The organism is Microbispora triticiradicis, from assembly GCF_005864065.1.
Classification (GTDB): Bacteria; Actinomycetota; Actinomycetes; order Streptosporangiales; family Streptosporangiaceae; genus Microbispora; species Microbispora triticiradicis.
The window spans coordinates 228,317-343,659 of sequence record NZ_VANP01000002.1; the positions used below are offsets into that span (position 1 = coordinate 228,317).

Consider the following 115,343-nt stretch of genomic DNA (forward strand, 5'->3'; position numbering starts at 1 on the left):
GCCAGCAGCGAGCCGGGGGAGCCGGGTGCGTCGCCGAAGGTCGCCAGGGTCTCCTCGTAGGCGTAGAACGGCTTGTAGGGGATCTCGACGGCGCCCCAGTAGTTGCCGGCGTGTTCCTGGGCGACGCCGCTGGGGAACCCCTCGAACTGGCTCCGGGCGAACGCCCGGCCCGCGTCGAGCTTCTCCTTCTCCGCGTCGTCCACCCGCATGGGGATCGGCAGGATCCTGATGTCGCGGTCCGGGAAGCGTTCGGCGATCTCCCCGGCGACCCGGGCGGCCCCCTCGATGCTCTGGTCGCTGAGCGTGAAACAGGTCACCACGGTGTCGGGGAAGTGGACCGTGCAGATGTCGGCGATGTCGCTCAGGCCGGTGCGGCTGTCGATGAGCACGTAGTCGTAGCCGCGTCGCATGTCCACCCGCAGCGCGTCGAGGAACTGCCCGCCGCCGAGCCGCTCGTAGAAGTTGTCCCAGTCGAAGGTGGACACCAGCGAGGAGTAGTCGCGGTTCTGCCGCCCGGCGGGGAGGAAGTCGAGGGAGCCGCCGTCGGGGAAGTGGGGCCACTCGACCGACACGACGTGCCGCCCCACGCTGGCGTACCGGGTGTGCCAGTCGGCGGGACGCGGGTCGGGACGGGTCGCGGCCCAGGCGAAGTCCTTGATCAGGTCGATCACGCCGGCCGTACCGCTGATCATCCCCCCGTCCAGGAAGGGCCGGAAGAACTTGTGCAGGCCGGGAGACTCCAGGTCCCAGTCCACCACCAGCACGCGGTGGCCGTTGGAGGCGAGGATCCAGGCCGTGTTGGCCAGCGCCATCGTCCTGCCCGTCCCTCCCTTGTAGGAGTAGAAGGTGATGATGTGCCCGTTCCGGAAATCGCTCATTGCCTCCCCTTCCTTCCTGGCGGGTCGTCGGGCCCGGGGTCGTCCGGGGTGAGCGGCCACAGTCGCGGGCGGTCGCTGCCGGGCACCTGCGGCGGGAACACCCGCCCGTGCCGCAGGTAGGAGTTGCCCGCGGCCTCCACCACCGGCCTCAGCGCCGTCTCGAAGCCGGCCACGGTGGAGGTGTCGCTCACCGCCCGGCGCGCGGCCGGCCGGCCCTGCGCCAGCTTCGCCGGCAGCAGGGCGCGCAGTGCGGCGCGCAGCGCCGGGGCGTTCTGGCCGGTCTGCGCGTCGGTGCCGCTCCACGGGACGACCACGCCCACCCAGGGCCTTTCGGCCTGGTCGAACGCCTCGAGCAAGGGGCGGAACTGCGGGTCGAGCACCGTCCATACGTCCAGCAGCACGATCGCGGGGCAGTTGGGCGCCCCGGCGCCCAGCAGTTCGTCGCGGTGGTGATGGAAGGTGCCGATGTCGGGCTCGAAGCCCAGGCGCCGTACGACGTCGGCGGCGATCCGTGCCACGGGGCGCGGATCCTCGGGCTGGTAGGGGTTCCAGTCGCACGGAGAGGATCCGTAGAACCGCGCGTCCCGGGGCGCCGTGCGAGTGGCCGTCGTGTGGGCGAGGACGGCTATCAGGAAACGGCGTTCCTCGTCGCGGGTGAAGGCGCTCTTTATGCTGCCGTAGTCGCAGGGCGCCATCGGCGGGAGCCGTACTCCCTCTGCCACCTCGATGACGCGCCGCGCCAGCGCGTGAACGGCCGACCGGTAATGGTCGCGGTATCTGCTGATCTTCATCAGGCCGTAGAGGCCGCGTTCCAGATAGTGCGCTCCGAGATCTGGATGGGTGAATTGAATGGATCTGGCCATATCCGGAAGTTCGAAGTCCGGAACCGGCACCCAGAACGCGGGAACGATCACTTCCGGAATGTGCCTGCGCCCGTCGAGATGCAGCCGCCTGCGCAGGTCGAAGGCGGCCCATTCTTTGCCGCACTGCTCGCTCTGGAAGTAACGCCGTGAGTAGAGGGGAAGGAAGACCCGGCAGGTGGCCAGCTCCATGGCCAGGCGGTTCTCCCACTCGACGCCCGGAGGCATGTCCATGTCCATGAAGCCCGCGGCGCTCGCGGGCAGAAACGTGTGCTCCAGAATCTCCCGGCGCAGGTCCTTGTAGAGCTTTTCCACCGCGAGGTTGGGGTTCTCGTCGTCGGGGTGGGTGCGGGGCGTGCGCGCGTAGCTGAGGAAGAAATAGGGCAGATGGCCTTGAGTATCCGAGGTGCCGGCCACCGCACCTCCTCGACGTCGCCGGTTCCTCCACTATAGGCCGCAGCCCCGGCGCCGAGAGGAATTCCGTGTTATTCCCCGGTACGTCCGCGTCTTTCGGCGAACCAGTTCTGGGCGAAGGCCACGGCCGCGGGAAGGGGGAAGAGCCTGCCGTCGGCATTTCCGACCCGGCCCAGGTTGACCTTTTCGGTCAACTCCATTGCCGCACCGCACTCGCCGAAGTCGCTGTCGTCCAGCACCACATCCTCGTAACTAATCCAGGTGCGCCGCCCGTCCACCTTCATCGCGCACCCGTACACGGCTGTCGGAGGCTTTGGCGTGTACCGGTATTCGGCAAGATGGAAAGCGGTGCACCTGTCGTAGCTCACGCCGAGGAGCAGCACCATCGCGCCCCTGCGCTCAAGCTCACGCAGCGGGGATCGCTCGCCCAGATGGTTGTCGTGCCGATGTCCCGCCGTGATCCCGCGGGCGGCGGGTCCGACGGCGGCGAATGAGGTCTGCGGATGGTCGCTGCGCACCGCCCTCCTCCGTGTCCGCACATACTCCGAAAGCACCCCGCACTCGATCGAGGAAGTCGTCTCCGGGTCGAAGGCGGGTATCTGCTCGCGGTAGGCCTCTTTCTCCTCGGGCGTCATGTGCCGGGTCGCCCGGTGAAAGGATTTGGAAGTGTCGGAGTTGCCCGGCGTGTAGGCCGGCACGACGAGCGTTCCCCTGCGGCCGAGCACATCGCGCAGCGCGTCGTAGAGCGTGGCGACCCCCCCGGCGATCTCGCCCACACTGCGCAGCGAGGCGTGGACCAGAACGATCTGCCCGCGCCGAAGCCCCAGCAGGCGCAGGGCCTCCGCCAGGGTGGCCCGGCCGAGCACGCCGTTCTCCCCTGTGCCTGACGGAGCCGGCCGCCGGCAGGCGAGGAAACCGGCCGTCGTCAGGCTGAGGTGGGCGAGGAACGCGGACAGGGACAGCCGGACGCCCACCATCGCGCTATCTCCGTCCGGAGGCGACCTGAGCGGTCCGGTCGGCGGCCGCGCCGGCGAGCCGTGCGGCGAACCGCCGCCCGGGCGCCGGGAGCGCTCCATCGGCGATCCGCCCGATCGCCCAGGTCAGCCGGTCCTGTTCCGCCTGAGTGAGGGAGTCCGCGACGGCGAGGAGCCCGTACGCGTCTGTCAGCAGCCGCTCCCGGTCGGCGTCGCCGCCGGTGAGGTCGAGCAGGTCGAGCAGCGCGCCGAGCTGGGCCCGGTGGAAGTGCTCCACGAGCAGCCGGGCGGCCGTGCCCGGGTCGGTGCCCAGCGGAAGAGCGAGGGCGCCGTACGCCGCGCGGCTGGACGCGCCCGCCGTCGCGTCCGCCAGGGGCGTCAGGACGCGCAGAGCCGTGCGCATGGCGGCCCGCCGGTCTCCGGGCAGGGAGGCGAGCGCCGCACCGGTGACCTCGCTCCAGACGGCGGCGGCCTCATCGGTGAGCCGGTCCTCGACGGCCGGGCCGTGACAGGCCCGGTACGGGTCCACATCGTCCAGAAACAGGCGGAGCCCGGCGGCCTCGATCAGGCGGACCGGTTCCCAGAGCGGACTGTCCTCCGAGAGCCACCGGCCGTCCACCCGCACCGCGAACGACCCGTCGTGGACCTCCACCTCCGCGTGCTCCTGCCCGCCCGTGCGCATCCGCCCGAGCCCGGGCAGATGGACGAAGGTCCCGGCGGCCGGCACCGCGACCTTCACCGCCAGCCCGGTCCGTACGGCGGCGACCGCGGCGACGGCCGCGAGGTGACCGGCGTCGGCGGGATCGAGCGCGGGGCCTGCGGCCGCGCAGCGGGCCGCCCAGGCGTGGACGTAGGGATGGCTCAGCAGGTCGTCCACCGCGGCGCGGTCCGTCCGTTCGGCGTCCACGAGGATCGACCAGGACCGGCGATCGGTGATGACCGCCGCCGCCCGGCGCACCGCCTGCCTGGCTCTGCTGAGCTGCGGAGCGCTCAGATGAGCGATGTCGGCCGCGGCCGGCCTCCCCGAGGCCAGGGCGTCCAGCGTGGCGACCGGCAGTTCGTGTACCGGAGCCACGGGGCTCCGCCGCTCCGAGGCGGTCAGATGGGAGATCAACCGGAACAGGTCCGCGCAGTAGACCGAGGGGTTGGCGAAACCGGAGCCGGTCCGGTGGCGATGGGCGTAGAGACCGCCGCCGCAACTGGTGACAAGTGGGCAACGCCGGCAGGACTCGGCCAGTGAGGCGAGCCCGCTCTGCCGCGCGGCGAAGCCAGGATGCCGCGCGGCCTCGCTCAGCGAGTGCCGGGAGGCGTCGAGTCCGGTCGCCGGGGCGCCGTCGTAGGCCGTCTTGAGAGAGTCGGCCTGTTCATAGGTGCCGTCGGTCTCCACGACCACCAGATCCGATGGCCGCGTTCCGAGGGATTCACTCTGGCTCTCCCCGCCCAGAGCGCTGAGGATGATCGAGTCGAACATCCGGACCTGCATCGGTCTGCCGTCCGCCCGCCATCGGTCGTGCACGGTGATCAGCCAGTCCGCGTACGCGGTGTCCCGGCCGGCGGGCCGCAGTGGCGGGTGGTCCCAGGTGGCGTGCGGAAGCAGGAAGTCGACGCGCGGAGGGCGCAGTTCGACGAGCGCCTCGTAGACCGCGACGGGATCGTTGCGGATGTCGACGGTGCACAGCAGCCCGGCATAGAGGTGCGGGTAGTGGTCCCGCAGCAGGGTGATGGCCTTGACGACCTGGTCGTAGCTGCTGCGGCCGTTGGCGTACCGGCGGTGGAGATCGTTGGCCGGCCTGTCGCCGTCGATCGAGACGCCGACCTTGACGCCCTCGTCCGTGAACATGTCGCAGAAGGCGCGTGAGAGAAGGACGCCGTTGGTGTGGATGTGGAGGTCGAGGTCGCAGACACCCTCGGCCGCGCGGCGAAGCGCGCGGGCGAACCGGCGCAGCCGCCCGATTCCGGCGAGGAGGGGTTCACCTCCGTGGAAGACGACGTGTACCGCTTCCAGGTGGTGCTCGTCGGCGTGCTCCGCGATCCGATTCGCCACCCGGATGGCGGTTTCGTCGGACATCACCACCGGCCGTCCCCGCCAACTGGTGTCGGCGTGCTCATACACGTAGCAGTGGTCGCAGGCGAGGTCGCATCGGCTCGCGACCTTCACCACGAACTGCCGGAACGGCGCGATGGGCGGCTGCATTGGGCGGTTTCGCTATCCGATCGCCGAATTGAAAGACAGGTTGCTCACTCCGGGCCGGTAGCCGTCCGGCAGCTCCTCGAGGGACTGGCTCGATGAATCCACGACCGAGGTTTGAACTCTTGATTCGTTCGGCATAGTGACACCTAACTGTGGGAAAAGGATGAGTTGTCGCGAGTCCCGCGGCCGCAGGTGGCACACTACAGATGTCCCCCTCGCGGAGCCATCCATGCGGACGGGGCCGAAACCACGCGATTCTAACAGCGGACATGGGGTTACAGCCTCGGACTCCGGCCCTTTCTTTGTCTGACACTTCTCTAACTCTATTCGGCGTGGCGTTTCACCCGTGATTGTCGACCTAAATATATATGCTGATTGTATGAGGGTTTTATGGCGGTAGTGGTCCTTATCGGCCTTATTGTGACATATGTTGTCTAATGGGCTCGTGTCGCTGTTTTGGGATCCGGCGGATAGAGTGGCGCTGTGACAGAGCCTCTGGTGCGGCGGATGCGGGAGTTCGGCACGACCGTCTTCGCCACGATGACGAAGCTGGCCGTGGAGACGGGCTCGATCAACCTGGGCCAGGGCTTCCCGGACACCGACGGGCCGGAGCGCATGCTGGAGCGCGCGGTCGAGGCCGTGCGGAGCGGTCTCAACCAGTATCCGCCCGGACCGGGCCTCCCCGAGTTGCGCCAGGCGGTCGCGGAGCACCGCAAGCAGTGGTACGGCCTCGCCTACGATCCCGACGGGGAGGTCCTCGTCACCGTCGGCGCCACCGAGGCCATCGCCGCGGCGATCCTCGCGCTCTGCGAACCGGGCGACGAGGTGGTCGTCTTCGAGCCCTACTACGACTCCTACGCCGCGGCCGTCGCGCTCGCGGGAGCCGTGCGCAGGGCGGTCACGCTGCGTGTCGACGCGGGGCGGTTCACCTTCGACCCGGCCGAGCTGGAGGCCGCGATCACGCCCCGCACCCGCGCGATCCTGGTGAACTCGCCGCACAACCCGACCGGGACCGTGTTCACCCGGGAGGAACTGGAGTGCGTCGCCCGCGTGTGCCGCGAGCACGACCTGATCGCGGTGACCGACGAGGTCTACGAGCACCTCGCCTTCGACGGCGTCGAGCACGTGCCGCTGGCCACGCTGCCCGGCATGCGCGAGCGCACGATCATGATCTCCTCCGCGGGCAAGACCTTCAGCGTCACCGGCTGGAAGACCGGCTGGGTGTGCGCTCCGGCGCCGCTCGCGGGCGCCGTGCAGGCGGTCAAGCAGTTCCTCACCTACACCGCGAACGCCCCCTGGCAGGCCGCGGTCGCGTACGCCCTGCAGGAGGAGATGGAGTGGGTCGCGGCCCAGCGGGCGGCCCTGCAGGCCAAACGGGACCGCCTCATGACGGGCCTGGCGGAGGCCGGCTTCGACGTGCTCCGGCCGTCCGGCACCTATTTCGTGCAGACCGACATCAGGCCGCTCGGCTTCACCGACGGGCTCGACCTCGCCCGGCGGCTGCCCGAACTGGCGGGAGTCGTCGCGATCCCCACCCAGGTCTTCTACGACCACCCGGACCGTGGCCGCCACTTCCTGCGGTTCGCCTTCTGCAAGCGCGACGAGGTCATCGACGAGGCCGTCACCCGCCTCCGCCGCCTCGGCAGCTGACGAATTTGATGACTGAGCGTCAGGTTATCTTACTCTCCGCTGATGGTATCACAGTGATACCGGCCCGTACCATCGGAGGCATGGCAATGACGCTGCGTCTGAGTGACGAGCAGACCGAGGCCCTCCGGCGGCGCGCGGAGAGGGAAGGGCGGAGTATGCAGCAGATCGCCCTTCACGCGATCGACGACTACCTCGCCCGCGTCGCCGACGACGAGTACACCGACCTGCTGGCCGAGAAGGGGGCGCAGCGTTTTGCGGACCTCCTGCGCAGGCTGGGGGAGTGATCCGCTACATCTCCCTTGAACAGGGGCTGAGCATCGCCCGCCGGGCGACGGGAGCGCCGATCGAGGTTCGTGACATCGGGCTGCTGGAGGCGGCGCTGCTCCGCCCGCGGACATCGGTGTTCGGACGGGACGCCTACCCCGACGTCTTGACGAAGGCGGCGGCCATCCTGCACTCGATCGTGTCCAATCATCCGTTCGTGGATGGCAACAAGCGCGCGGGGTGGCTCACGATGTACGTCTTCTGCGCGAAGAACGGGCTGGAGATCGATCCGGAGGATGACGACGCCGCGTACGAGTTCGTGATCGCGGTGGCTTCGGGCAAGCTCACCGAGGTCGACGAGATCGCGGACGTGTTGCGCGGCTTCACCGCCTCCTGAGCACGCGGACCGTGCCGAAGGCGAGGAGCGGGGTCGCCAGCCACAGGAAGGGCACCGCGGTTACCATCCAGGCGCGCGCCACGGCGGTCAGCAGCCAGTAGATCCCGATCGCCCAGTAGACCTGGGCGTTGGCGCGCAGGCGGGGCAGGTCGGCCTCCGGCCGGTTCAGCCGCTGCGCCAGCACGAGAGTGAACAGCGCGCCCTGGGCGAGCAGCAGGACGGCCTCGTTGCCGGCGAACAGGCCGGTCGCCAGGGCCCTGCCGTCCTCCGGGAAGTGACCGGCGTTGGCCTCGCCGAACAGCGACGTCGTGTACGGCAGGAAGGCCACGAAGAACAGCAGCGGAATGTGCAGCAGGAGCATCGACTGGGACACCCGCTCGATCTGGTCGAACAGCGTGTGATGGGCCCGCACCTGAGGCGTCGACATACGGATCTCCATTGAAAGGGGGGCAGTGGTGAGCATTCCGGCAGAGGCCGCCGGGACGGGAACCGAGCCCGCAGCTCGGTGCCGGGCTTGGTGAAATCTGCTCATGGATGCGGCAGGGGTGGGCGGAACTCGCCAATGAAGGCCCGTGTGGGGCTGGATAGTTTCCGGATGTGGGCGGACGCGTACTGATCGCACTCGGCGGCAACGCCATGACGGCTCCGGACGGGAGCGCGTCACCGGCGGACCAGCACCGGGCGGTGGCCGAGGCGATGACCCACGTGGCGGCGCTCATCCGGGCCGGGCACGAGGTGGTGCTGACCCACGGAAACGGCCCCCAGGTCGGCAACATCCTGCTGAAGAACCAGCTCAGCGCGGGCGTCGTGCCGCCCGTGCCGCTCGACTGGTGCGTGGCGCAGACGCAGGGCACGATCGGCACGCTCATCATGAACGCCCTGCAGCGGGAGCTGGGGTACGCGCGGGTCGCGGCCGTCGTCACCCGCACACTTGTGGACGCGGACGACCCGGCGTTCCGGGACCCGGTCAAGCCGATCGGGCGCTACTTCGACGAGGACGAGGCGCGCCGGTTCGAGGGGCAGGGCCAGGTCTGGCGGCGCTTCGAACGCGGCTGGCGGCGGGTGGTCGCCTCGCCCCGGCCGGTGGAGATCCTGGACGCCGCCGCGGCCGTCGCGCTGATCGGGGCCGGGTTCACGGTCGTCGCCGCCGGGGGAGGGGGAGTGCCGGTCGTACGCCGGCCGGACGGCGTGCTGACCGGGATCGAGGCGGTGGTCGACAAGGACCTCGCCGCCGCCGCGCTCGCCGTCGCCGTCGGCGCCACCGACCTCGTGATCGCGACCGACGTGCCGTACGCCTCGGCGGACTTCGGCACACCCCGGGCCCGTCCGATCGGGGACGTCGACGTCGCCGCGCTGCGCGCGTTGCAGGCGGCCGGTCACTTCGCCGGGGGCAGCATGGGCCCCAAGGTGGAGGCCGCCCTGCGCTTCGCCGAGGAGAGCGGCAACCAGGCGGTGATCACCTCGCTGCACCACATCGGGGCGGCGTTGTCAGGAAATATCGGGACCAGGGTGTCCAGAGGGGTGGAGGGATAGTGCCGGATCCGATCGAGGTACGGAAGGTCCCCATCGAGAGCGTCACCGACGCCTCCGGGCTCGCGAAGCTGATCGACGACGGGGTGATCGAAGCGGACCGGGTGCTGGCGGTCGTCGGCAAGACCGAGGGCAACGGCGGGGTCAACGACTACACGCGGATCCTCGCCGACCGGGCCTTCCGCGAGGTGCTCGCCGCGAAGGGCACCCGTACGCCGGAGGAGATCGCGCAGGTGCCTCTGGTGTGGTCCGGCGGCACCGACGGCGTGCTCAGCCCGCACGCGACCGTCTTCGCGACGATCGACCCCGCGAAGGCCGTACGCACCGACGAGCCCAGGGTGAGCGTCGGCGTGGCGATGAGCGAGGTGATCCTCCCGGAGGACATCGGCAGGCCCGCGATGGTCGAGAAGGTCGCCGCCGGGGTGCGGGAGGCCATGAAGCTCGCGGGGATCGACGACCCGGCCGACGTCCACTACGTGCAGACCAAGACCCCGCTGCTCACGCTGTCCACGATCACCGACGCGAAGGAGCGCGGGCAGACGGTCGTCACCGAGGACACGCTCAAGTCGATGGACATCTCCAACTCGACCACGGCGCTCGGCATCGCGGTCGCGCTCGGGGAGATCCCGATGCCGTCGGCCGAGCAGATCCACAAGGACCTGTCGCTCTACTCGTCGGTGGCCTCGTGCTCCAGCGGTGTGGAACTCGACCGGGCCCAGATCGTCGTGGTCGGCAACGTGCGCGGGATCGGCGGGCGCTACCGGGCCGGCCACTCGGTGATGAGGGACGCCCTGGACAGCGACGGCATCTGGGAGGCCGTCGCGAACGCCGGGATCGACCTGCCCGAGCGCCCCCGTACGGACGACCTCGGCGGCCGGCTGGTCAACCTGTTCATCAAGTGCGAGGCCGACCCGTCCGGCCGCGTACGCGGGCGGCGCAACATCATGCTCGACGACTCCGACGTCCACTGGCACCGCCAGATCAAGGCGACGGTCGGCGGGGTGGCGGCGAGCGTGACCGGAGACCCGGCCGTGTTCGTCTCCGTGGCGGCCGTCCACCAGGGGCCGTCCGGCGGGGGCCCGGTCATCGCCATCGCGGATCTGGGCTGACATCCGGGCACGGCCCGAAAGGTAGGGTCGGGAGACGTGCCATCGATTCCGCAGCCCCTGCGCCCCGACGACGAGGGCGGCGCCGACGCGGCCGTGGCGGCGGCGCTGTCGGCGTTCGAGGCCGGTACGGCGACCGCCGCCGACGTCCTGGCGGCGCTCGCCGGGACCCGGCTGCTGGTGCCCGTGGTCGCTCTGCTGACCGAGTCGGAGGTCGGCGAGCACGGCCTGCGCCAGGAGAAGGAGAGCGAGATGGCCCTCCCCAAACTGGTGGGTAAGGACGGCCGTGAGGCGGTGCTCGCCTTCACCGGCGCCGAGCCGATGCGCCGGTGGCGGGCGGACGCCCGGCCGGTGCAGGCGACCGCTCCCCAGGTGTGCCAGGCCGCACGCCACGAGAACGCCGCCGCCGTGGTCGTGGACGTGGCCGGGCCGGTTCCCTTCGTGATCGAGGGCGGCATGCTGCACGCTCTCGCGACGGTGGAGGAGGCGAGGCGCGACGCCGGCGCCGTCGACCGCCTCACCAGGGAGGTGCCGGACGCGACGGTCGCCCGGTTCGGCGCCGATGAGGACGCACCCCGCCGCCGCTGGTGGAACCGCCGTCGCACCTGACCCCGCAGCGCGGGGCTCACGCGCCACGCCTGGTCGCCTCCGGTTCTCCACAGGAGGGCGGCCGTCCACAGGGCCGTGCTCGGACCATGCGGGTCCGGCGCACGGGCGTTAGGGTCGGCCGCGTGTCCCTCCCCGTCATCGTCGCCGCCGCCGTCCTCGGCCTTGTCGCGGCCGCGTACGCCCGGGCGTTCGCCACGGGCTTCGACGCGCGGCCCGAGGAGAGGGGCCGGGTGGAGCCGGGCGGCCACCGGGCCGAGGTGGTTCGCGCGTTCGCGTCGGCGGTACGCGCGGTGCCGCTGCCCCGTCCGCCGTACCTGCTCGAAGGCGTGACCGCGCTGGCCGCGGCGCTGGCCGCCTGGCTGGTCCACGACGGCTGGGTCCTGGCTGCCTGGTCGTACGCCGTGGTGGCCGGCGCCGCGCTCGCGGAGATCGACCGGAGGACCTGGCGGCTGCCCGACGCGATCACGCTGCCGTCGTACCCGATCCTGGTGGCCCTGCTCGCGCCGTCGGGCCGCCTGCTGCCGGCCCTGGCGTCGGGGTGCGCGCTCGGGGCCGTCTACGCCGTGCTGTGGTTCATCCGCCCGGCCGGTCTCGGGCTCGGTGACGTCAAGCTGGCCGGGCTGATCGGCCTGCTGACCGGCGCGCTCGGCACGCAGTCCGTGATCGTCGCCGGGATGGCCGGGCAGGTGCTCGGCGCGCTGTACGCCGTGGGACTGCTCCTGGCGCGCAGGGCCACCCGGACGACCGAGTTCCCGTTCGGCCCGTTCATGCTCGCGGGCGCGCTGGTCGCGCTGTGTCTCACGAACGCGGCCTGACGAGCCGTGTCCGGCGCACGGTCTCTGACGAACCGGGCCCGATCAACTGTGAACGACGTACCGGGCCGGGTGGACCTGGACCGATGGGCCGGGGGCGGGCACATGGGTGTCGGGGTGACGCCGCAGTCGGGCGCACATGGAAGACTGGTCGTCATGCTGCGCTGGTTGACCGCCGGGGAGTCACACGGCCCCGAGCTTCTCGCGATCCTGGAAGGCCTCCCCGCCGGAGTGTCGGTGACCACCGCCGACCTCGCCGAGGCGCTGCGCCGCCGCCGTCTCGGATACGGCCGCGGGGCACGGATGAAGTTCGAGCAGGACGTGGTGACGATCTCCGGAGGCGTACGGCACGGCCGCACGCTCGGATCGCCCGTCGCCATCCGCATCGGCAACACCGAATGGCCGAAGTGGGAGACCGTGATGGCCGCCGACCCGGTGGACCCGGCCGTCCTGGAGGGTCAGGCGCGCAACGCGCCGCGGTCCCGGCCGCGTCCCGGCCACGCCGACCTCGCGGGCATGCAGAAGTACGGCTTCGACGACGCGCGGCCGGTGCTCGACCGGGCCAGCGCGCGTGAGACGGCCGCCCGCGTGGCGCTGGGCCAGGTCGCCCGTTCCTTCCTCAAGCAGGCTCTCGGCGTCGACATCGTCAGCCACGTGGTCTCGATCGGCGAGGCCGTCACGCGCCGTGACGTGATCCCCGGCCCGGCCGACCTGGAGGCGGTGGACGCCGACCCGGTGCGCTGCCTCGACCCGGACGGGAGCGCCGCGATGATCGCCGAGATCGACAAGGCGCACAAGGACGGCGACACCCTCGGCGGGGTGGTCGAGGTCGTCGCCTACGGCCTGCCGCCGGGCCTCGGCAGCTACACGCACTGGGACCGGCGCCTCGACGCCCGTCTCGCCGCCGCGCTGATGGGCATCCAGGCGATCAAGGGCGTCGCGGTCGGCGACGGCTTCGAGGCCGCCCGCCGCCCCGGGTCCCGGGCCCACGACGAGATCGAGAACACCGCCGAGGGCGTCCGCCGGATCACCAACCGGGCCGGCGGCGTCGAGGGCGGCATGACCAACGGCGAGCCGTTGCGGGTCAGCGCGGCGATGAAGCCGATCTCCACGGTGCCCCGGGCGCTCGCCACGGTCGACGTGCTGACCGGCGAGGCGGCCAAGGCCCACCACGAGCGCTCGGACGTGTGCGCCGTCCCGGCCGCCGGGATCGTCGCCGAGGCCATGGTCGCGCTGGTGCTCGCGGACGCGGCGGTCGAGAAGTTCGGCGGCGACTCCGTCGAAGAGGTGGCGCGCAACCTGGCGGGCTACCTGTCCTCCCTGGTGATCAAGTAATAAGGTCAGTGATCATGCAATCGGCGTCCAACGGCCCGGCCGCGGTCCTCATCGGCCCGCCAGGTTCGGGCAAGTCAACGGTCGGTCGGCTCCTCGCGGACCGTCTCGGCCTGCCGTTCCGCGACACCGACGCCGACGTCGAGGCCGCCGCGGGCAAGACCGTCAGCGACGTGTTCGTGGAGGACGGCGAGGAGCGGTTCCGCGAGCTGGAGGCGGAGGCCGTGCGGTCCGCATTGGCCGATCACCCCGGGGTGCTCGCGCTCGGGGGCGGCGCGATCCTGCACGAGGCCACCCAGGAGCTGCTGGCCGGCCACCGGGTCGTCTACCTCCAGGTCGGGCTCGACCAGGCGGTCAGGCGGGTCGGCCTCGCCTCGGCCCGGCCGCTGCTCGTGCTGAACCCCCGCAGCCGCCTGCGGACGCTGATGGAGGAGCGCCGCCCGATCTACGAGCGGCTCGCCGCGGTCGTCGTGAAGACCGACGACCGCGAGCCGGAGGACGTCGTGGCCGAGATCGAGGGGGCGCTGTGACCGCGACCCGCATCACCGTCGGCGGTGAGAGCCCCTACGACGTCGTGGTCGGCGCCGGAGTGCTGCCGGAGCTGCCGGGCCTGCTCGACCCGAAGGTCCGCACGGTAGCCGTCATCCACCCCGCCGGGCTGCCGGAGATCGCCCGGCCCGTACGCGAGGCCCTGGAGGCCGCCGGGCTGGAGGTCGTCTCGCTGCCCGTGCCGGACGGCGAGGAGGCCAAGACGGTGCACGTCGCGGCCGAGCTGTGGTCGGCCTTCGGCCGGTACGGCATCACCCGGTCCGACGCGGTCGTCGGAGTCGGCGGGGGAGCGACCACCGACCTGGCCGGGTTCGCGGCGGCGACGTGGCTCCGCGGGGTGCAGGTCGTCCAGGTGCCGACCACGCTGCTGGCGATGGTCGACGCGGCCGTCGGCGGCAAGACCGGCATCAACACCCCCGAGGGCAAGAACCTGGTCGGGTCCTTCCACCCGCCCAAGGGCGTGCTGTGCGACCTCGCCACGCTGACGAGCGTGCCGCGCGACGACTACGTCGCGGGACTCGCGGAGATCATCAAGGGTGGGTTCATCGCCGATCCGACGATCCTGCTGCTCGTCGAGGACGATCCCGCCGGCGCCCGCACCCCCGAGGGCGAGCACACCCGGGAGCTGGTCGAGCGCAAGATCCGGGTGAAGGCCGACGTCGTTGGCGCCGACCTGCGGGAGAGCGGCCTGCGGGAGATCCTCAACTACGGCCACACCCTCGCCCACGCCATCGAGCGGGTCGAGGACTACCACATCAGGCATGGCGAGGCGGTGGCCATCGGGCTCGTCTACGCCGCCGAGCTGTCCCGGCTCGACGGCCGGGTCGGCCGCGACCTCGTGGACCGGACGCGCTCCATCCTGGAGTCGGTCGGGCTGCCCACCACCTACCGGGCCGCGGCCTGGCCGCGCCTGCGCGAGCACATGCGGGTGGACAAGAAGGCCAGGGGAGCCGTGCTGCGGTTCGTCGTGCTCGACGACGTCGCGAGGCCGGCCCGCCTGGAGAACCCCTCCGAGGAGCTCCTGGAGGCGGCGTACCAGGAGGTGGCCCGATGAGGCCGGTGCTCGTCCTGAACGGCCCCAATCTCGGACGCCTCGGCAGCCGGGAGCCCGACGTCTACGGCGCGCAGACCTTCGAGGACCTGTCGGCCCTGTGCCGCGACGCCGGCCGCGAGCTGGGCCTGTCGGTCGAGGTCAGGCAGACCGACGACGAGGCCGAGCTGGTCGGCTGGATCCACGAGGCCGCCGACAGCAAGACCCCGGTGGTGCTCAACCCCGCCGCGTTCACGCACTACTCCTACGCCCTCCGCGACGCGATCGCGCAGCGTACGGCGCCGCTGGTGGAGGTGCACATCTCCAACCCGAACGCGCGGGAGGAGTTCCGCCACACCTCGGTCGTGGCGGCGGTGGCCACCGGGACGATCGCGGGGTTCGGCATGCGGTCGTACGAGCTGGCGCTGCGTGCGATCGCCGAGATGGGCGAGTGACGAAAGAAGGGTCCATGGGGTACCGGTCGTACGTGGCGGTCGGAGACAGCTTCACCGAGGGTCTTAACGACCCCCTCCCGGACGCGCCCCCTCCGGCGCCGGGGGAGGTGGTCCGCTATCGGGGGTGGGCCGACCGGGTCGCCGAGCGGCTCGCGTCGCTGGAGCCGGAGTTGCGCTACGCCAACCTGGCCGTGCGGGGGAAGCTGATCGACCAGATCGTCGCCGACCAGGTGCCCGTGGCCGTCGAGATGAAGCCGGACCTCATCAGCTTCTGCGCCGGTGGCAACGACCTCATCCGTCCGGGCAGCGATCCCGACCGGATGGCCAAGAAGCTCGCCGCGGCCGTGCGCGACCTGCGGGCCACCGGCGCGGACGTCGTGCTGTTCACCGGCACCGACCCCCGCGACACGCCCATCATGCGGCGCGTGCGCGGCAGGTTCGCGATCTTCTACATGCACGTCCGCTCGATCGCCGACCTGTACGGCTGCCACCTGGTGGACATGTGGTCGATGCAGGGGCTGCGCGACTGGCGGGCCTGGAGCGGGGACCGGCTGCACATGAACGCCGAAGGCCACCGCCTGGTCGCGGCGAGGGTCCTGCACGTGCTCGGCCTGCCCGGCGAGGACGACTGGCGCAAGACCTGGCCGCCCCGGGAGACGGTGAACCCGAGGGCAAAGCGCCAGGAGGACGTGCAGTGGCTCAGGGAGCACTTCGGCCCCTGGATCGGCCGGCGGCTCCGCGGCACCTCCTCGGGCGACGGCCTCGCCCCGAAGCGCCCCGATCTCAGCCCTCTGCCCCCGTCCACCTCCTGACGATGACGTCGAGGTGGCGGCGCGCGGGCTCGCGTGGCGGCGCGTTCCGGCGCGGGCGGGTGTGGCTGCTCGCCGCGCTCGTGGCTCTGCCGATCGCGGCGGCCGCCGTCGTGGCGGTGGCCTACCCCGCGGTCGCCGCCGCCACCTGCCCCGGCTGTTACGGACTGGAACGGCTGGCGGGGGACGTCTACGCGGAACAGGGCCTGCCGCCGTACCGGAAGCGGCAGGTGGTCTCGGCCGTGGAGGAGGCGGAGCGGCGCGTCCGCGACTTCTACGGAGACAGGCGGGCCTCTCCGCGGATCCTCGCCTGCCTCAGCGACCGCTGCTACCGGCGGATCGGCGGCGGCGGGGAGCGGGGCGTCGCGGTGCTGAACCGCGCGGTGATGCTGTCGCCCTCGGGCGTGGACCCGGTCATCGCCTCCCACGAGATGTCACACGTCGAACTGCACGCCCGGCTTGACGCGGGAGCGGAGGTGCCGCAGTGGTTCGACGAAGGGCTGGCCGTCCTGGTCTCCGGCGACCCGCGGTATCTCGCGCCCGAGACCGCGCCGGGTACTGAGCCCGACACCGCGCCGGGCACCGCGGCCGACCGCTGCCTCATGAGCACGGACGCCCCGCTGCCGACGACGCTGGACGCCTGGTTGCGGGCCGCCGGCGCAGACGGGAACACCTATGCCCGGGCGGCGTGCCGGGTGAGCCGGTGGGTCGCCGCCAACGGCGGGCCGCACGTCGTGCTCGACCTCGTCCGGCGGCTCGACGCGGGCGAGACGTTCGGCGCGATCACGGGGATGTGAGGGAGCGCCCGGCATCGCGGAGAGCGAGCGGGCCGAGGAGGCGGAACTCGGCGGTCAGAGGTCGGCGGTCAGGCGGCGCAGGGCCTCGCGGACCTTTGCGGGGTCGGTGGTGCGCCAGTAGGGCGGCAGCGAGTTCAGCAGGAACCCGCTGTAGCGGGCGGTGGCCAGCCGGGGATCGAGCACCGCGACGACGCCGCGGTCGTCCATCGAGCGCAGCAGGCGGCCCGCCCCCTGGGCCAGCAGCAGCGCGGCGTGGGTGGCCGCGACCGCCATGAAGCCGTTGCCTCCCTTGGCCGCGACGTGCCGCTGCCGCGCGGAGGCGAGCGGGTCGTCGGGGCGCGGGAACGGGATCCGGTCGATGATCACCAAAGTCAGCGACGGCCCCGGCACGTCGACGCCCTGCCACAGGGAGAGCGTGCCGAACAGGCAGGTGGCGGGGTCGCCGGCGAACTGCTTGACGAGCTGTCCGGTCGCGTCGTCGCCCTGGCAGAGCAGTGGCACGTCCAGCCGTTCGCGCAGCGCCTCCGTCGCGGCCTTGGCGGCCCGCATGGAGGAGAACAGGCCGAGCGTGCGCCCGCCCGCCGCCTCGATCAGCTCGGCGATCTCGTCGACGTACGCCTCCGGCAGGCCGTCGCGGCCGGGCTGGGGGAGATGTGTGGCGACGTAGAGGATGCCGCGGCGCGGGTGGTCGAACGGCGAGCCGACGTCCAGGCCGGTCCACTCGCCCGGCCGCAGGCCCCACTGCCGGGCGAGGCTGTCGAAGGTGCCGCCCAGTGCGAGCGTGGCGCTGGTGAGGACGACGGTCCGGTCGCCGAACAGCTTGTCCCGCAGCATGCCGCCCACCGACAGCGGCGCGACCCGCAGGGTGGGCGGGACGCGGCCGCGGCCCTCCTCCAGCCAGACGACCTCCGCCCGGTGGATCTCCTCGGTCTCCGCGTCGCCGCCGCCCGCCGGCCCGCCGGAGTCCGGAGCCCCGGCGCCGGGGGCGTCGCCGCCCGTGCCGGTCCCGCCGGCCGCCGGGCCGAACGCGTCGAGCATCCGCTGCGCGGTGTCGTGGACGTCGTCGAGCACGGTGAAGGCGGCCTTGCGCAGCCCGGCGTTCTCCGGGTCGTCCTTGTCCTTGTTGCGCGGCCCGAGCGCCGTGATGCACGCGAACGCGGCGTCCCGCACCAGAGAGAGCGTCAGCCCGAGCGACTGCGGCAGCGTGTCGACGCGGCCGGGCGGCGCGGCGCCCAGCAGGGCGCGCAGGTCCTCGCCCGCCTCCTGCAGCCGGTCGGCCACCCCCTGCTCGACGAGCCGTCCCGCCCGGCGCACCGCCAGGCTCACCGTGGCCTCGGACAGCTCGCCGGTGACCACGGAGGTGACCCGGTCGGCGAGCTCGTGCGCCTCGTCCACGACGACCACGTCGTGCTCGGGGAGGACGGCGAAGTCCTCCATCGCGTCGATCGCGAGCAGCGCGTGGTTGGTCACCACGACGTCGGCCTCGCCCGCCCGCTCCCGGGCGAGCTCGGCGAAGCAGTCGGCGCCGCTGGGGCAGCGCTGGGCGCCCAGGCACTCCCGGGCGGTCACCGAGAACTGCCGCCAGGCCTGGTCGCTGACCCCTGGCACGATCTCGTCGCGGTCTCCGGTCTCGGTCTCGTCGGCCCAGTCCTGGATCCGCTGCACCATCCGGCCGGTCGCGCTGATTTCGCGCGGGTCGAAGAGCTGGTCGTCCTCGTCCTCGGGCATGCCCGCCGCCGTCTTGTGGCGGCACAGGTAGTTGCGGCGCCCCTTGAGGATCGCGAACTCGGGACGGTGCGGCAGCAGGCCCTCCAGGGCGTCGGCCAGCCGGGGCAGGTCGCGGTCGACGAGCTGGCGCTGCAGCGCGATGGTGGCGGTGGACACCACCACGGCCTTCTTGCTCTCGGCCGCGTGCCTGATCGCGGGCACCAGGTAGGCCAGGGACTTGCCGGTGCCCGTGCCCGCCTGCACGGCCAGGTGCTCCTCGCTCTCGACGGCGTCGCGCACCGCCTGCGCCATCTTGACCTGGCCCGGGCGCTCGACGCCGCCCACCGCGGTCACCGCGGCGGTGAGGAGTTCTTCGACGGGCGGAAGCTCGGGACGGTCCTTTGGCACGGCAGAACGCTACCCCCTGCCACCGACATCTCGTGCGTGCCGCGTTCACCACATCCTGGCGTTCCAGGAACTCCCTCCCGGCCCGCATGGCACACTGGATACCAGTGCTCTCAAGGTCAACGGCGATCTTCCCAGTGAGGTCAAAGAGGACGAAGCGGATGTTGCGCCAGGGTTCCCGGGATCGAGTGGACGAAAAAGGGCTGGTAAAGGCACTATGACTGCCATGTCGGAAGTTGTCCCATTGCCATCGTTCGGCGAGGTGTTCTTCGACGCACGGGGTCAGGACCGCGTGCTCAGGGTCACCTGGCACGACGGCACGCTGGTGCTGAGTCTGTGGCGGGGCGAGATGTGCACGGCCAGTTTCCGTATGCCCATGGACGACGTGGGACGTCTGATCGACACCCTGGACGACGGGTTCGCGGAGGAGGACGTCCCGGACCAGGACGCCGGCACCGGGCCCTTCCCCCGGCAGGCGCCCGACCAGGACGGCTACGCCGCCGCCGGCCGGGAGGCATACCCGGCGCACGCTCAGCGGCAGGAGCAGGAGGCCCAGAGCCGGGACGTCTATCCGGCCCAGGACCCCTACGCGGCCCCGGACCCGTACGCCACGCAGGCCCAGGACCCCTATCCCGCCCACGACCCGTACGCCGCCCCGGTCAGGGACGCGTACGGCGCGCAGGCCGCGGACGCCTACCCCGCTCAGGACCCGTACCCCGCTCAGGACCCCTACGCCGCCCAGGCGCAGGACGCCTACCCCACGCAGGCCGCCGATCCCTACGGCACCCGGCCGCAGGACGGCTACGCGGCCCAGGCCCAGGACGGCTACGCCACGCCGCCCGACGGGTACGCCGCCGGCCAGCCCGGAGACGGCTACGCCACCCGCGATCCGTACACTGCCGACGATCCGTACGCCACGCCGCAGCGCTCCTACGGCCAGGCCCAGGACGGCTACGGCGCCGCCCACGACGCGTACGCGCGGGGCGAGAACGGGTATGCCGCGCCGGACGCCCACCGGGGACACGACGCGGGCTACCCCGAGCAGCCGGCCCGCGGCGACTACCGGAGCACTTACCAGAGCACCTACGAGGGTGACTACCAGGGCGACTACGAGTATCCGGACTTCCCCGGCACGGGGCAGTACGCCCGCCCGCCGGTCCCGCCGCCCGCACCGGCCCCCGAGGCCCACCCCGCCCCGCCCGCCCTCGGCCCCAACGACGTGCTCGTCGCCCGGGGGACCCCCACGCAGGACCGCCTCGTCGCGTCCTCCGCGACCCAGACCGGGCCCCTGGCGGACCCCCGTCAGCAGCCCCCGGCGGTCGACCCGAACGATCCCCTCGGCATCGGCTCCGTCCGGCCGTACATGAACGAACCGCCGCTTTACCACACGGGCGAGCGGCTGCGGCCGGACCAGTGGCCGGCGGGCCAGGGCCCCGACCCGCACGCGGAGCACGAGCGCCACGGAAGACGGCGTTCCGGGCGGACCACCGGGGAGAGCCCGGCCCAGTGGCCGGACGACGGTCAGGAGAACTGGGAGGACGCGCGGGGCTGGTAGGCCGATTTACGGGCCGGTGGTCGGCAGGGGTTCCAGCTGTAAGTAACCTCGTCCTCTGATGGACACCTCAACGGCACTGCAGTTCCTGCTTCTTCCCGCCGGCGCTCTCGCCGTCGCCGCCCTGGCCCGATGGCGGGACTGGTCGTCCCCGCTGCTCCTGGTCGTCGCCGGGCTGGCCGCCTCCTACCTGCCCGGCGTCCCCGACTACAGGCTCGACCCCCACATCGTCCTGCTGGTCTTCCTGCCGCCGATGCTCTACTCGGCGGCGCTGGACAGCTCCTATCTGCGGCTGCGTGACGCCGCCCGGCCCGTCGGGCTCCTCGCGGTCGGGCTCGTCCTGATGACCACCGTGGTGGTCGGGTTCGTCACGCACGCGATGGTGCCGCAGCTTCCCCTGGCCGCGGCCTTCGCGCTCGGCGCGATCATCGCGCCGCCCGACGCGGTGTCCGCGGTCGCCATCGGGCGCCGCCTCGGCCTGCCGCGGCGGGCGCTGACCATCCTGGTGGGCGAGAGCCTGTTCAACGACGCCACCGCGCTGACCGCCTACCGGGTCGCGCTGGGCGCCGTGGCCGGCACGGCCGGGGGAGTGCTGGACGTCGGCGGGCAGTTCCTCCTGGCCGCCGGGCTCGGCCTCGTCATCGGCCTCGCCATCGCGCGGATCGCGGGCCTCGTGCTGCGGCGGCTCGGCGACGCGCTGATCGCCAACGGCGTCTCGCTGCTCGTGCCGTACGCCGCCTATCTGGCGGCCGAGGCCGTGCACGCCTCCGGCGTGATCGCCGTGGTGATCGTCGGGATCTACCTGGGGCACGAGCTCAGCCGGAGCTCGTACGGCACGCGCCTGCTGTCCGGGGCGGTCTGGCGGGTGGTCGACCTGGTGCTGGAGTCCATCGTGTTCGCGCTGATCGGCCTGCAGCTGCGCCCGATCCTCGCCGGGCTGGACGGTCAGCCGCCCGCGCGGCTCGCGACGTACGCCGTCGTGCTGTTCCTGGTGGTCGTCCTCGTACGGGCCGCCTGGGTGCCGCCCAGCACCTACCTCCCGCGGATGCTGTCGAAGCGGGTGCGCACCCGGGAGCCGAAGACGCCGTCGTGGCAGAACGTGGTGGTGACGAGCTGGGCGGGGATGCGCGGCGTGGTGTCGCTGGCCGCGGCCTTCGCCCTGCCCGAGGACTTCCCCCAGCGCAACCTGCTGCTGTTCCTGACGTTCGCCGTCGTCGTCGGCACCCTGATCGTGCAGGGCCTGTCGTTCCCCTGGCTGATCAGGAAGCTCGGGGTCTCCACGGCCAGGGAGCGGTACGCCGACGACCTGGCGGAGGCGGGCGCCCAGCAGGCCGCCGCGTCGGCGGCGCTGTCACGGCTGGAGGAGCTCACCTCCGACGGCGTGCGCGACGTTCACGAGGAGGTCGTCGACCAGCTGCGCACCCGCGCCGAGCGCCGGGCCATGCACGCCTGGGAACGGCTCGGCGGCGGCACCGGCGCGGAGGGCGAGGAGACGCCCGCCGCGCTCTACCGGCGGCTGCGCCGGGAGATGCTCGCCGCCGAGCGCGACGTGTTCGTACGGCTGCGCGACGAGCGCCGCATCGACGACGAGGTGCTCCACCGGGTGATGCAGGAACTCGACTTCGAGGAGGCGACGCTCGAACGCGGCTGAGCGGCTGCCGGGCGGCTCCCGGGCTTACTGGCCGAGGCGCTGGTCCAGGTAGCACCAGCGCCAGTTCTCGCCCGGCTCGTAGGAGCGGACCACCGGGTGGGACGTCTCCTTGTAGTGGGCGGTGGCGTGCTTGCCGGGAGAGGAGTCACAGCAGCCGATGTGGCCGCAGGTCAGGCACTTGCGCAGGTGGACCCAGTGCATACCGAGGTTCAGGCACTCCTGACAGCCTTCCGGCGTGAGCGCGTCGGCCTCGGCGGTCACGAGCAGATGTTCACACGATCCCATGCCGCAGATGCTATGACCCCCACTCGACTGGCCCGGCCGCGTTCTCCTTCAAACCTCTACAAACCCGCCCCCGGAATCTGCATCCCGGGCCCGTAGGTTCCCGGCCATGACGGTCGACATCGGTGACTTCACGAACTGGTTGCGCGACTTCGAGGGCGCCGCGCTGCTCCGCCGTACGTGGGGCGACCCCGACTGGAGCCGGGGCGCGCGGCTGGACCCCGCCCTGGTGCGCAGCCTCCAGCGGTTCCAGGTGGGCGAGGACGGCGACGGGGCCTTCCTCACGGGCAAGGCCGCCCGGGCCGGGGACCCGGTGTACGCGGCCGCGGTCCGGCTGTTCGTCGCGGAGGAGCGCGAACACGCCCGTCTGCTGGCCCGGCTGATCGAGGCGGCGGGCGCGGCGACCCTCCCGGGCCACTGGACCGACGCCGTCTTCGTCCGGCTGCGGCGGCTCCTCGGGCTGCGCATGGAGTTGATGGTCCTCATGCTCGCCGAGGTGGTCGCGCTGGCCTACTACCGGGCCGTGCGCGACGGCGCCGATGATCCGCTGGCCGCCGAGGTCGCCGGACGGATCCTCGCCGACGAGCTTCGCCACGTGCCGTTCCACCGCGACCGGCTGCGGTGGTCCTTCCGGAGGTCGTCGCGGCTGACGCGGGCGGCGGCCTCGGCCCTGTGGTGGGCCCTGCTGGCCGGCGTGGTCGCCGTGGTCGTGGCCGACCACGGCGGGGCGCTGCGTGGGGTTGGGGTGCCGGGCACCGTCTTCGTCCGGGAGGTGGCGGCGGGCTTCCGCGCCGTCGTCGCCGGCGTCATGTGGCCGTCCGGGCGGAGCGGCGCCGGAGACAGCGGCGTCGAATACCAAAGCGGCGCCGGACACGGCGGCACCGGACGGGCGGAGGGTGCGGGAACCGCCGCCGTGCGAAGCCGCGGCGATCGGGGGACGGTTGGGTAGGGTGATCGGTATGCGACTCCTCCCCCTCGCCGCCGCCTGCGCCGCCGCCGTCCTGCTCGCCTCGGGCTGCGCGACCGCGGACAAGGCCCAGTCGTGCGCCGAAGCGACGAAGGTGATCAGCCGCACGGTCAGCGAGATCGGCAAGGTCGCCGACGATCCCGCCGCGATGCGCAAGAAGATCGAGGACGGCGCCGCCGACCTGGAGGACATGGCGAACAAGGCCGCCGACACCAGCCTCAGGGACGCCCTGCAGGGGCTGGCCGACAGCCTCCAGAAGCTGAACGTCGACGACGCCAACGCGGCGGTGGACGCGGCGCAGAGGGTGGCGACCGACGGCGCGAAGTACCTCCGCGAGGTCAGCGAGGCCTGCATCTGACCCGGCCGCCGGAGGGCCCGGCCGAGACATCCGGAATTGGGCGCAACCCGGGAAATCTGCCGGAAAAGGGGCAGAATTAGCGTTCTCCTATGAGAGGGAACGAGAACGAGCCAGACCCCCGCTTCGTGCTCGCCAACGAGCGCACGTTCCTCACCTGGATCAGCACCGCTCTCGCACTGAGCGCGGGCGGCATCGCCATGGCGGTCGTGCCCGAAGGCGTCTTCGTCCCATGGGTGCGCACGCTGCTCGCCGTCGTGCTCGTGCTGCTGTCCGCCCTGGCGGCGGGCTCGGCCTATCCCCGCTGGCGGCACATCGACCGCGCGCTACGTGAGGACCGAGCGCTCCCGCCGCCCGCCCTGGCGCCCATGTTCGGGTACGGCGTGGCCGGGGTGGCCCTCCTCGCACTGCTCCTCATCCTCGTGCCGAGGGTGCTCGCGTGACCACCTCCGGGGGCGGCGGCCCCAGGCCGGGCCTGCACGGCGAGCGGACCCGGCTGGCCTGGGTGCGGACGGCGGTCCTGATGTCGGGCTCCGGCATCGGGGCGGCGGGGGCGGCGCTGCGGGACGACCTGCCCGGCCTCGCCGTCCCCTTCGGGGTGGTGGCGCTCGCCGGCGCCGTCCTGCTCCTGCGCACCGGGCTGCGGCACCGCGCCCTGGAACGGGCGCTGCGGCACGGGCGCCCGCTCCGCTCCGGGCTGGACGCCCGCGTCGCCTGGGCCGGGGCGCTCGCCGCCGCGGCCGGAGCACTGGTCCTGGTGCTCCGCCTCGCCTGACGAGACCCCGGCCCGCGCGCCTGTGTTCAGTACCAGTTGTGGGACCGGAAGTGACCCCACGCGCCGCACGGAGAGCCGTAACGGCCCTTGATGTACCGCAGTCCCCACCTGATCTGGGTCTGCGGGTTGAACCGCCAGTCCTGGGCGACGTAGCCCATCTTGTCGCCGGGCAGCGCCTGCGGGATGCCGTAGGCGCCGGAGCCGGAGTTGTAGGCCCGGTGGTCCCAGTTGCTCTCCCTGGTCCAGAGACTGTCCAGGCACTGGAACTCCTGGCCCGACCACGTGCGGCGGGTGACGAGCCGGAAGGCGTAGGCCTTGCTGAGCGCCTTCGCCGGCGCCCGGAACCTGGGTGCCTCGGGCGCCGCCCGCATCGTCCACACCCCGAGGTGCGTGACCTGACGGGCGTTCTGCCCGGCCGGCACCGCCGCCGACCCACCGGCCGAATCATTGGCCGACTCACCGGCCGACTCAGTGGTGGCCGACTCTCCGGCCCATGCGACGCCGCTCACGCCTCCGGTCAGGCTGCCGGTCACGCCACCGGTCAGGGCGGCCGCGACGACGGCGGCGACTGTGCTGCGTAGAACGCTGTTGCTGTCCAAATCGGTCCTTGTCATCGGGTCGCGTGCGGAAGGGGCGCGCGCCGGCGCCCTTCGCGGCCGTACGCCCGTGGCGCGGGCGTCGCCGTCCGCTCGGCCCGCACCGGATCACGAAGAGCTTCCGGGGGGCACCGCGACGGGTCCTCACGCGGATTGAAATACGGCGGCCCGCCCCGGCGGCGGCATTCGCGACACGCCGCGGACGGTTCTTTGCCGATCCGCCGCCCAACGCCGACCGTCCCCGGGGGCGCAGGTTAACCAGGGGCACCGGTCGGCAGGGGTACAGACGGCCACGGGCGCGGGACGACCGGGACGACACGGCGCGCATCAGGGGGCCCTGCGAGGCACGGCGGGGAAGACGGGACGTATGGTGCGGACATGAGCGTTCTCGAGATCCCCGTGAACACGATCGACGGCACGGCCACGACCATCGGCGGCCTGCTCGGCGGGCGGGCCGCGCTGGTGGTCAACGTCGCCTCCAGGTGCGGCCTCACCCCGCAGTACGGCGGCCTGGTCGCCCTCCAGCGGGCCTACGCCGACCGCGACTTCACCGTCGTCGGCGTGCCCTGCAACCAGTTCATGGGCCAGGAGCCCGGCTCGGCGGAGGAGATCGTGGAGTTCTGCTCCACGACGTACGGCGTGGACTTCCCGCTGCTGGAGAAGACCGAGGTCAACGGCCCGGGACGGCACCCCCTCTTCGCCGAGCTCACGGCCGTCCCCGACGCCTCGGGGTCGGCGGGCGACGTGGAGTGGAACTTCGAGAAGTTCCTCGTCTCCGCCGACGGCGAGGTGGTCGCCCGGTTCCGCCCCCGTGTCGCGCCCGAGTCGCCGGAGATCGCCGAGGCGATCGAGAAGGTCGTCTCCTGACGGACCTCAGGAGGACCGGCGCGGCGCGACCCGGGGCCCGCAGCTCGCCCGTACGACGAGCCGCGTGGGCAGCGTGACCGCCGGAGGCCGGCGGCCCTGCCGCAGCACCAGTTCGGCGGCGCGGTACCCGATGTCCTGGGCGGGCTGGGCGATCACCGTCAGCGGCGGGGAGCACAGCTCCGCCCAGGGCACGTCGTCGAACATGATGAGCGACACGTCCCGGGGGATCCGCACGTCCAGTTCCCGGGCGGCCAGCACGGCCGCCTCGCCGAGCACGTTGCCGCCCGCGAGGACCGCCGTGACGTCCGAGTGGTGCTGCAGCAGCCCGGCGGCGGCCGCGTAGGCGGAGTCGCGGCTCGCCCGCGCGTGCACGACCATGTCGCGGTCGACCGGCAGCCCCAGCGACGCCGCCGCGCTCAGGAACGCGGTCACCCGCTGCGACTGCCCGTGCCGGGCGAGGAACGCGATCCTGCGGTGGCCCAGCCCGGCGAGGTACTCGACCGCCGTGAGCACACCCGCCCGGTCGTCGGGCACCACGCTCGGCACGTCGGTCCGCACCCGCCGGTCGGCGAACACGACGTTGAGCCCCGCCCGCAACGCGGGCGCCCACATGTCGCCGTCCCCCGACGGCACCGCGATGAGCCGGTCCATGCTCTGCTCGATCAGCGCGCCGATCAGCTCGGCCTCCCGCTCGGGGTCGTCGCCGGTGACCCCGATCGTCACGGGCTCGCCGTACGAGCGGGCGCACGACAGCACGCCGTCGGCCAGGCGCGCGTAGAAGCTGTCGGTGATGTCGGGGACCAGCAGCCCGACGCCGCCGGTCCGCTGGCGCCGGAGGTTGCGCCCCAGCGCGCTCGGCCGGTAGTCGAGCCTGGCCGCGGCGGCGAACACCTTCTCCCGGGTCTCGGGGCTCGCCGAGCCTCCTGACAGGACGCGTGACACGGTGGCCACCCCGACCCCCGCCGCCTCCGCCACTTCCTTGATCGTTATTCGCCGCTGTGCTGGACCACTCATGGAAACGATTCCACCATGATTCCATCCGGCATGTGACCGAAATCTTGACAATAGGCGGCATTTCACGGGACAGTCATGAAAACGTATCCACTTGCTCTTGACTCGCAAGCGCGAAGGACTGGCATGGCTTCTATCGTTCTGAACAGTGTCGACAAGATCTACGCGGGCGGGGTGAAGGCCGTCAACGGCCTCAACCTGGAGATCAAGGACGGCGAGTTCATGGTGCTGGTCGGCCCGTCGGGATGTGGCAAGTCCACCGCCCTGCGGATGATCGCCGGCCTGGAGGACATCAGCGGCGGCGAGATCGTCATCGGCGACCGCGTGGTGAACCACCTTCCGCCGAAGGACCGCGACATCGCGATGGTCTTCCAGAACTACGCGCTGTACCCCCACATGACGGTCGAGGAGAACCTCGCCTTCGGCCTCAAGCTGCGCAAGATGCCCAAGTCGGAGATCCAGAAGCGGGTCAACGACGCCGCCCGCATGCTCGGCCTGGAGCAGTACCTCAAGCGCAAGCCCGCCGCCCTGTCCGGTGGTCAGCGCCAGCGCGTCGCGATGGGCCGCGCCATCGTCCGCGAGCCCCAGGCCTTCCTGATGGACGAGCCGCTGTCCAACCTCGACGCCAAGCTCCGCGTCTCGATGCGCGCCTCGCTCAACCAGATGCACGAGCGCCTCGGCGTCACCACGGTGTACGTCACCCACGACCAGGTCGAGGCCATGACCCTCGGCGACCGCGTCTGCGTCCTGCGCGACGGCGTGCTCCAGCAGGTCGACACCCCGCAGAACCTGTTCGACGACCCGGTCAACCTGTTCGTCGCCGGCTTCATGGGCTCCCCGGCCATGAACTTCGCCTACGCCGAGCTGGTCCGCGACAACGGCGGCGCGACCGTCGCCTTCGCCGGCTACCGCCTGCCGGTCCCCGACTCGACCTTCGCCGAGAAGCCGGGCCTCGACCGCTACATCGGCCGCAAGATCATCCTCGGCATCCGGCCCTCGGATTTCGAGGACTCCGGCTCCGCGAGCGGCAACGGCGCCGGCTGGGCGCACATCCCGGTCAAGGCGACCGTCACCGAGGAGCTCGGCTCGGAGATCAACGTCCTGTTCACGATCGACGCCCCGCCGGTCGAGCACAAGGACACCGTGGCCGCAGCGAACGACGGCGACGACGAGGAGACGTCGCTGCCGCTCACCGGCGACAAGTCGCTGTGGACCGCCCGCGTCAACGCCCGCAGCCACGTCCGTCCCGGTCAGGACATCGAGCTCGTCGTCGACACCCACAACCTGCACTTCTTCGACGTCGACTCGGGCCTGTCCATCGGCCACGAGGCCAACATCGGCCGCTGAGCCCCCAGGCGCCGGCCTCTCAGGCCCGGCGCACGCCCTGACGCACGTCCCGGAGCACACCTCCGGCCGCGCCCCGCCGTCCGCCCCCGGCCCACCGCCGGGGGCGGACGCCGTAGAGCCCGGCTCCCAGCGCGACCGCCAGCGCGGGAACCAGCATCCCGGCCGTCATCGCCGCCGGGCCGCGTCCCGCGGCGAGCGCGACCGTGAGGCAGGTCAGGCCGAACCCGGCGAACAGCGCGGCGGACGGCCCGAGACGCACCCTCCCTCGCCCCCTGCCGTACGGGAGGAACCCCAGGCAGGCGCCGGACAGGACCGCCGCGGGCACCGCGAGGGCCGGGTCGGCGAGCAGGAGCGCCGCGGCGGCGAGACCCGCCCCGGTGACGGCGGCGACCCCGGCGAGCGCGCCGCCGAGCCGGTCGAGCAGCGCGTGGGCGTTGGTCATCGCGACGATCCACATCACGCTGAGCGGACCGTCCGGCCAGTCGCCCGTCAGCGTGACCTGCACCCCGCACAGCACGACGCCGCCCGCCGCCACCGACTCCACGACCAGGCGGGTGGCGAGGGGCAGTGCGCCCACGTCCGCGATCAGGCCGAGCAGCGCCACCGCCGCGGCGGCCAGCAGGACCGCGCTCACCCGCCGGTCCGGCGGGCCGAGGGCCGCCGCCGTGGCGGCCACCGTGGCGCCCGCCGTCACCGCCGCGAGCGTCATCCCGCCCAGGCAGGGGATCGTACGGCGGACCGGACGCAGGCCCGCGGCGGCGAGCAGGCAGCCGGCGGCCCAGGCGAGCACGGAGGTCAGAAGGGGCGTCACCGGCTGCCCACCTCCGACCGCGCCGCGCCGCGCAGCGTGCGGTAGAGCGCCTCGGTGTCGGCCACCAGCCGGTCCACGCCGAACGCCCGGCAGGTCCACGCGCGGGCCGACTCGCCCATCCGCCGGGTCAGGCCCGGATCCACCAGCAGCCGCACGAGGTGGTCGGCCATCTCGTCCGCGTCGGGCTCGGTGAGGAACCCCGTGCGGCGGTCCACGACGATCTCGGGCACGCTGCCCACCCGCGTGGCCACCACGGGCAGCCCCGCCATGCCGGCCTCCACGAGCGAGAGCGGCGTGCCCTCGCTGTCGGAGGTGAGCAGCATCACGTCCGCCGCCGCGTACACCGTCTCGACGTCGCGCCGCCACCCGAGCAGGCGGAAGGAGTCCCACATCGGCATGACGGCCCGCTCCAGCTCCTCCTTGAGCTCGCCGCCGCCGCACACGAGGAACCGGGTGCCGGGCAGCCGCGCCAGGACCGCCCGGGCGACCTCCGCGAGCCGGTCCGGCCGCTTGGCCTTCTTCAGCCGCCCGACGTACGCCACGACCGGCGCGTCGAGCGGGACCCCCAGCGCGGCCCTCGCCCGCGCGCGGTCGGGAAGCGGGTCGAGACGGGTGCCCGGGGGGATGACCACGTACTGCTCGGGCCGGCCGATCCCGGCGGCGAGGAGGTCGTCGCGCACCCGCGCGCCGACCGTGACGATGCGGTCGGTCATGGACGCGAGGCGGCGCTCGGTGCGGGTGTAGACGGCCCGGCGGAGGCGCGAGAGCTGACCGTCCAGGAGATGACCGTGATAGGTGTGCACGCGCGCCGCGCCGGCGCCCGACAGGCGGGCCGCGAGGCGGCCCAGCGCGCCGGCCTTGGTGGTCCGTGTGTGCACGATGTGCGGCCGGAACTCGCGCATCGCGTTCGCCAGCCCGAACAGGGCGCGGTAGTCGTCGGCCGGTTTGATCGCCCGGCCGAGGCCCGGCACCCGGTGGACCGGGATCGTCGCGTCGCGAAGCTGCAGATGGTCGCCCTCGCCGCCGTCCACGTAGCCGGTGTAGAGCCGGTGGTCGAACTCCACCGGGCTGAGCCGCTCGCACAACCCCGTGACCTGGGTGGCGGGACCGCTCACGTTCATCCGGGCGATTATCTCCATGACACGAATCCGGTCGTCCGGTTTCATGCTGGCTCCTCCCTGATCATGTCGGAGAAGCTAGCCCGCCCGTCCCGTCGCGACCGGACGCCCAGACGCCGCCGGAAGAGACTTTTCCGTATCCGTACCCAAGCCTTACAGCGGTCCGTCCGGCAATCGCGGGGCGGGCGGCACGGCCGCTCCTACAGTCGTCCCCATGGCGGAGAAGCTGGTGGTCGTGGGCCAGGGCCCGGCCGGCCTGCCCCTTGCGACACGCGCCGCGGAGGCCGGGTTCCGCGTGGTCGGCCTCGACGAGGACGAGTGGCGGGTCAAGCGGCTGAACGCGGGGGAGCCCTGCGTGGAGGGCGTCGGCGCGGGCGAGCTCGCCGCCGCGCACGCCTCCGGCCGCTACACGGCCAGCGCCGACGCCGCCGACGCGTCCGGGTTCGACTTCTGCGTGCTCACCGTCGCCGTGCGGATGCGGGACGGCGCGCCCGACCTCGGCCCGCTCGGCACGGCCGCCGGCCGCGTCGCCCCCTTCGTACGCCCGGGGGCGACCGTCGTGGTGGAGACCGCCGCCTACCCCGGCACCACCGAGGAGTTCGTCGGGCCGATCCTGGAACGCGGGTCGGGGTTGCGGACGGGGGAGGACTTCCACCTCGGCCACAGCCCGCGCCGCGCCGAGCCCGGCGACCCCCGCTGGCGGATCGGCAACACGCCGAAGGTCGTGTCGGGCGTCGGCCCGGCCTCGCTGCGGGCCGTGACCTACCTCTACGGGCGGCTGGTGCGGGAGACCGTGCCGGTGTCGTCGCCCCGCGTGGCCGAGCTGTGCGCGCTGCTGGAAGGCGCCCGCGCGCATCTGGACGCCGCCCTGGCCAACGAGCTGGCGATCTTCGCCGGGCAGCTCGGCGTCGACGTGTGGGAGGCCGCCGAGGCCGCCGCCGGCACCCCGTACGGCCGGCCCGGCGCGCGGCCGGGCCCGGGCCTGCCGGACTCGTGCCTGCCGGTCGACGTGTCGTACGTGCCGTGGGCGGTCAGGCACCGGGCCGGGCGCGGCTTCCGGCTGATCGAGGCGGCCAACGACGTCAACGCGAACATGCCGGCGTACGTGGTGGACCGGATCGGCCTCGCGCTCAACCGGCGCTGCCGCGCGGTCCGGGGCAGCCGGATCCTGCTGCTCGGCCTGACGCCCGTGGAGGTGGCGAAGTCGCTGTGCCGGCTGGGCGCCCGGGTGCGGGCCGCCGACCCCCGGGCCGCCGACTCCCGCGCCGGCGACCTGCTGGTGCCCGCGGGCGTCGAGGTCGTCGAGCCGGACGCCGCCGAACTGGCGCGCGCGGACGTGGTCGTGGTGCTCGGCGCGCCCGACTGCTACGACTACGACCTGGTCCAGCGGGCGAGCCGGTTCGTCTTCGACACCCGGGGCCGCTGCCGCGGCCCGAACGTCGAGCGGCTCTGAGTCACCGGTAGCGGACCCGCGCTATCCGGCCGAGCAGGTTGACCGGCAGCAGCCGGAGGAGCGCGACGACCGCCTTGTAGCGGGCCGACGGCACGCTCACCCACGCCCCCCGGGCGAGGTCGCGCATCGCGTCGGCGGCGACGCGGTCGGCCGACAGCCACGCGAAGGGCGGCAGATGGGACATGTCGAGCTGGGCCCGGCCGTGGAACTCCGTCCGCACGAACCCCGGGCACAGCGCCATCACCCGCACGCCGCGGCGGCCGACCAGGCCGGCCGCCGAGGTGCTGTAGTTCACCACCCACGACTTCGACGCGCCGTAGGTGCCTCCGGGGAGGAACGCCGCGACCGAGGCCACGTTGACGACCCCGCCGCGGCCCTTGGAGATCATGTACGGCAGGGCCGCCTGCGTCAGCCGCAGCACCGCCTCGCAGTGCAGCCGCAGCATCCGGACCTCGTCGTCGATCGGGGTGTCGAGGAAGCCGCCGGGATGCCCGAACCCGGCGTTGTTGACCAGCAGGTCCACCCCCGAGCGCAGCCGCTCCTCGGCGGACGCGATCCCCTCCTCGGTGGCCAGGTCGGCGCGCAGCGTCTCGGCCGTCACGCCGTACCGCTTGTGCAGCGCCTCGGCGGAGGCGGTCAGGCGCTCCTCGTCGCGGGCCACCAGGACCAGGGAGAACCCGTCGGCTGCCAGGCGCCGGGCGAAGGCGGCGCCGATCCCGGCGGTCGCGCCGGTGATGAGTGCGGTGGGCATGACGGCAGCGTACCCATCCCGCCGCCGCGCCGGGTCACGCGCGGGCGGTGCGGCAGATCAGCTTCTCCACCTGGGCGCTGAGCCGGGCCGCGCGGGGCCACCCGGCGTACAGGGTCAGGAACACGACGGTCTCGCGCAGTTCGGCCGGGGTCAGCTCGCCGGACCGCAGAGCGGTGTCGAGGTGGCGCTCCAGCGCGTCGTCCAAGCCCTGGCCCACGAGGAGGCCCACCAGCAGCAGGCGGCGTTCCCGGCACGTGAGGACCTCGCGGGACCACACCTCCGAGAACATGCGTTCCGCGAGCGCGCCGAAGAGGCCGTCCGGCCCTTGGCCGACGCCGTCCTCTCCGTGGGCCTGCTCCATGGCGTCCGGTCCCTCCGCGGTGAATCTGGCGTCATGCACTCAGGTTGTCGTGTTCCGGCCGCCGAGGTGTTACACCTTCCGCCGAAGAGATCTCGTTTCCGGACGGCCGTCCGATGGGCCGAGCGCCGCTTCCGGCCGCGCTCCGGTGGGTATCGCCATCCGTGACGCGCCGCCCTGCCGGCGGGCGGGTACGGAGCCGCGCAACCTCCATGTAACAGGAGGAGTACGGATCCGGGCAAGATTCGGTCTAGTTTTCCGAGGCGTCGCGGATCTACCGTGAGAAGAACGATTTGAGAACGGGCACTACTACCTCGTAGACCCGCAAAGCGGAGGTTGGGCCCTGGTGGAAAGACCGCGGGTAAGGACCGGGGTGGTGGGAACGGTCGCAGGGGCGGCGATGGCCGCCTCCGTGCTGTCCGGCTGTGCCGGCCCCCAGTACACGTACGTACACGACGACACGGGCGACACCTACTTCAAGGTCCCCGTCTCGTGGCGTCAGGTCGACCAGAAGACGATCGACGAACAGATCTTCGGCGGCACGGAGTCGGCCACCGCGCAGCTCGCGAAACAGGCCCTCTGGACGGCCGCGTTCGACGCCCACGACCAGCCGTCGATCCTGCACCTCGTCCGGGGCCCGGCGAGCGGCGAGGACAAACCCTTCGTGTTCGCCAAGGTGGAGAAGCTCACCGAGGACAAGCAGAACGCCGCGTCGCTCAACCTGCTGCGCGTGTCCCCGCCGATGCCGGTGCCGCTGACGGAGGACCAGCAGAAGGAGCTGGAGACGGAGGGCCTGTCCGGCTTCGAACTTCTGGACGACGAGGTGCTGCCCATAGTGGACGGGGTCAAGGGGGTCCACACCGTCTACAACTACCGGGTGGCGGAGGGGCCGGTGCAGACGTTCGACAAGACCGCCTACCTGTCCGCCGACGGGACGACGACCTCAACCCTTCTCATCCGCTGCTCGCCCGCGTGCTACCGCCAGCGGGCGGCGGAGATCGCCGCGATCGTCAAGTCCTTCAAGGTCAAGCGCATCATCAATCCGTGAAGGAGCCCCTCATATGAGCACGGCCCTCCCACCGAAGCACCACGAGGGGCTTCGCGAACCGGGGTCGGGTCCCGAGGACCGCGACCCGCGCACCCGGAAACGACTGCCGCTGTGGGACAGGAGCAAGTTCCTGATCCTGCTCGCCGTCGCGTTCGGCGTGCTGCTCTGGAACGAGATCGCCACGTACGAGGGCATCATCTCCCTTTCCGACGCCTTCCTGCTGACCGTGCGGAACGCGTCCTGGATCCTGTGGCTGGCGGGCCTCGAAGTGGTCCGGCAGATCCACTTCCTGATCAGTGAGCGTTCGGCCGGATACCACCGGTTCTGGACGCGCGGCGTCTTCGGCGGCTGGAACCGCTGGACGCACCGCAGGTTCAACGACTGGAACCGCTACCGCATCGCACGGGCGATCAAGTGGGTCGTCTGGATCGTGGTCATCGCGCTGGTGCTCGCCAAGGTGCAGCAGACCTCGCCGCTGCAGGCGCTGTTCAACGTGCCGGCCACGGTGTGGGGCTTCCTCCCCATGGTCCTGCAGATCATGCTGCTGATGGTGCTCGCCGTCGGGCAGTTCGTCGCGATCTTCTGGTTCCTGTCCCGCGGCGGCGTGGACGTCTACTACCCGGACGACATCAAGACGCGGTTCTCCGACGTGTGGGGCCAGGACCACGTGGTCGAGCGGGTCAAGGAGAACATCGTCTTCCTGGAGAAGCCGGACGAGATCGAGGCCAGGGGCGGCTACGTGCCGAGCGGCATCCTGCTGTGGGGCCCGCCCGGCACCGGCAAGACCCTGATGGCCGAGGCGGTCGCCGGCTCCACCGGCAAGCCGTACGTCTTCGTGGACCCCGGCGCGTTCATCAACATGTTCTTCGGCGTCGGCGTGCTGAAGGTCAAGTCGCTGTTCCGCAAGCTGCGCAAGCTGGCCCTGCGGTACGGCGGCGTCATCGTCTTCTTCGACGAGGCCGACTCGCTCGGCAACCGCGGCGCGCTCGCCCAGGGCGGGCCGGGCGGCTGGGGGCGCTCGGTCCCCGCGCCGTTCGAGGACGCCGGCTGCCACGGCTTCGCCTACCTCGACCCGCACACCCGCACCGTGCTCGGCCGCCACGCCGCGGGCCCGGCCGCCGAGGCCGCGCCCGCGCGGATGCCGCGCACCGGCGCCTTCGTCAACCGCCTGATGTACGGCGGCGGCATGGGCGGCGGTGGCGGGATGGGCACCCTGGAGGCGCTGCTCACCGAGATCTCCGGCCTGAAGAAGCCGCGCGGCTTCGTCAACCGGTACGTGCGCCGGCTGCTCGGCATGCGGCCCAAGCCGCCGCCGAAGTACCGCATCCTCATCATGATGGCGACCAACCTGCCCGAGGCGCTGGACGAGGCGCTGCTGCGCCCCGGCCGCATCGACCGCATCTACAAGGTCGGCTACCCCTCCAAGGCGGGCCGGATCCGCACGTACCGCGGTTACTTCGACAAGGTCAGCCACCAGCTCACCGACGAGCAGATCGACAAGCTCGCCACGATCACCCCGTACGCCACCGGCGCGACGATCAAGGACCTGGTCAACGAGTCGCTGATCACCGCGATCCGGGACGGCCGGGAGAACATCACCTGGTCGGACGTGATGCGGGCCAAGCGGCTCAAGCAGCTCGGGCCGCCGGAGGACGTCGAGTACATCGAGCGCGAGCGGCACGCCGTGGCCGTGCACGAGGCCTGCCACGCGGTCGCCGCCTACCGCACGCGCCGCCACCTGGAGATCGACCTGGCGACGATCGAGAAGGGCGCCGACTACCTCGGCATGGTGGCCAGCATCAAGCCGGAGGACCAGTTCACCCGGTGGAAGTCGGAGTACGAGTCCGACATCATGGTGTCCCTCGCCTCGCTGGCAGGGGAACGCATGTTCTTCGGAGAGGACAACTCCTCCGGCGTCTCCGGCGACCTGCAGTCCGCCACCGCCATCACCGGCCTGATGGAGGCCCACTGGGGCATGGGCATCGGGGTCGCCTCGCTGCCCGCGCTGCAGGAGCTCGGCCTGCGCGAGGGCAAGGCGGCCCAGCCGCAGCCCGGCACCGGCACTCCGGCGGGCCGGCGCGACGAGCTGCTGCCCGACATGCTCCCCGAGCGGATCGAGTTCAACCTCAGCCGGCTTCTGGAGAAGACGGCCGAGCTGCTGCGGGAGAACCGCCGCGAGGTGCTGTCGGTCGCGCACGCGCTGGAGCAGCACAAGACGCTCAACGGCGACGACGTGGTCGCGGTCATCGAGAACAGGCCGGGGCCGCTGATCGACGGCACCGTCTACGCCTCCGACGAGTTCTACGAGGAGATCGAGAGCTATCACACGGCCGCGGTGGAGGCTCATCGCGGCCACAGCGAGGTCCCGCTCGAGCTGCCGCTGCCGAGGATGCGGACGCTGGAGGCGTCCGTCGTGGTGCCCTCCTCCGGCGGGCCCTCCTCAGGTGTGGCCGCCTCCGGCGGGGTCGCGCCGGTGCTCGCCACGCAGCCGAACGGCCTGGCGGGCGGCAACGGGCACCTGCCCCAGCCGTTGCAGCCGCCCCAGCCGGACTTCGTGCCGTGGAACGGCGCGCCGCCTCCGATGACCGCGACGCCGTTGCCGGGTCAGACGCCGCCCGGGGCGGCGTCCGCGCCGCGGCGCCGGTCGTACGGCGCGCTGTGGGCGGTGCTCGGCCTCGTCGTCGCGGTGGTGCTGTTCGTGCTGCTCGGCGCGCTGCTGTTCGCCTCGCCGCAGGGCGCGCGGGGCACCGCTGTCGTCGGCGGCGTCCCGGCGGGCACGGCGGTGCTGCTGACGGTCGCGCTCGTCGCGGTGGTCGGCGGCATCGCGGTGGCGATCCTGCTCGTCCGCACGCAGCAGGCGGGGCGGCGCCGGGCCGAGGAGGCCAGGGACCGGGCCGCCGAACGGGCCCAGCTTCTCGCGGCGGCCATGGACCCGGAGGTCGCCATGCGGCTGCTCGGCTACGACGGCAGGCGGGGCCCAGAGGCCTGACCCCGACCTTCCCGTACGGCGATCCCCGGTGGGCGTCCACCGGGGATCGCCGTCTTCGTATGGTTCAGTTGCTTAATTAAGTTTCTGATATATTTTGCGGCGTGCCCGACTTCCCCGAGCTGAGCGTGGCGGAGCTGACCCACGTCCTCGAAGACTTCACGCGCATGCACATCCGCCTGCCCGCGGAGCGGCGGCTGAGCTTCACCACGCTGTCCGTGCTGCACACGCTGGCGGGCGGCGGCCCGAAGCGGCTCACCGACCTGGCCGCGGGCGAGCAGGTCACGCAGTCGGCGATCACGCAGATGGTGACCAAGCTGGAGCGCGAGGGCCTGGTGGAGCGCCGCCCGGACCCGTCGGACGGCCGTGCCGTCCTCGTGCGGGTCACGGCGGCCGGCGCCGCGATCGTGGACGGGCGGCGGAGCGAGCGCATGGCCCGGCTCGCGGACCTCGCCGCCCGGCTCGGGCCCGGGGAGAGGGCCGCCATCGCGGCGGCGCTCCCGGCCCTGGCCCGGATGGTCGAGCTGCACGAGGGGGCCGTGCCAGCTGACCCCCCTTCGACGGCTGGAGGAAACGATGACGAGCCATGAGACCGCCGAGACCGGCGATGTCACCGGGACCCGCGGCGCCGGTAACCGGCGGTTCCCGCTGGAGCCGCGGCCGATCCACGTGCCCGGCGACGTGCTCGACGACCTGCGCCGCCGCCTGGAGCTGACCCGCCTGCCGGACGACGTGGGCAACGACGACTGGCGTTACGGCGTGAACGGCGCCTACCTGCGGGAGCTCGTCGCCTACTGGCGCGACGGGTACGACTGGCGGGCGGCCGAGGCGGCGATCAACGCCTACGAACATTACCAGGTGGAGATCGACGGCGTGCCGGTCCACTTCATGCGGCGGCCCGGCGCCGGGCCCGCCCCGACGCCGCTGATCCTCACCCATGGCTGGCCCTGGACGTTCTGGCACTGGTCCAAGGTGATCGACCCCCTGGCCGACCCCGGCGCGTACGGCGGCGACCCGGCCGAGGCGTTCGACGTGATCGTGCCGTCGCTGCCCGGCTTCGGGTTCTCCACCCCGCTGCCCGGCCACCCGGACATGAACTTCTGGAAGATCGCCGACATCTGGCACGTCCTCATGACCCGCGTCCTCGGTCACGAGAGGTACGCGGCGGCCGGATGCGACGTCGGCGCCCTGGTCACCGGCCAGCTCGGGCACAAGTACGCCGATGAACTGCTGGGCGTCCACATCGGCTCCGGGCAGAAGCTCACGCTGTTCTCGGGCGACCGGGCCTGGGACCTCAGCGGCGGCCGGCCCATCCCCGAGGGCCTGCCCGCCGACGTCCACGCCCGGGTCGTCGCCCTGGAGAAGCGCTTCGCCGTCCATCTCGCCGCGCACGTGCTCGCCCCGAGCACCCTCGCCGCCGGCCTCTCGGACTCGCCCGCCGGGATGCTCGCCTGGATCCTGGAGCGCTGGGTGACCTGGAGCGACAACGGCGGCGACGTCGAGACCGTCTTCAGCAAGGACGACCTGCTGACCCACGCGATGATCTTCTGGGTGACGAACTCGATCGGCACCTCGATCCGCACTTACGCCAACAACAACCGCTATCCGTGGACCCCCTCCCACGACCGCTGGCCGGTCGTCGAGGCGCCCACCGGCATCACCTTCGTCGGGCACGAGAACCCGCCGGGCGTCCGCACCGACCAGCGGGTGGAGCACTTCCTCGGCAGCGACAGGGCCGCCTGGTACAACCTCGTGAACCTCGCCGCCCACGACCGCGGCGGCCACTTCATCCCGTGGGAGATCCCCGGCGAGTGGGTCGACGACCTGCGGCGAACCTTCCGCGGGCGGCGGTAGGACGCGGGGTCAGAGCCGGAAGCCCAGGTCGGGGATGATCTCGGCGACGTCCATCTGGGCCTTCTGCAGCCGGCCCGAGTAGTCCCAGTTCATCGCCTGCCAGCGGGTGAACTGGTCGAGCACCCACATGCCGCTCTGCCGGCTGCCGTTGCCCGACTTGCCGTTCCCGCCGAACGGCAGGTGCGCCTCCGCCCCGGACGTCGAGTTGTTGACGCTGACCATCCCGGCCGACACGCCCTCACGGAAGCGGAACACGGCCTTCGGGTCGGAGGTGTAGACGGACGACGACAGGCCGTACCCCGGGCGGTTGGCGAGGTCGATCGCCTCGTCCAGGGTGGAGAAGGTGGTCACGCCCACGATCGGGCCGAACGTCTCCTCCAGGAACAGCCGGTCGTCCGGGCGGACGCCGTCCACGATCACCGGGTGGTAGTACAGGCCCTCGCCGTCGATGCGGCCCACCGGGCCGGGCAGCACGGTGTGGTGCGGCCGGATCCAGCCCAGGTACTCCTCGTACCGCTCGGCGAACCTCTGGTCGAGCAGCGGGCCGTACAGCACGTCGCCGTTCGGGTCGCCGATCTTCGCGCCCCGCACGGCGTCGGCGAACCTGCGCAGGAACGCGTCGTGCACGTCCTCGTGGACGATGACCGTCCCGAGGGAGGTGCACCGCTGACCGGCCGTGCCGAACCCGGAGAACAACGCGCCCTCCGCGGCGAGGTCGAGGTCGGCGTCCGGCAGCACGACCATCGGGTTCTTGCCGCCGAGTTCCAGGCAGGGCGCTTGCAGGTGCCGTCCGCACAGTTCGCCGACGAGGCGGCCGACCGCGCTGGAGCCGGTGAACCCGACCTTCTGCACCGTGCCCTCGCCGAGCGCGCGGTCGAGCCCCGCGTAGGTCTGCTCCCCGTCGGCGAACACGATGTTGAGCACGCCGCCGGGCAGCCCGGCCGCGGCGAACAGCCGATAGAGCGCGTGCGCGGACGCCGCGGCGTACTCGGCGGGCTTCCAGACCACCGCGTTGCCGCACAGCAGGGTCGGCACCAGATACCAGGAGGGCACCGCGACGGGGAAGTTGCCCGCCGTGACGACCGCCGCGACCCCGACCGGCACGCGGAAGGTGAACAGGCTCTTGTCCGGCATCTCCGACGGGATCGTCTGCCCGTAGAGGCGGCGGCCCTCGCCGAGGAAGAAGTCGCAGGTGTCCACGATCTCGCGGACCTCGCCGAGCGCCTCGGCGTACGGCTTGCCGATCTCCTCGGTCACCAGGCGGGCCAGCGCCTCGGTGTTGGCCTCGACGAGGCGGCCGATCGAGGCGATCACCCGTCCGCGCACCGGAGCCGGGACGCGCGCCCACTCCCGCTGGGCGGCCGACGCGGCGCGGCAGGCGTCCGCGAAGCCCGCCGCGTCCGTGAGCGACACGTCCGCCACGGTCTGCGAGGGCCGCGCCGGGTTGACGGACGCGTACGGCGTGCCCGAAGTGAGCTCGTCACCACCGACGACGGAAACGATCTGCCGGGCCACTGCCACCTCCGCGATTGTTCCTGGTCTCAGGCCTCGGTTACACAGTATTTCCATCTCCGGCGCCCGTCAGGCCTTCCTGGTGGGCGACCGCGGCGGCCTGGGTGCGGCTGGAGACGCCGAGCTTGGCCAGGATGTTCGAGACGTGCACGCTGACCGTCTTCTGGGAGATGAACAGCCGCTCGCCGATCTCGCGGTTGGCCAGGCCGTCCGCGACGTGCGCCAGCACCTCCCGCTCGCGCGCGGTGAGCCCGGCCAGCCGCCCCGGCTCCCGGTCGGCCGAGAGCCCGCCGGGCCGCCCGGACGCGCCGCCGCCCGCCGTGCTCCCGCCTGCCGTGCTCACGCTGTGCGCCGTGCTCGCGCCACCGGCTTGGACGTCGGTCGCGGGGGCTGCCGCGGTCGGGTCCCGGAAACCGGCGCGCGCCCCGGACTCCCGCAGCGCGGCCAGCAGCGGGCCGGCTCCCAGCGCCGCGGCGACGGTCACCGCCCGCTCCCACTCGGCGTGGGCCGCCGTGCGGTCACCCGTCCGCAGCAGGCTCTCGGCCAGCCGGCGGCGCGACCGCGCCTCCTCGTAGACGAAGCCGAAGCCGAAGGCCTCGGTGGCGCGCCGCCACACCTCCGGGTCCGCCGTGCCGTGGGCGCGGTGCCACTCGGCCTCCGCCCGGGCCAGCCAGGCGAGACCCTCCGGGCCCATCCGGGCCCGCGGGCCGTTGGGCCCGTTGGCCGCCGCGTGCCTGGCCCGTCGCAGCAGGTCGTCGCAGTGCTCGCCGGTCCGGCCGAGATCGGCGAGCGCCCACAGGCCGGTCGCCGCGATCCGGATCAGGCCGGGGTCGAACGGTTCGAGCGTCGCGAGGATCGCGTCGACGTGTTCGAGCGCGGTCTCCGGGTCGCCGTGCCACAGGGCGTGCTCGGCGGCCATCCCGCGCGCCATGTAGCTCACCAGCTCGTCGGACCAGAACCGGGACAGCCACCGCAGCCTCTCCTCGGCCCCCGCGCGTCCCCGGCCCACCTCGACGAAGAGGGCGAACGACGACAGCTGGGCCTCCGCGCGGGTGCCGACCCGCACGCCGAAGGCGGCGGCCAGCCGCTCGGCCGCGTCCCAGTCGCCGTCCGCGTAGTGGATGAGGTAGTGCAGGAAGCGCAGATCGGTGCCGAAGGCGCTCCAGGTCAGCCCGGTCTCGGCGGCCAGCCGTACGCCGGACTCGGCGATGCGGGCGGCGTCCGCGAGATGGCCGTGCTCGTAGTGGATGCGCGCGTGGTTGAACCGTGCCCGCAGGTCGATGGACAGGTCGCCCGAGGGGCGGCGGGTGGCGCGCGTGAGCAGGTCGACGGCGCGCTCGACGTCGTCGGAGGACTCCTCCGACAGCGCCAGCACGACCAGGGCGCTGGCCTCGGCGTCGCGGGCGCCCGTCTCCTGCGCGACCTCCAGCGCCCTGGCCGCCGTCGTGGTCGCCTCCTCGATCCGGTAGCTCCACCACAGCGTGCGCGCGTACGTGGCCAGGGCTCTGGCCAGCAGCGGGCTGTGCGGCGCGAGGTCGACCGCCTCCCGGGCCGCCGCGGTCGCCTCGTCCCGGTCGTCGTCCGCGTCGGCCAGGTAGTAGGCGAGCCGCTCGCCGATCTCGGCCACGAGGACGGGATCGTCCGCCTCCCGGCGCAGCCGCCGCAACTGACCCGACGCCCTGTGGGAGTCACCGGCGGCCGCGGCCGCGGCGGCGCTCGCCAGCGCGATCCGCGGCCGGCTCTCCCCGGTTGGGCGCCCGGAGGCCGGCACCTGGTCCCACAGCTCCAGCGCCCGGTCGAGATGCCGGTGCGCCTCCGCCGGCGCCCCCAGCTTGGAGGCCAGCCGCCCGGCCTCCACCGAGGCCCGCAGCGCCCCCGGGGTGTCGTGGGCGGCGAGGTGATGATGGGCCAGTTCGGCGGGGGAGCCGCCGCGCTCCGCGAGCAGCGCGGCGAACGTGGCGTGCAGGCGGGTCCGCTCGCCCGGCAGCAGGTCGTCGTACACCGCCTCCTGGAGGAGCGCGTGCCGAAACGCGTATCCGTCGCTGCCCGCCGTGAGCAGCCGCCGCGAGACGATCTCACGCAGCGCGTCCTCCAGCGGCAGGTCCCCCAGCCCGGCGGCCTCGCGCAGCAGGTCGTGGCCGACCCGCCGCCCGGCCACCGCGGCGATCCGCAGCACCTGACGGGCCGTGTCCGAGAGGGCCTCCACCCGCGCGAGCATCAGGTCGGCGAGGGTGCCCGGCAGCCGGCTGTGATCGGCGCTGGCGGCCAGCAGCTCCTCGGCGAAGAACGGGTTGCCCCCGGCCCGCTCGATCAGGGCGCCAAAGCCGTGTTCCCGTTCCGCGCCCGCGGGGCCGTCGCCGTACCGGTCGAGGCTGGCGAGGTACGCCGCCATGTCGTCGTCGCCCAGCGGCGGCAGCTCGACGGCGGTGACCAGTGGCAGGCGCCGCAGCTCGGCCAGGACCGGGCGCAGCGGGTGGCGGCGGTGCAGATCGTCGGTGCGGTAGGTGCCGACGAGGCAGACCCGCTCCCGCTGCAGCATCCGGGTGAGGAAGACGAGCAGGTCACGGGTCGAGCGGTCGGCCCAGTGCAGGTCCTCGAAGACGAACAGCACGGGATGGCGCCCGGCCACCTCCGACAGCATGTCGAGGACCGACCCGAACAGACGCTGCTGGGCGAGGCCGCCGGTGGCCGTCTCCTCGGCGAGGCCCGCGTCGTCGCCGGGCAGCAGCCGCCGCAGGGCGGGGCGGGCGGTGACGGCCGGGCCGACCGGCCCCCCGGGTTCGGCGGCGGCGGTGCGCAGCGCGTCGGCCAGCGGGAGGTAGGGCAGGGCGTCGCCGAGCTCGGCGCACTGCCCGGCCAGCGTCACGAACCCCCGCCGCTGCGCGAGGTCGCACAACTCGGTCACGATCCGCGTCTTGCCGATCCCCGCGTCGCCGCCCACCAGGGCGACGCCCGCGAGCCCGGCCGCGGCGCCGTCGAGCACGCCCAGAAGCTGATCGAGCTCGGAGGAACGCCCGATCAGCACCCTTTGCGGCGTACGCGTGACCACGTTCGCGAGTATGGCACGGTGCCCCGACAGAACCGTGACGACGGCGTCGGCCCCCACCCGGTGACCGAACCCTTCCTCTCACGGCCCGATTCGTACACGCTGTCCTACACGCGGGGGCCGCGGCACCCGCGTCACCGGAACCCATCGACTCGTGAAGGCACACATTGATGCGACTCGTTCGTGGCCACCTCTCCGACGACACCGGCGTCCCCGGTCCCGCCCGCTGGGCCGTGCGCGACGAGGAGGGCGACCGGCTGCTGCCGGAGGACTTCTCGCTCGGGGAGGCGCTCTCGTCCGGCCTCGACCACTTCCGCCGGTCCCTCGCGGCGGCGTCCGGCCCGGCCGTGACACTGGCACTCGCCGCGCCCGTGGACCGGTGGACGGAGGTATGGGCCGCGGGCGTCACCTACCGGAGATCGCGGGAGGCGCGTAAGGAGGAGAGCCACGAGCCCGACATCTACGAGCGGGTGTACGACGCCCCCCGCCCCGAGCTGTTCTTCAAGTCGCTCGGCTGGCGGGTCCGGGGGCACGGGCAGGCCATCGCCGTACGGCCCGACTCGTCCTGGGACGTCCCGGAGCCGGAACTGGCCGTGGTGGTCTGCGCCAGCGGGGAGATCGCCGGATACACCGTCTGCGACGACGTGAGCTCCCGCTCCATCGAGGGCGAGAACCCGCTGTATCTTCCGCAGGCGAAGATGTACCTCGGCGCCACCGCGCTGGGCCCGGGAATCCGTCCCGCCTGGGAGGTTCCCGACCCCTACGACCTCGGCATCCGGCTCGGCATCTCGCGCGGCTCCCGCGAGATCTGGGCGGGCTCGGCGAGCACCCGCCGGCTGCACCGGCGGATCGACGACCTCGTCGAACACCTCATGCGCGCCGACCGCTATCCGTACGGGGTGATCCTGACGACCGGCACCTGCCTCGTGCCGGAGTCGGACTTCACGCTGACGCCCGGCGACGAGGTGACCATCGAGATCGACGGCCTCGGCCGTCTGGTCACCCCGGTGAGCGCGGTCGACGGCATCGACCTGTGGCGGGACCTGCCCGGCCGGTGACCTCCCCGGCCGGGTCCGCCCGGTGCGGGCCCGCGCGGAGCGTCAGTGGCCCGTGGCGCCGTCGATCCGCTCGCGGAGCAGGTCGGCGTGCCCGTTGTGGCGCGCGTACTCCGCGATCATGTCGACCAGGATGCGGCGCAGCGAGATCGGCTGGCCGGTGGCCCGCTTGACACCGGTCTCGTCCAGCGACCGGGCCGCGGCGACGATCTCCCGGGAGCGCTCGCACTCCGCACGCCACACGGCGAACGCCTCGTCGACGTCCCCGCCCAGATCCTCGAAGTCCTGGTCGGGGTCGTCGTCCGAGTAGTAAAGGAGCGGGACGTCCTCACCGGCGAACTGGATGCGGAACCACCACCGCTCGACGCCGGCGAGGTGCCGGAGGATGCCGTGGAGGCTCAGCACGGACGGCGGCACTCCCTGGTCGGACAGCCGTTCCTTCGGCACGCCGGAGCACTTGAGCGCGAACGTCTCGCGGTGCCAGTCCAGGGAGGCGGTGAGGATCTCTCGCTCGTCGCCGACGAGGACGGGAGCGGACCGGGAGTCGCCGTCCCACTTCTTCGAGTAGTTCGCCTCGGGGATCTCGTTCACGCTCCGACCCTGTCAGACGGCACCGACAGTTCCCGGGACCGCGGCCGGAGCGGCGTTCGGCCTCTCCCGAGGCGATCCGGGCCTCGGCCGCGGGACGGATAGGACGAGGGACGGACACGGCGCGGCGGGGCGCTCGCGGTTATGGTCGTGGCGTGCCTGACGCGATCTTCGCTCATCCGCGCCTCGCGGCCGTCTACGACGCCTTCGGCGGCGCCCGCGACGACCTGGCGGCCTACCTCGGCATCGCCGACGAGCTGGGCGCGGGCCGCGTGCTCGACATCGGATGCGGCACGGGGTGCCTGGCGGTCCTGCTCGCGGACAGCGGCCGTACGGTCGTCGGGGTCGATCCGGCCGAGGCGTCGCTTGGGGTGGCGAGATCGAAGGACCCGGCCGGAAGGATCACCTGGGTCCACGGCGACGCGACGTCGCTGCCCGCTCTCGGCTTCGACCTCGCGGTGATGACCGGAAACGTGGCGCAGGTCTTCCTGCCCGACGACGACTGGACCCGGACCCTGCGGGGAGTCCGGTCCGCGCTGCGCCCGGATGGCCACCTCGTGTTCGAGACGAGGCGTCCCGAACACCGGGCATGGGAGGAGTGGGCCGCCGACTCCGCTCCGGTCACCCTGGAAGTCGCGGGGATCGGACCGGTGCTGCGCCGTCATGAGGTGACCGCGGTCAGCCTGCCGCTGGTCTCCTTCCGATACACCTTCGAGTTCCTCGCGGACGGCACGGTCGTCACCTCCGACTCCACGCTGCGGTTCCGGGACCGCGACGAGGTGGAGACGAGCCTGCTCGGCAACGGCTACCAGGTGATGGACGTGCGGGAGGCCCCCGACCGTCCGGGCCGCGAGTTCGTGTTCCTCGCGCGGCGCACGCCCTGAGGCCACCGGGACGGGCCGCGCCACGGCCTCCGTTCCCCTCCGGCGCCACCGCTGAAACAGCAGGACCGGTGCCGTTCGCGGCGTGCCGGGCGAGGGCCGGACGCCCGTCCCGAGGTGAAGGCGTTTTTGTCGGCGGCGCTGGCTAGTCTGCGGCGCGTGACGCGAGGACGGAGCCGGGACCAGGCGATCGAGGCGCCTTCCGGCCGCACCGGTGCCGGTGACAGTGCCGGGGAAGCGGCCGGGCGGGCGGCCGTCAGGCGCGGGCAGGCCGAGCAGCGGGAGGGCAGGGTCGCCGCGGGGCTGTCGGAGCTGGAGCGGTGGCTGGCCGACCAGATCGGGCAGGGGATCGCGCAGGCGCGCCAGACGGGCCCGGCCGGCTGGGACGACCTCGCCAGACGGCTGGTCGACGCTCAGGCGCCGGGTGTGGCGGGCATCGTCACCCGGCTGCCCCGGGTGCTCGGCGCCGACGACTGGCCGGGTCTCCTTCTCGGGGAGTACGCGCTGCTTCATCTGCTGGCCGTCGCCCACCGCCGCGCCGACGCGCTGCCCGGGCCGCTGCGGCAGACCGTACGGACCCGGGTCGGCTTTCCCGTCACGAGGGAGTCGGTGCTGGCCGGCCCGGTGGTGCGGGACCACTGGGACGTCGTCGGCTGCCGGGACGAGGAGCAGGAGCGGCTGGTCGCCCGGCGCGTGTGGCTGGCGGGCCGCGCGACGGGCCGCCCGGCGATGGTGCTGTCGTTCTCGCCGGTCGGGCAGCCGCTGGAGTCTTTCCCGCCGCCGGGCACGACGATCGACGCCGACCTCGCCTTCTACCCGGGCGCGTCGCCGCTGCGCGCCCTGGTGGCCGTGCGGCACGGCGACGTCGAGGCGGGCCCGCCACCGGGGACGAAGATCTCGCGGGTCCCCGGGCTGATCGCGGAGGTGCTCGCGGCCGATCCCTGGACCGACTCCTGGCCGCTGGTGCTCGCCGGGGTCGTCCCCTGCCCGGATGGCCTCGCCGACGGTGCAGGCGCCGATGGTGCTGGAGTCGACAGTGAAGGGCCCTGCGGTGCGGGGCTCGACGGTGCGGGGGCCGACGGTGCGGGGGCCGACGGTGCAGGGGTCGTCAGTGAGGGGCCCGACCGTGCGGGGGCCGACGGTGCCGGGATCGACAGCGAGGGGCCAAGCGGTGCGGGAGCGGTGCTGGCGCCGCACCTGCCGTTGCACCCTGCCGCGGGCGTCCCGTGGCGGCTGCTGGCCGTCTCCGGCGGGCGGCCGGTGACGGTCGCCGCCGAGTGGACGCCACGCGGGCTGCTCCCGCTGACGGTCTGGGACGAGGAGGGTGAGGTGGTGCGCCTATGACGCCGGTTCCGAGCGTGGCCGCGCCGTTGCCGGCGGGGCCCACCTTCAGGATGGCGACGCCTGCCCGGCGGAGCGGGCGACCGGCCGCCTCTCCCGGCCGCTCGCCCCGCTTCCCGAGCGGAGCGACCGGCCTCGGCGCACGCCCATCGGTGGAGGCGGTGTCCGCAGGACGGGCCTGCGCGGTTCCCCTGGTGAGGAGGGCCGCCCGATGACCGGCTCGTGGGAGGAACTGGTGTCCACCGCGCTGGTGGGCGCCGGCCGCCGCGCCGTTCCGCCCGAGAGCCTGCTGGAGCGGGCCGCCGAGCAGGTGGTCCGGATGCGCGCGGGGCGGCGGCCGGGGAGGGGCACGCCGCCGGCTCCGGCCGCGGAGGAGACGCTGCCGCCCGTGCCCCGTGCCGCCGCGGCCCGGCTGGCCCGGATGCTCGCGGGTGAGCAGAACAGGCTGCTGACCGAGTGGCTGGAGACGGCGGCCGCGCGGCGGGTGCGCGTGCCGGCCGCCACGATCCCCGCGCTGCTCGACCTCGGGGCGCGGGACCGGTCGATCCGCGCGCACCTGGGGGCGGTCACCGGAGCCCGGGGCCGCTGGCTCGCCGGACTCAACTCCGCCTGGGCGTACCTGCTGGAGGAACCGGCGCACGAGCCGCCGGGGGAGGTGTGGGAGCTCGGCACGAGCGGAGACAGACGCGCCTTCCTCGCCGCCACACGCCGGCGCGATCCGGCGGCCGCACGGGAGTTGCTGGAACGCGGCTGGAGCGCGGAGACGCCGGAGGACCGGGCCGTCTTCGTCACGATCCTCGCCGAGGGGCTCGGCATGGCCGACGAGCCGTTCCTTGAGGCGGCGCTCGACGACCGGCGCCGTGAGGTGCGGCAGGCCGCCGCCGACCTCCTCACCCGCCTGCCGCGGTCGCGGCTGGCCCACCGGATGACGGCACGGGCGTCCCGGTTCGTGACGGGGAACGGTCCCGGGATCTCGGCGGAACCGCCGGCGGACTGCGACGGCGAGATGGAGCGCGACGGCGTGCGGGCCCGGCCGCCCGCCGGCATGGAGACACGGGGCTGGTGGCTGCAACAGGTGGTGGCGCACACTCCGCTGTCCTTCTGGCCGGGTCACCTCGGCATGCCGCCGGACGAGATCGCCCGGACGAGGATCGGCGACTGGGAGCGGGAGGTGCGCATGGGCTGGACCCGGGCCGCAATCCTGCAGCGGGACGCGACGTGGGCGCGTGCCCTGTTCGAGGCCGAGCCGCTGACCGACCTGCTGGCCGTGCTCCCGCCCGAGGAGCGATCTCACCGGGCGGCCGAGCTGGTGGCCGGCCACCCGGTGGACGGCCAACTGGTCATGATGCTGGGCGGCGTGCCGCGGCCGTGGGGGTCCCAGCTCGCGAGGGCCGTGCTCAAGAAGATCGTGGAGACCACGCGGACCCAGCCGTGGAACGCCGGAGAGCTGATCCGGCTCGCGGGCGAGCGGTTCGATCCCGCGGCGTACGCCCACGCGGGAGAGGTGCCCGAGCTGGCCGCGACCCTGCGGTTCCGCTTCGACATGCTGAAGGAGCTTTCGTGACCACCGTTCTGCGCCCGCACGCGGAGGAGCAGTTCGCCGACGAGCTGGCGATCCTCGCGAAGACCGACGACCGGCCGCGACCGCCGGGCTGGCGGCTCTCGCCCTGGGCGGTGACGACCTACGTGCTGGGAGACGGCGGTCAGATCACACCGAAGTACATCGGCCCGCGCAGGATCGTCGAGGTCGCGGTCGCGACGCTCGCCACCGACCGGGCGCTGCTGCTGCTCGGCGTGCCGGGCACGGCCAAGACCTGGCTGTCGGAGCACCTCGCCGCGGCGATCTGCGGCGACTCGACGCTGCTCGTGCAGGGCACGGCCGGCACGGCGGAGGAGGCGGTCCGCTACGGGTGGAACTACGCGCGGCTGCTGTCGGAGGGGCCCTCCCGTCTGGCGCTGACGCCGAGCCCGGTCATGCGCGCGATGGCGGACGGACGGCTGGCCCGGGTCGAGGAGCTCACCCGCATGCCGTCCGACGTGCAGGACGCGCTGATCACCGTGCTGTCGGAGAAGACGCTGCCGATCCCGGAGCTGGGGGAGGAGGTGCAGGCGGCCAAGGGCTTCAACGTCATCGCCACCGCCAACGACCGTGACCGCGGGGTCAACGACCTGTCGAGCGCGCTGCGCAGGCGGTTCAACACGGTCGTGCTGCCGGTCCCGGCCAGCTTGGAGGAGGAGGTCGACATCGTGACCCGTCGCGTGGCGCAGCTCGGCCGTTCCCTGGAGCTGCCGGAGACCGTGACCGGGCTGGCGGAGATCCGCCGGGTGGTGACGGTCTTCCGCGAACTGCGCGCGGGGGTGACCGCCGACGGGCGGACCAAGGTCAAGTCACCCACCGGCACGCTCAGCACGGCGGAGGCCATCTCGGTCGTCACCGGCGGGATCGTGCTCGCCGCCCATTTCGGCGACGGCGTGCTGCGCCCGGCCGACGTCGCGGGCGGCATCCTGGGAGCGGTGGTCCAGGACCCGGTGTCCGACCGCGTGGTGTGGCAGGAGTATCTGGAGACCGTCGTCCGCGACCGCGACGAGTGGCGCGACTTCTACCGGGCCTGCCGCGATGCCGGCTGAGACCGCCGCCACCTCGCCCGGCCCGCACGCGACCCCGCGCAAGGGCCAGGGCGAGGACACGAGGGTGAGCCGGGTCGAGGGTCGGGCCGAGGACGCCAACGTGGGCCAGGGCCGGGCCGGGGACACCGGCGGGGGCAGGGCCGAGGGCCGGGGCGGGGACAGCAATGTGGGCGGGGGCGAAGGCCGGGCCGGGGACACCGGTGGGGGCGAGGACACGAGGGTGGGCCGGGGCGGGCCGCGGGTGTGGGTGCTCGGAGTGCGGCATCACGGGCCGGGATCGGCCAGGGCGGTGCGGGACGAGCTGACCAGGATCCGGCCCGATCTCGTGCTGGTCGAGGGCCCGCCCGAGGCCGACGGCCTGGTGGCGCTCGCCGCCGACCCCGGCATGCGCCCGCCCGTCGCGCTCCTGGCGTACGTGCCGGGGCAGCCGTCGCGGGCCGCTTTCTGGCCGTTCGCGGAGTTCTCGCCGGAGTGGCAGGCGATCATCTATGCCACCGGGTCGGGCGCCGAGGTGCGGTTCTGCGACCTGCCCGCCGGCCACAGCCTCGCGCTCGACGCCGACCCCGTACGCCGCGATCCCATCGGCGAGCTGGCCCGCGCGGCGGGGTACGACGACCCGGAGCGGTGGTGGGAGGACCTGGTCGAGCACCGGGGCGAGGCCGGGACGCTCGACGTGGTCGCCGAGGCGATGCGGGCCGTACGCGACGGGCACGTCGCGGAGGGCACGGAGGCCCGGCGCGAGGCGTACATGCGCAGGACGCTGCGGAAGGCGGTGCGTGAGGGCTACGCCCGGATCGCGGTGGTCTGCGGGGCCTGGCACCTGCCCGCGCTGACTCTGCCCGAGTTCACCGCGCCCGAGTTCACCGCGCCCGAGTTCACCGCGCCCGAGTTCACCGCGCCCGAGTTCACTGCGCCCGAGTTCAGTGCGCCCGATCTGGCCCTGTCCCGAGCGACGCCGCCCGCATCGCCGTCCGGGCTGACACCATCCGCGCCGGGCCTGCCGGGACGTCGCGCCGGCGGGTCCGCTCCGCAGGCCGGGACCGGCCCGGCCGCGACAGACGGGCAAGGCCGCCCGCCCTCGGCGGCGGAGGACGAGCGGCTGCTGCGCGGCCTGCCCAGGGTCAGGGTCGAGATGACGTGGGTGCCGTGGACCCACGGACGGCTCGCGGCGGGCGCCGGCTACGGCGCGGGCGTCGCCGCGCCCGGGTGGTACGAGCATCTCTTCACGGCGCCCGGCCATCCGGTGGAGCGCTGGCTCGCCCGCGCGGCCGCCATCCTGCGCGAGGAGGGCCTGCCCGTCTCCTCCGCGCACGTCATCGAGGCCGTACGGCTGGCCGAGGGGCTGGCCGCGCTGCGCGGGAGGCCGCTCGCCGGGCTGTCGGAGGTCACCGAGGCGGTGCGGGCGGTGCTGTGCGGCGGCGACGAGCTGCCCGTCGAGCTGGTCCAGCGGCGGATGGTCGTGGGGGAGCGGCTCGGGCGGGTGCCGGACTCCACGCCGATGGTGCCGCTGCGGCGTGACCTGCGCGACGAGCAGCGGCGGCTGCGCATGAAGCCGGAGGCACTGACCGGGGAGCACGACCTCGACCTGCGCAGGCCGCTCGACCTCGGCCGCAGCCGGCTGCTGCACCGGCTCGCCCTGCTGGACGTGCCCTGGGGAACCCCGCGGCGAGCGCGCGGCAAGGGGACGTTCAAGGAGTCGTGGTCGCTGGAGTGGCGCCCGGAGCTCGACGTGGCCCTCGTCGAGGCCGCCGTCTGGGGGATCACGGTCGAGGCGGCGGCGACGTCCCGCGTCCGCGACCTCGCGGGAGGCGCGGGCCTGCCCGAACTGGCCGCACTGGTCGAACGCTGCCTGCCGGCCCATCTTCCCGGCGCGCTGCCGTACGTGCTGGGGCGGATCGAGGACCGGGCGGCGCTCGACGGAGAGGTGCGCCACCTCATGGGGGCGCTGCCCGCGCTCGTGCGGACCCGCCGGTACGGGGACGTGCGCGGCACCGAGGGCCTCGCGGGCGTCACCGAGTCGATGCTGGCGCGGATCTGCGCCGGGCTGTCCCCCGCTCTGACGGGGCTGGACGAGGACGCCGCCCGCGAGATGGCGGCGCTGGTGGACGGCGTCCACGCGGCGGCCGGGCTGATGGGGAGCGGCCGGTGGCTCACGACGCTGGCCGGGATCGCCCGGCGCGACGACCTGCCGGGGCTGCTCGACGGCCGGATCGTGCGGATCCTGTTCGACGCCGGGGCGCTGGAGGACGACGTGGCCGCCCGCATGGCGCGGTCGATGTCGCCCGGCAACCCCCCGGCCCGGTCCGCGGCCTGGATGGAGGGCTTCCTCTCCGGGGGCGGCCTGCTGCTCGTCCACGACGCGCGCCTGCTCGCCACCGTCGACGCCTGGCTCACCGGCCTGTCCTCCCAGGAATTCGTGGACGTGCTGCCGTTGCTGCGGCGCACGTTCGGCGCCTTCCCGGCGCCGGAGCGGCGGATGATCGGCCGGCGGGTCCGTTCCGGCTCCCCGCCGGGCTCGACATCGGGCTCCGGACCCGGCGACGGCGCGGACTACGACGACGCGCTGGCGGCGGCGGCCGGCCGGACCGTGCGGGAGATCCTGGGCCACGGGATGTCCGGAGCCATGGGCGGGAGGCCCTGATGGGCGGCGAGGAGGAGCGGCTGCGCCGCTGGCGGCTGGTGCTGGGCGGCGCCGCGGAGGGGGCAGCGGAGGGGGGCCTGGAGGGGGTGCTGGAGGGCACGGACGCCCGGATGGACGCCGCACTTACGGCCCTCTACGACGAGCAGGAGCGGCGCGGCGCCGGCCTCGGCGCGTCCGCGCCGCGGGTGGCCCGCTGGCTGGGAGACATCAGGGAACACTTTCCCGCCGGTGTCGTGCAGGTGATGCAGAAGGACGCCATCGAACGGCTCGACCTGACCCGGCTGCTGCTGGAGCCCGAGATGCTGGAGGCGGTCGAGCCCGACGTCCATCTCGTGGGCACCCTGCTGTCGCTGAACCGGCTGATGCCGGAGCGGGCCCGCGAGTCGGCCAGAGCCGTCGTCCGCACGGTCGTGCGGGATCTGGAGGCGCGGCTGACGCGACGCACCCTGGCGGCCGTCAGCGGCGCGCTCGACCGCTCGGCGAGGACACACCGGCCCAGGAGGACGGCCGAGGTCGACTGGGACCGGACGATCCGGGCGAACCTCGGCAACTACCTGCCCGAGCGGAAGACCGTCGTGCCGTCCCGGCTCGTCGGGTACGCCCGCGGGCAGCGCGGTGTCCGGCGGGACGTCGTGCTGGCCGTCGACCAGAGCGGCTCGATGGCCGTCTCGGTGGTGTACGCGGGCGTCTTCGCCGCGGTGCTCGCCTCGATGCGCGCGCTCAGGACCTCGCTCGTGGCCTTCGACACGGCCGTGGTGGACCTCACCGATCAGCTGCGTGACCCGGTCGAGGTGCTGTTCGGCACCCAGCTCGGCGGCGGAACCGACATCAACCGGGCCGTGGCCTACTGCCAGACCCTCGTCACCCGGCCGGCCGACACGATCCTCCTGCTGGTCAGCGACCTGTACGAGGGAGGGCCGAGGGAGGAGATGCTGCGCCGGATCGCCGCCCTGACCGCCGCCGGGGTCCAGGTGATCGTGCTGCTCGCGCTGTCGGACGAGGGGGCGCCGCAGTACGACCGCGAGAACGCGGCGGCGCTGGCCGCGATGGGCGTGCCGGCCTTCGCCTGCACCCCGGACGCCTTCCCCGAGCTGATGGCGGCCGCCATCGAGCGCCGGTCCTACGACCAATGCCGGATAACGCCACCCGGACGATGATTTGTAAGGTCCGTATCATGACTTCGGTAATGTCCGCTCCAACCGTCTTCAGCCAGCGTTACCGCTCCCTGAGCGTCGGGATCGTGGCCCTGGTGATGCTCGTGGCGTTCGAGTATCTGGCGGTTGCCACCGCGATGCCGCTGATCGGCCGGGAGCTGAACGGCTACCGCCTCTACGGCCTCGCGTTCAGCGGCGGCATGGCGGCCAACGTCATCGCCACGGTGGTCGGCGGCCGCTGGAGCGACGCGCGGGGGCCGTTCCCCGCCCTGTGGACGGGGGTCGCGGGGTTCGTCGCCGGGCTGGCGGTGTCGGGGTTCGCGCCCGCCATGGAGGTCTTCCTCGCCGGCCGGTTCCTCCAGGGGCTCGGCGGCGGCCTGTTCAACGTGGCGCTGTACGTCCTCGTCGCCCAGGCCTACCCCTCCGCCATGCACCCGAGGGTGTTCTCGGCGCTGGCCGCGGCGTGGGTGCTGCCATCGGTGGTCGGTCCGGCCGTCACCGGCTTCGTGGCGGAGACCTGGAGCTGGCGCTGGATCTTCCTGGGCGTGGCCGTGCTGTCGGTTCCGGCCGCGCTGGTCATGTGGCGCGGCCTGCCCCCGCCGGCCGGGCAGCCGAGGGAGGCGATGGGCCGGGCCTTCCTGCCCCGGTTCGCCTGGGGCGTGTGCGCCGCCGTCGGCGCGGCCCTGCTGCAGTACGGCAGCGGCGCGGCGGGCGCGGGGGTCCTGCTGGCGGGCGCCGGGCTGGCGGTCCTCGCGCTGGCGCTGCCGAGACTGCTGCCCCGGGGCACGCTGCGCGCCGCCCGGGGCCTGCCCACGGTGATCGCGCTGCGGGGCCTGGCCGCCGGGTCGTTCTTCGCCGCCGAGGTGTTCGTCCCGCTGATGCTGGTCCGGGAGCGGCACCTGAACACGGCCGAGGCCGGTCTCGCGCTCACCGGAGGAGCCCTCGCCTGGTCGCTCGGCTCGTGGATCCAGGGGCGCAGGCCCCACGCGCGGGCGCTGACCATCCGGCTCGGCGCGACGCTGATCGCCGCCGGCATCTGCGTCACCACCCTCGTCGTCGTCCCCGCCACTCCGGTCGTCGTGGCGTTCGCGGGCTGGCTGGTGGCGGGCCTGGGCATCGGCATGGTCTTCCCGACGCTGTCGGTGCTGGTGCTGGAGCTGTCCGCGCCGGGGGAGGAGGGCCGCAACAGCGCCTCGCTGAGCATCGGCGAGTCGGTCTTCGCGGTCGTCGCCGTCGCGGTCACCGGCGCCCTGTTCGCGGCGTACGGGGGCAGGTCGTGGGTCTACGTGACGTGCCTCGGCCTGCTGGTCGTGATGGCCGGTACGGCCGCGGTCGTCGGCGGCCGGTTCGAGCACCGCCGCGAACCGGGCACCATGGAGGTCTAGGGACTCCCGGAAATCCCGCCGTGGAGCAGGCCGGGCCGGCCGCCCGGGGCATGACGCCACGGAACGGCCGCCGGCGGGGATACGGGGAAGAAACGAGGGGATCCGAGTGCCGCGTATCCGGGAGCTGGAGGTCTTCAGGATGACCCTGCCGTACGGCAGGCGTCCGGAGACCGTCCTGGTGAAGATCACGGACTACGGCGGCATGGTCGGCTGGGGCGAGGCCGTCGATCCGGCCGCGGCCGGGCCGCTGGAGCGGGCTCTGCCCGCGCTCGTCGGTCTCGACTGGGAACACCCCTCGGAGCTGGGGGACAATCCGGGCGGCGCGGCCGGAGACATGGCCTGCTGGGACTTGTGGGGCCGCATGAACGGCGTCCCGCTCGCCCACGCCCTCGGCGGCACCCGCACGTCCCTGATCGCGACGGTCAGGCTGGCGGCGGACCGCTCGCTGGAGAGCATGGTCGCCCGGGTGAACCGGCACGTCTGCGCGGGCTACGGGCACGTGACGCTGGACGTCCACCCCGGCTGGGACGTCGAGCCGCTGCGGGCCGTGCGCGCCGCCTACCCGGGCCTGGCCATCGCGGTGGACGGGCGCGGCGCCTACACCGAGATCACCCAGCTGGAGGCGCTGGACGCCTATGGGGTGGTGGCCATCGAGCGCCCCTTCAAGGACCTCCTGACCAGCGCCGACCTGCAGGACCGGGTGTCGGCCGCGGTCGCGGTCGAGGTGGCCTCCGTGGCCGAGTTGGACGAGGCGACGCGCCTCGGCGCGGGCCGGGCGCTGCTGCTGCGGCCCGCCAGGTTCGGCTCACTCGGCGCGGTGCGGCGCGCGCACGACCACGCGGCGGAGGCGGGGTGGGGCATCGTCTGCGCCGGGGGCCTCGGCGCGGGCCTGGCCCGGGCCGCGACGGTCGCCGTCGCCAGCCTGCCCGGCTGTACCCTGCCCAGCGACGTGGCCGAGCCGCCGCGCAGCGCTCAGGTGGTGCTCCCGCCGGTCGGCGCGTCCGGCGGGGTCGTCGCCGTGCCGCTCACCCAGCCCGGTCTCGGCCACACCGTCGACGAGGACCGCGTACGCCGCCTCGCCCGCGAGTCGTTCCGCGTCTGATCCACCCGGCGTCACGCCGGCCACCCGCCTTCGTCGCGCCCCGGACGGACGAGCCACGCCGGTCCCCGGCGAGGTCACGATCTTTCAGCGTGCCGTCGCCGTGCCCGGCGCCCCGCAGCCGTCCTCGATCGGGCTCGGCGTCCCCGGCGACGGCAGCACGGTCGGCACCGGCGCGGGGGAGGGAGAGTGGCGATGCCGGAGCCGCCGCGGACCGGCCGGGAAGCCGTTCGACGGGGTCGCGGGAGGAGAGGTCTGGGCGTGCAGAGAGTCACGGATCGCCCGCGCCGTGAGCAGCCGGATCCGGTCCCAGTCGGGGTAGGCGGTGTTGACCAGCGGTGGCACGAACTGGAGGCTGGTCACCCCGGCGTGCTTGACCTTCCAGGCCAGCGGCACCAGGTGTTCCAGCATCGGCCTCGGCACGTCGGTGCTGAGGATCCTGCGGGTGGCCGCCGCGATCTGGGTGAACCGCGTCAGCACGGTCGCCGGGTCGGCCTGGCCGAGCAGCGCGCCGAGCAGGCATCGCTGACGGTGCATCCGGTCGAAGTCGTCGCTCAGGGTGCGGGAACGGGCGTACCACAGCGCCTCGGTGCCGTCCAGGCGGCGGGTCCCGGCCCTGACCACCCCCTCGTCGTACCGGCCGTACACGATGTCGCGGTCCACGGTGAGCACGACCCCGCCGAGAGCGTCGATCATCTTCGCCAGGCCCCAGATGTTGACCAGCGCGTACCAGTCGATCCGCAGGCCGAGGATGTAGCCGACCGTCTCCTTGAGGACCTGCGCGCCCATGTGCCGGTGGCCGCCGAACAGTTCGGGGTGGTCGTCGGCGTACTGCCACACCGAGAACAGCAGGTCCTCCCGCCATCCGGGCCGATACTCCGGAAGCCGGAACCCGAAGGGGAACCGGACGGCCATCGGGCTGCCCGGAGGGAACCGCACGTGCTCCAGGTTGCGGGGCAGGCCGAGCAGCACGGCGCGGCCCGTGCGGACGTCGACGCTGGCGACGTTGATGCTGTCGGTGCGCATCCCGATCCGGTCGGCGCCCCAGTCGCCGCCGAGCAGCAGCACGTTGACCCGGTCCCGGCCCGCCCACGGATCCTCGGGCCCCGCCCCGGCGGCGCCCGCCGGTCCGCCCCCGCCGGGCGTGGTGAAGATCGCGTCGAGCGTCCGCTCGGACAGGGAGACGTACCGGGCGGCGACCGCGAACGGTACCGCGACGGCGACCGCGAGCACGCCCGCGACCAGCCCGGTGAGGATCTGCCCCGAGCGCGGCAGCGCCGCGGGACGCAGGACGGCGTACGAACGGACGACCAGCCAGAACCAGGCGACGGAGCAGGCCACGAAGACCAGGGAGATCTGGCTCAGCCACCCCAGCGCCCGTCCCGCGAGGCCCGCGTCGGCCCCCGCGGCGACGCCCACGACGCAGACGACCGTGGTCAGGTAGGCGCCGAGGAGGGTCAGCCCCGTGCGGCGGCGGCCCGCGCGCAGGTGCGCCGCGCCCGGCAGCACCGCCGACAGCGCCACCCAGGCGATGAGCGCGACGGCTCTGCGCGCCGGCCCGGAGCGACGCGTCGCCGGCGCGGCGCCCTTCCGGCGTGCCAGACCAGGGGTGACCACGGCTCAATTGAAGCGACACGGACCGCGGAAAACCCGTGACCGCCACGAGCCGGAACAGTCCTTGCCGGATTTTGACCGGGGCGCGGCCCTACCAGGGGAAGGCGAACAGGCCGTAGTAGGCCGCGGTCAGGAGCAGCAGGGCCGTTCCGCCGAGCACGCCCGCGAGCACGCTCTTCTGCCAGGGCGTCGGCTCCCAGCCGTCCCGCAGGCCGCCGGCGACCGCGGCGAACGTCGCCACCGTCTGCGCCAGCATCGCGACGGCGAGCAGCCGTACGACCAGCCACCCGGCCTGTACGGCGGGCCAGGCGCCGGCCTGGTTCACCGAGAACAGCACGATCAGCGTGATGAAGGCCATGACCGCGGCGAGTTCGCCGAGCCCGATCCAGGCCATCCGCCGCAGCCGCCGCCGGATGGCCGGCCACCGCTGCACGTTGGCCTGGAACCGCAGGTCGCGTCCGCGCAGCCGGACGACCATCTCGGTGACCGGGGCCGCGACGTATCCCACCGCGGCCAGGCAGAGCGTCAGCCACAGGATCGTGCTGTCCCCCCACCACGGCGCGGCCGGCACGTCGGCCGCCTCGAAGCGCTGCACCGGCGTCGCGCCCGCGATGGGCACCGAGGGTCTCGCCGTACGCGGCAGGTCCCTGATCCAGTTCGCGAGCGTGGGCAGGTAGTCCGCCGCGAACGCCCCTCCGTTGACCCGCATGGCGTGGTCGGCCCCGGCGAGGAAGCGGATGGTGTAGCCGGTGTCGCCGCTCTGCCGCAGCGCCCGGGTGAGGGCCTGGGTGCTCTCCACGAAGGGGATCGACGGGTCGTCGGTGCCGTACAGCGCGAGCACCGGCTGGGTGATCCCGCGCAGGGCGGGCGCCCCGTCGTAGCGCAGGAAGTCGAAGCCGACGCCGCCCATGACCCTGGTCAGCAGGTCGCGTACGCCGGTCGGGGCGTGCAGGCGCAGCAGTTGCTCGTTGAGCGCCCAGGCGACCTGGCGCAGCGGCGAGACGTTCGGCGAGGAGACGAGGACCACGAACGCCGCCCGGGGGTCGCGGGCGGCGGCGATCGGGACGACCCAGCCGCCCTCGCTCACTCCCCACAGGCCCGCGCGCGCCGGGTCGACGTCCGGCCGCTGGCGCAGCACCCGCAGCATGCGCAGGGCGTCGTCGGCGAGCAGCCCGAAGTCGCGGCTGCGGAAGGAGTAGCCGACGGTCCGCTTGTCGTAGGCGAGCGTCACGACGCCCGCCCTCGCCAGCCACTCGGCCTGCTGGGTGAACTCCCCGCCGTCGCCAGAGCCCGAGCCCTGCACGAACACGAACGCGGGGTGGCGTCCGGGCGACAACGGCGCCCTGATCGTCGCCCGCAGCGTCTCGTTCCTCGCCGGCACGAGCAGTTTCTCGGTGCGGAACGGCCCGCCGCCGAAACCCGCTCCGGCGATCGGCCGCACTTCGGCGGCCGGCTGCGCGGGGATGTCCCGGAACTGGGGCGAGGCGCGAAGCGGCGGCGGGTCGAAGGCCGGCGGGGAGAGCACGTGGCCGATGGTCGCGAGCATCACCATCAGCACACCGGCGATCACTCCGAGAGTGCCCCGGCCGATGTTCATGAGGCGCTCCCCCATGCGTGCTCGTATCCCGAACCCAGGCTAAGTCATTACTCGCTCTTCACGCGGTGCACGGATGTGACGATTGATGCGTCGTTTGTCGGCGGGACCTGTTAGCTTCCTGCGACATGCGTGTCCTGCACACCTCCGACTGGCATCTCGGCCGCTCGTTCCACCGGGAGAGCCTGCTCGGCGCGCAGGCCGCGTTCGTCGACCACCTCGTCGAGACCGTCCGCGCGGAGCGGGTCGACGTCGTGCTGGTCTCCGGCGACGTCTACGACCGCGCGCTGCCCCCCGTGGACGCGGTCGCGCTGTGCAACGAGGCGCTCGCCAGGCTCAAGGCGCTGGGCGCGCACACGGTGCTGATCAGCGGCAACCACGACTCCGCCGTACGGCTGGGCTTCGGCGCCGATCTGATGGAGCGCGTGCACCTGCGCACCGACCCCGCCCGGGCCTGGGACCCGGTCACGATCGGCGACGTCGCGTTCTTCGGCATCCCCTACCTGGAGCCCGAACTCGTCCGGGGGCCGTGGGAGCTGGCCGAGCGCAGTCACACCGCCGCGCTCTCGTACGCCATGGAGCGCGTCCGCGCGCACCCGGCCGCGCGCAGGGTGGTGCTCGCGCACGCGTTCGTCACCGGAGGGGAGGCGAGCGACAGCGAGCGGGACATCAGCGTCGGCGGGGTCTCCCACGTGCCGCTGAGCGCCTTCGACGGCGCCGACTACGTCGCCCTCGGCCACCTGCACGGGCGCCAGGTGATGAGCGAGACGGTCCGCTACAGCGGCTCCCCGATCGCCTACTCCTTCTCCGAGGCCGGCCACCTGAAGGGCTCCTGGCTCGCCGACCTGGACGGCGGGCGGACGGAGTTCGTCCCGGCCCCGGTGCCGCGCCCGGTCGCCAGGCTGCGGGGCCGCATCGACGACCTGCTGACCGACGCCCGCCTCGCCCGGCACGAGGACCACTGGCTGCAGGTGACGCTGACCGACCCGGTGCGCCCGCGCGAGGCGATGGAACGCCTGCGCGGGCGCTTCCCGCACACGCTCGCGCTCGCCTTCGAACCGGACGGCGCGGCCGGGAGCGCTCCGCAGGCGCCGAGGATCGCCGGGAGGGCCGAGATCGAGGTGGCGCTCGACTTCGTCCGCGAGGTGCGCGGGGAGCAGGCCGACGACGACGAACGGCGGCTGCTGGAGGAGGCGGTCGAGGCGTGCCGCATCAGGGAGAGCGCGTGAGCGGCCGGCCCGTGCCGGGTGAGGAGGTCCGGTGAGGCTGCATCGGCTGAGCCTGGTCGCGTTCGGGTCCTTCCCGGGGACGGAGGAGGTCGACTTCGACGCGCTCGGCGAGGCGGGCCTGTTCCTGATCCACGGGCCGACCGGCGCGGGCAAGACGACGGTGCTCGACGCCGTCTGCTACGCCCTGTACGGGCGGGTGCCCGGCCAGCGGGAGAGCGCCCGCAGCCTGCGCTGCGACCACGCGCCGCCCACCCGGGGGCCGTCGGTGACGCTGGAGGCGACGATCCGGGGCAGGCGTCTGCGGGTCACCCGTTCCCCGGCGTGGATGCGGCCGAAGCTCAGGGGCTCGGGTCTGGTCGAGGAGAAGGCCAAGGCCCTGGTCGAGGAGCTGACCGAGCCCGGCGGGCGGTGGGTCGCGCGCAGCACCCGCAGCGACGAGGCCGGCGACTTCATCGGCACGCTCACGGGGATGAACGCCGCCCAGTTCTGCCAGGTGGCGCTGCTGCCGCAGGGCGACTTCGCGAAGTTCCTGCGCGCCGGGGGCGAGGAGCGGCGCGAACTGCTGGAGCGGCTCTTCTCCGTCCGGGTGTTCGGCGAGGTGGAGCGGTGGCTGGCCGACCACCGCACGCGGTCCGGGCGGGAGGCGCAGGAGCTGGCCCAGCGGGTCCACTCGGTGCTGGACCGCATGCGCGGCGCGGCGGGAGACCTCGCGCTGCCCGAGGACGCGGACAGACCGGAGAACTGGTCGGGTGAGGTGCTGAGCCTCGCCGAGGGCGCGCTCGCCCACGCGGTGACCGCCTGCACGGCGAGCCAGGCCGGCCTGTCGTCGGCCCGGAGCAGGCTGGAGGACGGCCGGGCCCTCGCCGACCGGCAGCGCAGGCACGCCGCCGCCCTGGCCCGGCGCCAGGAGCTCGACGCGGCGGCGGACGAGCGATCCGACCTCGAGGCGATGCTCGACGAGGCGGCGCGCGCCGACCGGGTGCTGCCGCTCGTCCGCCAGGCCGAGCAGCGCGCGGAGGCCGTGGCCAAGGCCCGCCGGGTGGCCGCCGACGCCATGCTCCGCGCGTTCCCCGGCGCTCCGGACGGCCCGGTGTGGCCGGACCCGGAGCGGCTGGCCGTGCTGGAGCGGGAGCGGCGCGACGAGATCGCCCGGGTGCGCCAGATCCTCCCGGAGGAGGAGCGCCTGCGGGAGGTGCGGGACGAGCGGGCGGGCGCTGATCGCGCGCTGGCGGCGCTCTCCGAGGAGGAGGCCCGCCTGGCCGGGCGGCTCGCCGCGCTGCCCGGGGAGCGTCTCGGCGTAGAGGAGCGGCTCGCGGGGGCACGCCGGGCGGCGGCGAGCCTTCCGGGCCTGACCGCCGCCAGGGACGCCGCGCTGCGGCTGCGTGCGGTCACGGGGGAGGCCGCGCTGCTCGACGCCGAGCTGACCCGGCTCTCGGGTGACGAGGCGCGGGCGCGGGCCGACCAGCAGGAGCTGCCCGCGGCCCTGGCCGGCGCCGGGGAACGGCTCCGGGACCTGCGCGACATGGCCGCGCGGATTCCCGCGCTGGAGGCCGCCGCCCGGACGGCGGAGGAGCGGCTCGGCAGCGCGCGGCTCCGCGACACGCTGACCGCCGAGCTGGAGGCGGCCGAGCGGGACCGCCGCGCGGCGGTCGACCTGGCCCAGGAGAGCCGGGACCGTCTCCAGGAGGTGCGGCAGGACCGCATCGACGGAATGGCCGCCGAGCTGGCGGCCGGGCTGGTGGACGGGCTGCCCTGCGCCGTGTGCGGCGCGACCGGGCATCCCCGCCCGGCCGAGCCCGCCGTACGGGCCGCCACGGCCGAGGACGAGCGGGCGGCGCAGGACGCGTTCGACGCGGCCCAGCGCGCCCGTGAGGCGGCGGAGGCGAACGTCGCGGGGCTCTCCTCGCGCCTCGCCGACGCGGAGTCCCGCGCCGGGGACCTGTCCCAGGAGGCCGCGGGAAGCGCCCTGGACGAAGCCCGGGACGAGCTGTCGCGGCTGCGGTCGGCCGCGTCCGCGGTCGACGCGGCCGAGGCGGAGGCCGGACGGCTCGCCGCCGCCCTGGAGGACGCCCGCGAGCGGGCCGTGGAGCTGGCCGGGCTGCTGACCGAGACCAGGACCAGGCGGGACGCCCTGCTCGCCGAGGGGGAGCGCCTCGCCGCGGGACTGGAGGGCGACCTCGCGGACGTGGAGGCCCGGCTCGGCCGGGCGCGGTCGGAGGCGGAGGCGGAGGAGGAGCTCGCCGCCCGCGCCGCCCGGCTCACGGCCGAGCTGGAGGAGCTGGGCGCGCTGGCCGCGCGGACCGGGGCGGAGCTGGCCGAGGCCCGCGCCCAACGGGACATGCTGGAGACCGGCGAACGCCGGCTGGCCGAGGTGATCGACGCCGCGCGGGGCGCGGACCCCTCGCTCGCCGCCCGGATCGACCGCCTCTCCGAGGAGGCCGGCCTGCTGCGTGAGGCGGCCGACGCGGCGCGTACGGCTGCGGAGGCCGGGCGCGAGAGCGAGGCCGCGCGCGCCGCGGCGGCCCGCGCCGCGTCGGGGGAGGGGTTCGCGAGCGTGGAGCACGCCGCCGCCGCGGTCCGCACCCTGGAGGACCGGGAGGCGATGACCGAGCGGCTGGGACTGCTGGACGCCGAACGCGCCACGGTGGAGGGGCTGCTGGCCGATCCCGAGCTGGTCGCGGCCGCCGCCGAGCCGCCCGCCGGCCTGGCGGAGCTGAGCGCCGCGCACGATGCGGCCGAGCGCGAGCACGGTCTGCGCACCTCGGCCCGTGACCGCGCGCGGAGCAGGCTCGACCAGCTCACCGCGCTCGCCGGTGAGCTGGACGCCGCGGTGCGCGCCCACCGGCCGGCCGAGGAGCGGCACCGCCTGGCCCGGCGCCTCGCCGAACTCGCCAACGGCACCTCAGGTGACAACCGATGGCACATGCGGCTGTCGGCGTACGTGCTCGGCGAGCGGCTGCGGCAGGTCGTGGACGCGGCCAACGAGCGCCTCGACCACATGTCGGGCGGGCGCTACCTGCTGCGGCACGACCTGAACCGGACCGCGGGCGACCGGGGCCGGTCGGGCGGCGGGCTGGGCCTGCGGGTGCTCGACGCCTGGACCGGGGTGGAGCGCGACCCGGCCACCCTGTCCGGCGGCGAGAGCTTCATCACCTCCCTCGCCCTGGCGCTGGGCCTGGCCGACGTGGTGACGGCGGAGGCGGGCGGCGCGGAGATCGGCACCCTCTTCGTGGACGAGGGCTTCGGCACGCTCGACGAGGACACGCTCGACGACGTGCTCGACATCCTCGACGGGCTGCGGGAGGGCGGCCGGGCGGTCGGCGTCGTCAGCCACGTCGCGGAGCTGCGCGTGCGCATCCCCGCCCAGCTCCGCGTGCTGAAGAACCGCGGCGGCTCCACCCTGTCGCACGCCTGACGCGGGCACCAGGGGGAGCTCAGGGGGTGAGCAGGTAGGCGTTGTCCTTCCACCAGGTCCAGATGGCCGGCCGGTCGCCCGCCTCGGCGAGGACCGCGACGTCCTCGCCGTCGAAGGTCCACACGGCCAGGTAGGAGCCCTTCGAGCCGGGCTTGCAGACGAGCGTCCCCGTGACCTTTCCTTCGTGGTTCCAGGCGCCGGAGGAGTCGCCGCGTGCGCAGCCGCGCGACCTCAGGCCCTTCGACAACCCGGCGACCCACGCCTTCAGCGCCTTCCCGTCGATGAACCGCATCACCAGCGGGTTCCGCGCCGGGCCGTGGCGTACGGCCGCGCAGTTCACCGCGGCGATCACCTTGGCGTTCTCCTCCGAGAACGCGGGGACACACCCGGTCAGCACCCGGGAGTCGATGCGATCGACCAGCGCCTGCTGCCCCACTGTGAACCTGGCGGGCGTCGGCGTGACCGGGCCCAGGGGGGAGGTCCCCATGATGGCCAGGCACTCGGTGAGGCCGAGCCGCCGCGCGCCGGCCACCCACGACGGCATCGTGCTGGCCGACAGCGTCTGCATCGCCGTCATCGCCGCCTGGCCCTGGAGCGGGCCCTGGTCCACCTGGTAGTCCACGAGGACCGTGGAGATCGCGGTGAACGCCGTCGCGAAGCTCCGGGTGTCCCGCAGGAGCCCGTCGATGTCGCGGCGATCGTATCCCTCGGGCACCGGGATCTCCGCGAAATCGGCGCTCATGGCGCGGAACGCCGAGGCGATCTCGTCCATCGAGGTCACGACCGCGGCGAGTTCGGGGCTGCGCGTGCCGGCGTGCGGCACCGCCCTCAGGACCTCGGCCGCCTGGAGCAGGGCCGAGTGGAGCGAGACCTGCATCTCGCCGAGGTCGCGCTGGCAGGTGTTGTCGGCCTTGAGACGCCACTCGTCGATCGTCGGTCCGGGAGTCCGGTCCACCAGCGCGATCCAGAACGCGCCCACGGTGACGGCGAAGGTGATCAGGGCGCCGGCGGACTTCCCCGCCAGCATCAGCTTCTCCCGGCCGGTGCGCGGCCGCCTCACGGGCGGTTCCTCCGGCGCCTGGTCCAGGCTCACGCGACGATCGCCCCTCGCGTGCGGTCGCGCTGTCCGCCCGATCGAGTTCGCCTCACCATTCGTCCCTCTCCAGCCGGACCCCGACCAGCAGACGAACCACACGTAACCATAGAAGGGAGCTGGTCACGACCGGAAGAAATCGAATCGTCACCAGGAATTCCCCCTTCCTGGCTACCCCAACGAAACGCGTCCGCGAGAAAGTGCCCGACCCACTTACGGAGGGCCGAATCGGGGGAATCGCCGTGACCGTGGCCTGGGCACTCGCCGGTTTATCGCATTCGTCTCAGCGCCCGGACCCATTTGATCACTCGTAAATCCGGGAACCGTTTCATCAATCGTTGATCTACAACGTAAAGGCGCTGGGACGAGTCTATGCCGGCAGCCAGTGGGAGGTCAGGAGGTAGCCGCCGGAGACGAGCGACGCGGTGGAGACCAGCAGGAACAGCACCACCCAGAGCGTGCCGGGCACGTGGGTCAGCCGGGCGAGCTGGTCGGCGTCGGAGTCCGGCGCGTGCCCGACCCGGCGCTTGGCCTGCAGTTCGAGGATCGGCCGCACGCCGCCGAGCAGCAGGAACCACGCCGCGGCGTAGGCGCCGGCGGACTGCACGTCGGGCGGGGCGAACCAGGACAGCGCGAAGACCGCGCCGCCCACCACGAGCAGGGACACCGCGCCGAAGACATTCCTGATCATCAGCAGCATGCAGGTCAGCAGCGCGAGCACGGCCCACAGCAGCAGCGTGATCCGCCCGTCCGCGACCAGCCAGGCCGCGCCGAGGCCGATCAGGGACGGCGCGACGTATCCCGCGGCGGCGGTGGCGACCATGCCGGGTCCGGTCGGCCTGCCCCGGGTCAGCGTCACTCCGGAGGTGTCCGAGTGGAGCCGGATCCCCCGCAGCTTGCGCCGCGTCAGCACCGCCACGAACGCGTGGCCGCCCTCGTGCGCGATCGTGATCAGGCCGCGGGAATAGTGCCACGAGACCGGGTAGGCGACTACCGCCAGAGCTGCGAACCCGGACAGGACGACCAGCCAGAGCGGGGGCGCGACCTGGGTGGCGGTCAGATGGTTCCAGAGGGCCTTGAGGGGGGTCACTCCCGGAATCGTACGGCCCGCGGGCCCGGTCCACGCCGCCCGCGCCCGCCCGGTGCGCGGGGAAAGCGCGAACGGGGGTTACCTTCTACAAGTGGCAGAGCGGCGGATACGTGGACTGCGCGGATTGAGTGGACTCATGAGGACGAAGCCGGAGCAGGCTCCCGAACACTCCATGGACCCACGGGCCGGCGAGCGCGAGGACTCCTTCAGGCACAGCGTGATCGACAACGCGGTGTACGTGGACGGCGAGCGGGTGGACTCGCCGCTGTCGCTCGGCGACGCGATCGCATCATTGCGTGCGCGGCCGGGCGCGATGGCGTGGATCGGCCTGTACCGGCCGGAGGAAGCGGAGCTGATCAAGGCCGCCGAGGAGTTCGGCCTGCACGAGCTCGCCATCGAGGACGCCATCGTCGCCCACCAGCGGCCCAAGGCCGACCGGTACGGCGGCACGCTGTTCGTGGTGCTGCGGGCGGCGCAGTACCTCGACAAGCCGGAGAAGGTGGCCTTCGGCGAGTTGCACGTCTTCGTGGGCCCCGACTTCGTCCTGACCGTGCGGCACAGCGAGGCGCCCGACCTGTCGAAGGTGCGCCGGCGGATGGAGTCGGACCCCGACCTGCTCCGCCAGGGCCCGCAGGCCGTGCTGTACGCGATCCTCGACGCGGTGGTGGACGGCTACGCGCCCGTGGTCGCCGGGCTGCAGAACGACATCGACGAGATCGAGGTCCAGGTCTTCGGCGGCGACCCGGCCGCGCCGCGGCGCATCTACGCCCTCTCACGGGAGGTCATCGAGTTCCAGCGGGCGACCAGCCCGCTCGTGCCGATGCTCGACGGCTTCATCGCGGGGTCGCCCAAGTACGGCGTGAACGAGGAGTTGCAGCGTTACCTGCGCGACGTGTCCGACCACGCCATCACGGTCACCGAACGCGTTGCGGGCTTCCGGCAGATGCTCCAGGACATCCTCATCGTCAACTCCACTCTCGTGAGCCAGCAGCAGAACGAGGAGATGACCAAGCTGACGGCCACGAGCATCGCCCAGGGCGACGAGGTCAAGAAGATCTCCGCCTGGGCCGCCATCCTGTTCGCTCCGACCCTGGTCGGCACGATCTACGGGATGAACTTCGACCACATGCCCGAGCTGCACTGGATGCTCGGCTACCCCATGGCGATCGTTCTCATGGGCGTCGTCTGTCTCACGCTCTACCTGGTCTTCAAGCGCCGCGACTGGCTGTGAGACGCGAGGACGCCCGGTGCGTCCTTGTTGGGTCCCCACTCGGGTCCCGCGACCAGGCCCGAAGTAGCTCTCTGTAGCCTGTTCGCCGAGTGCCGCTGGCCGGGCGGGCTCCCGGCCTCAGCGGCTCAGCGCGGTCTCCTGTTCCACACGCGACAGCTTGTCCGGGTTGCGCACGAAGTAGAGCTCGGTGACCAGACCGCCCTCGACCCGCATCGCGACGACACCGTCGATCTCCCCGTCGATGCGCATGAGGAGACCCGGGCAGCCGTTGACCTGCACCGGCTCGACCGACACCTCGGCCCCGAACCTGTGCAGGCCCGCGTCCAGCAGGCGAGCCACCTTGCCGGCCCCCACGACGGGCCGCGGCACAGCGCGCTTGACGCCGCCGCCGTCGCTCAGGGCGACGACGTCGGGAGCGAGGACGTCGAGCAGGCTCTGCAGCTCGCCGGTCTCGACCGCGCGCTGGAACGCCTGGAGCGCGTCGCGGGTCTCGGCCGCGGAGACCACGTCGCGCGGCCGCCGGGCGGCGACGTGCGCTCGTGCCCGGTGGGCGATCTGGCGGACCGCTGCCGGGCTCTTGCCGACGGCGTCGGCGATCTCGTCGTATCCGACGTCGAACACCTCGCGCAGCACGAACACCGCCCGCTCGGCCGGCGCGAGCGTCTCCAGCACCAGCAGCATCGCCATCGAGACGCTGTCGGCCAGCTCGACGTCCTCGGCCACGTCGGGTGTGGTCAGCAGCGGCTCGGGCAGCCAGGGACCGACGTAGGACTCCCTGCGCCGGCCGAGCGTACGCAAGCGGGTCAGCGCCTGCCGGGCGGCGATCCGCACCAGGTACGCACGCCGATCCTCCACGGTGTCCAGGTCGACGCCCGACCACCGCAACCAGGTCTCCTGCAGGACGTCCTCGGCGTCGGCGGCTGACCCGAGCATCTCGTAGGCGACGGTGAACAGCAGGTTGCGGTGGGTGACGAACGCCTCGGTGGCGGGATCGGTCCGGCCGCCGCCGGCGAACGCTCCGGCTGTGCCCGTCGTCCGCTCGCTCCGCTCGTTCATATTCCCCGCCCCTGCCTGTTGCCGCTCGACTCTGCCACACGTGTGCCACACGCAAGACGCCGGTCCCCGTCGCCGTGTGACACCCGCTCGCGGTGACACGCCTCACATCCGCGTCCTGTCACAGGGGTCGGGTCGGCGGCGTCTGCATGGTCGTCAGGACGCCGCGCGAACGCGGGAGGCGAACCACGGAAGTGAGGATCGATGACGAACACGGACCGGACTTCGGTGCTGATCACCGGTGCCAACAAGGGACTCGGTTTCGAAGCGGCCCGGCGGCTCGGGGAACAGGGGTGGACCGTCTTCCTGGGGTCGCGCGACGAAGGACGCGGAAGGGCGGCCGCCGGCAAACTGGCCGCCGGCGGCGTGGACGTGGTCATGGTCCCGCTGGACGTGACCTCGGACGAGTCGGTGGGCGAGGCCGTACGGCTTGTGCGACGGCACACCGACCGGCTCGACGTGCTGATCAACAACGCCGGGGCGCCGGGCAGGATCATCCCGCCCGCGGACGCGACGGCCGACGAGGTCCATTCCGTCTACGACACCAACGTGTACGGGCCGATCAGGGTCACACACGCGTTCCTCCCCCTGCTGCGGGCGGCGGACAACCCGCGCGTGGTGATGGTGTCCAGCGGCGGGGGTTCCTTCGCGGTCGTGACCGATCCGGATCAGCCGGTCTCGAAGATGCACGAGCTCGCCTACAGCTCGTCGAAAGCGGCACTGAACATGATTACCGTCCGATACGCCCAGGCGCTCCCGGAGATCAAATTCAACGTCGCCACCCCCGGAGAGGTCGTCAACCGCAAGTTCGCCGCCACCGACATGAACAACCACACCGGCGCGATGACGGTCACCGAGGGCACCGACTCGATCATCGAGCTCGCGACGCTCGCCTCTGACGGGCCGACCGGGATCTTCATCGATCGCCTCGGCCCCATCGCCTGGTAGTTCCGGGCCCCTTGACGGTCTTGTCGAGCTCGGGACGCGTGGTGGCGCGGGTCGAGATCGCCTCGGCGATGACGCGGGTGACACCGGTGGCTTTTGAGCGCGTCGAGCCGGGTGTCCAGGGACCTGACGGACGGTGGAGGCGCGGGCGTAGCCGATCCGCGCGTGCCCGGCCGGCTCGACGTCGGTCCCGGCGGGGCGGGGCAGCCGGGTTGTTCGGGGCTGGTCGCGCGGACCCGAGCGGGGGCTTGTTCGCGCCAATTATCTAGATATATCGTTCATGTATCTCGATAGTTGGAGGATTGCATGCACGAGGATGGAGGGCCCCCGGCGGCCCCGCTCGCGCCTCCACCGCCACCGACACCGCCACCACCGCCGTCACCCCCACCGCCGCCGCAGGCCGGTCCGCGGCTCCCTCAGCCGCCCGCGCTGGGACCGCGCGTACGGCGGGGCGACGTCCGTGCGGCCCTGCTGCGTCTGCTGACCGAGGAGCCGCGTAACGGCTACCAGCTGATCGAGGAGATCGCGCGGCGCAGCGGCGGGGTCTGGCGGCCCAGCCCCGGCTCGGTCTACCCCGCCCTCCAGCAGATGGAGGACGAGGGACTGGTCCAGGGAGAGGACGCGGGCGGCAGCCGTACGTACCGGCTGACCGAGGAGGGCGGGCGGCAGGCCGACGAGCGGGCCGAGCCGTGGGCGGACGTCTGCCGCGGCCTCCCCGCGGACCGGCACGAACTGCGGACGCTGTGGGGCCAGCTCGGCGAGGCCTTCGTCCATCTGACGCACGTCGCGGACGACCGCCAGGTCGACGAGGCCAAGAAACTGCTCAGGAGCACGCGCCAGGCGATGTTCCGGATTCTCGCGGAGGACGGATGAACGACGCGGATGACGCATGGACGAGCGAAGCGAGCGGATCGACGGGCGCGGGGCGGTTCACGTGAGCCCGCGGCCTTCGGAGGGGGTGGCATGAGCGCGCGGGCCGGTGATCTCGGCGCGGCGGTGGCAGTGCGCGGCCTGCGCAAGACGTACGGCAAGGTCGAGGCCGTCAAGGGCGTCGACTTCGAGGTCGCGCCCGGCGAGGTGTTCGGCTTCCTCGGGCCGAACGGCGCGGGCAAGACCACCACGATCAGCATGCTGTGCACGCTCGCCACGCCCACGGGCGGCACCGCCCTCGTCGCCGGGCACGACATCGTGACCGAGCGCGACGCCGTGCGCCGCAACATCGGGCTGGTCTTCCAGGACCCCACGCTGGACGGCTACCTGACCGCCGAGCAGAACCTGCGCTTCCACGCCGAGCTGTACGGCGTGCCGAAGGACCTGGTCGGCGACCGGATGCGCCAGGTGCTGGACATGGTCGGGCTGTGGGACCGCAGGGACGGCAAGGTCATGACGTTCTCCGGAGGCATGAAGCGCCGGCTGGAGATCGCCCGCGGGCTGCTGCACTCGCCCCGGGTGCTCTTCCTGGACGAGCCCACGGTCGGCCTGGACCCGCAGACCCGCTCGGCCATCTGGGGATACATCGGCAAGCTGCGTCACAGCGAGGACATCACGATCTTCATGACGACGCACTACATGGACGAGGCCGAGTACTGCGACCGCATCGCGATCATCGACCACGGCGAGATCGTGGTGATCGACTCGCCGGAGGCGCTCAAGGCGAGCGTCGGCAAGGACCGCGTGCAGATCCAGACCGGCGACGACGAACGCGCGATGGTCCTGCTCAGGGAGAGGTTCGGCGTCGAGGCCGCCGTACGGGAGGGCCAGGTGACGTTCGCGGTCCCGTCGGGGGAGGAGTTCGTGCCGAAGCTGTTCGCCGGCCTCGGCGTGCCGATCCGGTCGGTGAGCGTGTCGCGCCCCTCGCTCGACGACGTCTTCATGTCCTACACCGGCTCCACGATCCGCGACGCGGAGTCGTCGGGGACCGGCAACCAGTGGATGCGCGCGATGGCCAGGGGAAGGTGAGCGGATGACGACCGACGTGGTCCGGGTGAGCGTGCCGCGGGCGGGCGGAGGCCACGACCTGCGGGCGGTCAAGGTGGTGCTGCACCGGGAGTTGCTGCGGTTCGCCAACGACCGCACGCGGATCGTGTCCTCGCTGGTCCAGCCGGTGCTGTGGCTGTTCGTGATGGGCACCGGGCTCGGCACGCTGGTGCGGGGCTCGGTCCCCGGCGTCGACTTCCGGACGTTCATGTACCCCGGCATGATCTCGATGACCGTGATCATGACGGCGATGTTCTCGGCGGGATCCATCGTGTGGGACCGCGAGTTCGGGTTCCTGCGCGAGATGCTGGTCGCGCCGGTCAGCCGGGGCGCGATCGTGGTCGGCAAGTGCCTGGGCGGCGCCGTCGTCGCCACCCTGCAGGGCGTGATCATCCTCGCGCTCGCGGGGCTGGTCGGCGTGCCGTACTCGCCGGGCCTGATCCTCACCCTGCTCGGCGAGATGTTCCTCGCCGCCTTCACGATCACCGCCTTCGGCGTGACGCTCGCCGCCCGGATGCGCACCATGCAGAGCTTCTTCGGCGTGATGCAGATGGCGATCATGCCGATGATGTTCCTGTCGGGCGCCATGTTCCCGCTGGCCGGACTGCCGTCGTGGCTGCACGTGCTCACGACGGTCAACCCGCTGACGTACGCCGTGGATCCGATGCGCCGGGCGGTCTTCGGCCACATCGACGTGCCGCCACAGGTGGACGCGATGCTCAACCCCGGCGTGAGCTGGTTCGGCCACCGGCTGCCGGTGGTGCTCGAACTCGGCCTGGTCGCCGCCGTCGGCGCGGTCCTGCTGGCCGTGGCCGTGGCCCAGTTCCGGCGTACGGACTAAACAGTTCCGACGGACGGACTAGACGGTTCCGGCGTACGGGCCGACCCCGCACACCCGGGGGACGGCGGCGAGCGGGACGTCCTCGTCGAGGGCACGGACCAGCAGCGCCTCCACGCCGAGGAGCATGGCGCGGGCCGTCTCCAGGGGCAGGTAGGCGGTGTCGGCGATGAGGCTGAGCTGTCCCGTGTCGGTGGCCGCGCCCACGGTGAAGAACGCCTTGAACCGGACGCCGGGCCAGGCGTTCGTGACATACGTGCGGGTCTTCGCGGTCAGGTCGGCGAGGGACTCGCCGGCGATCTCGCCGGCCGCGGGCCGAGGCACTCCCGGCCAGGTGCCGATGGTCCGCCGGTCGTTGAAGAACGCGTCGAGGTCCGGCTCCCGGCCGCGGCGGCGGCCGATGTCCTCGCGCATGGCCTGCATGGCGAAGGGGTCGTAGTGCGCGTTGCGGTACGCCGTGAAGGCGGCGCGGTGCGCCTCCCGGCAGGCGTCGGCGAAGCCCTCGGAGGGCGGGTCGAGGACGAACAGGCCGTCCTGGCCGACGTTGCCGATCATGGTGCGGGTGCGGGGGTCGCGGCGGTTGCTGTGCACGAGCTGCATGACCGCCTTCGTGCGGCCGCTCACCGTGGCCAGGACGGTCGCGCACGCGCCGAGCAGGACGCTGGTCGTGCTGATGGTCCACCGCTCGGCCAGCGTCTCGGCCGCCGCGGCGAGCGCGACCGACTCCATGCCGACCTCGATGAACCGGGGGTCCTCCGGCGCGCCCGGAGGATGGTCGAACACGTCGAGCGGTGCCTCCTCCAGGACGGCCCGCCAGTAGCGGATCGACCTGGCCGAGCGCGCCTGGAACGACTCCTCGCGCTCCAGGGCCGCCTGGTCCATCGGATGCCAGTCGGCGGGCGGCGGCTCCTCCCCTCTGAGCAGGACCTTCCACTCCTCCGAGAGCAGGCTCAGGGCCTGGAAGTCCACGGCCAGGTGGGAGAAGGTCAGCGCCAGCGCCATGGGCCGCCCGGCCTTCAGGACGGCGGCGCAGCGCAGCGGCAGCTCGCGGTCGTGGACGAAGGCCGTCGTGCTCAGCTCGCCGGAGATCCGTTCGGCCACCCGCAGGGCCCGTTCCTCCCCGGCCTCCACCAGGTCCACGGTGAGCCGGCCGTCGCGTCTCACCCGCTGCACCGGTCCGTCCGGCGTGCCGTGGAACGTGGTACGCAGGGTCTCGTGCCGTTCGATCAGCACGCGCAGCGTGTCCAGCACGGTGGCGAGGTCGCGCCTGCCGTACACCGGCAGCACCCAGGGGCAGTTGAGGAAGGACTGGCTGTCCCCCATCAGATGGACGGCCCGCCAGATCAGCCGCTGCCCCCAGGTCAGCGTCGCCTCGCCCTCCCGCGCGCCGTGGAACTCCACCGTCGCGCCCGCGCCCCGCGCCGGGGAGCCCTCCGGGGTCGTCACGCGCCGGCCGTGGTCCGGTCGCCGGGCTCGGCGGCCCGGGACACCAGCGCGGCGAGGGCGTCGACGCTCTCCAGCGAGGCCCAGTCGCCGCCGAGGCCGACCTCGACCCCGAAGGTGTCCTCGATCGCGTCGACGAGCCGCACCCGGGCCACCGAGGTCAGGCCGAGCGCCGACAGCGAGCGCTCGCCGGCGAGCGCCTCCTCGGCGCCGATCGCGCCCTCGGACACCTCGGCGACCAAGTCCGCCAGGGCCTGTCTGTACTGTCCGGCCGTCATGCCGCACCACCCGTCATATGACGTCCTCCGCTGTCCCGGGGGAATCATGCCGACCTGGCACGGAAGCATAGGCAAATCGGATCGGGAATGACAACGAAACAGAAAAGACGCTGACCGAAAACTTTCGGAAACGGGTCGCGCGGTCCGCGAGGGGGCCGTGACGCGGATCGGCCCGGGGCGTGACACCCGCCCCGGGCCGGCCTGACCGTCTTCCCTAGTTTTTCTAGTGCTTCACGCGGACCCAGTCCGCGCGGCTGGACGAGCGCCGCGCCTCGTCGTCACCGGGGAAGACCACCTTCCAGCTTCCGGAGCGCGTCGCCTTGGTCCTGCCCCAGAACTTGCCGGAGACGTTCGTCCGCAGCGTCTTGACGTAGTGCCAGGAGCCGCCCGCCTTCTTGAACCACACGGTCACCTTCTGGTGGCCGTAGCCCTCCCAGCCGTCGTCCCACACCTGGAGCGCGCCGCGGAAGGTCAGGTACCTGCCGTACCCGACCGGCTCGGGGGCGGCGTTGAAGCGGATCACCCGGGTGTCGGCGGCGGGCGGCGGCACGGGCCGGGGAGCGCGGACCGTCACGTAGTCGGACGAGCTCACCGAGCCCGTCGCGCCGGTGACGGCCTCGAACTCGGCCCGCCACCAGCCGGAGGTCCTGGCCCTGACGTCCGCGGCGAAGAAGCCGCGGTCACCGGTCCAGGCGGAGGTGACGTACCGCCAGCGGTAGCCGCCGTCGGGCTTGAAGAGGATCTTCACGCGGTGGTCGGGGAAGCCGCGCCAGAAGTCCCCGCCGCCGATCTCCAACCGGCCGCGCAGGCGCAGGGTGCCGCCGGCGCGGACGGGGTCGGGGGAGGCGTCGAAGCCGGTGACGCGGGTGCGCCGGGCGGCGTCCCGTACGTCGACCCGGTCGCTGTCGCTCGTCGCGGGCTCGGCGGCGGTGGTGCCGTCGAACTCGGCCCGCCACCAGCCGGACCTGTCCACCCTCTCGTCGGCCGAGAAGCGGCCGCGCCCGTCGGTCGTCACCCAGCCGACCCGGCCGTAGGAGCCGCCGACGGGCTTGAAGGCGAGGTACACCCGCTGGCCGGCGTACCCGCGCGACGCGCCGTAGGTGAGCGTGCCGGACAGCCTGACGACGCCGCCGCGGTCGGCCACGTCCGGCGAGGCGGCGAAGTCGAGGCCGGTGTTCCAGTGAACCTGGAACTCCTTGGTCGCGGTGCCGCCCCCGGTCCTCACCTCCAGCTTCCAGGCGCCCGGCTCGTCCCTGAAGGTGAAGCCGTACCTGGCCGAGTAGGCGCCGGAGCCGGCGGGACCGGTGGCGAGCGCGACGGCCCGGCCCGATCCGTCGAGGAGCCGGGCGGTGCCCGCCTCGGCCGACTTGTAGGTGAAGGTCGCCGGCGTGCCCGCGCCGGTGGCGACGATCACGGGGCTGGGGGAGACGGCGAGGTCGCTCGGCGCCGTCACCGTCGCCGCGCCCGCGGCGGCCGGGAGTGCCACGGCTCCGCACAGGGCGACCGCTCCTCCCATGGCCACCGCCGCGATCACGGCGCGCATGCGTTCCAACATTCCGCTGAACCATCCTTCCCGGTGGTCGAACGGTGAACGCGGCCTGAGGGTGCCACGTCATTCCTCTCAAGTAGACGGGCGATAACCGGCATAGGTTGAGAGAAATGACATTCGTCATCAAATTGTGTCAATTAAGTTGATCAAAAGGTGGAGGGATACCGGGAGTTCCCACTGTGCGGGACGGAGCGAGCATCCTGCGACATAATCGGCCGTGTGGTACGGGAAGCAGTGGAGACCCATTTCGCCGAAGCCGTGGGGGCGCTGACCCCGGGGCCCGCCGGGGACCCGGATCTGCCGGTCCGGCCCGGCTCGGGCCTCACCGGGGTCCGGTGCCGGGAACTGTTCGCGGTGCAACTCGGCAGCCGGCTTCTCGACGTCGCCGCCCGCCTGATGCGCGGGCGCGACGAGGGCTTCTACACGATCGGGTCGTCCGGCCACGAGGGGAACGCCGCCGTGGCCGCCGCGCTCCGGGCGACCGACCCCGCGCTGCTCCACTACCGGTCGGGCGCGTTCTACCTGGCCCGCTCCGCCCAGGCCGGGCGGCTGGCCGAGGAGGGGCTGCGCGACGTGCTGCTGGGGATCGCGGCGTCGGCCGAGGAGCCGATCGCGGGCGGCCGGCACAAGGTGTTCGGCCACCCCCGCCTCGCCGTCATCCCGCAGACCTCCACGATCGCGAGCCACCTGCCGCGGGCCGTCGGCGTCGGCTTCGCGATCGAGCGGGCGCGCACGCTGGGCCTGCCGTCGCCCTGGCCCCGCGACGCGGTCGTCGTCTGCGGATTCGGCGACGCGTCGCTGAACCACGCCTCCGCCCTCACGGGTCTCAACACCGCGGCGTACGGCAGCCATCGCGGATTGCAGGTGCCGGTGCTGTTCGTGTGCGAGGACAACGGCCTCGGCATCAGCGTGCGGACCCCGCGCGACTGGGTCGAGCGGGCCAGGCACCCGGCGCTGGAGTACTTCCACGCCGACGGCTGTGACCTCGCCGAGACCTACGACGCCGCGACGCGCGCCGTGCGCCACGTACGTGACAACCGCGCCCCGGCGTTCCTGCACCTGCGCACGGTGCGGCTGATGGGCCACGCGGGCTCGGACGTGGAGATCGCCTACCGCACCCGCAAGGAGATCGCCGCCGACCTGGAGCGCGACCCCCTCGTCCGTACGGCGCGGCTGCTGGTGGAGGCGGGCCTCGCCCAGCCCGACGAACTGCTGGCGCGTTACGAGACCGAGCGCGACCACGTGCTGAAGCTGGCGATGGAGTGCGCGCGGCGGCCCCGGCTGTCGTCCGCGGAGGAGGTGATGGCGCCGCTCGCGCCGCGCGACCCGCGGGCGGTGGCGGCCGGGGCCCTGCGGGCGGCGCCCGCGCGGGAGCGCGACCGGGCCTTCGCCGCGCCCCCGGAGTCGGAGGGCGGGCTCACCCTCGCGCAGGCCGTCAACCGCGCCCTCGCCGACGCCATGGCGGCCGACCCCGGGGTCCTGGTGTTCGGGGAGGACGTGGCCCGCAAGGGCGGGGTGTACGGCGTGACCCGGGGGCTGGCACGCAGGTTCGGCGGCGAGCGGGTCTTCGACACGCTGCTCGACGAGCAGGCCGTCCTCGGGCTCGCGCTCGGCAGCGGGCTGGCGGGGATGCTGCCGGTGCCCGAGATCCAATATCTCGCCTATCTGCACAACGCCCTTGATCAGATTCGCGGCGAGGCGTCGACCATGCAGTTCTTCTCCCGGGGCGCGTACCGCAATCCCCTGGTCGTACGAGTTGCCTCATATGCCTACCAAAAGGGCTTCGGGGGACATTTCCATAATGACAACTCAATTGCCGCGTTGCGCGATATCCCCGGTTTGATCATCGCGTCTCCGGCGCGGCCCGACGACGCGGCGGCGATGCTCCGCACCTGCCTGGCCGCCGCCCGCGTGGACGGCAGTGTGTGCGTGTTCCTGGAGCCCATCGCGCTCTACCACGCCCGGGACCTGTTCGAGGAGGGCGACGACGGCTGGCTCGCGCCGTACGCGCCGCCGGCCCGCTGGGCGGAGACGCACGTCCCGGTCGGCCGGGCCCGTTCCTACGGCGACGGCCGCGACCTCACCATCGTCACGTACGGCAACGGCCTGCGGATGAGCCTGCGGGCGGCGGCGCGGCTCACGGCGGAGGGCATGGGCTGCCGGGTGCTCGACCTGCGGTGGCTGTCGCCCCTGCCGGTCGACGACCTCATGCGCGCGGCCGACCTCACGGGCCGGGTGCTGATCGCCGACGAGACCCGGCGCAGCGGCGGCGTCTCCGAGGGCGTGATGGCGGCGCTGCTCGACAACGGGTTCACCGGCCCGATCACCCGGGTGACCTCCCGGGACAGCTTCGTGCCGCTGGGCCCGGCGGCCGGCGCCGTGCTGCTGTCCGAGGCCGAGATCGAGCAGGCCGCCCGCGCCCTCCCGACCCGGAGCTGACCGCAGGGCCTGAACAGGGGGAGCCGCTCCGAGACCTGATCGCGGGGAGAGCCGCCGGTCAGCCGATCCGGCACAGGGCGGCGCGGGCCATGGTGTGCAGCAGGCCGGCCATGGCCTCGGGGGACAGCTCTCCCGCGCTGTGCGGGGTGGAGTTGAGCAGGCCGAAGACCGCGTGCGCGGCGGCGCGCAGCCGCGCCTGCGGGCAGTCGGGGTGCAGTTCGGCCAGCACGGCCACCCACTCCTCGGCGTACAGCCGCTGGAGCCGCCGGATGGCCCGCCTGGCCTGCTCGGGCACGTTGTCGAGCTCGCGCTCCTGCACCCGGATCAGCGCCGGATGGCGCAGCGCGAACTCGATGTGCCCGGCCAGCAGCGCGTCCAGGGCCGCCTCCGCCGTGTCCGGGTCGGCGGTGGTGGCGAGCCGCGCCCCCTGCTCGCGCAGCCGCTCGCTGATCCCGAGCAGCATCTCGGTGAGCAGGGCCTCCTTGCCGCTGAAGTGCCGGTAGAGCGCGGGCCCCGACACGCCCACCGCGGCGCCGATGTCCTCGATGGACACGCCGTGGAAACCGCGTGCCGCGAACAGGGCGGCGGCCGCGTCGAGGATCTCGGCCCGCCGATTGCGGGTAGGGGACTTCACGGCACCATGGTAGACGGAGTCAGTTAACGATGACTAACATTCGAGCATGAGTACAAGCGACTGGCCGGTGCTGGAGAGCCGGTGCGACCCGGGCGGCGAGGCGTACAAGCGCGACGCCGAGGCGAACGAGCGCCTGGTGGCGGAGCTCCGCGACCGGCTCGCGGCGGCGGCGCGGGGCGGCCCGGAGCGGGCCCGCGCCCGGCACGCCGAGCGCGGCAAGCTGCTGCCCCGCGACCGTGTCGACACCCTCCTCGACCCCGGCGGGCGCTTCCTCGAACTGTCGCCGCTCGCGGCGACCGGCATGTACGACGACCAGGCCCCGGCAGCCGGGATCATCACCGGCGTGGGCCGGGTCGGCGGCCGCGAGGTCGTGATCGTGGCCAACGACGCCACCGTCAAGGGCGGCACCTACTACCCCATGACGGTCAAGAAGCACCTGCGTGCCCAGGAGGTCGCCCTCCACAACAACCTGCCGTGCGTGTATCTGGTCGACTCGGGCGGGGCGTTCCTGCCGAAGCAGGACGAGGTCTTCCCCGACCGGGAGCACTTCGGGCGCATCTTCTACAACCAGGCCACGATGTCGGCGCGGGGCATCCCGCAGATCGCGGCCGTGCTCGGCTCCTGCACCGCGGGCGGCGCCTACGTCCCGGCGATGAGCGACGAGGCGGTCATCGTCCGCGACCAGGGGACGATCTTCCTGGGCGGGCCGCCGCTGGTGAAGGCCGCGACCGGCGAGACCGTCACGGCCGAGGAACTGGGCGGCGGCGAGGTCCACGCCCGCGTCAGCGGCGTCACCGACCACCTCGCCGAGGACGACGCGCACGCCCTGAAGATCGTCAGGGACATCGTGGCGACGCTCGCGCCGAGAGGCCCCCGCCCCTGGGACGTCGCGCCGGCCGAGCCGCCGCTGCACGACCCGCACGACCTGTACGGGATCGTCCCCCAGGACACCCGCCGGCCGTACGACGTGCGCGAGGTTATCGCCCGGATCGTGGACGGCAGCCGGTTCCTGGAGTTCAAGGCCGAGTACGGCCCGACCCTGGTCACCGGGTTCGCCCGCGTTCACGGTCATCCCGTCGGGATCGTGGCCAACAACGGCATCCTGTTCGGCGAGTCGGCGCTCAAGGGCGCGCACTTCATCGAGCTGTGCGACCGGCGGTCGGTCCCGCTGGTGTTCCTGCAGAACATCAGCGGCTTCATGGTCGGCAAGGCGTACGAGGCGGGGGGCATCGCCAAGCACGGCGCGAAGATGGTCACGGCGGTCGCCTGCGCCCGGGTGCCGAAGTTCACCGTGATCATCGGCGGCTCGTTCGGCGCGGGCAACTACGCGATGGCCGGCCGCGCCTACTCGCCCCGTTTCCTGTGGATGTGGCCGAACGCCCGCATCTCGGTGATGGGCGGCGAGCAGGCCGCCACCGTCCTGTCCATGGTCGGCGACGCCGACCCCGAGGAGATCCGGGCCCGTTACGAGCACCAGGGGAGCCCCTACTACTCGACCGCCCGCCTGTGGGACGACGGGGTGATCGACCCGGTGGACACCAGGACCGTTCTCGGCCTGGCGCTCGGCGCCGCCGCGAACGCCCCCCTCGAACCCGTCGGCTACGGCGTCTTCCGGATGTGAGTGATGTTCACCAGTGTGCTGATCGCCAACCGGGGAGAGATCGCCGTCCGGATCATCCGGACGCTGCGCGCGCTGGGGGTGCGCGCGGTCGCCGTCCACAGCGACGCCGACCGTGACGCCCGGCACGTGCGCGAGGCCGACCTCGCCGTACGGCTCCCACGCGGCTATCTCGACGCCGACGGGATCGTCGAGGCCGCCCGGACGAGCGGCGCCGAGGCGATCCATCCCGGATACGGCTTCCTCGCCGAGAACGCCGGGTTCGCCCGCCGCTGCGCGGAAGAGGGCCTCGTCTTCGTCGGCCCGCCGCCCGAGGCCATCGAGGCCATGGGGGACAAGATCCGGGCCAAGGAGACGGTCGCCCGCGCGGGCGTGCCGGTCGTCCCCGGCGGCGCGGAGCCCCACGACGACCTGGCCGAGGCGGCCGGGCGCATCGGCTTCCCCGTGCTGATCAAGCCGTCGGCGGGCGGCGGCGGCAAGGGCATGCTGCGGGTCGCCTCGGCGGAGGAACTGCCCGCGGCGATCGAGTCGGCCCGCCGCACCGCCGTGGCCGCCTTCGGGGACGGCACGTTGCTGCTGGAGCGGTACGTCGACGGCCCCCGGCACATCGAGATCCAGGTCATGGCCGACGCGCACGGCAACGTGGTCCACCTCGGCGAGCGCGAGTGCAGCCTGCAGCGCAGGCACCAGAAGATCGTGGAGGAGGCGCCGTCCCCGCTCCTGGACGACGCGACGCGGGCGCGCATGGGCGCGGCGGCGGTGGAGGCCGCGCGGTCGGTCGGCTACGTCGGCGCGGGGACGGTCGAGTTCATCGTCCCGGCCGCCGACCCGGGGGGCTTCTCCTTCATGGAGATGAACACCCGGCTCCAGGTGGAGCATCCGGTGACCGAGATGGTCACCGGTCTCGACCTCGTCGAGCTTCAACTGCGGATCGCCTCCGGCGAGGCGCTGCCGTTCGGGCAGGACGAGGTGCGCCTGCGCGGCCACGCGGTCGAGGCCCGGGTGTACGCCGAGGACCCCGCCCGCGACTTCCTGCCGACCGGGGGCCGCATCCTGGCGCTGCGGGAGCCCGCCGGACAGGACGTCAGGTTCGACTCGGGGCTCTCCGAGGGCATGGCGGTGGGCAGCGACTACGACCCCATGCTGGCCAAGGCGGTCGCCTGGGCCCCTGACCGGGCGGGCGCGCTCGCGGCCCTGGACCGGGCGCTCGGCTCCACGGTGATACTCGGGGTCACCACCAACGTCGGTTTCCTGCGGGCGCTGCTGGCCGACCCGGAGGTCGCGGCCGGGCGGCTCGACACCGGCCTGGTCGAGCGCCGGCTCGGCGACCTGCTGGGCGGCCCGGTGAAGGGCGCGGCCGGTGGTGGCGTGCCGGACGAGGTGCTCGCCGCCGCGGCGCTCGTCTTCCACGCCGGCTTCGCCGGCCCCTCCGGCGACGGCGACCCCTGGGACGTGAACGACGGCTGGCGGATCGGGCAGCCCGCCTGGACGGTCCACCACCTCGGCGTGCCGGTGCGGATCGCGGGACCGGCCGGCGACGCCCGGATAGAAGTTAATGGACGTTCACTTGGCCGGGCGCGGCTGACGCGGCTCGGCGACGGCGCGGCCGTGGTGTCGCTCGGCGGGGTCACCCGCCGGTACGCGGTCGCCCGCGACCGCGGCACGCTCTGGCTCGCCGAGGGCGGCCGGGCCTGGCCGGTGACCCGGCACGAGCCCGGCGACCCGGGAGACCGGGCGGGCGGCGCGCTCGCCGGGGACGGCGTGGTCCGCAGCCCGATGCCGGGAACGGTGCTGCTGGTGAAGGCGGCCCGGGGCGACCGGGTCACCGCCGGGCAGCCTCTGGTCGTGGTGGAGGCGATGAAGATGGAACACACCCTGACGGCGCCGGACGACGGCGTGCTCGCCGAACTGCGGGTGCGGCCGGGACAGACGGTGGACCTGGACGCGGTGCTGGCGGTGGTGACGCCGTGCGAGTGACGATCTACGAGGTCGGTCCGCGCGACGGCCTGCAGAACGAGTCGGCCGTCGTGCCGGTGGAGGTCAAGCGCGAGTTCGTCGCCCGGCTGGCCGAGGCCGGGCTCACCACGATCGAGACGACGAGCTTCGTCCACCCGAAGTGGGTGCCCCAGCTCGCCGACGCGGGGGAACTGCTGGAGAGCCTGCCCCGGGTGCCCGGGGTCCGCTACCCGGTGCTCGTCCCCAACGAGAAAGGCCTCGACCGGGCGCTCGACTGTGCTTCCGACCACGGGGGCGTCACCGACATCGCGATCTTCGGCAGCGCCACCGAGTCGTTCGCGCGGCGCAACCTCAACCGCACGGTCGAGTCGCAGTTCGAGATGTTCGCGCCCGTCGTCGAGCGGGCCCTGGCCCACGGCGTGCGGGTCAGGGCGTACGTCTCGATGTGCTTCGCCGACCCCTGGGAGGGGCCGGTCGCGCCCGCGCAGGTCGCCGGGGTCGGGCGCAGGCTGCTCGACCTCGGCTGCCACGAGCTGTCGCTGGGCGACACCATCGGCGTCGGAACGCCCCGCCACGTCGAGGACCTGCTCGACGCCTTCGCCGAGGCCGGTGTCGGGCCGGAGCGGCTCGCCGTCCACTTCCACGACACCTACGGCCAGGCCCTCGCCAACACGCTGACCGCACTGCGACGGGGGATCACCGTCGTCGACTCCTCCGCCGGAGGCATCGGCGGCTGCCCGTACGCCAGGAGCGCCACCGGCAACCTCGCGACCGAGGACCTGGTGTGGATGCTCGACGGCCTCGGCGTCGAGACCGGGGTGGACGTCAGGTCGCTGGCCGCCACCAGCCTGTGGCTCGCCGGAATCCTGGGCCGGCCGAGCCCCTCCCGCGTCGTCCAGGCTCTCGCCAGGGAGCTTCCCGCGGATCTCGCCGTAGCGAGGATCGACCAGGCGGATGCATCGCAAGGCGGAGGAGGAGCCCATAGCGGAGCTATGGGCGACGACATTGAAGCGAGGCGCCGCGTGGTCGACCGCAGTAGGCGAAAGATCCAAGGGGAGCGACCGGAGGAGATCTGAGATGCTCAACGACGAGCACATCGAGCTGCGCAAGTCGGTGGAGGAGTTCGCCCGCGAGGTGGTCGCCCCCGTCATCGGGGACTACTACGAGCGGTGCGAGTTCCCGTACGACGTCGTTCGCAGGATGGGCGCGATGGGCCTGTTCGGCCTGCCCGTCCCGGAGGAGTACGGCGGCATGGGCGGCGACTACTTCACGCTGTGCCTGGCCCTGGAGGAGCTGGCCCGGGTCGACTCCTCGGTGGCGATCACCCTGGAGGCGGCGGTCTCGCTGGGCGCGATGCCGATCCTCCGGTACGGCACCGACGAGCAGAAGCGGCGCTGGCTGCCGGGGATGGCCGCGGGGGAGATCCTGGGGGCGTTCGGGCTGACCGAGCCCGGCGGCGGCTCCGACGTGCCGGGCGGCATGCGCACCACCGCCGTCCTCGAAAGCGGCGAGTGGGTGATCAACGGCTCCAAGGCGTTCATCACCAACTCCGGCACGGACATCACCGCCGTCGTCGCGGTGGCTGCGATCACCGACCGCCGGGAGGACGGAAGGCCGGAGATCTCCACGATCCTCGTGCCGTCGGGCACGCCCGGCATGACGGTGTCGAAGAAGTATTCCAAGGTCGGCTGGTCGGCCTCCGACACCCGCGAGCTCTCCTTCACCGACTGCCGGGTGCCGGAGGAGAACCTGCTCGGCGAGCGAGGCCGGGGCTACGCGCAGTTCCTCCAGACGCTCGACGAGGGCCGGGTGGCGATCGCCGCGGTGTCGGTCGGCCTCGCCCAGGGCTGCGTGGACGAGTCGCTGCGGTACGCGCGGGAGCGCCGGGCCTTCGGCCAGGAGATCGGGGGCTACCAGGCCATCCAGTTCAAGATCGCCGACATGGAGGCGCGGGCGCACACCGCCCGCCTGGCCTACTACCACGCGGCCGAGCGCATGGTGGCCGGCCTGCCGTTCAAGAAGGAGGCGGCGATCGCCAAGCTCGTCGCGTCCAACGCCGCGATGGACAACGCCCGCGACGCCACCCAGGTCTTCGGCGGCTACGGCTTCATGAACGAGTTCCCCGTCGGCCGCTTCTACCGCGACGCGAAGATCCTGGAGATCGGCGAGGGCACCAGCGAGGTCCAGCGCATGCTCATCGCCCGCGAACTCGGCCTGCCCGCCTGACCGAGCCGGGGCTGTAACCTGCCGGGGGCGTTCCGGATCGCGCCGCCGGGCGCCGGTCTTCTTCTGCCCGGGTGTGTGCTCGGCACGTTCAGCGCGGCCTTTTCTCCGAAAAAGGTTATCCAAAATACCTATTGCTATATCGAGTTATTGTCATTTGCTAACTGTCGCGCTTTGATGCGATTGAATATCGGGATCGGGTCGAGGGGCGGGGCTCATGACGTCATGGTGGCGACGAGCCTCGTCGAAGGCGCTGCCGGGCGCGGTGGTGGCGGTTCTGGTCTTGGCGGCAGCGGTGACGGGACCCATGCCGAGCGCGCACGCCCTGCCCGGCGAGTTGTGCAGAGTCGCCTTCACCATCACCACGGGGCTCGACGGCCTGCGCGACGACTCCTCGGAGTCGATCCGCCTCGGCGACCGGCCCACGGGACCGTTCTTCCTCTTCGAGGACGCCGACGGCGACGGCACGCCCGACCCCGAGCCGCTGCGGCAATTCCACGTGGGCGGCACCGGTGACAGCCCCCACGCGACCTTCACCTGGAACGCGGTGCTGTCACCGTGCCTGCCGGTGAGTGCCCTGCAGGACGGGTTCGTGTTCCATCACATCTCGGACGCCCCCGACTTCAGCGCCGACAACTGGGACCTTGCCGCTCTGCGGGTCGTGGACCGGGACACGGGCACGGTGCTGATCGACCGTGCCGCGCCGCCCGGCCGGTTCCTGCATCGGTTCCGCAAGAACGCCGATCAGACCTTCAGCACGATGGACTTGGACAGCGACGGCGACGGCCTCACCGACCGCGTCGAGCTGAAGGGCATCACCCATGCCGACGGCACGGTGGACACCTGGCTGCCGGACCACGGCGCCGACCCGTGCCGCGGCACGATCGCGATCGAGCTCGATTGGCTCGACGACGGCACGGACGCCGGTGACGACCGCCCGGACGGCGCGGCGATCCAGGAGACCGTCGCCATGTTCGACGCCGCGGCGCGGCCGGCGCAGCCCACCTGCCCGTACGCCGAAACGCCCAGGCCCGGCGTCCAGTTGCTCGTGGACGTCGACGACGCGATCGCGGTCACCCCGGAGCAGCGCAGGCAGCCGCTCAACATCGAACGGGGCGGTCAGATACCCTTCCTGCGTTTCCGGGAGGCCGATTTCACGCCCGGCCGGGCCAACCTGTTCCATTACAACCTCTGGGGCTACCAGCACGACGACAGCTCCAGCAGCGGGTGGTGCTGCCACGGGCCGGACTTCATGGTCACACTCGGCACCTGGTCGGGCGGCGCGCCGGTACGGGTGCAGAGCGGGACGCTGGCCCACGAATTGGGCCATGCCCTCGGCCTCTCCCACGGCGGTGCGGACAACGTCAACTACAAGCCGAACTACCTGTCGGTGATGAACTACAACTACCAGTTCATCGGAGTGCCGGACGTCAGCGAGTGGCGCGGGCGCATCGAGGCGATCGGCCCGGCCACCGACTTCGGCACCCGCCTCAACCAGGCGCTCGACCAGGTGAGCAGGCTCGACTACTCCCGGGCCGTGCTGCCACCGCTCGACCGCCGGCACCTCGACGAGCACACCGGCATCGGAACCGGCACCGACTCCATGGCGGCGTGGTGGGACAACGAGGGCGACCTGCGGGTGGGCGACGGCTCGGCCGGGCTGGACTGGGACGCCGACTTCGTGGTCGACGCCGAGCCGGTCGCGGTCGACGTCAACGGCGCGTTCCAGCAGTGCGTCGTGGGCACCGACCCGGATCGCACCCCTCCGGCCAACGACGACCTGCAGACCACGCCCTCCCCCGGCACCGATGACCTGTCCCGGTACGGACTGATCTACGCGGGACTCAACGGACGATGCGAGACCCCGGCCTCGCCGGAGGACACGGCGAAGACCGCGATCGGGTACGACTACCCGGTCGAGTACGGCTACGACGACGCCTTGGACGGCGCCGACGACTGGGCGCGCATCGGGTTCCGGATCGGAGTCTCGCCCGACGCCGGGCAGGCCCTGCCCCCGCCGGCCTCCGAGCCGGGTACGGAGGAGATCAAGCGCCAGCGGGCGCGCGTCGTCGACGCGCTGGTCGCGGCGAGCGGCCCGGTGCCGGGGGCGACACCGCGCTGGGGTTACGCGTACATGGACCGGGCCACCACCACCGAGGCGCCGATCGGTGTGGAGACCGCGCTCAATCCCTATTGGCAGTGGAGCACCGGCCGGTTGGACCCGGCCACCGCCGGGCGGCGCGCCACCGTCGTGCACACGGGCACCGGTGAGTACGAGGTACGCCTTCCCGGGATCGCCTCGCAGGCCGGAATCGCACACGTGACCGCGTACCGGACCGTGTACCGCGGCCGCACCTGCGCGGTCGCCGGCTACGCGCCCGACGGCCCCGACGAACTGATCAGGGTGCGCTGCTTCAACGAGGCCGGCGCCGCGGTGGACTGGTGGTTCACGATCTTCTTCGCCGCGCCCGGCGCCGGGACGCGTCCCTACGCCACCGTCCAGTACGACGACGGCGCCGGCGGCACGGCCACGGTCGACCCCGTCCACAACGGCGGCACGGTGAACGCGGGAGGCGGCGTCAACCGCGTGCTCCGTGAGAGCACCGGTAGATACCGGGTGATCTTGGAGGGCGCGCCGTTCGCCGCGGGCACCGGGTACGTGCAGGTGACGCCCTACGGCCACGGGCGGGCGACCCGCTGCAACCCGTTGGACACCACACCCGGCGCGGGCCGGGTGGAGATCGTCGTGGGCTGCTACGCGATCGGCGGCTCGGCCACCGCACAGCCCGCGGACTCTCCGTGGCTGTTGTCGTACGTGGACGGTGCGGGCCTGCATCGGGACGCGGGCACGCCGGCCGCCTACGTCAGCGTCTCCGGTGATCCCGCCGATCCAGTGGTGGACACCGCCCACTCGTTCAGCGGCAACGGCGAGGTGCCGACGGTCTCCCGGCTCGGCGTCGGCTACTACCGGCTGACCTGGAACACCCTGGGCAAGACCGGCGACAACGTGCAGGTCACCGCGATCGGATCAGAGGGCGGCTACTGCCACCTCGGCACCATCGACTCGTACTCCGCACCGCCCCGGCTGTCCGTCTACGTCTGGTGCCACACCGCCAACGGCATCCGTGGCGACAGCAGGTTCGGCGTCGCGTACGTCCGCGCGCCCTGACCCCCGGGGGGAGGACCCGCCGCGCCCGTCACCACGCCGGCGCCGAACGCCGATGGTGCCGGGTCACTTCTGCCAGACGACGTAGGAGATCTCCAGCGGCGCGTCGCCCGTCGGCACCGCGCTGATCTGGACCGCGAGCAGGTTGCCCTCCGCCGTACGCGCGCACGCCCAGTCACCGGCCTTCATCTCGCCGACCTCCACCAGGTCGTAGTCGCGAGTCGTCAGTGCGTCCGCGCACTTGCCGGCGTCCGGGCGGCCGTCGACGCGGGTGATGGGCAGAGCGCCGCCGCCGGCCGTCCACAGCTCACGGTAGGGGCTCACGTACCAGACATCGCTGGCGCGCGGCCGCACTTCGCCGATCATGCCGGTCTCCGCGTCCAGGTAGTCCTGGTCTTTCAGGGACGCCTTCGCCTCGTGGAGCACCTGACCGGTTGTGGGGAGAGGCGTCGCGACCGACGGCGTCGGCGTGGCCCCGGGAGCCGGCGTGGTCCCGGAAGACGGCGGGGCGCCGACTGACGCGGCATCGCCCGCGGAAGAAGGGGGCGCCGACGACGAGGAAGAGGAGGAGGAGGCCGCGTCCGCGGACGACGCGGAGCCGGCGGCGCGCTCGTTGAGATACTGCTCGGTCGTCGCGCCGGTCACCGCCGCGCCGGTGCCGATCAGCAGGACCATCACCATGGCCCGCACCCCGATCGGCCGCCTGAAGAGCTGGATGAATCCGAGCAGACCGGCCAGGATCGACAGCAGGCCCGCGACGAGTATCCACTGCCGAGAGCCGCTGACGATGAGCTGTGCGATCGCTGTGATGTCGGCGACCGAGCCGAGCCCGGCAAGGACGTTCGCCCGCCAGGCGCCGCGCCCGGTGCTTGTGTGGCCGGCGTCGGTGGAGGACGGGGTCTCTGCCTCCGTGTCGTCCATGACAGCCCCCACCTCGGTCAGTGATCCGCTTCGTTGCGTGTCCGTACGGTCGCACATGGAGTATCACGAGCGAAGGCGGCGTCGTTACGCCTTCTCCCTTGCGCCGGGGGCGACGCCGCGGCCCGGCCGGTCGGCCGGTGTCCGGCCTTCCATCGATCTCAGGAAGGGCTTTGATTGGACGTATGTGTCTGGGTACTCTTAGAGTCCCTTTCATGACGTCTGGTGATCTCCAGCTCCGGCGGGCCGAGCAGACCGACGCGGACGAGATTTTCGCACTCGCCCGCGAGTTCGCGGTGACGTTCCGGCCCGAGCGCGCGCCGTTCGACGCGGCGCTGCCGCAGCTGCTGGAGAACGAGGACGCCTTTCTCATGGTCGCCACCGTGGACGGGACCGTACGCGGTTACCTGCTGGGCTTCACCCACATCACGCTCTTCGCCAACGGCAGGGTCGCCTGGGTGGAGGAGGCGATGATCGAGAGTGGCTACCGCCGCCACGGCATCGGCCGCAGGCTGCTGGAGGAGTTCGAGACGTGGGCCCGCTCGCGGCAGGCCGGGTACGTCGCGCTGGCGACCCGGCGGGCCGCCGAGTTCTACGGCGCCCTCGGCTACGAGATCTCGGCGACCTACTACCGGAAGATGCTCAGACCGAAGGCCTGACCTTCTCCCCGCCTGCCGGGGTGCTCTCCGGGTGGCCGTCCAGGCGGCCGGCCCGGTGACGCCTCGCGGCGCCGCCGGGGCTGATCGGAGAGGTCACGCGTCGGCCGGCAGCGGTTCGCCGGTCTCCAGCAGCGTCTTGAGGCTCGCCACCACGTTCGGCCAGCCATGGCTGACCATCTCGGCCAGGCTCGATCCGGGCTCGAAGCCGTCGTGCACGACGGTGAGCTTCACGACCTCCCGCGCGGGCTCCTCGATCGTGAAGGTGACCTTCGAGCGTGCCTCGCCGGACAGCCGGGCGAGCGTCTCCTCGTCCCAGCCGAAGCGCTTGGCGAGCTCCGGGGTGACGGCATGCCAGGTGTAGGAGAGCCGGCTGTAGGGCTCGGCCTCCAGCACGACCTGCTCCGGGTCGCTGATCAGCACGCCGTGGTTGTCCCAGGTCATCGGTGAGCCGGCGGACCAGTCCGTGGTGAACTCCGTGGCCCAGTAGCGGCGGGTGAAGGCGGGCTCGGTCAGCGCCTGCCAGAGCTTCTGCGGGGTGGTGCGGATGTAGGTGGTGTAGACGAAGGTCGGCGCGTCCATCGGGGTCTCCTCAAGGGCGAGTTTCAGGTCCGCCAGGGCTTGGACCCTGGCCCGGTCGTAGCGGCTGATCCACCGGTGGGCGATCTCGTGCACGGGCGCGGCGTTGAGGTAGTGCAGCTTCTCCCGGCCCCGCCGCACGGTGGTGACGAGCCCGGCCTCCTCCAGCACCGCGAGGTGCTTGCTGACGGACTGCCTGGCCATGTCGAGTCCGGCGCACAGCTCGCGCAGCGTCTGCCCGTTGCGGGCGTTGAGCGAGTCGAGCAGCGCGCGCCGGCTCGGATCGGCCAGCGCCTTGAACACCTCGTCCATGCTCGCCCTCGTCTCCGGATCGCCCTCTATCGATATGCAGCCTTTTGGCTGCCTTTAATTTGGCAGCCGGATGGCTGCATGTCAAGACGCGCGGCTGTCAGGGCCGGCGCGGAAGGTGATCATTCCCGGAAGCGGGCTCGCGAAGGCCGGCGCGCACGCGCGACGCATTGCTCATGGAGCACCGTGCGCCGCGCGTGGCGGGGGACGGTCAGACGGCAGAGGTGAGCTGGGCGTCGAGCCGGTAACCGTCCACGGTCACGTAGACCGAGTCGCCCGGCCGGGCGTTCAGCCGCATGAGCACCGGCTGGAGCGAGTCGAACACCGGCTGCCGGTCACGCCACACCAGGACGACGGCGTTGTTCCCCGGGCCGGTGACCGACAGCAGCGTCCCCGGGCGCATGCCCAGCTGGGCGGCGTACCCCTCGGGGACCGCCACCGGCTCGCCGCGCAGGTGACCGCTGGTCACGTCGATCCGCTGCCAGCGGCGCGGGTCGGAGGCCGGGCCCGAGGTCGGACGGGGGTTCGGCACCAGGTGCGGCAGGGGTACGCCCCCGCCCCGGGTGCCGCTCGCCAGCGCGTTCAGCGCAGCCAGCGCCGTGGCGGCGTCGGGCCCGTTGCCGGCCTGGGAGGGGACCGGGATGCCGCCGCGGCCGTGGTGGTGGCCGTTCGCCCCCGGAGTGCGGCGCGGCAGCGGCGCCGGCTTGCCCGCCGGACCGCGCCGCGTCGGCAGCGCGTCCGCCGCGGACGGCGCGCCCGCCTGGGGCATCGAGTCCAGCCACGCCTTCGCCGAGTGGGCGCGGATGCCGAGCTGGCCGAGCAGCTCCACCACATCGGCGTCCGCGGGCTTGCTCGCCAGGAGATGGCGGGTCTTCTCGCGCAGCCCGGCCAGGTCGCCGACCACGAGCCAGCCGTCCTGCAGGCGGCGGTCGGGCATCAGCGTGACCAGCACCCGCCACAGCGGCGTGCCGAGGGCCGGGACCTCGACCGGGTGGGACGGGTCGGCCGCGATGAGCTGCTCCTGGGTGGCCGCCGCGCCGAGCCATTCGGTCAGTCCGAACAGATGCCCGGTGAGCGGTGCCGTGTCGGGGGAACGCAGCCACAGCAGAACCCGCTCCTCGGCCGTGCGCTGCGCCTGGGAGAGCAGTTCGCGGTCGACGCCGAGGGTGTGCGCGAGCGCGCGCAGGCTCACCGGTTCCGCGGCGAACAGCCGCTCGGCGGCCACGGCCCGGGCGAGCGGGTCCCAGTCGCGGAACAGTCCCTCGACGACCCCGACCATCGGGTGCGCGGACAGGTCGGCCGGCTGCCGCTCCGGCGCCGCCGGAGCCTCCGGCCGCGCCTCGCCACGAGGCTCCGTACGGGACTGTGCCGCCGGTTGGGTCGAGGGTTGAGCCGCGGGTTGGGACGGGGACTGGGCGGTGGGCCGGCCCGCGGCTTGGGCCGGGGGCTGGGGGAGCGCGGCGCCGGGCTGCCGGGCGAAGGGCTGGGTGGCGGGCCTGGCCTGCTGGCCGGGAGGCGCACCCGCCGGCGGCAGGCTCGCGGGCGGCGGGGCCGTTCCCGGCTGTACGGCCGCCTGCTCCGCCTGGCAGGGAGGCACGGCGTCCGGCCGCGCGAAGGGCTGCGAAGGGGCTCCGTTGACCCGCGGGGGCGGCGGGGAGCCGGGTCCCTGTGCCGTGGGTCCCTGGCCGGCCACGGGGAAGGGCTGGGAGGCCGTGCCCGGAACGGCGGGGAACGGCTGGGAGGTGGCGCCCGGAACGGAGGGGAACGGCTGGGAGGGGGCTCCGTCGGCCTGTGGAGGTGCCTGCGAGGCGGGTCCGTGAGCGGCGGGTCCCTGGGCGGCGGCGGGGAACGGCTGGGAGGTCGGGCCCGGGGTGCCCGGGAACCCTTGCGCGGCCGCGGCGGGATGCTGGGTGAACTGCTGCGCCGTGCTTCCCTGTGCCGCGGTTCCCGGCGGCGTGGTCACCTGAGGGACCTGCGGGAACGGCCCGGAGACGGGGCCGGCGGCGGGCTGGACCGTGGGGGCGCCCGGGACCGCCTGCGCGCCCGAAGCGCCCTGTGTAGCCGGAACGCCCGGTGCCGCCAGGGCACCCGGTGCAGCCAAAGCGCCTGGTATGCCCGGAACAGGCTGTGCGCCGGGAGCCGGCTGTGCGCCCGGGAGCGCCTGTGCGGCCGGGGTGGGCGCCTGTTCGCCGCCCGATTCCCCCAGGTGCCCGAACACCTCTCGGAAGATCGTGGTGAGGAGGGCCTCCGGCGAGGCCGAGCCGCTGGGCGTCCGCAGATCGACGGGCGTCATGCGGCGCAGCCGGTACCACCCGCCCAGGTGGGTGACCACCGTACGGACCGGCTCGGGCCACCCGGTCATGGCCGGGTCCACGGTGTGGACCTGGAGCGCGGGGAGCAGGTCGGTGAGAGGCAGATGGTCCCAGCGGCCGACGGCCAGCCGGGCGAGCCGTTCGCAGAGCCAGTCGACGCCGGTCGCCCGCACCGCGTGCCCGATCGTGACGGATGCCCACCACCCGCCGGGCAGGCGCGGGTCGGCCAGCATCTCGGCCACCTGCTGAGGACGGCTCCAGCGCAGGGCCGGGACCAGGTCGCTCAGGCAGATCGTTGACTCGGCGTCCATCGGTATGACCGCACCCTCCCGAGAGTGACGCATGTTGCTAATGGTGCAGCTTACGCCGCAAACCAGCAATTGGTGTCAATAGGGTAAAGTTCCCAGACTTCGGACGGCCGCCCACCTGCGCGACCGCCATCGCCCCCGCCTCGCACCCCGTCCGCAGCGCCTCCTCGGGGGTTCCGCCCGCCAGCGTGGCGGCCAGGAATCCCGCCGCGAAGGCGTCTCCGGCACCCGTCGAGTCGACCACCGCCGCCGGGGGAGCGGGCGCCCTGGCGACTATACGGCCCTCACGGGCCAGCAGCGCGCCGTCGGCCCCGAGCTTGACGACCGCCGTGCCGTAGCGGGCGCTCAGCACCCGCCCGGCCGTGTCCGGGTCGGACGCCCCGGAGAGCAGCAGCGCCTCCTCCCGGTTGGGGATCACGGTGGCCGCCGGGGCGGTCTCGCGGAGGAAACGTTCACGGCCGAACTCCCGCAGCGGCCCGCAGGAGGCCGGGTCGACACTGACCGGGATGCCCCGCCCGGCCGCCTCGCGCATGGCCAGCCGGGCCAGTTCCAGGCCCGGCCCGGCGAACATCGTGTACGCCGACAGGTGCAGCCGGCCGACCCCGTCGAGGAGATCGGGCGCCCAGTCGTCCACGCCGATGTGACCGCTCGCGCCCCGGTTGGTGAGCATGGACCGCTCCCCGCTCGCGTCGACCATCGCGATGACGACGGCCGACGGACGGCCGGGGTCGATCCGCAGGTGCGGCCGTACGCCGGCCTTCGTCAGCTCCGCCGCGTGCCACTCGCCGGTGTCGTACCCGGCCCGCGCCAGGAGGCGGGTGTCGGCGCCGAGGCGGGCGGCCCAGGAGGCGGTGTTCGCCCCCGAGCCGCCCGGCCGCAGCGTGATGTCGGCGGGTGTGTCGGTGCCGGTGGCCGGGGGCCCGTCGTGCAGCGCGACGACGTCCGTCACCACGTCGCCGATCACCAGCAGGCCGGTCGCCGGCGGAGCGCTCACCCGGCCGCCCAGGCGGCGGCGATCCGACCGGCGAGGGCGGTGTTCCCGCGTACGGCGGCGAGGTTGGCCTCCAGCGACGCCCCGCCCGTGCCCTCGACGAGGTACTCCAGCAGGAAGGGGGTGATGGCCTGCCCGGTGACGCCGCGCTCCTCGGCGGCGCGCAGGCCCTCGGCGAGCACCCGGTCGTGCAGGTCCGGGTCGAGCTGGAGGTCGGCCGGCACCGGGTTGGCCACGATGAGCGCGGTCTCCAGCCCGCCGAGGGCGTCCTGGGCCCGCATGATCCCGGCGGCCTCCTCCGGCGTCTCGACCCGCCAGTCCACCGGCTCGCCCGAGCTGTGCAGGTAGAAGCCGGGGAACTCGTCGGTACGGTAGCCGACCACGCTGACCTGCTTCGTCTCCAGCCGCTGCAGGGTCGCGGGCACGTCGAGGATCGACTTGACGCCGGCGCACACAACCGTGATCTTGGTCCGGCTGAGCGTGTCGATGTCCGCCGACTCGTCCTGCACCGACGTCCAGCCGCGGTGCACGCCGCCGAGCCCTCCGGTGGCGAACACCCGCACGCCCGCCCGGGCCGCGAGGAACGACGTGCCGGAGACGGTCGTGGCGCCGCTGAGCCCGAGCGCGGCGGCCGGGGCGAGGTCGCGGTAGCCGAGCTTGCGCAGGCCCGGCTCGGTCGCGATGCGGTCCAGCCCGTCCTTGTCGAGGCCCACCCGGGGGACGCCGTCGAGCACCGCGACCGTCGCGGGCACCGCCCCCGCCTCCCGGACGATCTCCTCCAGTTCGAGGGCGACCTGGAGGTTCCGGGGCTGGGGAAGCCCGTGGGAGATGATCGTGGACTCCAGGGCGACGACCGGCCGGCCGGCGGCCAGCGCCTCGGCGACCTCATCGGAAACGCGCATGGTGCTCCTGTTCGTGTTGGCGGAAAATTGTCCGGCTTCGTCATATTCTGCCCGGGTCCAGGGGGCAATCTTGCGATACCTTTCGGGCACCGCGCCTCGTAGACCCGGGAGAACGCTCCATGCCACGTTCGCACTACGACGTCGTCATCGCCGGTGCCGGGCACAACGGCCTCGTGGCCGCCGCCTACCTCGCCGGGGCCGGACGCCGGGTGCTGGTCCTGGAACGGCTCGGCCACGTGGGCGGCCTCGCCGTGTCGGCGCGGGCGTTTCCCGGTGTGGACGCGCGGCTGTCGCGCTACTCCTACCTGGTCAGCCTGCTGCCATCGAAGATCGTCAAAGAGCTGGGGCTCCGGCTCGACCTGCGCCGCCGCCGCTTCTCCTCCTACACCCCGGCCGGCGGCACCGGGCTGCTCGTGGACAACGAGGACGCCGCCCGCACCGCCGCCTCGTTCGAAGCCGTCACCGGGGGGCGGCGCGACCTCGACGCCTGGGAACGGTTCTACGCGATGACCGCCCACGTCGCCCGGCGGGTCGCGCCCACGCTGCTCGACCCGCTGCCGGGCCGTGCGGACCTGCGCGGGATCGTGGGAGACGACGAGGCGTGGCGGGACCTGTTCGAGCGGCCCATCGGGCAGGTCGTGGACGAGCGGTTCGCCGACGACACGGTGCGCGGGGTGGTCCTCACCGACGCGCTGATCGGCACTTTCGCCGACCCCGCCGCCGACCTGCTGGCCAACCGGTGCTTCCTCTACCACGTCATCGGCGACGGCACGGGCGACTGGAACGTCCCGGTCGGCGGCATGGGCGCGGTCACCGCCGAGCTCGCCGACGTCGCGCGGCGGCGCGGCGCCGAGATCCGTACGGGGGCCGAGGTGCTGGCCGTCGACCCCGGCACGGGGGAGGTCACCTTCCGGGACGTCTCCCCGGGCGGCCAGGACGACGGCGCCGAGCAGGTGGTGACCGGCGGGAAGGTGCTGGCGAACCTGCCGCCCGCCGTGCTCGCGCGGCTGCTCGGGGAGACACCCGAGACGCCCGAGGGCGCCCAGCTGAAGATCAACATGGTGCTGTCGCGGCTGCCCCGGCTGCGCGACCCCGCCGTGACGCCCGCCGAGGCGTTCAGCGGCACGTTCCACATCAACGAGAGCCGCGACCAGCTCGCCGCGGCGTACGCGCAGGCGGCGGCGGGGCGGGTGCCGGACCTGCCGCCCGCGGAGGTCTACTGCCACTCGCTCACCGACCCCTCGATCCTCGGGCCCGAGCTGCGCGCGGCGGGGGCGCACACGATGACGCTGTTCGGCCTGCACATGCCCGCCCGGCTGTTCGCCGACCCGGCCGCCAAGCGGGAGGCGCTGGCCCGCACGCTCGCCTCGATCGACTCCGTGCTCGCCGAGCCCATCGGCGACTGCCTGCTGCGCGCTCCCTCCGGTGAGCCGTGCCTGGAGGCCAAGACGCCGCTCGACCTGGAACGGGACGCGGGCCTGCCCGGCGGGCACATCTTCCACCGCGACCTGTCCTGGCCGTACGGCGAGGAGGACGGCGAGGAGGACGGACCGGGCGGTCACGGCGGCCCGTGGGGCGTGGAGACGGCGCACGAGCGGGTGCTGCTGTGCGGCGCGGGCGCGCGGCGCGGCGGCGGCGTGAGCGGCATCCCGGGCCACAACGCCGCGATGGCCGTCCTCGGCCACGCGTGACTCGGCGGGATGAACGCGGTCCGGCTTTCGCACCCGGATTACCGGCCGGGCGGGTGCGACTCAGTAGGACAAACCGCCCTTAACCGGATTCTCATGACGCTCGCATAACTTGGGGCGGTGCGTGAGGAAGCCGCGAAGCTGCTGGTGGTGGACGACGAACCCGCCCTGCGGGAGGCGCTGCGCAGCAGCCTGGAGTTCGAGGGCTACCGGGTCGAGACGGCCGGCGACGGGCTGGCCGCGCTCGGCCTCCTCGACGACGCCGCGCGGAACCGCGAGGCGTACGACGCGATGCTCCTCGACGTCATGATGCCGCGGCTCGACGGGCTGACCACCTGCCGGCGGCTGCGGTCGGCGGGCAGCCGCGTCCCCGTGCTCATGCTGACCGCGCGTGACGCCGTCGGCGACCGTGTGTCCGGGCTGGACGCGGGGGCCGACGACTATCTCGTCAAGCCGTTCGAGCTCGACGAACTGCTCGCCCGGGTGCGGGCCCTGCTGCGGCGCGGCGGGCAGTACGCCGCCCAGAGCGGCGACGGCGACGTGCTCGCCTTCGGCGACCTGCGCATGGACGCCGCGAGCTGGGAGGTCACCCGCGCCGGTCACCGGCTGGAGCTGACCCGCACCGAGCACCTGCTGCTGGAGCTGTTCCTGACCCACCCGCGCCAGGTGCTCACCCGGGAGCAGATCCTCAGTGAGGTGTGGGGCTTCGACTTCGAGCCGACGTCGAACTCGCTCGACGTGTACGTCATGTACCTGCGCCGCAAGACGGAGGCGGGCGGGCTGCCCCGCCTCATCCACACCGTGCGCGGGGTGGGCTACGTGCTGCGGTCGTCGCCGTGAGGCGCCGCTCGCTCCGGTCCCGGCTCACCCTGCTGATCGCGGCGGCGGTCGCGCTGGCCGTCGCGGTGTCGGCGGCGGCCTGCTGGCTGCTCGCCCGCGCCGAGCTGCGCGACCAGATCGCCCGGTCGCTGACCCGGCTGAGACCGGCGGCCGACCAGATCGCGATCGCGCTGCGCGACTGCCGCGGCGACGAGACGCAGCGCCGCGGGCCCCGCCCCGACTGGGACCCCTCGGGGCGGAGCTGGCAGATCGTCGCGCCCGACGGCACGGTCTGCGTCTGGGCCGGCTCGGCCTACGTACGGCCGTCCGAGGCGGAACGCGCGCTGACCTCCGGCTCGATCCTGCGGGACGCGGTCACCACCGACGGGACCTCCGTGCTCGTCCACACGACCCGCTACGTGCCCCGGACGCCCGGACCGCCGGGCCGGTTCCCGGAGCTCGCCCTGCCGCCCGCGCCCGTGACGATCAGCGTGTTCCGCTCCACCGCCGAGATGGACCAGACGCTGGGCATCCTCGCCGTGGTCTTCGGGTCGGTCAGCGTGCTCGGTGTGGCCGGCGCCGCCGTGGCGGGCCTCTGGCTCGCCCGTACGGCCCTGCGGCCCGTGGCGCGGCTGACCCGCGCGGTCGAGCACGTGGCGCGGACGGAGGACCTCACCGTCACGATCCCCGTCGAGGGGGAGGACGAGATCGCCCGCCTCGGCCGGTCGTTCAACACGATGACCGCCGCCCTGTCGAGCTCCCAGGAGCGCCAGCGCCTGCTCGTCTCCGACGCAGGGCACGAACTGCGCACCCCGCTCACGAGCCTGCGTACCAACATCGACCTGCTGCTGCGCAGCGAGGCCACGGGCCGCGCCATCGAGCCCGCGGCCAAGCGGCGGCTGCTGGCGAACGTCAAGGAGCAGTTCGAGGAGATGTCGAGCCTCGTCGGCGACCTGCTGGAGCTGTCGCGCGAGGCGGAGAGCGGCGAGTCGTCGGCCGAGATCGACTTCCATGAAGTGGTCGCGGCGGCGGTCGAGCGGGCCCGGCGGCGCGGCCCGGGGCTGCGCTTCGACGTTGGGCTCGATCCCTGGCAGGTCCACGGCGACGCCCGCGGCCTGCAACGCGCGGCGGTGAACGTGCTCGACAACGCGGTGAAGTTCAGCCCTCCCGGCGGCCTCGTCACGGTGCGGCTCGGCAAGGGCGTGCTGACCGTGCGCGACGAGGGGCCGGGCATCGCCGAGGACGAACTGCCGCACGTCTTCGAGCGCTTCTGGCGTTCGCCGTCGGCGCGCGGCCTGCCCGGCTCCGGCCTGGGCCTCGCCATCGTGAGCCAGGCCGTACGGGATGCCGGGGGACAGGTCACCGTGGAGAACGCCCCCGTCGGCGGGACCCTCGCCACCATCGTGCTGCCCGGGGCCGCGCCGGGCGCCTGACCCGGCCTCCCGCTGTCGTGGTTTTCGCTGTGGCTCTTCCCAGGTTCTATTGCTGGGCAGGGAGGTGCGGCTTCAGTGATCAAGGCCGGGACGGTGCCTTCCAGTACGGTTTCGCCACCAGAGAGAAGGAAGAGGCGGGGCATGGGCGGGTCGGGCGGTGGCCAGGCGGACACGTGTCAGGCAGACGATCACCACGCAGTGGTGCTGGACGTGCTGGAGGCCACACAGGCGAGGGAACTGGCCGAGGAGGTGGGCGGCGCCTATCGGGCGGCGTTCGGGGACGCACCGAACAACGAAGGGCCTGAGCAGTTCGTCCACCAGCGGGCCAGCTACATGACGTTACTCGGGCGGCCGGGGTTTCGGCTGGCGACCGCTCGGAGGAAGGGGCGGCTGGTCGGCTTCGCCTATGGGGCGTTGTTGCTGCCGGACACCAGATGGTGGGACGGCATGCTGGAGCCGCTGGACGCGGACTTCACCGCAGAGACGGGACAGCGCACGTTCGCCCTCATCGACATGGGTGTGGTGCCGGACGCGCGAGGGCGGGGCGTGGGGCGGGCGGTGCATGACGCGGTGCTCACGGACTGCCCGGCGCAGCGGGCGACACTGGCGGTCGAGCCACGGTTGGAGTCCAATCAGCGGCTGTACCGGTCGTGGGGGTGGTGGTGCGCCGGCCGCTTGACCGGCGCACCCGGCGACATCGCTGACGCCTACGACATCTACGTCCGCGATCTTCCAATGACGACGCCGTAGTCGCGTAGTTGCTCGTCCAGCCCAGTGACGGCGTCGGTACGGTTCCACGGTGACAGGGCGACGCGGGCGTCGGTCACCGCGGTCACCACGCGCTGGGAGCGGTTGCGCCCGGTCAGGCGGGCCACCTGGACGAGCTCGGCGCAGGCTTGGGCGATTTCTCGTTTCTGGGTGTATGCCCTGCTCAGATACAGGTGCCCGAAGGCGCGGTTGCGGGGGAACCGCTCGGCGGTCGCCGCGATCGCCTCCTCGGCGTCGGCGATGGCCTGGCCGGGATTGAGCATGTCGAGCTGGCACAGGGCGCTGGTGAGGGTGAGCAAGTTCGGCTCGAAGAAGTACACCAACCGTCGGCCGGGATCGTCGGCGCAAGAGGCGGCCAGGCCGGTCCGGGAGGCGGCCATGGCGGTCCGGCATCGCCCGTAGTCCTTGCCCTGAGCCCGGGCGCGTTCGCGGCGCAGCACGCCCGCGTAGGCGCGCGCACCGACGTCCTGGGCATAGGCCACCAGGATGTCGCTTCCGCCTCGCTGCGCCCACATCAGCGCGCCAAGCGCGTGCTCGACACCCTGGCGGGGATCTCCGGTCCAGGTGGCCAGGTGAGAGCGCTGAGCCAGGATGTAGCTGGACATCAGATCGTCGTCGGCTTCGTGGGCGGCGCGCAGGGCCTGGCCGTAGTAGTGGTCCGCCCCGGCGAAGTCCCCGGCGTTGAAGTGCAGCCAGCCCATGAAGCGGGAGATGTCGGCGAACAGCGTCATCAGTCGCCGGTGAAGCCCGGGGGCGGCGCTCGCCTGCAGTAGGCGCCGAACCAGGCTCTGCTGGGCCAATACGGTCTCCATGACAGCTTGGGGACCGAGGCTGTCTTCCTGCCGCATGACGTGATGCAAGATCGCTTCTACGTGGTCGACTGCTGCCGTGTCGACCCGGGATCGGGATCGTGCGGTCAGCGCCAGCCGCTCCAGCTCTGACTCGTCCAGGTGGGCCAGCAGCGGAGAGGCGGAGGCGGCGGCAGCGGCGGCGGCTATCACTCCGAGCAGGTCCCGCCGCTTCATGCCGTCAGCCCACTGGGTGAGAGCTGAGACCAGATAGCCGAATTCCTGCTCACGCAGCCGGGCTTCGGCCGGAACATGCCTGTCGGGAGGATCGGCCGTACCGCCGGGAGCCAACGCGGGCAACCCGTCCAGGAAGGAGGCGACGCCGGCCGGGCTGAGCGAGGGCTGGGTGGGTGCAGGCTGATCGACACCGGGCATGGGCGAATGGCGGGCGGAGTCGTGTCGGCCAGGATGACCGTGATCGTCACCACCGACCAGATCTCCGGCCCGGCACTGGTACAGGCGGGCCAGCCGTTCCAGGCTCGACAGCGGTGGCTCGTTGCCCGCCGGGCCGGGCCAGCTTTCCCAGGCTCGGAGTCTGCGTTCGTTGAGCATGTCGTCGGGCCAACGCGCATTCCATAGGGCGACCACCTTGGCTTGGGTATATCGGTGCGCCTCGCGGAAAGACCGCAGTGGAGTGAGCTTGAACCGGATTTGGTAGTCGGTCGCGATTTCTCGCCATGTCAGCCCGCGTCCAGACAGTTCGGCCGTCAGCGCGTCCATCCGTTGCTTGAGGCTGCGTGGCTCTTGCGGCATCACACGCACCTTCCCGGCGGTCGCCTCCGGAGACGTAGGTCATCGGCACAACGCTACGACTAAATCCGTCGATGTAAATCGGATCGGGCGACTATCGGCGATCAGGCTGCCGATAGCTGCCCGGCACGCATTCACTATTTCGACAAAAGGCGCAGCAGGCGTCCAGAGACGGCGATCAGGCCGTGGTCCACGCCGACCCCGGATGAACGACGGTGGTCCCAGACCACAGAACTCCGGTCGGCAGCCGAGTCACCGACTCCTGGTCGATCGCATGTGAACCACCGTCAGGGCGGATCCGCGCACGTCCTGGCACGCCCACCGCAGGACGGCCACGACTTCTGGTGGCCACGATCCGGGAGCATGGATGGACCCCCAGGGCTACTCGCCAACACCCGAGCAGCCAGTGCGCGTTTCAGCGGAGCACTGCCTGATCCGGGTCACCGCCTGGTCGCTCAGCCGTGACGGCGGCCCGCACCAGGTGCGGCGGCTGTTGCGTTCGCAGATCCTTGAATACCTGGACGGCCCGGCGCTCGATGAGGTCGAGGTGGTGGTCAGCGAGCTCGCAACCAACGCCTTCGTCCACACCGACGGGCCATGCGAGATGCGCCTTATCAGCTATGCGGGCTCCCCGATCGCCTGCGAGATCGTCGACACCGGCGACCAGGAGGACCTCGTCGCCAAACGGCTCGCCGAGGCCGGAGTGCCCCTGCTGCCCACGCCCACGGCCGACGACGCCGAAGCTGTCGACCGTCTCGACGAAGGCGGCTTCGGCCTGGGCATCGTCGCCACGTTGACCAAAGGGCACTGCGGCGTCCACCCGACCCGGCTGTCACTCAGCGAGCACAGCGGCAAGGGCGTCTGGTTCGCCGTCCCCGCGCTGTCAGGCGCCGTGTCGTATGTCGATGATCCATTCCCTCGGCCTCGCCCCTTACAGGTGAACCGGGAGTGAGTGCTGCCCCGTCCCACCTCTGATCACCCCGGGCGAGGCCCCGGGAGACCGCGGCTGCCACCCCTTCCGCGCCACTCGCGCAAGCCCTCTCCTTTCCCGTACGCGTGCTCCGCGCTCATTCGCATGCCCATCCCCGCACCGGCGGCGATGCCTGCCGCCCCCAGCCAGGAGGCGATCATGCCTGACACATCCGCTCCACCCCTGCCCGACAGCCGGATGCCCAACGCCGGGCAGATGCAGCGCCTGCTCACCGCACTGCGCGTCGCGCTCGGGCAGGCACCGCTGCCTTTACCCGAATTGGAGGCCGTTCCCACGCACGACCTAATCGGCCTGAACGGAGTCCTCGCTCGGCATCTGCCCACCCGCGCGGTGGTGACCGGCACGCTGGAGCGGCGCCTGCTGGTGGTGGAGAACGCCCTGCGTCCGAACTGGACGCTGGCCGACCTGTCCGGCCGCGTGCACGCCAGCCGTTCCTGGCCGGCTTGGACCGCCGGTCACATCGAGCTGGTCAGCCCAAGCTCATGGTTGTCGAACGCCGAACTGACGGCGAGCGCGTTCGGCCGCCTGGTGCGGCCCCGGGTGCTACTGGTCGCGCTCTATCACCCCGAGTATTTCCCGCTGCCGCGCTTCCCTCTGGCCATCTCCGACATCGCCCGGGCGGCCCGCGCCACCTTGATGGGGCACGTCGAGCTGATGGACATGCAGCTCGGGACGAGCCTGGTCGACATTCTGAACCGCGTGGACGAACTCCAGCCCGACATCGTGGGGGTATCGGCGACCTTCGGCCAGCACGACCTCATGCTGGCGCTGCTGGAGGCGCTCAACGGTTGGCCGACGCCGCCGCTGATGCTGGCGGGTGGCAGCCTCACCGTCCGAAACGAACGGCTGCTGCTGGAGCGCTACCCCGAGCTGCTGATCGCGCGCGGGGCGGGGGAGCCCACCATCCAGGACGTTCTCGCCTACTGGCACGGCGACCTGCGCCTGGAACAGGTCCGTGGCATCGGCTACCAAGGAAGTATCCAGCGCGGTCCGGGCACTGTGGCCATCGGCCGGGCCCGCCGCACCCCGACGGTCGCCAACCGACAGCAGACCGACATCTGGCCGGAGCTGGACCTGCTGGAACGCACCTTCGCCCACGGCGGCGTCGCCCAACTGGAAACGTCCCGAGGCTGCACGAGCTCGTGCTCGTTCTGCCCCCGGGGGCACAAGGGCCACTGGGCGGGAGCCGCTCCCGAGGGGCTGGAATGGCTGCTGAGTGAGATCAGCGCCGTCTTCGACCGCCACCCGCACGTCTCACGCACGCTCTACCTGGTCGATGAGGAGTTCATCGGCCGGGGGGCGGGTGCCGGGGACCGTGCGCTGTCCATCGCCCGAACGCTGCGCCGTCACAACTTCGCCTGGGAGACCTCCTGCCGCGTCGACCAAGTCGTGTGGCCCGGCAAAGACCGCGCCTGGCACCTGGAGCGCGCCCGGCTCTGGCGGTCTCTGGTCGACGGCGGGTTGCGGCGTTGCCTGTTCGGTGTCGAGTCCGGGGTGACCTCCGTCTTGGAGCGCTTCCACAAGGAGACCACCGGCGAACAGAACGCCTTGACGATCCGGACCCTGTCCGCCCTCGGCGTCCCGACCCGTTTCACCTACATCACCTTCGACCACCTGATGAGTGCGCAGGAGTTGCACGCCACTCACGCCTTCCAGGCCCGCACCGACTTGGTGCTGGAACCTCTGCCGCACCTCAGCGTCGAACAGATCGTCGACGGTGTCCGCGATGAGGACTTCGTCGCCGCCCACAGCCGAGGTGTCCCCTTCTTCACCGAGATCAGCTACATGCTGGTCTCGATGGAGTGCCTGGTGGGCGCCGCCTACACCCGCAAGGTCATCGACGCGGGCCTGGCCGGGCAGGTCCGCCCCTCCATGGGACGTATCGACGCCGAGTTCGCCGACCGGCGCATCGGCGTGCTCAGCCGGTGGGCGCAGCGGTGGGTGGACCGCAACTTCGCCTTGGACTACACCCTCAAGTCGCTGGAGAAAGTGCTGGACAACGAGTCCCGCCACGCCGTCCGGGCCGCCCGCCAGGTCCTCAAGCAGGCGGCCTTCGACTTGTTCACCACCATGCTGGCCCTGCTCGACGACACGCCCCTTCACGACTCCGGCGAGCTGGAGCGCCTGAATGGGCGCTGTCGCGCCCATGCCGATGTTCTGCTGGGCAAGCTGCGTTCCCGCGTCTCCCAGACGGTCACTCAGGTGGCGGGGACGCTGCCGCCTCAGCGAGCCGAGGTCCTGCTGCGCGAGCACGGCCGGTGGGCCGACGACGAGGGGCGCTGGCAGCTCATCAACGCCTCCGACCCCTGCGGCACCTGACCCCGATCCCTTCCGCCCCCGCCTACCAAGGACGCTTGTGATGACCCTTCACGGCTTGCCGTCCCGCATCCTCGCCGGGCTGAACCGGCCGGTGTCGGCGATCGGCGCCGGATGCTGGACCATCGGCGGCCCCGCCGTCAACGGCCGGGTGCCCATCGGCTGGGACGGCGTCGACGCCGAACACTCCTACGCCGGTCTCCTCCGCGCCCACGAGCTGGGCGTCACGCTGTTTGACACCGCCGACGTCTACGGGATGGGCCGCTCAGAACGACTCGTGGGCCGCCTGCTGCGCCAGACCAACCGACACGACCTGATCATCTCCAGCAAGGTCGGCTACTTCGCCGGGACGGCCGAGCATCCCTATCACCCCGGCCAGATCCGCCGTCAGCTGGAAACCACGCTGACCAACCTCGGCACCGATCACCTGGAACTCTACTTCTTCCACAGCGACGACTTCGGCCCCGGCGACCGCTACCTCGATGATGCCCTCGCCCAGATGCGTCACTTCCAGCGGCAAGGGCTGATCACCGCGATCGGCATGCGCGCACCACACGCCTTCGCCGTGCAATGGGCGCACGGCCCATCTACCTGCCTCTCAGCCCAGCGATTCCTGACCCTGTTCGAACGGATCAGGCCCCAGGTGCTCACCGCCCGCTACAACCTGCTCTCCCCGCCGTACGCCCCCGGCGAGACCGACATCTTCGACTTCGCCCGCCGCCACAACGTCGGCGTCATCATCAAGCAGGCCCTGGCCCAGGGCCTGCTCACCGGCCGGCACCTACCGACTCTGCCCCGCAGCTTCAGCGACCACGACCACCGAAGCACCGACCCCGCCTTCCACCCCACCGCCATCGCCGTGGTCCATCACGCCCTCAACCAGATCGCCAAACACTTCGGCGGGCAGCCGGCCGATCTCGTCCGGCTGGCGCTGCGCTACGCCCTGCACCGCGACTCCGACAGCCCGGTGCTGGTCGGTTTCAGAGACAGCACCCAGATCACCATGAACCTCACATGCCTTGGCGAACCGCTCACCATTCAGGAAATCGCCCTGCTGCGGCGCCTGGCCGAACCCGCTGCCCACGTCATCTCCCACCGCCCACACCGATGAGCCACCAACCCCGCCCGTCACCACCTAACCTGCTCGGCAACCGAACAGACCACGGCACCGAACCCGCCGGAAGGACGACCATGCGATACATCGAGGTCGAACAGAAATACCAGGTGAAAGACATCACCGCGCTCAAAGCCGCACTGGAGAAACGAGGCGCCGAACCCGGCCTCACCACCCGCCAGGTCGACACCTACTACAACGCCCCCCACCGAGACTTCCTCGCCCCCGACACGATCTCCGAATGGCTGCGCCTACGCGAGTCCGAGCACGGCGACTCCATCAACTACAAGCGATGGCTGCCCGCCGACGCCGTCGTCAAGACCCACTGCGACGAGTTCGAGACTCCGGTCGAGGACATCGAGGCACTACGCCGTACCCTTCAAGCCCTGGACTTCACCATCGTGATCGCAGTCGAAAAGGTTCGGGAGGAGTGGACAGTCCCCGGCCTGGTCGAGGTCGCCTTCGACACGGTGACGGGCGCGGGAGACTTCGTGGAGTTCGAGTTCAAGGGCCAGGCCACCGAACCCGCGGAAGCCATCGCACAACTCGACGCTTTCATCGCTGATTTGGACGTCGAACTCGGCGATCGAGTCAACCGCGGCTATCCCCACATCCTCCTGGGCCGCGAACGCTGACGTCATCCGACTCGCACCGGCCGTCAATTACATGGCGTCGGTCTGGAGGTCGTCGTCCGGGTCCGTCGCCAGTGCGGCTGGCAGCGGCAGCCCGTACTTGTCGCACAGGAATCGAGTTTGGCAGTACCGCTGGGCGTCGGCGGCCACGCGGCCGAGGACCGTGGCATTCATGCCGGCACCGATGAGGACACCCACGAACGGCACGACTTTGGCGACGTCTTTAACTGGCACCCTGGAGCCGGCCGGGCCTAGCTGCTGCATCAACTTCTCAAGGGCGGCTAGGAGGCGGTGGTCCTGGCGGAGCTTGTTTGACCATCTTACGCGTCCCTTGACTGCATTCGCTGCCCGTGCGGTCTCACGCAACGGTTTGACTTTGGCCGCCTGTGTAATGAAGGACCGGTGTACCAGGCGCTGAATGAAGATCTGCTCAGCGGGGTCGTTGGCGTCGTAGCCGTAGGAGTACGCGATGCGCGCTGCGATCGACGTGCTCAGGACCTGGATGACGAGGATGTCCGCTGTCATCGCGACGGGGATACCGGCGACAGGGACCATAGCCAGCAGGCCCATGACGCCACCTTCTAACGCGCCAGTAGTCCGCCACCTGAGGGTGTTACGAGTCAGCAGCCGGTCGCATACCTTAAGGTCCTGGTGCCGTAGTTCGGTGAAACTGTTGACTTCGCAACCTCGCTTGCGGGCGAGCTTTTCGACGCTCTTCGGGTCGTTGAGCTCCAGGGCCCAGTCGTTGACCAGCGCGAGCAACGCTGTCGCGGCTCCAAGCGCCGGCCGTACGGCCGTGATGGCGACCGCGTCGCCTGCGCGACGGATCGGTTCCGCGACCGACTCCGGCACAGCATCCGTAACCCGCCTCACGGCGATTCCCGCGACCGCACCGGTGCGACTGAGCGCGGTGCTCGCCCAGTTAGGCAGACTACGGCGGTTGTTGCGGCGCTGCCAGTGCTCGTTGAGCGTGTCCCATACCCGACTCTCGTACTCGCTCATCCGGGTTGCACCGTCGGCGAAAGGGTCGGCGTAAGTGCTCATTGAGGTTCTCCATTTCTTAGCTGTGATCGAATGGTCCATGAGGGCCTACCGGCCAATACAATCGGTCGAATCCGAGGCATAGCGGCGTTCACGCGGCGCATCCAGCCATCGAGGGCGCCTGCACGAGCGGGGCTCCGGTGCCCTGGCAAGTCACGACGCCGGCTCTGCCCTACGGGGGACCAGACGCGCAGGCATCTCTCGGGACGGCTCCGCATAGTGGGCATGCGTGCGCTCTACCTCGCGCTTCCATACGAGATGGAGCGCATGATCAGTTTGGGGGACCTCGTAGCCGAGACCTGCGAGGATCGCGCGGAACTCAGGGCTCGCGTCCCCGTCCGGCGCCGTCATCAGGGCGGACAGCAGGGGCTCCGCGCTGCTGGTCGTCTCATCCACCTCGACGAGCGCGATGATGCACAGCCAATTGTCCGTTTCGGCTTCTTTCGCAAGGTCCTGCAAGCTGATGGTTGTCTGATCTCGGGCAACTCGCCTCAACACGGTAGCCACACGGTCACCGATTTCCGTGGTGAGATGTCGAAGATTGTTGGGGGTATGATCGGGGGCGGTCCTTCTCGGCGTAACGGTAGTGCGATGTTCGAGCTCAGGTGAGCCTGAAGAGGCGCTCTGGTCCGATGTCGCGCCCGAGATCTCGGTATCGCCTTTGAGGTTGGATGGTACGGCGGCAGCCAGCCACTGGGCAGTTAAGTTCAGCTGTCGTATCTCATAGGCAGTCGCATGCACGCCCAATTTCCTGAGGAGAGACCGGCCTTCGTTATAGAGTCGACGTACCTCGCCCACTTTTCCTGCTAGTTCAGCCTCTAGGAGTTGATCCAGCACATTCCGCAGCCGATCATGCTGCTTTACTCGGAGGCGCTCGGCTTGTACCTCTTGAGAGCGGATGCGTGCCGCTCGATCTCGTTCTGATCGGGCTTGTTCCAACCAGGATTCATACTCGCGCAGGCTCTGGGCCTCCTCCGCGAACCCCCTGTTCTGCGGTGAGACGCGCACTAGCGACTTCCGGAGCGCTTCTACCGCGCCCTGCGCTTCCTCCAGATCTCCGCGGCCTCTCGCCTGATCGATTTGCCTGATGAGCGCCGCACTCTGCTCGCGAACCTCTCGCTCGGTCCGTTGACGGGTCTCCTCCCGCGCGGTGGCCCAGCGGCGAAGCTCTTCGACCGCCTGCTTCTCCTGCCGGAAAGCCGTCCGGGTCAGTGTCGTGAGTAACTCATCGTTGGAGGCCAGCGTCTGCAGAAGGCCTTGGTAATTCCCTTCCCTCCTTGCATTGCGCATGTTCTGAATAAGAGAGGTCAGCTTGTGCCTAACCAGTCCCAGTGGCTGGCCGGAAGTTCTAAGGGATTTTTTTGGATGAATCCGCGGTTCCTCGGTAGATGTTGCTAGCGCAGACTTTGGATTCGATTTTCCCGGAAGTGACACACTCGGTTGTTCCGAAGGCCAGATTGGCCTCAAGCCTGAGCTGAATATGGTCCAGACGGGTGTAGCGTGGGTGGGGCCCTTCATCGCGTTCACCGACGCCGGCTTGATGAGAGCGTACGGCGCATCAACCAGGAGATTGATACGGTCAGGGACCATGAGCCGGGCGTGCACTCGTTCGCCGTCGGCGATTTGAATGTCTGTAGCGGCCACATGCGACCCCTCGGGAATACCGAGCCCAGCTATCGGGCGGGTCGCGACCTCCTGTGGATAGATGACAATGTCCTCGACATCCAACGGGAAGCCTGGCAGTTTCGCGAATGACGCTGTGCGACGCGGCGCGGGGGGCCGGAACTTACGGAGCAGCGGTGTGGTGATCCCGCGTTCGCTGATGTCGCAGTCCTTCAGCTCCGACCACTCGAGGTCGCCGTCATGCGTCTCCGTGCCAATTTTGACGACGCGAGCATTGCCTTGCTGCTCGCAGCGGACGCGCAGCACGTAGCCGTCTCGGTCGAGCAGGTGCTTGGCGTTCGCGAGTGCGTTAGGACCCAGCATCCAGTCGACTCGGCCGAGCCGTGCTCGGAGTTCCTCGTCTTCCTTCGTCCAGACGTCGGCCGGGAGGCTCACGAACTGGACCTTGACGGCCGAGCGGTTCTTGCCCGGGTTCACCAGCAGGTCTGTGCACTGGCCCTTGATCAGGGTGCCCTGAAATCGCTGCGCGCCGCCGACCCTGCCCAGGCCAGTCGTCAGCCCGCGGTGAATGTAGAGGTGGTCGGCGCTGTCCGGGCCGGAGTAACGGCGCTCGCATGCCGGTGCCAACCCCTTCGGATCCGGGTGGTGGGCGAAGTGGCAGACCCGGTCGCCGTAGAGCTTGTCCATGAGCTCCCACCCGCAGCCGCCGAGGTGCACGCCGCAGAAGTAGCGCTTCCCCTTGTAACGCGACAGGTAGTGCACGGCCGCCTTGCGATCAGTGGGGAGGGAGAGCGGATGGTCGGAGTGAGGGCTGCCGAGAACTGCGGTCTGGACTCGGCGGGTGTCTTGAGCCATGGCATCTCACGAGATTCGCGAGGTCGCGGGCCGGCGTTGCGGCCCGCGACGCTGGGGAAGGGGAGTGGTAGCGAAGATAATCGATCTTGGTTTTCTTGGCCATGCTGCGGCTATGCGCGGACGGACCTTCGAAACCGGGACCATCAGACGGTCCGCCCACGGCATGAACCGGGGACGGGTGCTTCGCTGCGGGTGTGGCTTGTCCGATCAGTCGGCCGTGCCGTCTTTGGACCAGACGTCGGCGAAGTGTTCCATCTGCTGGAGGACCAGCTCGATGGCCTTGACCTCCTGGTCCGGCGGGTAGTTGTAGCGGGCCAGGAGGCGCTTGATGGTGGCGCGAAGGCGGGCGCGGACCGGTTCGCGGGAGATCCAGTCCCTCTTGAGGTTTTTCCGCACCTGGACGACGAGGTCACGGGCGATGCCTGCCAGGATCTCGTCTCCCATCAGCTCACGGGCCGAACCGTGGTCGGCGACCGCGTCGTAGAACGCGAGCTCCTGCCAGTCCAAGGGCGGGGTGAACTGCTCGCCGCGCTTGTTGTCGTTCGCGATCTCCTTGGCCAGCTCGACCAGCTTGGCGATGATCTCTGCGCTGGTGAGCTGCTCGCGCATGTACCTGATCATCAGGTCCTGCAGACGTTCGGAGAAGGTCGTGCGCCGCACGATGTTGTGCCGGGTGACCTCGCGCATCTTCCGTTCGATGAGCCGGCGCAGCGCCTCGGCGGCCAGGTGCGGCGTCTCGCTGTTGGTGAGCCTGGCGATGAGGGCGTCGTTGAGATGGGTCAGGTCCGCGGTCTCCAGGCCCGCTTCCGCGAACAGGTCGGTGACCCCGCTCGTCTCCACGACGGTGGACGTCAGATGTGCGAGATACAGCTCGACGTCACGGGCGACGGGCAGGCCCCTCGCCTCGCGGTCCATCGCGTCCAGCTTCGCCATGTAGGCGCGGACCTCGACGAAGAACTGGATGTCGCGCATCCACGTCACGGGATGGTCGGGAAACCGCTCCCCGATGTTGGCCGATGTGGCGGTGAGCGCGTAGAAGCGCTCCAGCCGGTACGCGTGGTCCCGGAAACGGCGGCCGAGGGTCTGGCTCGGGTCGTCGAGCTTTTCCGGGTTGTTGCCGGGGGTCCTGGTGTCCCGCAGGTGGTTCGCGGTGCGCAGCGCGGCGTCGATGAAACGGTTGGCGATGGGCCGGTCCAGCAGGCCGCGCCAGTCGATGCCGCGCAGGATGCCCTCGATGATGTCGAACTCGTTGCGCAGCTCGTCCAGGGCCCGGTCGATGTTTTGGCCGAGCGTCTGGTCCTGGCGGTCGGCTGCGGAATACTCCGCGATAGCCTTCTGCAGGTTCTCGGTGAGCGGGGCGTAGCCGACCAGCAGACCGTCTTCCTTCCCCCGGTAGCGGCGGTTGACGCGGGCCAGGGCCTGCATGAGGTTGGCACCCCGAAGCGGCCGGTCCAGATACATCGTGTGGATGGGCGGGGCGTCGAAGCCGGTCAGCAGCATGTTGTTGACGATGAGCAGTTCCAGCTCGTCGTCGGGATCCTTGGCGCGATTGATGACGGCCTTGCGCTGCGAGTCACTCAGCGTGTGGGCGCGCAGGCGCTCGGGATCCTTGCGAGAGTTCGACGAGAACACGATCTTCATCGCGCCCTTGGCCGGGTCGTCGCTGTGCCACTCCTCCCGCAGTTCGCGTAGCGCGTCGTAGACGCGGACGCAGATCTCCCGGGTCGCGCACACGATCATCGCCTTGCCGGGAGCACCGCCCTTGTCTGAGACGCCGACGAACGGTTTCATTCGCTTGCGCCGGTCCTCCCAATGGGTGACCAGGTCGGCGGTGAGGTCGCGGATGCGGGCCGGCGCGCCATACATCGCGTTCATGGTGGCGACGGCCTGCTCGATCCGGCGGCGCTCGGTGTCGTCCAGGCCCTCGGTGATCCGGTCGGCCTCTTCGTCGATCTCCGTGGCGTCGAGGTCCCGGTCGAGGACGAGTTCGACCACGCGGCTCTCGTGGTAGACCTTCACCGTCGCGCCGTCGTCGGCCGCGCGCTTGAGGTCGTAGACATCGATGTAGCCGCCATGGGCACCTTTGTCGCCGAACACCTCGCGGGTGTTGCGGTCGGCTTCGGAGATCGGGGTGCCGGTGAAGGCGAGCAGGGTGGCGTGTGGCAGGGCGTCGCGCAGGTGGCGGGCGTACCCGTCGAGAGTGTCGTAGTGACTCCGGTGCGCCTCGTCGACCACGACGACGATGTTGCGCCGGTCGGACAGAAGCGGGTGGTCGGTGCCCGACTCCTTCTCCTCCTTGGTCCGGCCGAACTTCTGCAGCGTCGTGAACAGGATGCCGCCGGTCCGCTTGGCGGCCAGCTCCGCGCGCAGCTCTGCGCGGGTGAGGATCTGCCGGGGCTTCTCGGGCAGGACCTCGCTCTCCAGGAAGGTGGAGTAGAGCTGGTCGTCGAGGTCGTTGCGGTCGGTGATCACGATGATCGTCGGGTTGAGCAGCGCCGGGTCACGCATGACCAGGTTGCTGGTGAGCACCATCTCTTCGGACTTGCCCGAGCCCTGCGTGTGCCAGACCACGCCGGCCCTGCCGTCGGTCGCAGCAGCTTCCCGTACGGCTTCCGCTGCGCGGTTGACCGCGAAGTACTGGTGCGGCTTGGCGATCCGCTTGGTCTTCTTCGGCGGCACGAAGTTGACGAACGAGCTGATCAGCTTGAGGAAGCGATCGTGGGTGAACAGGCCGTGGAGGGCGAGGTTCTGCGCCGCTTCCGATAGGCCGGCGCCGTCCAGCGACTCGACCGGCGCCCCGGCCTCGTCCACGTTCCATGGCGCGAAGTGCTCGAACGGGGTGAACGGCGTGCCGTACTTCGCGGTGACGCCGTCGGAGAGCAGGACGACCGTATTGTAGCGGAACGCGGTCGGGAACTCCGCCACGTACCACCCGATCTGTGCGTGGGCGTCCTCCAGAGTGGCGTCCTCGTCGCCCGCGCGCTTGATCTCCAGTACGGTCAGGGGCAGGCCGTTGACGTAGAGGACGATGTCGAAGCGGCGGTTCTTCTCGCCCTGGATAACGGTGACCTGCCGGGCCGCGCGGAAGACGTTCGCGGCCGGGTCGGCCAGGTCGATGAGCCGGACAGTCGGGTTGTGCTCGGCGCCAAAATCGTCGGTGTAGGTCACCGAGCGGATGCCGCCGGTCAGGTAGCCGTGCGCCGTCCGGTTCTCCTCGTAGGCGTCACTCGACCTCGCCCGCGCCGCCTCCTCCACCGCTCCGCGTACGGCGTCGGGCGGAAGCTCGGGATTGAGCCGCTCAACTGCCTCGTGCAGGTCGGAGTAGAGGATGAGGTCGTCCCAGGACTTGCGGTGCCCGGAACCAGGAGCCAGCTCATTGCCGTTCGCAGGCAACCAGGCCAGCTCGGCCAGCTCGTCAAGAGCCAGGAGTTCCCAATCAATTTCTAAGGGACGGAGCCGGGGGCGTTCAGGGGGAGGGGTCATAACGCGTCCTCGACAATCATCTCCGCGTCCCTAACACGGAGCCGGCCGGACATGAGCTGAGGAAGTAGGGTGTCGCGGAGGTTTGATATGACGTGACTTTCACGCTGTGCCTGAACAGCAATATCGAAGAGTGGCCGTGTCGCATTGGTAACTGCATCGACGAGCGCGGCATCGGGTACAGGGAACGTGAACTCAGGGAGTGCTCGGGCATTCAGATGCAAGACTGTCGTCCCATTTGCGTACGCCGAGGCGTGTTCCCTGAATTCTCGAGTCCCCAGGAGAATCTCAAGGTAATCCGAGGTCAAGAAGGATGTTGGTCGAACAATTGCTAAGTCTAGACTAGCCACCAGATGTTTACCGTCGATGGTTTCCACTACACGTGCAGCGCGACCAAGCACCTCCGCTCGCTGAGTGAGGTCTGTTTGTGCCACGACTACATCGCCGTGTTTGACGAATTGGGACGGCTTGGCTCTGCCCGAATATGGCTTAAGCCCTCGGTGCTGGAATGTCCCCGAACGGTCGATGCACTTGAGGGTCACTAGATAGGCGTCACCAGCTTCTAGGTCCATGCTGCTGTAGGACAGCCCTTTGGTAATAGTGATGTAATCGCCCAAAACGCCAATTTCTCCGACATGTGACCGGATGGCATTTTCTCCTCGAACACGACTGAGGGAGCGTGCGGTGGCCGCGATGCGCTCATTGATTGCGATCTTGTCATCCAGGGCGCCCAGCACCCCGGATATGGCTCTTTGCTCCTCAAGTGATGGTACTCGGAGCACCAACTCTTTGGCGGATCTTACATTGAAGTGCTGCTGAACAGCACCGACCGTATGAGCGCGAACGAATCCCTGAGCCGTCTCGTTGATGGCATAGCAGAGGAAGGGGGCGTGCATGTCTGACTTTGGTGTCGCGATAACCAAGTCGGAGCAGTTCAGCAGCCCAATTCCAGCTGGAACGACGGCTGCGGTGCCAGGCTCTCCGGTGCGGACGATCACCAAGTCTCCCGGCTTCAGCTGTGACTTCGTGAGTTCCTCATGGAAATCCTGATCGATATAGACAATCGACGAGAAGTCAATGTGGCCGCGCTTGATATTTTGCGAGCGAAGGAATGGAACTCCCTTATCGGTGTACCGGGATGTCATAGATCCCACATGGCCGACAGTAATTCGCGTGCACAGCTCGCCGAGTCGATACTCCGGCCAATTATTCATCCCAGGCTCCCCAGTCGCTCGCGGACAATCTTGGCCAGTTCGTCGGACTTGCCGAAGAGTTCGAACAGTTCCTCTGTCAGCACGGCGATCTTCTCCTTGACCGCCTCGGCGTCCTCTTTCTCGGTCTCGGCCGCGCCGACGTACCGGCCAGGCGTAAGTACATAGCCGTGGGAGCGGACCGTGTCCAGGTCGGCTGAGAGGCAGAACCCCGGCTCGTCGGCGTACACGAGCCCCGCCTCGCGTGCCGAGGCGGTCCCGCGCCAGGCATGGTAGGCGCCGGCGATCTGGGCGATGTCAGCGTCGGTCATGATGCGCTCGGTGCGGTCGACCATATGGCCCATGCTGCGGGCGTCGATGAAGAGGATCTCGCCGCGCCGCTCCGTAAGCCGCTTGCCGCCCTGCGGTGACTTGTCCTTGGCCAGGAACCACAGGCAGGCCGGGATTTGCGTGGTGCGAAAAAGCTGGGACGGCAGCGCGATCATGCACGCCACAAGGTCCGCTTCCACCAGGGCCTGCCGGATCTCGCCCTCACCATTCTGCTGCGAGCTCATGGAGCCGTTGGCCAGTACCACGCCCGCCGTGCCGCGCTCGCCCAGCTTGTTGATCATGTGCTGGAGCCAGGCGTAGTTGGCGTTGCTCTTCGGGGGTACCCCATATTTCCAGCGGGGGTCATTCTCGTTCCGCGGCCAGTCCTTGATGTTGAACGGCGGGTTGGCGAGGACGAAGTCGGCCTTGAGGTCGGGGTGCTTGTCGTCATCGAAGGTGTTGCCCCAGCGGGGGCCGAGGTTGCCGTCGATGCCATTGATCGCGAGGTTCATCTTGGCCAGTCGCCAGGTTCGCTCGTTGAGCTCCTGGCCGAACACGTAGATGTCCGACTTGTGGCCTGCGTGCGCCTCGATGAACTTGCCAGCCTGGACGAACATGCCGCCAGAGCCACAGCAAGGGTCGTACACCCGTCCCTCATAGGGCTCCAACATCTCGACCAGCAATTGGACGACGCAGCGGGGGGTGTAGAACTCGCCTCCCTTCTTCCCCTCGGCTCTGGCAAAGTTGCCGAGGAAGTACTCGTAAACTTCGCCCAGCACGTCCTGCGCCGGCTTGTCGCCATTGCCGGAGAAGCGGGCGTCGCTGATGAGGTCCACCAGCCCGCCGAGGACCTTCTGGTCCACGCGGTCCTGATTGAAGATCTTCGGCAGGACGCCGGTCAGCGCTGAGTTCTCCCGCATAATCTCGTCCATCGCGTTGTCCAGGAGGCGGCCCACGCCCTGGCTCTTGGCGTGCGTGGCGATCCACGACCAGCGCGCCTCCTCGGGGACCCAGAAGACGTTGTGACCGGCGTACTCGTCCCTGTCTTCCAGGAACTCCTCCTGCCGCTCCTCGGCGATGCCCTCCTCGGCCAGTTCCTTGGCCAGTTGGGTACGGCGTTCCTCGAAGGCGTCGGAGACGTACTTGAGGAAGATCAGGCCGAGGACGAACTCCTTGTACTGGGCTGCGTCCAGAGACCCACGGAGCCTGTCGGCCGTCTTCCAG

Annotated in this window: 93 protein-coding genes (2 of these 93 running past the window's edge); 57 read left to right on the forward strand and 36 right to left on the reverse strand. The window is 72.0% G+C overall.

The window, feature by feature from the left end; genetic code table 11:
* From fxsT to FED44_RS06140, 4 genes are all read right to left on the reverse strand, one after another.
* Positions 1 to 878, reverse strand: partial view of an FxSxx-COOH system tetratricopeptide repeat protein gene (gene fxsT, locus FED44_RS06125; protein ID WP_138460031.1) — the start only. The gene continues 3,043 nt to the left of window position 1, outside the view; 878 of the gene's 3,921 nt are visible here — the first part of the coding sequence; the start codon lies at positions 876 to 878; the stop codon falls past the left edge of the window.
* A complete protein-coding gene (locus FED44_RS06130) occupies positions 875 to 2,155 on the reverse strand; it encodes a TIR-like protein FxsC (protein ID WP_138460032.1) in 1,281 nt (426 codons plus the stop codon). The genes fxsT and FED44_RS06130 overlap by 4 nt, the downstream gene beginning before the upstream one ends.
* Positions 2,156 to 2,223: 68 nt before the next feature.
* Positions 2,224 to 3,018 (reverse strand): AAC(3) family N-acetyltransferase, encoded by a 795-nt coding sequence (locus tag FED44_RS06135; RefSeq protein ID WP_244301750.1) that lies wholly within the window; start codon positions 3,016 to 3,018, stop codon positions 2,224 to 2,226.
* A 115-nt stretch (positions 3,019 to 3,133) separates the two neighbouring features.
* Positions 3,134 to 5,320 carry an FxsB family cyclophane-forming radical SAM/SPASM peptide maturase gene (locus FED44_RS06140; RefSeq protein ID WP_138460033.1) on the reverse strand — a complete coding sequence of 729 codons (2,187 nt, stop codon included), beginning with the start codon at positions 5,318 to 5,320 and terminating at the stop codon, positions 3,134 to 3,136.
* Between the two features lie 480 nt (positions 5,321 to 5,800).
* Between FED44_RS06140 and FED44_RS06145 the strand changes: the two genes are divergently transcribed.
* The 3 genes from FED44_RS06145 (at position 5,801) to FED44_RS06155 (ending at position 7,628) form a co-directional block, all read left to right on the forward strand.
* Entirely contained in the window at positions 5,801 to 6,967 is a 1,167-nt protein-coding gene (locus tag FED44_RS06145) for a pyridoxal phosphate-dependent aminotransferase (RefSeq protein ID WP_138460034.1), read from the forward strand.
* A gap of 80 nt (positions 6,968 to 7,047) precedes the next feature.
* Positions 7,048 to 7,251, forward strand: coding sequence for a FitA-like ribbon-helix-helix domain-containing protein (locus FED44_RS06150; RefSeq protein WP_182878217.1), 204 nt, complete (start codon positions 7,048 to 7,050; stop codon positions 7,249 to 7,251).
* The gene (locus FED44_RS06155; RefSeq protein WP_138460035.1) at positions 7,248 to 7,628 is read left to right on the forward strand and encodes a type II toxin-antitoxin system death-on-curing family toxin; all 381 of its coding nucleotides are present in this window, start codon (positions 7,248 to 7,250) and stop codon (positions 7,626 to 7,628) included. The genes FED44_RS06150 and FED44_RS06155 overlap by 4 nt, the downstream gene beginning before the upstream one ends.
* On the opposite strand, the gene FED44_RS06160 is transcribed toward FED44_RS06155, so the two are convergent.
* The gene (locus FED44_RS06160; RefSeq protein WP_138460036.1) at positions 7,615 to 8,055 is read right to left on the reverse strand and encodes a TMEM175 family protein; all 441 of its coding nucleotides are present in this window, start codon (positions 8,053 to 8,055) and stop codon (positions 7,615 to 7,617) included. The genes FED44_RS06155 and FED44_RS06160 overlap by 14 nt on opposite strands.
* 170 nt (positions 8,056 to 8,225) lie before the next feature.
* Between FED44_RS06160 and FED44_RS06165 the strand changes: the two genes are divergently transcribed.
* From FED44_RS06165 to FED44_RS06210, 10 genes are all read left to right on the forward strand, one after another.
* Positions 8,226 to 9,161: a carbamate kinase gene (locus FED44_RS06165; protein ID WP_244301751.1), complete on the forward strand. Its 936-nt coding sequence runs from the start codon at positions 8,226 to 8,228 to the stop codon at positions 9,159 to 9,161.
* Positions 9,161 to 10,267 (forward strand): barbiturase, encoded by a 1,107-nt coding sequence (bar, locus tag FED44_RS06170; protein WP_117409492.1) that lies wholly within the window; start codon positions 9,161 to 9,163, stop codon positions 10,265 to 10,267. Before FED44_RS06165 ends, bar begins: the two co-directional genes overlap by 1 nt.
* A gap of 36 nt (positions 10,268 to 10,303) precedes the next feature.
* Positions 10,304 to 10,873, forward strand: a complete 570-nt coding sequence (locus FED44_RS06175; protein WP_138460037.1) for an SseB family protein — start codon at positions 10,304 to 10,306, stop codon at positions 10,871 to 10,873.
* Positions 10,874 to 10,995: 122 nt separating this feature from the next.
* Positions 10,996 to 11,688 (forward strand): prepilin peptidase, encoded by a 693-nt coding sequence (locus FED44_RS06180; RefSeq protein WP_167521402.1) that lies wholly within the window; start codon positions 10,996 to 10,998, stop codon positions 11,686 to 11,688.
* 153 nt (positions 11,689 to 11,841) lie between these two features.
* Positions 11,842 to 13,020 (forward strand): chorismate synthase, encoded by a 1,179-nt coding sequence (gene aroC, locus FED44_RS06185; protein WP_208758881.1) that lies wholly within the window; start codon positions 11,842 to 11,844, stop codon positions 13,018 to 13,020.
* 14 nt (positions 13,021 to 13,034) lie between these two features.
* The gene (locus FED44_RS06190) at positions 13,035 to 13,547 is read left to right on the forward strand and encodes a shikimate kinase (RefSeq protein WP_117409525.1); all 513 of its coding nucleotides are present in this window, start codon (positions 13,035 to 13,037) and stop codon (positions 13,545 to 13,547) included.
* On the forward strand, positions 13,544 to 14,620 hold the full coding sequence (gene aroB, locus FED44_RS06195) for a 3-dehydroquinate synthase (protein WP_138460039.1): 1,077 nt from the start codon (positions 13,544 to 13,546) through the stop codon (positions 14,618 to 14,620). The genes FED44_RS06190 and aroB overlap by 4 nt, the downstream gene beginning before the upstream one ends.
* Positions 14,617 to 15,051: a type II 3-dehydroquinate dehydratase gene (gene aroQ, locus FED44_RS06200; RefSeq protein WP_117409488.1), complete on the forward strand. Its 435-nt coding sequence runs from the start codon at positions 14,617 to 14,619 to the stop codon at positions 15,049 to 15,051. Before aroB ends, aroQ begins: the two co-directional genes overlap by 4 nt.
* Before the next feature lie 14 nt (positions 15,052 to 15,065).
* The gene (locus FED44_RS06205; RefSeq protein WP_117409487.1) at positions 15,066 to 15,863 is read left to right on the forward strand and encodes an SGNH/GDSL hydrolase family protein; all 798 of its coding nucleotides are present in this window, start codon (positions 15,066 to 15,068) and stop codon (positions 15,861 to 15,863) included.
* Between the two features lie 2 nt (positions 15,864 to 15,865).
* Entirely contained in the window at positions 15,866 to 16,657 is a 792-nt protein-coding gene (locus tag FED44_RS06210) for a hypothetical protein (protein ID WP_208758857.1), read from the forward strand.
* A 54-nt stretch (positions 16,658 to 16,711) separates the two neighbouring features.
* Here FED44_RS06210 and FED44_RS06215 read toward each other — a convergent pair whose 3' ends face one another.
* Positions 16,712 to 18,772: an ATP-dependent DNA helicase gene (locus tag FED44_RS06215; RefSeq protein ID WP_138460040.1), complete on the reverse strand. Its 2,061-nt coding sequence runs from the start codon at positions 18,770 to 18,772 to the stop codon at positions 16,712 to 16,714.
* A gap of 223 nt (positions 18,773 to 18,995) precedes the next feature.
* On the opposite strand from FED44_RS06215, the gene FED44_RS06220 reads away from it, so the two are divergent.
* Together FED44_RS06220 and FED44_RS06225 are read left to right on the forward strand one after the other, a co-directional pair.
* Positions 18,996 to 20,324: a hypothetical protein gene (locus tag FED44_RS06220; protein WP_133306132.1), complete on the forward strand. Its 1,329-nt coding sequence runs from the start codon at positions 18,996 to 18,998 to the stop codon at positions 20,322 to 20,324.
* 58 nt (positions 20,325 to 20,382) lie between these two features.
* Positions 20,383 to 21,972, forward strand: a complete 1,590-nt coding sequence (locus FED44_RS06225) for a Na+/H+ antiporter (protein ID WP_117409484.1) — start codon at positions 20,383 to 20,385, stop codon at positions 21,970 to 21,972.
* A gap of 24 nt (positions 21,973 to 21,996) precedes the next feature.
* Here FED44_RS06225 and FED44_RS06230 read toward each other — a convergent pair whose 3' ends face one another.
* Positions 21,997 to 22,257 carry a UBP-type zinc finger domain-containing protein gene (locus FED44_RS06230; RefSeq protein WP_117409483.1) on the reverse strand — a complete coding sequence of 87 codons (261 nt, stop codon included), beginning with the start codon at positions 22,255 to 22,257 and terminating at the stop codon, positions 21,997 to 21,999.
* Between the two features lie 106 nt (positions 22,258 to 22,363).
* Between FED44_RS06230 and FED44_RS06235 the strand changes: the two genes are divergently transcribed.
* The 4 genes from FED44_RS06235 to FED44_RS06250 all read left to right on the forward strand — a co-directional run bounded on the left by FED44_RS06235 (position 22,364) and on the right by FED44_RS06250 (position 24,351).
* Complete coding sequence (locus FED44_RS06235) at positions 22,364 to 23,203, forward strand: ferritin-like domain-containing protein (RefSeq protein ID WP_208758858.1); 840 nt, start codon at positions 22,364 to 22,366, stop codon at positions 23,201 to 23,203.
* Positions 23,204 to 23,213: 10 nt separating this feature from the next.
* Entirely contained in the window at positions 23,214 to 23,579 is a 366-nt protein-coding gene (locus tag FED44_RS06240) for a hypothetical protein (protein WP_117409523.1), read from the forward strand.
* Positions 23,580 to 23,668: 89 nt separating this feature from the next.
* Positions 23,669 to 24,019 carry a YidH family protein gene (locus tag FED44_RS06245; protein ID WP_117409482.1) on the forward strand — a complete coding sequence of 117 codons (351 nt, stop codon included), beginning with the start codon at positions 23,669 to 23,671 and terminating at the stop codon, positions 24,017 to 24,019.
* Positions 24,016 to 24,351, forward strand: coding sequence for a DUF202 domain-containing protein (locus FED44_RS06250; RefSeq protein ID WP_138460041.1), 336 nt, complete (start codon positions 24,016 to 24,018; stop codon positions 24,349 to 24,351). The genes FED44_RS06245 and FED44_RS06250 overlap by 4 nt, the downstream gene beginning before the upstream one ends.
* A 26-nt stretch (positions 24,352 to 24,377) precedes the next feature.
* On the opposite strand, the gene FED44_RS36265 is transcribed toward FED44_RS06250, so the two are convergent.
* Positions 24,378 to 24,950 carry an aggregation-promoting factor C-terminal-like domain-containing protein gene (locus tag FED44_RS36265; protein WP_187406044.1) on the reverse strand — a complete coding sequence of 191 codons (573 nt, stop codon included), beginning with the start codon at positions 24,948 to 24,950 and terminating at the stop codon, positions 24,378 to 24,380.
* Between the two features lie 375 nt (positions 24,951 to 25,325).
* On the opposite strand from FED44_RS36265, the gene FED44_RS06260 reads away from it, so the two are divergent.
* Entirely contained in the window at positions 25,326 to 25,814 is a 489-nt protein-coding gene (locus FED44_RS06260; protein WP_117409481.1) for a glutathione peroxidase, read from the forward strand.
* A gap of 6 nt (positions 25,815 to 25,820) precedes the next feature.
* On the opposite strand, the gene FED44_RS06265 is transcribed toward FED44_RS06260, so the two are convergent.
* Positions 25,821 to 26,828, reverse strand: coding sequence for a LacI family DNA-binding transcriptional regulator (locus FED44_RS06265; RefSeq protein WP_117409480.1), 1,008 nt, complete (start codon positions 26,826 to 26,828; stop codon positions 25,821 to 25,823).
* A gap of 123 nt (positions 26,829 to 26,951) precedes the next feature.
* On the opposite strand from FED44_RS06265, the gene FED44_RS06270 reads away from it, so the two are divergent.
* The gene (locus tag FED44_RS06270) at positions 26,952 to 28,172 is read left to right on the forward strand and encodes an ABC transporter ATP-binding protein (RefSeq protein WP_138460042.1); all 1,221 of its coding nucleotides are present in this window, start codon (positions 26,952 to 26,954) and stop codon (positions 28,170 to 28,172) included.
* A gap of 19 nt (positions 28,173 to 28,191) precedes the next feature.
* Here FED44_RS06270 and FED44_RS06275 read toward each other — a convergent pair whose 3' ends face one another.
* Both FED44_RS06275 and FED44_RS06280 read right to left on the reverse strand, forming a co-directional pair.
* Positions 28,192 to 28,983: an MraY family glycosyltransferase gene (locus FED44_RS06275; RefSeq protein WP_138460043.1), complete on the reverse strand. Its 792-nt coding sequence runs from the start codon at positions 28,981 to 28,983 to the stop codon at positions 28,192 to 28,194.
* A complete protein-coding gene (locus FED44_RS06280) occupies positions 28,980 to 30,149 on the reverse strand; it encodes a glycosyltransferase (protein ID WP_117409477.1) in 1,170 nt (389 codons plus the stop codon). The genes FED44_RS06275 and FED44_RS06280 overlap by 4 nt, the downstream gene beginning before the upstream one ends.
* A 166-nt stretch (positions 30,150 to 30,315) precedes the next feature.
* On the opposite strand from FED44_RS06280, the gene FED44_RS06285 reads away from it, so the two are divergent.
* Positions 30,316 to 31,554 (forward strand): nucleotide sugar dehydrogenase, encoded by a 1,239-nt coding sequence (locus tag FED44_RS06285; protein WP_138460044.1) that lies wholly within the window; start codon positions 30,316 to 30,318, stop codon positions 31,552 to 31,554.
* A gap of 1 nt (position 31,555) precedes the next feature.
* On the opposite strand, the gene FED44_RS06290 is transcribed toward FED44_RS06285, so the two are convergent.
* A complete protein-coding gene (locus FED44_RS06290; protein ID WP_117409475.1) occupies positions 31,556 to 32,305 on the reverse strand; it encodes an SDR family NAD(P)-dependent oxidoreductase in 750 nt (249 codons plus the stop codon).
* 34 nt (positions 32,306 to 32,339) lie between these two features.
* The gene (locus FED44_RS06295; protein ID WP_244301752.1) at positions 32,340 to 32,705 is read right to left on the reverse strand and encodes a carboxymuconolactone decarboxylase family protein; all 366 of its coding nucleotides are present in this window, start codon (positions 32,703 to 32,705) and stop codon (positions 32,340 to 32,342) included.
* Positions 32,706 to 33,039: 334 nt separating this feature from the next.
* On the opposite strand from FED44_RS06295, the gene FED44_RS06300 reads away from it, so the two are divergent.
* The 4 genes from FED44_RS06300 (at position 33,040) to FED44_RS06315 (ending at position 38,551) form a co-directional block, all read left to right on the forward strand.
* The gene (locus tag FED44_RS06300) at positions 33,040 to 33,711 is read left to right on the forward strand and encodes a hypothetical protein (protein WP_133306131.1); all 672 of its coding nucleotides are present in this window, start codon (positions 33,040 to 33,042) and stop codon (positions 33,709 to 33,711) included.
* Between the two features lie 13 nt (positions 33,712 to 33,724).
* Positions 33,725 to 36,700: an AAA family ATPase gene (locus FED44_RS06305; RefSeq protein ID WP_138460045.1), complete on the forward strand. Its 2,976-nt coding sequence runs from the start codon at positions 33,725 to 33,727 to the stop codon at positions 36,698 to 36,700.
* 101 nt (positions 36,701 to 36,801) lie between these two features.
* Positions 36,802 to 37,287: a MarR family winged helix-turn-helix transcriptional regulator gene (locus FED44_RS06310; protein WP_244301753.1), complete on the forward strand. Its 486-nt coding sequence runs from the start codon at positions 36,802 to 36,804 to the stop codon at positions 37,285 to 37,287.
* Complete coding sequence (locus FED44_RS06315) at positions 37,274 to 38,551, forward strand: epoxide hydrolase family protein (RefSeq protein WP_138460046.1); 1,278 nt, start codon at positions 37,274 to 37,276, stop codon at positions 38,549 to 38,551. Before FED44_RS06310 ends, FED44_RS06315 begins: the two co-directional genes overlap by 14 nt.
* A gap of 9 nt (positions 38,552 to 38,560) precedes the next feature.
* On the opposite strand, the gene FED44_RS06320 is transcribed toward FED44_RS06315, so the two are convergent.
* Both FED44_RS06320 and FED44_RS38025 read right to left on the reverse strand, forming a co-directional pair.
* Positions 38,561 to 40,072 (reverse strand): aldehyde dehydrogenase family protein, encoded by a 1,512-nt coding sequence (locus FED44_RS06320; protein ID WP_244301754.1) that lies wholly within the window; start codon positions 40,070 to 40,072, stop codon positions 38,561 to 38,563.
* A 31-nt stretch (positions 40,073 to 40,103) separates the two neighbouring features.
* Positions 40,104 to 43,112 carry a helix-turn-helix transcriptional regulator gene (locus FED44_RS38025; RefSeq protein ID WP_138460047.1) on the reverse strand — a complete coding sequence of 1,003 codons (3,009 nt, stop codon included), beginning with the start codon at positions 43,110 to 43,112 and terminating at the stop codon, positions 40,104 to 40,106.
* A 167-nt stretch (positions 43,113 to 43,279) separates the two neighbouring features.
* On the opposite strand from FED44_RS38025, the gene FED44_RS06330 reads away from it, so the two are divergent.
* Complete coding sequence (locus FED44_RS06330) at positions 43,280 to 44,167, forward strand: fumarylacetoacetate hydrolase family protein (protein ID WP_138460048.1); 888 nt, start codon at positions 43,280 to 43,282, stop codon at positions 44,165 to 44,167.
* A gap of 42 nt (positions 44,168 to 44,209) precedes the next feature.
* Here the strand turns inward: FED44_RS06330 and FED44_RS06335 are convergent, their stop codons facing one another.
* Positions 44,210 to 44,755, reverse strand: a complete 546-nt coding sequence (locus FED44_RS06335) for a DinB family protein (RefSeq protein WP_138460049.1) — start codon at positions 44,753 to 44,755, stop codon at positions 44,210 to 44,212.
* 152 nt (positions 44,756 to 44,907) lie between these two features.
* On the opposite strand from FED44_RS06335, the gene FED44_RS06340 reads away from it, so the two are divergent.
* From FED44_RS06340 to FED44_RS06390, 8 genes are all read left to right on the forward strand, one after another.
* The gene (locus FED44_RS06340) at positions 44,908 to 45,636 is read left to right on the forward strand and encodes a class I SAM-dependent methyltransferase (RefSeq protein ID WP_138460050.1); all 729 of its coding nucleotides are present in this window, start codon (positions 44,908 to 44,910) and stop codon (positions 45,634 to 45,636) included.
* Positions 45,637 to 45,792: 156 nt separating this feature from the next.
* A complete protein-coding gene (locus FED44_RS36270) occupies positions 45,793 to 46,977 on the forward strand; it encodes an SWIM zinc finger family protein (RefSeq protein WP_208758891.1) in 1,185 nt (394 codons plus the stop codon).
* Positions 46,978 to 47,185: 208 nt separating this feature from the next.
* Positions 47,186 to 48,538, forward strand: coding sequence for a DUF5691 domain-containing protein (locus tag FED44_RS06360; protein WP_138460051.1), 1,353 nt, complete (start codon positions 47,186 to 47,188; stop codon positions 48,536 to 48,538).
* The gene (locus FED44_RS06365) at positions 48,535 to 49,602 is read left to right on the forward strand and encodes an ATP-binding protein (RefSeq protein ID WP_117408997.1); all 1,068 of its coding nucleotides are present in this window, start codon (positions 48,535 to 48,537) and stop codon (positions 49,600 to 49,602) included. The genes FED44_RS06360 and FED44_RS06365 overlap by 4 nt, the downstream gene beginning before the upstream one ends.
* Positions 49,592 to 52,243, forward strand: coding sequence for a DUF5682 family protein (locus FED44_RS37125; RefSeq protein WP_222867895.1), 2,652 nt, complete (start codon positions 49,592 to 49,594; stop codon positions 52,241 to 52,243). The genes FED44_RS06365 and FED44_RS37125 overlap by 11 nt, the downstream gene beginning before the upstream one ends.
* Entirely contained in the window at positions 52,243 to 53,400 is a 1,158-nt protein-coding gene (locus FED44_RS06380) for a VWA domain-containing protein (protein ID WP_138460052.1), read from the forward strand. The genes FED44_RS37125 and FED44_RS06380 overlap by 1 nt, the downstream gene beginning before the upstream one ends.
* Positions 53,401 to 53,429: 29 nt before the next feature.
* Positions 53,430 to 54,782 (forward strand): MFS transporter, encoded by a 1,353-nt coding sequence (locus tag FED44_RS06385; RefSeq protein ID WP_244301755.1) that lies wholly within the window; start codon positions 53,430 to 53,432, stop codon positions 54,780 to 54,782.
* A gap of 106 nt (positions 54,783 to 54,888) precedes the next feature.
* Entirely contained in the window at positions 54,889 to 55,884 is a 996-nt protein-coding gene (locus FED44_RS06390; protein ID WP_138460053.1) for an enolase C-terminal domain-like protein, read from the forward strand.
* 84 nt (positions 55,885 to 55,968) lie between these two features.
* On the opposite strand, the gene FED44_RS06395 is transcribed toward FED44_RS06390, so the two are convergent.
* Together FED44_RS06395 and FED44_RS06400 are read right to left on the reverse strand one after the other, a co-directional pair.
* A complete protein-coding gene (locus FED44_RS06395; protein WP_138460054.1) occupies positions 55,969 to 57,498 on the reverse strand; it encodes an LCP family protein in 1,530 nt (509 codons plus the stop codon).
* Positions 57,499 to 57,586: 88 nt separating this feature from the next.
* Positions 57,587 to 59,092, reverse strand: a complete 1,506-nt coding sequence (locus FED44_RS06400; protein ID WP_138460055.1) for an alpha/beta hydrolase family protein — start codon at positions 59,090 to 59,092, stop codon at positions 57,587 to 57,589.
* A 125-nt stretch (positions 59,093 to 59,217) separates the two neighbouring features.
* Here FED44_RS06400 and FED44_RS06405 point away from each other — a divergent pair, with 125 nt between their 5' ends.
* On the forward strand, positions 59,218 to 60,318 hold the full coding sequence (locus FED44_RS06405) for an exonuclease SbcCD subunit D (RefSeq protein ID WP_117409790.1): 1,101 nt from the start codon (positions 59,218 to 59,220) through the stop codon (positions 60,316 to 60,318).
* Positions 60,319 to 60,349: 31 nt separating this feature from the next.
* The gene (locus FED44_RS06410) at positions 60,350 to 63,733 is read left to right on the forward strand and encodes an AAA family ATPase (protein WP_138460056.1); all 3,384 of its coding nucleotides are present in this window, start codon (positions 60,350 to 60,352) and stop codon (positions 63,731 to 63,733) included.
* Between the two features lie 19 nt (positions 63,734 to 63,752).
* Here the strand turns inward: FED44_RS06410 and FED44_RS06415 are convergent, their stop codons facing one another.
* Both FED44_RS06415 and FED44_RS06420 read right to left on the reverse strand, forming a co-directional pair.
* Positions 63,753 to 64,793 (reverse strand): hypothetical protein, encoded by a 1,041-nt coding sequence (locus FED44_RS06415; protein WP_138460057.1) that lies wholly within the window; start codon positions 64,791 to 64,793, stop codon positions 63,753 to 63,755.
* Positions 64,794 to 65,196: 403 nt separating this feature from the next.
* Positions 65,197 to 65,916, reverse strand: coding sequence for a M50 family metallopeptidase (locus FED44_RS06420; protein WP_138460058.1), 720 nt, complete (start codon positions 65,914 to 65,916; stop codon positions 65,197 to 65,199).
* 136 nt (positions 65,917 to 66,052) lie between these two features.
* Between FED44_RS06420 and FED44_RS06425 the strand changes: the two genes are divergently transcribed.
* Positions 66,053 to 67,147, forward strand: a complete 1,095-nt coding sequence (locus tag FED44_RS06425) for a magnesium and cobalt transport protein CorA (protein ID WP_208758859.1) — start codon at positions 66,053 to 66,055, stop codon at positions 67,145 to 67,147.
* 117 nt (positions 67,148 to 67,264) lie between these two features.
* Here FED44_RS06425 and FED44_RS06430 read toward each other — a convergent pair whose 3' ends face one another.
* Positions 67,265 to 68,203 carry an RNA polymerase sigma-70 factor gene (locus tag FED44_RS06430; protein WP_117409785.1) on the reverse strand — a complete coding sequence of 313 codons (939 nt, stop codon included), beginning with the start codon at positions 68,201 to 68,203 and terminating at the stop codon, positions 67,265 to 67,267.
* Between the two features lie 201 nt (positions 68,204 to 68,404).
* Here FED44_RS06430 and FED44_RS06435 point away from each other — a divergent pair, with 201 nt between their 5' ends.
* The 4 genes from FED44_RS06435 (at position 68,405) to FED44_RS06450 (ending at position 71,963) form a co-directional block, all read left to right on the forward strand.
* Positions 68,405 to 69,148 (forward strand): SDR family NAD(P)-dependent oxidoreductase, encoded by a 744-nt coding sequence (locus FED44_RS06435; RefSeq protein ID WP_117409784.1) that lies wholly within the window; start codon positions 68,405 to 68,407, stop codon positions 69,146 to 69,148.
* A 303-nt stretch (positions 69,149 to 69,451) separates the two neighbouring features.
* Positions 69,452 to 70,018, forward strand: coding sequence for a PadR family transcriptional regulator (locus FED44_RS06440; RefSeq protein WP_117409783.1), 567 nt, complete (start codon positions 69,452 to 69,454; stop codon positions 70,016 to 70,018).
* Between the two features lie 90 nt (positions 70,019 to 70,108).
* Positions 70,109 to 71,104: an ATP-binding cassette domain-containing protein gene (locus FED44_RS06445; protein WP_138460059.1), complete on the forward strand. Its 996-nt coding sequence runs from the start codon at positions 70,109 to 70,111 to the stop codon at positions 71,102 to 71,104.
* Between the two features lie 4 nt (positions 71,105 to 71,108).
* A complete protein-coding gene (locus FED44_RS06450; protein ID WP_117409781.1) occupies positions 71,109 to 71,963 on the forward strand; it encodes an ABC transporter permease in 855 nt (284 codons plus the stop codon).
* A gap of 18 nt (positions 71,964 to 71,981) precedes the next feature.
* Here FED44_RS06450 and FED44_RS06455 read toward each other — a convergent pair whose 3' ends face one another.
* The 3 genes from FED44_RS06455 to FED44_RS06460 form a co-directional block, all read right to left on the reverse strand.
* Positions 71,982 to 73,406, reverse strand: coding sequence for a condensation domain-containing protein (locus tag FED44_RS06455; protein WP_165900882.1), 1,425 nt, complete (start codon positions 73,404 to 73,406; stop codon positions 71,982 to 71,984).
* Positions 73,403 to 73,681: an acyl carrier protein gene (locus FED44_RS35675; protein ID WP_165900881.1), complete on the reverse strand. Its 279-nt coding sequence runs from the start codon at positions 73,679 to 73,681 to the stop codon at positions 73,403 to 73,405. Before FED44_RS35675 ends, FED44_RS06455 begins: the two co-directional genes overlap by 4 nt.
* Before the next feature lie 223 nt (positions 73,682 to 73,904).
* The gene (locus FED44_RS06460) at positions 73,905 to 75,236 is read right to left on the reverse strand and encodes a hypothetical protein (RefSeq protein WP_138460061.1); all 1,332 of its coding nucleotides are present in this window, start codon (positions 75,234 to 75,236) and stop codon (positions 73,905 to 73,907) included.
* Positions 75,237 to 75,449: 213 nt separating this feature from the next.
* Between FED44_RS06460 and FED44_RS06465 the strand changes: the two genes are divergently transcribed.
* Entirely contained in the window at positions 75,450 to 77,669 is a 2,220-nt protein-coding gene (locus tag FED44_RS06465; RefSeq protein ID WP_138460062.1) for a thiamine pyrophosphate-dependent enzyme, read from the forward strand.
* Positions 77,670 to 77,727: 58 nt separating this feature from the next.
* On the opposite strand, the gene FED44_RS06470 is transcribed toward FED44_RS06465, so the two are convergent.
* Positions 77,728 to 78,303, reverse strand: a complete 576-nt coding sequence (locus FED44_RS06470) for an SACE_7040 family transcriptional regulator (RefSeq protein ID WP_117410194.1) — start codon at positions 78,301 to 78,303, stop codon at positions 77,728 to 77,730.
* Positions 78,304 to 78,349: 46 nt separating this feature from the next.
* Between FED44_RS06470 and FED44_RS06475 the strand changes: the two genes are divergently transcribed.
* The 5 genes from FED44_RS06475 (at position 78,350) to FED44_RS06495 (ending at position 87,269) form a co-directional block, all read left to right on the forward strand.
* Positions 78,350 to 79,924, forward strand: coding sequence for a carboxyl transferase domain-containing protein (locus FED44_RS06475; RefSeq protein WP_138460063.1), 1,575 nt, complete (start codon positions 78,350 to 78,352; stop codon positions 79,922 to 79,924).
* A gap of 3 nt (positions 79,925 to 79,927) precedes the next feature.
* A complete protein-coding gene (locus FED44_RS06480; protein ID WP_138460064.1) occupies positions 79,928 to 81,898 on the forward strand; it encodes an acetyl/propionyl/methylcrotonyl-CoA carboxylase subunit alpha in 1,971 nt (656 codons plus the stop codon).
* Positions 81,889 to 82,953 (forward strand): hydroxymethylglutaryl-CoA lyase, encoded by a 1,065-nt coding sequence (locus FED44_RS06485; protein WP_117409614.1) that lies wholly within the window; start codon positions 81,889 to 81,891, stop codon positions 82,951 to 82,953. Before FED44_RS06480 ends, FED44_RS06485 begins: the two co-directional genes overlap by 10 nt.
* Before the next feature lies 1 nt (position 82,954).
* Positions 82,955 to 84,103 carry an acyl-CoA dehydrogenase family protein gene (locus FED44_RS06490; RefSeq protein ID WP_138460065.1) on the forward strand — a complete coding sequence of 383 codons (1,149 nt, stop codon included), beginning with the start codon at positions 82,955 to 82,957 and terminating at the stop codon, positions 84,101 to 84,103.
* A gap of 214 nt (positions 84,104 to 84,317) precedes the next feature.
* Positions 84,318 to 87,269, forward strand: coding sequence for a zinc metalloprotease (locus FED44_RS06495; protein ID WP_133306137.1), 2,952 nt, complete (start codon positions 84,318 to 84,320; stop codon positions 87,267 to 87,269).
* Between the two features lie 63 nt (positions 87,270 to 87,332).
* Here FED44_RS06495 and FED44_RS35680 read toward each other — a convergent pair whose 3' ends face one another.
* The gene (locus FED44_RS35680; protein WP_167521404.1) at positions 87,333 to 88,187 is read right to left on the reverse strand and encodes a hypothetical protein; all 855 of its coding nucleotides are present in this window, start codon (positions 88,185 to 88,187) and stop codon (positions 87,333 to 87,335) included.
* A 212-nt stretch (positions 88,188 to 88,399) separates the two neighbouring features.
* Between FED44_RS35680 and FED44_RS06505 the strand changes: the two genes are divergently transcribed.
* The gene (locus tag FED44_RS06505; protein WP_117409609.1) at positions 88,400 to 88,843 is read left to right on the forward strand and encodes a GNAT family N-acetyltransferase; all 444 of its coding nucleotides are present in this window, start codon (positions 88,400 to 88,402) and stop codon (positions 88,841 to 88,843) included.
* Between the two features lie 93 nt (positions 88,844 to 88,936).
* Here FED44_RS06505 and FED44_RS06510 read toward each other — a convergent pair whose 3' ends face one another.
* The 4 genes from FED44_RS06510 to FED44_RS06530 form a co-directional block, all read right to left on the reverse strand.
* Positions 88,937 to 89,731, reverse strand: a complete 795-nt coding sequence (locus FED44_RS06510) for an ArsR/SmtB family transcription factor (RefSeq protein WP_138460066.1) — start codon at positions 89,729 to 89,731, stop codon at positions 88,937 to 88,939.
* Between the two features lie 208 nt (positions 89,732 to 89,939).
* Entirely contained in the window at positions 89,940 to 92,351 is a 2,412-nt protein-coding gene (locus tag FED44_RS06515) for a hypothetical protein (protein WP_167521405.1), read from the reverse strand.
* A gap of 37 nt (positions 92,352 to 92,388) precedes the next feature.
* On the reverse strand, positions 92,389 to 93,342 hold the full coding sequence (locus FED44_RS06525; protein ID WP_138460069.1) for a carbohydrate kinase family protein: 954 nt from the start codon (positions 93,340 to 93,342) through the stop codon (positions 92,389 to 92,391).
* A complete protein-coding gene (locus FED44_RS06530) occupies positions 93,339 to 94,241 on the reverse strand; it encodes a pseudouridine-5'-phosphate glycosidase (protein WP_117409544.1) in 903 nt (300 codons plus the stop codon). The genes FED44_RS06525 and FED44_RS06530 overlap by 4 nt, the downstream gene beginning before the upstream one ends.
* A 119-nt stretch (positions 94,242 to 94,360) precedes the next feature.
* Between FED44_RS06530 and FED44_RS06535 the strand changes: the two genes are divergently transcribed.
* The 4 genes from FED44_RS06535 (at position 94,361) to FED44_RS06550 (ending at position 98,931) form a co-directional block, all read left to right on the forward strand.
* A complete protein-coding gene (locus tag FED44_RS06535) occupies positions 94,361 to 95,932 on the forward strand; it encodes a phytoene desaturase family protein (protein WP_138460070.1) in 1,572 nt (523 codons plus the stop codon).
* Between the two features lie 117 nt (positions 95,933 to 96,049).
* Entirely contained in the window at positions 96,050 to 96,769 is a 720-nt protein-coding gene (locus tag FED44_RS06540; protein ID WP_117409546.1) for a response regulator transcription factor, read from the forward strand.
* Complete coding sequence (locus FED44_RS06545; protein WP_138460071.1) at positions 96,766 to 98,181, forward strand: sensor histidine kinase; 1,416 nt, start codon at positions 96,766 to 96,768, stop codon at positions 98,179 to 98,181. The genes FED44_RS06540 and FED44_RS06545 overlap by 4 nt, the downstream gene beginning before the upstream one ends.
* Before the next feature lie 210 nt (positions 98,182 to 98,391).
* Positions 98,392 to 98,931, forward strand: a complete 540-nt coding sequence (locus FED44_RS06550) for a GNAT family N-acetyltransferase (RefSeq protein WP_167521406.1) — start codon at positions 98,392 to 98,394, stop codon at positions 98,929 to 98,931.
* Here the strand turns inward: FED44_RS06550 and FED44_RS06555 are convergent.
* A complete protein-coding gene (locus FED44_RS06555) occupies positions 98,898 to 100,517 on the reverse strand; it encodes a hypothetical protein (protein ID WP_138460073.1) in 1,620 nt (539 codons plus the stop codon). The genes FED44_RS06550 and FED44_RS06555 overlap by 34 nt on opposite strands.
* A gap of 397 nt (positions 100,518 to 100,914) precedes the next feature.
* Between FED44_RS06555 and FED44_RS06560 the strand changes: the two genes are divergently transcribed.
* From FED44_RS06560 to FED44_RS06575, 4 genes are all read left to right on the forward strand, one after another.
* Positions 100,915 to 101,499, forward strand: coding sequence for an ATP-binding protein (locus FED44_RS06560; protein WP_138460074.1), 585 nt, complete (start codon positions 100,915 to 100,917; stop codon positions 101,497 to 101,499).
* 177 nt (positions 101,500 to 101,676) lie between these two features.
* Positions 101,677 to 103,857, forward strand: a complete 2,181-nt coding sequence (locus tag FED44_RS06565) for a B12-binding domain-containing radical SAM protein (protein WP_208758860.1) — start codon at positions 101,677 to 101,679, stop codon at positions 103,855 to 103,857.
* A gap of 40 nt (positions 103,858 to 103,897) precedes the next feature.
* Positions 103,898 to 104,965 (forward strand): aldo/keto reductase, encoded by a 1,068-nt coding sequence (locus FED44_RS06570; RefSeq protein WP_138460075.1) that lies wholly within the window; start codon positions 103,898 to 103,900, stop codon positions 104,963 to 104,965.
* Between the two features lie 80 nt (positions 104,966 to 105,045).
* Entirely contained in the window at positions 105,046 to 105,603 is a 558-nt protein-coding gene (locus FED44_RS06575; RefSeq protein ID WP_167521408.1) for a class IV adenylate cyclase, read from the forward strand.
* A 27-nt stretch (positions 105,604 to 105,630) separates the two neighbouring features.
* On the opposite strand, the gene FED44_RS06580 is transcribed toward FED44_RS06575, so the two are convergent.
* The 5 genes from FED44_RS06580 to FED44_RS06600 all read right to left on the reverse strand — a co-directional run.
* On the reverse strand, positions 105,631 to 106,644 hold the full coding sequence (locus tag FED44_RS06580; RefSeq protein WP_138460077.1) for an EcsC family protein: 1,014 nt from the start codon (positions 106,642 to 106,644) through the stop codon (positions 105,631 to 105,633).
* Between the two features lie 150 nt (positions 106,645 to 106,794).
* Positions 106,795 to 109,119 (reverse strand): hypothetical protein, encoded by a 2,325-nt coding sequence (locus FED44_RS06585; RefSeq protein ID WP_138460078.1) that lies wholly within the window; start codon positions 109,117 to 109,119, stop codon positions 106,795 to 106,797.
* Positions 109,120 to 109,326: 207 nt separating this feature from the next.
* The gene (locus FED44_RS06590; protein ID WP_138460079.1) at positions 109,327 to 112,602 is read right to left on the reverse strand and encodes a type I restriction endonuclease subunit R; all 3,276 of its coding nucleotides are present in this window, start codon (positions 112,600 to 112,602) and stop codon (positions 109,327 to 109,329) included.
* On the reverse strand, positions 112,599 to 113,813 hold the full coding sequence (locus FED44_RS06595; RefSeq protein ID WP_138460080.1) for a restriction endonuclease subunit S: 1,215 nt from the start codon (positions 113,811 to 113,813) through the stop codon (positions 112,599 to 112,601). The genes FED44_RS06590 and FED44_RS06595 overlap by 4 nt, the downstream gene beginning before the upstream one ends.
* A protein-coding gene (locus FED44_RS06600; RefSeq protein WP_138460081.1) for a class I SAM-dependent DNA methyltransferase crosses the window boundary here: on the reverse strand, positions 113,810 to 115,343 show its 3' portion. It continues 80 nt past the right edge of the window; the window shows 1,534 of its 1,614 coding nt (coding positions 81–1,614); its start codon lies beyond the right edge, outside the window; it ends in the stop codon at positions 113,810 to 113,812. The genes FED44_RS06595 and FED44_RS06600 overlap by 4 nt, the downstream gene beginning before the upstream one ends.

Excerpts from the sequence above, each read along its gene's own strand:
- FED44_RS06380 (WP_138460052.1), top strand. The coding sequence starts at position 52,243 with ATGGGCGGCGAGGAGGAGCGGCTGCGCCGCTGGCGGCTGGTGCTGGGC.
- FED44_RS06570 (WP_138460075.1), top strand. The coding sequence starts at position 103,898 with ATGACCCTTCACGGCTTGCCGTCCCGCATCCTCGCCGGGCTGAACCGG.
- FED44_RS06565 (WP_208758860.1), top strand. The coding sequence starts at position 101,677 with ATGCCTGACACATCCGCTCCACCCCTGCCCGACAGCCGGATGCCCAAC.
- FED44_RS06360 (WP_138460051.1), top strand. The coding sequence starts at position 47,186 with ATGACCGGCTCGTGGGAGGAACTGGTGTCCACCGCGCTGGTGGGCGCC.
- FED44_RS06425 (WP_208758859.1), top strand. The coding sequence starts at position 66,053 with ATGAGGACGAAGCCGGAGCAGGCTCCCGAACACTCCATGGACCCACGG.
- FED44_RS06445 (WP_138460059.1), top strand. The coding sequence starts at position 70,109 with ATGAGCGCGCGGGCCGGTGATCTCGGCGCGGCGGTGGCAGTGCGCGGC.
- FED44_RS06190 (WP_117409525.1), top strand. The coding sequence starts at position 13,035 with ATGCAATCGGCGTCCAACGGCCCGGCCGCGGTCCTCATCGGCCCGCCA.
- FED44_RS35680 (WP_167521404.1), bottom strand. The coding sequence starts at position 88,187 with ATGGACGACACGGAGGCAGAGACCCCGTCCTCCACCGACGCCGGCCAC.
- FED44_RS06440 (WP_117409783.1), top strand. The coding sequence starts at position 69,452 with ATGCACGAGGATGGAGGGCCCCCGGCGGCCCCGCTCGCGCCTCCACCG.
- FED44_RS06220 (WP_133306132.1), top strand. The coding sequence starts at position 18,996 with ATGTCGGAAGTTGTCCCATTGCCATCGTTCGGCGAGGTGTTCTTCGAC.
- FED44_RS06575 (WP_167521408.1), top strand. The coding sequence starts at position 105,046 with ATGCGATACATCGAGGTCGAACAGAAATACCAGGTGAAAGACATCACC.
- aroC (WP_208758881.1), top strand. The coding sequence starts at position 11,842 with ATGCTGCGCTGGTTGACCGCCGGGGAGTCACACGGCCCCGAGCTTCTC.
- FED44_RS06555 (WP_138460073.1), bottom strand. The coding sequence starts at position 100,517 with ATGGACGCGCTGACGGCCGAACTGTCTGGACGCGGGCTGACATGGCGA.
- aroQ (WP_117409488.1), top strand. The coding sequence starts at position 14,617 with ATGAGGCCGGTGCTCGTCCTGAACGGCCCCAATCTCGGACGCCTCGGC.
- FED44_RS06475 (WP_138460063.1), top strand. The coding sequence starts at position 78,350 with ATGAGTACAAGCGACTGGCCGGTGCTGGAGAGCCGGTGCGACCCGGGC.
- FED44_RS06160 (WP_138460036.1), bottom strand. The coding sequence starts at position 8,055 with ATGTCGACGCCTCAGGTGCGGGCCCATCACACGCTGTTCGACCAGATC.
- FED44_RS06405 (WP_117409790.1), top strand. The coding sequence starts at position 59,218 with ATGCGTGTCCTGCACACCTCCGACTGGCATCTCGGCCGCTCGTTCCAC.
- FED44_RS06385 (WP_244301755.1), top strand. The coding sequence starts at position 53,430 with ATGTCCGCTCCAACCGTCTTCAGCCAGCGTTACCGCTCCCTGAGCGTC.
- FED44_RS06435 (WP_117409784.1), top strand. The coding sequence starts at position 68,405 with ATGACGAACACGGACCGGACTTCGGTGCTGATCACCGGTGCCAACAAG.
- FED44_RS06535 (WP_138460070.1), top strand. The coding sequence starts at position 94,361 with ATGCCACGTTCGCACTACGACGTCGTCATCGCCGGTGCCGGGCACAAC.
- FED44_RS06140 (WP_138460033.1), bottom strand. The coding sequence starts at position 5,320 with ATGCAGCCGCCCATCGCGCCGTTCCGGCAGTTCGTGGTGAAGGTCGCG.
- FED44_RS06580 (WP_138460077.1), bottom strand. The coding sequence starts at position 106,644 with ATGAGCACTTACGCCGACCCTTTCGCCGACGGTGCAACCCGGATGAGC.
- FED44_RS06265 (WP_117409480.1), bottom strand. The coding sequence starts at position 26,828 with ATGAGTGGTCCAGCACAGCGGCGAATAACGATCAAGGAAGTGGCGGAG.
- FED44_RS35675 (WP_165900881.1), bottom strand. The coding sequence starts at position 73,681 with ATGACGGCCGGACAGTACAGACAGGCCCTGGCGGACTTGGTCGCCGAG.
- FED44_RS06260 (WP_117409481.1), top strand. The coding sequence starts at position 25,326 with ATGAGCGTTCTCGAGATCCCCGTGAACACGATCGACGGCACGGCCACG.
- FED44_RS06515 (WP_167521405.1), bottom strand. The coding sequence starts at position 92,351 with ATGGACGCCGAGTCAACGATCTGCCTGAGCGACCTGGTCCCGGCCCTG.
- FED44_RS06530 (WP_117409544.1), bottom strand. The coding sequence starts at position 94,241 with ATGCGCGTTTCCGATGAGGTCGCCGAGGCGCTGGCCGCCGGCCGGCCG.
- FED44_RS06245 (WP_117409482.1), top strand. The coding sequence starts at position 23,669 with ATGAGAGGGAACGAGAACGAGCCAGACCCCCGCTTCGTGCTCGCCAAC.
- FED44_RS06505 (WP_117409609.1), top strand. The coding sequence starts at position 88,400 with ATGACGTCTGGTGATCTCCAGCTCCGGCGGGCCGAGCAGACCGACGCG.
- FED44_RS06280 (WP_117409477.1), bottom strand. The coding sequence starts at position 30,149 with ATGAAACCGGACGACCGGATTCGTGTCATGGAGATAATCGCCCGGATG.
- FED44_RS06210 (WP_208758857.1), top strand. The coding sequence starts at position 15,866 with ATGACGTCGAGGTGGCGGCGCGCGGGCTCGCGTGGCGGCGCGTTCCGG.
- FED44_RS06400 (WP_138460055.1), bottom strand. The coding sequence starts at position 59,092 with ATGAACATCGGCCGGGGCACTCTCGGAGTGATCGCCGGTGTGCTGATG.
- FED44_RS06595 (WP_138460080.1), bottom strand. The coding sequence starts at position 113,813 with ATGAATAATTGGCCGGAGTATCGACTCGGCGAGCTGTGCACGCGAATT.
- FED44_RS06290 (WP_117409475.1), bottom strand. The coding sequence starts at position 32,305 with ATGCCCACCGCACTCATCACCGGCGCGACCGCCGGGATCGGCGCCGCC.
- FED44_RS06460 (WP_138460061.1), bottom strand. The coding sequence starts at position 75,236 with ATGTTGGAACGCATGCGCGCCGTGATCGCGGCGGTGGCCATGGGAGGA.
- FED44_RS06235 (WP_208758858.1), top strand. The coding sequence starts at position 22,364 with ATGACGGTCGACATCGGTGACTTCACGAACTGGTTGCGCGACTTCGAG.
- FED44_RS06150 (WP_182878217.1), top strand. The coding sequence starts at position 7,048 with ATGGCAATGACGCTGCGTCTGAGTGACGAGCAGACCGAGGCCCTCCGG.
- FED44_RS06240 (WP_117409523.1), top strand. The coding sequence starts at position 23,214 with ATGCGACTCCTCCCCCTCGCCGCCGCCTGCGCCGCCGCCGTCCTGCTC.
- FED44_RS06590 (WP_138460079.1), bottom strand. The coding sequence starts at position 112,602 with ATGACCCCTCCCCCTGAACGCCCCCGGCTCCGTCCCTTAGAAATTGAT.
- FED44_RS06585 (WP_138460078.1), bottom strand. The coding sequence starts at position 109,119 with ATGGCTCAAGACACCCGCCGAGTCCAGACCGCAGTTCTCGGCAGCCCT.
- FED44_RS06230 (WP_117409483.1), bottom strand. The coding sequence starts at position 22,257 with ATGGGATCGTGTGAACATCTGCTCGTGACCGCCGAGGCCGACGCGCTC.
- FED44_RS06330 (WP_138460048.1), top strand. The coding sequence starts at position 43,280 with ATGCGACTCGTTCGTGGCCACCTCTCCGACGACACCGGCGTCCCCGGT.
- FED44_RS06305 (WP_138460045.1), top strand. The coding sequence starts at position 33,725 with ATGAGCACGGCCCTCCCACCGAAGCACCACGAGGGGCTTCGCGAACCG.
- FED44_RS06430 (WP_117409785.1), bottom strand. The coding sequence starts at position 68,203 with ATGAACGAGCGGAGCGAGCGGACGACGGGCACAGCCGGAGCGTTCGCC.
- FED44_RS06315 (WP_138460046.1), top strand. The coding sequence starts at position 37,274 with ATGACGAGCCATGAGACCGCCGAGACCGGCGATGTCACCGGGACCCGC.
- FED44_RS06480 (WP_138460064.1), top strand. The coding sequence starts at position 79,928 with ATGTTCACCAGTGTGCTGATCGCCAACCGGGGAGAGATCGCCGTCCGG.
- FED44_RS06490 (WP_138460065.1), top strand. The coding sequence starts at position 82,955 with ATGCTCAACGACGAGCACATCGAGCTGCGCAAGTCGGTGGAGGAGTTC.
- FED44_RS06510 (WP_138460066.1), bottom strand. The coding sequence starts at position 89,731 with ATGGACGAGGTGTTCAAGGCGCTGGCCGATCCGAGCCGGCGCGCGCTG.
- FED44_RS06450 (WP_117409781.1), top strand. The coding sequence starts at position 71,109 with ATGACGACCGACGTGGTCCGGGTGAGCGTGCCGCGGGCGGGCGGAGGC.
- FED44_RS06205 (WP_117409487.1), top strand. The coding sequence starts at position 15,066 with ATGGGGTACCGGTCGTACGTGGCGGTCGGAGACAGCTTCACCGAGGGT.
- FED44_RS06270 (WP_138460042.1), top strand. The coding sequence starts at position 26,952 with ATGGCTTCTATCGTTCTGAACAGTGTCGACAAGATCTACGCGGGCGGG.
- FED44_RS06225 (WP_117409484.1), top strand. The coding sequence starts at position 20,383 with ATGGACACCTCAACGGCACTGCAGTTCCTGCTTCTTCCCGCCGGCGCT.
- FED44_RS37125 (WP_222867895.1), top strand. The coding sequence starts at position 49,592 with ATGCCGGCTGAGACCGCCGCCACCTCGCCCGGCCCGCACGCGACCCCG.
- FED44_RS06495 (WP_133306137.1), top strand. The coding sequence starts at position 84,318 with ATGACGTCATGGTGGCGACGAGCCTCGTCGAAGGCGCTGCCGGGCGCG.
- FED44_RS06285 (WP_138460044.1), top strand. The coding sequence starts at position 30,316 with ATGGCGGAGAAGCTGGTGGTCGTGGGCCAGGGCCCGGCCGGCCTGCCC.
- FED44_RS06560 (WP_138460074.1), top strand. The coding sequence starts at position 100,915 with ATGGACCCCCAGGGCTACTCGCCAACACCCGAGCAGCCAGTGCGCGTT.